The sequence below is a fragment of the Pseudomonas serboccidentalis genome, from assembly GCF_028830055.1.
Classification (GTDB): Bacteria; Pseudomonadota; Gammaproteobacteria; order Pseudomonadales; family Pseudomonadaceae; genus Aquipseudomonas; species Aquipseudomonas serboccidentalis.
In genome coordinates, this window is sequence record NZ_CP101655.1 from 3514204 (window position 1) to 3629546 (window position 115343).

A 115343-nucleotide genomic window follows, 5' to 3' on the forward strand; every position below is an offset into this window, starting at 1 on the left:
CTATCGAGACAGCGAAAAAGCCTGCTTATATATAGACGCAACGACAGCGAATGCGCAGTATATTGCCCAATATCAAAAACAATACCCTGCTCTTACCTTTGGATGATGCCTCGCAATGACTGACCAACCTCGTTCTCTGGCCTCAATGCTGTTCCCGGTTGGCCTGTTATTAATAGCCATGGCATCCATCCAGTCCGGCGCGTCTCTGGCCAAGAGCATGTTCCCGGTGGTTGGCGCTCAAGGGACGACCACCCTGCGCCTGATCTTCGCCAGCGTGATCATGCTGCTGTTATTACGCCCATGGCGAGCCAGACTGACAGCCCAGTCTCTGCGGACGGTGATCGTTTACGGAATGGCGCTGGGCGGGATGAACTTCCTCTTCTATATGTCATTGCGCACCGTACCGCTCGGTATCGCCGTCGCACTCGAATTTACCGGTCCGCTGGCCGTCGCCATTTATGCCTCCCGTCGCGCCATCGACTTTCTCTGGATTGCCCTGGCTGCGGTCGGACTACTGCTGTTGATCCCCACGGGGGCGACGACTGCCGGAATTGATCTGGTCGGGGCTGGTTATGCCTTGGGGGCTGGCGTCTGCTGGGCACTGTATATTCTGTTCGGCCAGAAGGCCGGTGCTGACAACGGCGTCACCACCGCAGCGTTGGGTGTGATGATTGCCGCACTGTTTGTTGCGCCAATCGGCATCGTGCATGCCGGCGCTGCGCTGCTGACGCCCTCACTGATCCCGGTCGCCATTGGCGTCGCCGTGCTGTCGACCGCGCTGCCCTACACGCTGGAGATGGTCGCCCTGACCCGCATGCCCGCGCGCACTTTTGGCACTTTGATGAGCATTGAACCTGCCTTCGGCGCGTTGTCAGGGCTGCTGTTTCTGCAGGAATACCTCTCGTTGTCACAATGGATGGCAATCCTGTGCATTATTCTGGCCTCCGTCGGGGCAACCATGACCATGGGCAGTACCGCCAAACCCGCCGTTGCGGCAGATTGAAACAGGATTTGACGAAGGTCTGGCAATTGGCGCTTATTTAGGCCATGTTTAGGCCCCTTAACTCAGTGCCAGATATGGATTTTTCGGACAGGGACATCGAAACGCTTAAAGCGCAAGCGAATACAGGCAGACCCGAGCGCCAGACTCGTGGCTACCATAAGGACGGTAATGAAACGAATTTTAATACTGATCGCTGTGTTGGCAGTAACGGGGTGCGCAGCGACTTCCGAGACCCAAGTGAAGCACGGTAGAAAAGGGCTGCACATCAACTGTTCCGGTCTATCGTCCTCTTGGGACAAGTGCTACACCAGCGCCGCCAATGCTTGTGCCCCGAAAGGCTACAAGGTCATCGCCAAATCGGGGGACGCCGTGGAAGAGCCAGGCGACTACCCGTTCGGTCTCAATCCGGCTGGTTATACCAGTCGAAGCATGATCGTCATCTGCAAATGAATCATTCTGGCTGCTCGTCCCGTCGAGCAGCCAGTTGACGTCCGATCTCTTCATGACTGGACTTCAATACCGTCTGCTGGATCTCCGGCGTCACCAGCATCCGCGCAACCACCAATGCTCCGACACATTGCGACAGAATCGCCCACGCCAGGCTGTCGCTCTCCAGAACCTGCGCCCAACTGGCTTGCAGCCGACAAATCCACAGCTCTGCCTGCTCGCGAACCTGATCATCTGAACGGGCAATCTCCGCCCCCAGTGTCGGCAAGGCACAACCCGATTCAGGCTGCTCTACGTGGGCCATGCTCAGGTATTGCTTGAGACAGCGCTCCAGGCGCTCGCGGTCCTGCTCTCCCCTCCCTCCCAATCGTTCCAGGCTCTGGCACAGTTCACGCTCGACGATTGCCGTGAACAGCGCGTCTTTCGACGAGAAGTGGCTATAAAACGCCGCTCCGCTCAGACCGATGGCCTTCATCAAACCATCGACTCCAACGGTCGAAAATCCAGCGCGCTTCGCCGACAGCGCACTGCTGTTCAGCAGTTTTTCCCGGGTTTCCAGCTTGTGACCGGCGGAATACCGCATGCGCTTACCCTCTTGATCGACCGCCTTGACGTTGCCCGGATCCTAGCATAACGTTCGTTCACTTAACGATCGTTTACTAAAGGGATCCACCCATGAATAACAAGAAGGTCGTGTTAGTGGTTGGTGCTGGCGATGCCACCGGTGGCGCGATTGCCAAGCGCTTTGCCAGAGAAGGTTTTGTCGCGTGTGTTACACGACGCAGTGCCGACAAATTGCAGCCGCTGGTCGAGGCGATTCTGGCCGAGGGTGGAGAAGCACACGGTTTTGCCTGCGATGCGCGCAAGGAAGAAGATGTCATTGCGTTGATTGAAGAGATCGAAACCCGCCTTGGTCCGATTGAGGCGTTTGTCTTCAACATTGGCGCCAACGTGCCTTGCAGTATTCTCGAAGAAACCGCACGCAAGTATTTCAAGATCTGGGAGATGGCCTGTTTCTCCGGCTTCCTCAATGCCCGCGAAGTGGCCAAGCGTATGGTTACCCGCAAACGCGGCACTATTCTGTTCACCGGCGCGACTGCCGGGTTGCGCGGCGCTGCCGGGTTTGCCGCGTTTGCCGGCGCCAAACACGGTATCCGCGCACTGGCACAAAGCATGGCGCGCGAGCTGGGGCCGATGAACATCCACGTCGCCCACGTGGTGGTCGATGGCGCCATCGATACCGATTTCATCCGTAACAGTTTTCCGGAGAAGTACGCGACCAAGGATCAGGACGGTATTCTCGATCCCGAACACATTGCCGAAAACTACTGGTATCTACACAGTCAGCCACGGGATGCCTGGACATTCGAGCTGGACCTGCGTCCATGGAACGAACGCTGGTAAGCCACGCCTTCTCCATAACAATAAATAGAGAGCAGCGAACATGACGAAAACCGTGGAGTTCTATTTTGACCTCGGCAGCCCTGCCACTTATCTGGCCTACACCCAATTACCGAAAATCTGTGCCAAAACCCATAGCGAGCTGATCTACATTCCAATGCTACTGGGCGGCGTGTTCAAGGCGACCGGCAATGCCTCTCCGGCGATGATTCCGGCCAAGGGCCGCTACATGTTCCAGGATCTGGATCGCTACGCCGGACGCTATGGCGTGCCACTGAAGTTCAATCCGCACTTCCCGATCAACACGCTGATGCTGATGCGCGCCGTCACCGGCATACAACTGCGGCAGCCGGAACGCTTTCAGGCGTTTATCGATTGTCTGTTCAAGGCACTGTGGGTGGAGGGACGCGCTCTCGATGAGCCGGCGACTGTCGCAGCGGTATTGAGCGACAACGGCTTCGATCCCAATGAAGTCCTGGCCCTGACCAATGACGAAACGGTCAAGGCAGCCCTCAAGGACAACACCGAGACAGCCGTTAAACGCGGCGTGTTTGGTGCGCCGAGCATGTTTATCGGCACTCAGCTGTTCTTCGGCCAGGACCGCCTCGACTTCGTCGAAGAAACCCTGCGTCAGGCTTGAACCCAGAATAGAACCCGGGCGCTGCCAACAGCGCCCGGGTTTCAGCCATCAGATGGCCGCTGTCCGCGTGTTCAACCACGCCAGCGCAGCCCCCTCAAGCAATGGACTCAGACGCTCGCGCACTTCGGCGTGATAGGCGTTGAACCACTGTTTCTCTTCCTGCGTCAGCAGGGACGGTTCCAGGCAGCGCGTGTCGATCGGGCACAGGGTCAAGGTTTCAAACTTGAGGAACTCGCCAAACTCGCTGCTTCCTGCGTCGCGATTCATCGCCAGGTTCTCGATCCGCACACCCCAACGCCCCGGACGGTAAGTGCCCGGCTCGATCGACGTGATCATCCCCGGCAGCATCGCCGTTTGCGGTGCCGCTGCGGCCTGATAGGCGATCACCTGCGGGCCTTCGTGAACGTTGAGGAAATAACCGACCCCGTGACCGGTGCCGTGGCCGTAATCCACGCTTTCAGCCCAGATCGGCGCACGCGCGATGGCATCCAGCAGCGGCGACAGAATGCCTTTCGGGAAGTGTGCCCGCGACAGTGCGATCACGCCTTTGAGCACGCGCGTGCAGTCACGTTTCTGCTCGTCTGTCGGCGTGCCGACCGGGACCATTCGCGTGATGTCGGTCGTACCGCCCAGGTACTGGCCGCCCGAGTCGATCAGCAGCAAGCCGTCGCCCTCGATCACCGCGTGTTCTTCTTCGGTGGCGTGATAGTGCGGCATCGCACCGTTGGCGTTGAACGCGGCAATCGTGTTGAAGCTCAGCGACACATAATCCGGACGGCGCTCGCGGGCCGCGGTGAGTTTCTCGTCGATGGTCAGTTCGGTGATGCGCTCGCGACCCCAGGCCGATTCCAGCCAGGCGAAGAATTCGCACAACGCCGCGCCATCCTGTTCCATGGCTTTGCGGATGTGCTTGGCGTCGGCCTCGCTCTTCTGCGATTTGGCGAGGGTGGTCGGGTTCAGGCCTTCGACCAGTTTTACCCCACTGTCCAGGTTATCCAGCAAACCGCTGGTCACCCGCGCCGGATCCACCAGCAGCCTCGCGCCGTTTGGCACCGCGCGCAAGGCATCGGCCACTTCGCGGTAATCGCGCAGGGTCACGCCGTCCTGCTCCAGCACGGCACGCAGCTCGGCATCGACCTTGCTCAACGCCACAAACAGTGTCGCTTGCTGTTGATTGATCAACGCGAAAGACACAAACACCGGGTTGAACGAGACATCGCCGCCACGCAGGTTGAACAGCCAGGCGATGTCGTCGAGAGTAGCGATGAAGTGCCAATCGGCGCCGCGCGCCTGCAAGGTCTCACGCAGTTTGGCGAGTTTTTCGCCGCGACTGACCGTCGCCTGCGGCGGCAGATGCTGATAGATCGGCGCGTTCGGCAGGCTCGGGCGATCGGCCCAGACTTCATTCAACAGATCGATGTCGGTGCGCAGACGCGCGCCACGGGCTTCAAGCTTGCTGCTCAACGTACGCGCCGAGGCCACGGCCATCACCGCGCCATCGACCGCCACCACGCCACCTTCCGGAGTCTGCTCGGCCAGCCAGTCCAGCGGGCTCGGTTGCCCCGGTTGCAGCTTGACCAGTTCAATGCCGCTGCCCTTGAGTTCCTTGGTCGCCTGTTCCCAGTAACGACTGTCGGCCCAGACCCCGGCGAAATCAGCAGTGACAATCAGAGTGCCAACCGAGCCGTGGAATCCCGACAGCCATTGCCGCCCTTGCCAGTAGCCGGGCAGGTATTCCGACAGATGCGGGTCGGCCGATGGCACCAGCAACGCATGAATGCCTTCGCGGCGCATCAGTTCACGGGTGCGCGCCAGGCGCTGGGGAACCGTTCCTTCGGTCAAAGTCTGGGTACTCATCATGTCTCCTGCCAATCACTTCATCATTATTGTGCGTAGCCGTGGAAATCGGCTGGTTAAAGCCCTGTCGCCCAGAAGGCCGGGGCACTGGCGCAGGCGCCTTTGATCAGTTCTGCCGCCTGATCGATATCATCGGCGGTGGTGAAGCGGCCGAGGCTCAGGCGAATGGTGCGACCGGCCAGCCGTGCGTCATGCCCCAGTGCCAATAGCACATGGGACGGTGCGTTGTTCGCCGAATTGCAGGCCGAGGTCGCGGAAAACGCGATCGAATGGTTCAAGGCTGCACCGTTGAACTCACCTTCACTGAACGTCAGGCTCAAGGTGTGCGGGATGCGCTGGCTGGCGCTGCCGTTGAGGCGCACGCCGGGCAGAGTCAGCAACTGTTCAAGCAAGCGTTCGCGCAGTGCCACGATGGTCTTTTTCTCCTCATCGAACGCCGCAGCGGCCAGGGCGAATGCCGCGCCCATGCCTGCGATCTGATGGGTCGCCAGGGTCCCGGAGCGCAAACCGCCTTCGTGTCCTCCGCCGTGAATCTGCGCCTGCAAACGCTGTTGCGCCCGCGGTCCGACATACAGCGCACCGATGCCTTTGGGGCCGTAGAGTTTGTGCGCCGAAAACGACATCAGATCCACCGGCCACGGCTGCAGATCAATCGCCACTTTGCCGGCGCCCTGCGCCGCATCGACATGGAACAACGCCCCACGGCCACGCACGACTTCACCGATGGCCGGGATGTCGTTAAGCGTGCCGAGTTCGTTGTTGACCAGCATCAGCGACACCAGAAAAGTGTCGTCGCGCATCGCTTCGCTGACGGCCTGCGGGGTGATCAGGCCCTCGGCGTCCGGCACCAGATAGGTCACCGCAACGCCGGCGTCCTGCAATTGCCGGGCGGTATCAAGGATGGCTTTGTGTTCGATCTGGCTGGTAATGATGTGGCCGCCAGCAACGCCGCGCGCCTGGGCCACGCCTTTGAGGGCGAGGTTGTTGGATTCGGTGGCCCCGGAGGTCCAGACGATCTGTCCGGGCTCGGCCCCGACCAGTTCGGCGACTTGACGACGGGCCTGCTCGACCGTTTGCCGGGCTTGCTGGCCGAAGGCGTGGGAGCTGGAAGCCGGATTGCCGAAGTTGGCGTGAAACCCCAGACAGTCGATCATCACCTGGATGACCCGCTCGTCCACCGGGGTGGTGGCGGCGTAATCAAAATACAACGGACGTTTATTCATAAAGGACTCGCAGAGCGTGTTCCGGGATCAGGAGGCTCGTGTCTGCAAACGGCACAGCGCAGCCTTGTGAGCTGCGCGTCGGTTCGAGAGCGTCATCAATACCTGATCGGATGCCGTTAAAGAAGGACAACTTCATTTAAAAGTGCGTAGGAACGCTCCTGAAGCCGAGCTTAACAGGCATCGGGCCGGCGGTTGAAGCAATGCGTCAGTGAAAGCTTTCGAGAAGTAACGGGTACAGCGAAATCACCAACAGCGCGGCCATGCCCCAATTGAATACGCGCAACCAGCGCGGGTCCTTCAGCACGTTGCGCAACAACGTGCCGCATGCCGCCCAGACACCGACGCTGGGCAGGTTAATGACGGCGAACACCGCCGCGATCACCACAACGTTGGTGAAATAACCCTGCATCGGCGTATAGGTACTGATCGCGCCGATGGCCATGATCCAGGCCTTGGGATTGACCCACTGAAACGCGGCGGCACCCAGATAACTGATCGGTTTGGCCTCGCCTTCCGCGCCGTCGCCCACCGGTCCCGAATGGGCGATCTTCCACGCCAGGTACAACAGATACGCGGCGCCGACATAACGCAGCACCGTGTAGAGAAGCGGATAAGTCTGGAACACCGCGCCCAGGCCAAAACCCACCGCGACCACCAATACGAAGAAACCGCAGGTGATGCCGAGCATATGGGGAATGGTGCGGTTGAAGCCGAAGTTCACGCCCGACGCCAGCAACATGGTGTTATTCGGCCCCGGTGTAATCGAGGTGACAAGGGCAAACAGGGCAAAGCCCAACAGCAGATCAAGCGAGAGGGTCATGGAGGACAATCCGTCGGGGGTCATTCAGGTGTTGACCCTATCGCACGGCAGCCCGCAAACCCACGGACAGTTGGGTAAAACTTCCAGCAGTACAGTTTGCTATCAGCTTGGACGACCGTGCAGCTGTATCGCACGCCCGGCGCTCATTTCAGCTTTCTTGTCGAATGACGATTCGCCGAGCAGCGCGGCTTTTTTCGCGTGGTATTCGTCGAAGGACAAGCCACTGCGATTCAGCGCTTCCATCGCCAGTTCGCGGGTTTCTTCGGCGGTGTACGGCCGTTGTTCGGGGGAAACGTGGGTAGCGCAACCAGCGAGTACGGAGACAGCGAGCAGCAGCGAAACAGTCAGTAAACGATTCATGGGGAGCGTCCTGGCGAGCGGTGTTAGTTGATGAACAAAGGCTACGCCCGCGCCGGCCCGGGCAAAAATCAACGCTCTCAATAGTGGCTATCAGAATTTCAGCTTTATCGCCCCTCATATCTCTTAAAGATCTATAAATATCGATTAACGTTCTTTTACGGAATAACAGACAGCCGCTATAAATCCTTCCACCCGGCGAACAACTGTTGCTCCTGCAACTGTTGTCCAGACAACAGCAGATCAACAAACCCGCCTGATATCTGCACAACGCACTCGCGCCGGAACGCTCAATCCCGCGTAAACCGGGGCTTTCAGGAATTGGTACAGCGCTTGCTCAAGCCTTGGGACTTACTCACTGCTCGCTGAGCAACTGTTGATAAAAAGGAACTCATCATGTCGCGTCCCCTGAAAGTCGTTGCCCTGTCCGGCGGCACCTGGCGTCCGTCCCGCACCCTGGTGCTGACCCAAGCCTTGCTGGCCGAACTGGCCGGGCACCTGTCGATCGACAGTCACCTGATCGAACTCGGTGACATCGCCCGCCCACTGGGCGCCGCGCTGTCGCGTCAGGAACTGAACGCTGAGGTCGAAGCCGAACTGCAAGCCATTGAACAAGCCGATCTGCTGATCGTCGCCGCGCCGGTGTATCGCGGTTCCTACCCGGGGCTGCTCAAGCACCTGTTCGACCTGATCGACCTCAATGCGCTGATCGACACCCCGGTGTTGCTGGCCGCCACCGGCGGCAGCGAGCGTCATGCGCTGGTGCTCGATCACCAGTTACGTCCGCTGTTCAGTTTCTTCCAGGCCGTGACCCTGCCGATCGGGGTGTACGCCACCGAAGCCGATTTCGCCGACTACCAGATCACCAGCGAGCCGCTGAAAGCGCGCATCCGCCTGGCCGCCGAACGCGCCGCGCCGCTGTTCGGCACGCAAATCAAACCGCTGCTGAAAATCGCCTGAGGAGCTGTTCATGGATGTTTTCTGGTTCCTGCCGACCCACGGCGACGGCCATTACCTGGGCACCACGCAAGGCGCGCGCCCGGTCACCCTGAATTATCTGAAACAAGTGGCGCAGGCCGCCGACAGCCTCGGCTATCACGGCGTATTGATTCCCACCGGGCGCTCCTGCGAAGACTCGTGGGTGATTGCTTCGGCGCTGGTTCCATTGACCGAGCGCCTGCGTTATCTGGTGGCGATCCGCCCAGGGATCATCTCGCCAACGGTGTCGGCGCGCATGGCCGCGACCCTCGATCGACTGTCCAACGGCCGCTTGCTGATCAACGTGGTGACCGGCGGCGACCCCGACGAAAACCGGGGTGACGGCAGCTTCCTCAGCCACAGCGAACGTTACGAAGTCACCGACGAATTCCTCAGGATCTGGCGCCGGGTGTTGCAAGGCGAGTCTGTGGATTTCGACGGCAAACACCTGAAAGTGCAGAACGCCAAAGCCTTGTATCCGCCGGTGCAAAAACCGTATCCGCCGCTGTACTTCGGCGGTTCGTCCGACGCCGCCCATGACCTCGCCGCCGAGCAAGTGGACGTGTACCTGACCTGGGGCGAACCACCCGCCGCCGTCGCCGAGAAACTCGCCGATGTGCGCGAACGCGCCGCACGGCATGGGCGCAAGGTGAAGTTCGGTATTCGCCTGCACGTGATCGTCCGCGAGACCGCCGAAGAAGCCTGGAAAGCCGCGGACAAACTGATCGAGCACATCAGCGACGAGACTATCGAGGCGGCGCAGAAATCCTTCTCGCGCTTCGACTCCGAAGGCCAGCGGCGCATGGCGGCGTTGCACGATGGCCGTCGCGACAACCTGGAAATCGCTCCCAACCTGTGGGCCGGCGTCGGCCTGGTCCGTGGCGGCGCCGGGACTGCGCTGGTGGGCGATCCGCAGCAAGTGGCGGCGCGCATCAAGGAGTACGCCGACCTCGGCATCGAGAGCTTCATTTTTTCCGGTTATCCGCATCTTGAAGAAGCTTACCGCTTTGCCGAACTGGTGTTTCCGCTGCTGCCGGAACCGTACGCCAGCCTGGCCGGACGCGGTGTGACCAACCTCACCGGGCCGTTTGGCGAAATGATTGCCAACGATGTGTTGCCCGGCCAAGCCAAGGCCTGAAAACGCCCACTGTAGGAGTGAGCCTGCTCGCGAAAGCGGTGTGTCTGCGACGGTGATGTCGACTGTACTGACCTCATCGCGAGCAGGCTCACTCCTACAGAGAATCGCGTCGAATTGATGAGGAACACCGCGTGACCGCCAAACCACAAAGCACCCTGCTCTCCCCCCTGCAGACCGCCCGCCAACTGGCCGCCGGATTCGCCCTGACCGCCGTCGAACGCGACGAGCGCGGCGGCACGCCGAAGGCCGAGCGCGATGCCCTGCGCGACAGCGGCCTGCTGGCCCTGAGCATTCCCACGCGCTACGGCGGCCTCGGCGCACGCTGGAGCGAAACCCTGCAGATCGTGCGCGAGTTCGCCAAGGTCGACAGTTCCATCGCCCACGTATTCGGCTTTCATCACCTGATGCTCGCCACCGTGCGCCTGTTCGCGCGCCCGGAACAATGGCAGCCGTGGTTCGAACAAACCGCGCGGCAGAACTGGTTCTGGGGCAACGCGCTCAACCCGCTCGACACCCGCACGGTGGTCAAGGACTGCGGTGGCTGGCGCGAATTCTCCGGCAAGAAAAGCTTCTGCTCCGGCGCCAGCGATTCGCAGATGCTGATCGCCTCGGCAGCGGACGAAAGCGCTGGCGGCAAATTGCTGATCGCGGCGATCCCCAGCGCGCGCAGCGGCATCACCCTGCACGATGACTGGAACAACATCGGCCAGCGCCAGACCGACAGCGGTAGTGCCACGTTCGAACGGGTGCGTGTCGAAGAATCCGAGCTGCTGCTCGATCCCGGCCCGTTGAGCACGCCGTTCGCCTGCCTGCGTCCGCTGATCGCGCAATTGACCTTCACCCACCTGTTTCTCGGCATCGCTGAAGGCGCTTTTGCAGAGGCCCGGCAATACACGTTGAGTGAAACCCGGCTCTGGCACAAATCCGCGGCCCGCGATGTGCGTGAGGACCCGTACGTGCTCGCCCATTACGGCGAGTTCTGGGTTGCGCTGGAGGGCATTCGGCGGCTGGTCGAACGTGCCGCCGCGCTGCTCGACGACGCCTGGGCCAAAGGCCCGAACCTGAGTGCCGAGGAACGCGGACATCTGGCCACGGCGATTGCCACGGCCAAGGTCGCCGCCAGTCGTCAGGGGCTGGAGATTTGCAGTCGCTTATTCGAAGTCACCGGCGCGCGCTCGACCCACGCCTCGCTGCGCCTCGATCGGCACTGGCGCAACCTGCGCACGCAAACCCTGCACGACCCGCTCGATTACAAACTCCATGAGCTGGGCGACTGGGCGCTGAATCAGGCGCTGCCGATGCCGACGTTCTATTCCTGATCTTGCCTTTAATGGAGCGAGTCCATGCAACTGCTGACCCTTCCACCCTCACCCGCCCTGGCGACCTCGATCCGCGCCACCGCGCAGGTCTTCGAAGACCCAAAGTCCCAGGCCCTGCTCGCGCATCTGCAGCAGGTCGCGCCGAGCGAAGCCAGCGTGCTGATCATCGGCGAGACCGGCACCGGCAAGGAGCTGGTGGCGCGGCACATCCACAACCTGAGCCACCGCCGCCACCGGCCGTTTGTCGCGGTCAACTGCGGCGCCTTTTCCGAATCGCTGGTGGAGGCCGAGCTGTTCGGCCATGAAAAAGGGGCTTTCACCGGTGCCCTCAGCGCCAAGGCCGGCTGGTTCGAAGAGGCGGACGGCGGCACCTTGTTCCTCGACGAAATCGGTGATTTGCCGATGGCGATTCAGGTCAAGTTGCTGCGGGTGTTGCAGGAGCGCGAGGTGGTGCGCCTGGGCTCGCGCAAGAGCATCCCCATCGATGTGCGAGTGCTGGCCGCGACCAATGTGCAACTGGAGAAAGCCATCAATGCCGGGAATTTCCGCGAAGACCTGTTCTATCGCCTCAACGTGGTCAATCTGGAACTCAGCCCGTTGCGCGAGCGGCCCGGCGACATCCTGCCGCTGACCCGGCATTTCATCGAGGCCTACAGTCAGCGCCTGGGCTACGGGCGGGTCAGCATCAGTCCCGGTGCCGAGCACAAGCTGCGCAGCTACAGTTGGCCAGGGAACATCCGCGAACTGGAAAACGTCATCCATCACACCCTGCTGATCTGCCGCAACGGCGTGATCGAGCGCGATGATTTACGTCTGTCGAACCTGCGCATCGAGCGTCCGGACGATCAGCAGTCGAGCGCCGACGATTCACCGGAAGCACTGCTTGAGCGGGCCTTTCAAAAACTGTTCGAACAACAGGCCGGCGCACTCCACGAAAAGGTCGAAGACGCCCTGCTGCGCGCCGCGTATCGCTTCTGCCATTACAACCAGGTGCACACCGCCGCGCTGCTTGGTCTGAGCCGCAATGTCACCCGCACGCGGCTGATCAAGATCGGCGAACTGGCAGTGAACAAGCGGCGACTCACGGAGAACCTGCGAGGCGAACGCCTGATCCAGTTGTCGATCTAGCCCACCAGACGGCAGTGCAGCGCATCGTCATGACTGCGGGCGATGCTGCTCAACACCTGGAATGAATTGAAAGTCACGGTTTTCGCCTGATGGGCGCGGATCAGTTGCCAGAAGTCCTGCTCGCCGCTTTCAAACCGGCTGAACGCCGCCTCCCCTGCCTCACGGGTCTGCCATTGCAGCAGGCTCAGCACCCGCCGACCGTCGTCGCTGACCTGGACGCTGGCGCTGACGAAGCCTGCGTAGCGTTGCGCCAGATGCTCGGTCTGCTGCGACAGTGCGGTCACCAGCGCCGGTTGCTGACGCGGTTCGATCTCGAATTCGATCAATTGGGTAAAGCTGCGATTTTTCGCTGACGTTTGCATGACAAGTCCCCATTCACCGTAAGACGAGTCTTGCGACTCGTAGGCCTGCAGGGTAAAACCTCTAGTTAAGTCAAGGTCAAGAGTCATTTTGCCAATGATCACCAAAGAAACCCTGCACAAGCAGCTCACCGTCGGCGAAGTCGCCGCGCGCAGCGGTGTGGCGGTCACCGCCCTGCACTTTTACGAATCCAAGGGCCTGATCAAGAGCCAGCGCAATGCTGGCAATCAGCGCCGCTATCCCCGCGAAGTGTTGCGCCGGGTGGCGCTGATCAAGGTCGCGCAACGGCTGGGCATTCCGCTGGCGGAAATCGGCGAGGCGTTGAAGAGGCTTCCGGACGACCGCGCACCGACCGCAGCGGACTGGAAAGTCCTGTCCGAGCAATGGCGCCGCGAGCTGGATGAGCGGATCAGCCAATTGACCCAGCTGCGTGATCGGCTCACCGGTTGCATCGGTTGCGGTTGCCTGTCGATGGAGGCCTGCCCGCTGCGCAATCAGGGCGATGTGCTCGGTGAACAGGGGCCGGGGGCGCATTTTCCGGGCTGACTGCTCGTCGGGCAAAAATCCTGGCCGCGCAGACAGTTCTATAGTGAATCTTCCACAAATCCGGTGGAGCCATACAACCTCACAAAACAAAGAACAGGGAGAACGTCATGAGCGTCAAACCCATTCCCGAGGGGTATCACAGCATTACCCCGTACCTCGGCATCCTCAAGGCCGCCGAAGCCATCGATTTCTATAAAAAAGCCTTCGGCGCCACGGTGGTCATGCGCCTGGACATGCCGGACGGCCGCATCGGCCACGCCGAACTGCGCATTGGCGACAGCGCGATCATGCTGGGTACGCCTTGCGAACAAGGGCCGTTGAGCGGCCCGGAAAAAGCCGTGTCGGTCGGCTTGCATCTGTATGTCACCGATGTCGACAAGTCCTTCCAACGGGCGCTGGATGCCGGGGCGGAGACAGTGTCAGAGGTCAAGGATCAGTTTTATGGTGATCGCAGCGGGACGCTGAAGGATCCGTATGGGCACCTGTGGTTTCTCGCCACGCGCAAGGAAGATCTGACCGAAGAGCAGATCAAGCAGCGGGCGCACGAGATGTTTCAGCAGGGTTGAGTTGTTCATCGTTTTTACCAGCCCCTTCGCGAGCAGGCTCCCACACTTGAAATGCGTTCCAACTGTGGGAGCAAGCTCGCTCCCACAGGTTGAATAGCGGTGTTCGGGGAACTGCGAAACATTTACTTTCATATAAGCCATCGGGATTTACCCGGCTCATCCGTCCTATAGAGATGCAGGCCGTTCGCGTAGGCAAAAGCCACGACCGCGCCTTTCGGGGACACCCGCGCTGCGAAGCCCGTAGCCGCGTGCCCTTTCATCGAAATCAAGACGCGTAAACATGTCGAAGAAATCCCGCTCCAAACTGTGGTTCCTGGTGCACAGCTGGCTCGCGCTGCCAATCTGGTTTTTTGTCCTGATCGTCTGTGTCACCGGCACGCTGGCGGTGGTCAGCCAGGAAATCGTCTGGCTGGCCAACCCGCAGATGCGCGCCAGCCAACCGACGGACGACGCGCCGCTGCTCAGTTACGATCAAGTGCTGGCCGCGATCAAGAAAGCCGAACCGCAACTCTTGGTCGAAAGCATCAGCCGCCCCGACGAGGCGCATTTCGCCCTCGACGTCGAAGTCAGCTACCCCGACGGCCGTGCGCAGACGGTGTACGTCAACCCGTACACCGGCGTGATCCAGGGCCCGGCGCCAGACTTCAACTTCAAGGCATTCACCCGCGCCCTGCACGGCTGGTGGCTGGTGCCGTTCACCAACGGTTACAGCTGGGGCTGGTATCTGGTGTCGTTTCTCGGCCTGCCGATGCTCGCCTCGCTGGTCACCGGGCTGGTGGTCTACAAGCGCTTCTGGAAAGGTTTCTTCAAGCCTACGCTGCGTTTTCGCCACGGCGCACGGATCTTCTGGGGCGACTTCCATCGACTGAGCGGCATCTGGTCGATCTGGTTCATCGCGGTGATCTCGATCACCGGCACCTGGTTTCTGATTCAAGCGTTTCTGTTCGATAACCAGGTGTCCATCACCACCGAACCGATTATCCCGGCGATGGCCCGCGAAGACGTGCCGATGTCGGCCGATGCCGGGCCACCGCCACGGATCAGCCTGGATCGCGCGGTGCAGATCGCCGAACAGAACATCCCCGGGCTGGACGTCAGTTTCATCAGCCTGCCGGGCAACGCCTACAGCCACCTGAGCGTCGGCGGTCGTGGCTGGTATCCGCTGATGTTCCAGACCGCCACGCTCAATCCGTACAACGGCGAGATGGCCGCCTCGCGGCTGATCTCCGACCGCTCCTCGCTGGAGTTCGTCACCGAGTCGATGCGCCCGTTGCACACCGGTGATTTCGGCGGTCTGTGGATCAAACTGATCTGGTTCTTCTTCGGCCTGCTGCTGAGCATGATGGTGCTCAGCGGTCTGTTGATCTGGACCAAACGCACCGCACTGGCCACCGCCAACGCACTCAAGCGCGAGCACAAGAAGGCCCGCAGCACCAACACCCGCCGTGAACCAGCGGAGGTCAGCCTGTGAGCCCGTCCAACCGCACTGCCCAACCGTCTGCACTGCGCCGTTTCTGGCACACATGGCGCTTTCATTTGAACGCCTTGCTGCTGCTGATTCCGTTGGGTTTCATGCCCAAGTATTTCGCCGACGCCGCGCTGTTTCGCGGCGACGTCGGCCTCGGCGAGCATGAGATCGGCGACATCCAGGTCGGCCCCTGGAGCCTGCGCCTGGCCGAACTGCGCAACGAAGCGCCGCACCTCGACGGCCCTGCCGGTTATATGAAGGACTTCAACGCCGCTTTGTGCGACGCCTGCGTCGAACAGGTCAAGGCCACCTACCTGCGCATCGGCAAACCCCGCAGCCTGCGTGCCGCCGGGGTGATTTTCTTCGGCACGCCATACCGCATGGGCGCGCAGCTGCCAGTGGCCGAAAAGACCCAGGCCGACGCCGAACTGTGGATCACCATGGAAGGCTGGGACGGCAGCCTGCACCAGGCCTCGATTCCGCTGAGCCAGGCCTCACCCGCCACCATTGCCTGGCTGAACAAACAAGGAGCCAAACCATGAACTGCGTTCAACGACCTTCCCGCCTGCGGTTGCGCGCCGCGTTGCTGATGCTGTGCACAGGTTTCAGCGCCGGGGCCCTGGCCCACAACCCGATGTGTGAATGCAAGGCCGTCGATGCCGAGCAGATCAAATGTACGGGTGGCTTTTCCGATGGCAGCGGTGCTCCGGGGGTGACCCTGGACGTGATCGGCTACGACGAAACCATTCTGGTGCCGGGCAAGCTCGACGCCGATTCGACCCTGACCTTCAAGAAGCCGGCGGCCGAGTTTTATGTGCTGTTCGACGCCGGCCCCGGTCACGTCGTGGAAATCGACCAAGCGGACATCGAGGCCCCATGAGCACGCCCACCACGCACATCGTGCGTCCGGCCGGTGCCGGCCACGAAACCCTCAATGTCTTGCTGCTGTGTCTGCTGATCCTTGCCGTCGCCGGTTCGGTGGTGGCCTGGCGCGGGGTGGCCCACGAACCAGAGCCGGTCGCCAGTCATCAGCTCGATGCGCGGCGCGACCTCCGCGCCGCCGAGCAAGGCATCTATGCCGACCTGCGAGTGACCCTCGACGAAATCCGCCTGTTGCGTGAAGAGCAGCAAACCCTGCCGACTCCGCAAGGCCTGGCCGACGAAGGTTTCGCCCCGTTCGCCCAGGATGCCAGCTCGGTCAGCCGTGGTGCTCATCTCTGGCAGTTGCTGGCCGGCACCGCCTATTTCGGTCACAGCCAATCGCCCGCCGTCGCCGGTTCGTTCGTGATGCGGCTGAGCGCCGATGCCAATGCCGCGCCGGACATCTGGCTCAACCGCGCCGCCGATCTGCAGACGCCCGTCGAACTGACCGACGCCGCGCTTTCGGCCGCTGGCTGGAAACAGATCGTCGCGCAATTCGATGCCGGCGTGACCCGCGAGCATCGCCACTGAACCTTCGCCTTCACCCCAGAGAAGACCGCTTGCCCATGTCTATTTCATCGCCTCGCCGTCCCTTCCTGCGCTTGCTGCTGTTGAGTCTGTGCGCCTGCCTGCTGAGCCCGCTGGCCAGCGCCGATCCGGGCAAACGCCTGCGCATCGGCATCACCCTGCACCCGTATTACAGCTATGTGGCGAACATCGTCGGCGACAAGGCCGAGGTGGTGCCGCTGATTCCCGCCGGTTTCAACCCGCACGCCTACGAGCCACGGGCCGAGGACATCAAACGCATCAGCGGGCTGGACGTGATCGTGCTCAACGGGGTTGGCCATGACGACTTCGCCGACCGCATGATCGCCGCCAGCGAAACGCCGAACATCAAGACCATCGAAGCCAACGAGAACGTGCCGCTGCTGGCCGCTACCGGTACCGCCGCGCGCGGCGCCGGCAAAGTGGTCAACCCGCACACCTTCCTGTCGATCAGCGCCTCGATTGCCCAGGTCAACAACATCGCCCGCGAGCTGGGCAAGCTCGACCCGGACAACGCCAAGACCTACACCCAGAACGCCCGCGCCTACGGCAAACGCCTGCGGCAGATGCGCGCCGACGCCTTGGCGAAACTGACCCAGGCCCCCAACGCCGAGCTGCGAGTGGCCACGGTGCACGCGGCTTACGACTATCTGCTGCGCGAATTCGGCCTGGAAGTCACCGCGGTGGTCGAGCCGGCCCACGGCATCGAACCCAGCCCCAGCCAGCTGAAAAAGACCATCGACCAACTGCGCGAACTCGACGTGAAGGTGATCTTCTCCGAGATGGACTTCCCGTCCACCTACGTCGAAACCATTCAGCGCGAGTCGGGCGTGAAGCTGTACCCGCTGTCGCACATTTCCTACGGCGAATACACCGCCGACAAGTACGAAAAGGAAATGACCGGCAACCTCGACACCGTGGTGCGAGCGATTCAGGAGTCCGGGGCATGACGGTAAAAGAATCTCTCTCTGATACCCCCCGATCCCCTGTGGGAGCGAGCTTGCTCGCGAAGGCGTCGGGTCAGTCGATACCACTGCTGAATGATTCACCGCATTCGCGAGCAAGCTCGCTCCCACATGGGGTAAGCGGGCCGACGCTGGAATTTGCCCAGATCAGCCTGACCCTGGGACGCACCACAATTCTCGACAACGTCACCTTCCAGGTCCACCCCGGCCACGTGCACGCGCTGGTCGGCCCCAACGGCGGCGGCAAGAGTTCGCTGATCAAGACCTTGCTCGGGCAGATGCCCCATCAGGGCCAGTTGAGCCTGCACTGGCCCGGAGCGCCCGGCACCATCGGTTATGTGCCGCAGGCGCTGGAGTTCGATCGCGGCCTGCCGATGACCGTCGACGATTTCATGGCCGCCATGTGCCAGCGCCGTCCGGCGTTTCTTGGCCTGAGCAAGCGCCACGCCAAGGCCATCGGCGAAGCGCTGGAGCGGGTCGGCATGCAGGACAAACGCAAGCGGCGCATGGGCGCGCTGTCCGGCGGTGAGCGGCAGCGCGTGCTGCTCGCTCAAGGCCTGATTCCGCCTCCGCAACTGCTGGTGCTGGATGAGCCAATGTCGGCACTCGATGAAGCCGGGATCCAGGTGTTCGAACGCCTGCTTGAAGACTGGCGCGCCGCCGGCATCACCGTGCTGTGGATCGAACACGATCTGGAAGCGGTCAAGCGCATGGCCGATCGCGTCACCGGCCTCAACCGCCGCGTGCTGTTCGATGCCACGCCGCAACAGGCGCTGACCCCGGAACGTCTGCTGACACTGTTTTCGACCCATCCACGGAGCGCTGCCTGATGAGTTACGAAGCCTTTCGTTTGATGGTCCAGGGCTGGGCCGCTTCCGGTTATCTACCCGAAGCGCTGGCCTACGGTTTTGTGGTCAATGCGCTGCTCGCCGGCCTGTTGATCGGCCCGGTGCTCGGTGGGCTCGGCACGCTGGTGGTGGTCAAGCGCTTCGCGTTTTTCTCCGAAGCGGTCGGTCACGCGGCGCTGACCGGCGTGGCCATCGGCATTCTGCTCGGCGAGCCCTACACCGGGCCGTACGGCAGCCTGTTCGGCTACTGCCTGCTGTTCGGCATTCTGCTCAACTACTTGCGTAACCGCACCGGTCTGGCGCCGGACACGCTGATCGGCGTGTTCCTCTCGGTGTCGCTGGCGCTGGGGGCGAGCCTGCTGTTGATTCTGGCCGGCAAGATCAACGTGCACATTCTGGAGAACGTGCTGTTCGGTTCAGTACTGACCGTCAACGGCAACGACCTGCTGGTGCTGGCGATCGTCGGTTCGCTGGTCATGGCCCTGGCGTTGCCGCTGTACAACCGCATCATGCTCGCCAGCTTCAACCCGCAACTGGCGGCGGTGCGCGGCGTGGCGGTGAAGACCCTGGATTACCTGTTCGTGATTCTGGTGACGCTGATCACTGTCGCGGCGGTGAAGGTCATCGGCGCGATCCTGGTCGGTGCGCTGCTGGTGATTCCGGCCGCGGCGGCGCGCTTGCTCAGCCAGTCGCTCAAGGGCTTCTTCTGGTGCTCGGTGCTGATTGCCACCGTCAGCACCTTGTGCGGGATTCTCGCGCCGATTGTCTTCGATCTGCCGATTCCGTCCGGCGCCGCGATCATTCTGGTCGCCGGCATTGCCTTCGCCCTCGCCGCCATGGCGCGCGGGGTTGTTCCGAGTCTGAAAGGGAACCTTGGATAAATGCCCATCTCATTGCGCAAACTGCCGCTGACCATCGCCCTGTGCGGCGTGGTCTGCACCCCGCTGATCGCTGCCGAAAACGCCAAACCGTTGCGCGTACTGGCCTCGTTGCCGATCACCTACGGGCTGGGCGAGGTGCTGCTCAAAGGCACCGACGTCAGCCTGGAACGCGCGGCGCCGGCGAATCTGCCGGGCAGCCGTCAGACCGCGTATTTCACCGGTCGCGGTGCGCCGGCATTGGGCAAACTGGCGAGCGATGCCGACGCGGTGATCGGCGTACGCTCGCTGTGGGCCGATGATCCGCTGTACCCGATTGCACGGCGCAGCAACATCCGCATTGTCGAGGTCGACGCCGCGCGTCCGGTCGATGGCGCCCTGCCAGGGATTGCCGTGCAACCGGGGCTCAAGGTCGATGGCTTGAACAGTCAGCCGTGGCTGGCGAGCAATAACATGGGGCGCATGGCCGATGTGATCGCGGCGGATCTGGTACGCCTGGCCCCCACCGCCAAACCGAAGATCGAGGCCAATCTGGCAGCGCTGAAACAGCGTTTGCTCAAGCTCAGTGCCGACAGCGAAGCGCGTCTGGCCGAGGCCGACAACCTCAGTGTGATGAGTCTGAGCGATCACTTCGGTTACCTGATCGGCAGCCTGAATCTGGAGCTGATCGGCCAGGACCCGCGCCCGGATGCCGAATGGACGCCGCAAGACCTGAAGCAACTGACGGCGACGCTCAAGGACAACGACGTGGCGCTGGTGCTGCATCATCGTCAGCCGTCGGAGGCGGTGAAAGCGGCGATTGCCGAGTCGGGGAGTCATTTGCTGGTGTTGAGCACCGATACCGAAGATCCGGTGGCGGAGCTGGAGGGGAATGTGGATGTGCTGCTCAAGGGTCTGAGCGGCGGGCCTTCGGCCTAAGATCAAAAGATCGCAGCTCCGACATGGAATGCAAAACCTGTAGGAGCTGCCGAAGGCTGCGATCTTTTGAAAGCCATGAAAAACCCGCTGACGGTCACCAGTCCAGCGGGTTTCTTTTTGACCGACGAGTTACTGAGCCGCCGCCTGCCCTTCCATCTTCTGACGCAGACTCAGCGGACGCATATCGGTCCAGACTTCTTCGATGTAGGCCAGGCATTCCTTTTTCAGGCCGCTCTTGCCCACGGTGCGCCAGCCTTGCGGCACGGCTTTGTAATCGGGCCAGATCGAGTATTGCTCTTCGTGGTTGACCACGACCTGAAAGAGGATGTCCTCGCGGTCGAATACTGACGTCATGGTGGTTCTCCATCACTGTAGGGGTGGGCTGCACACGAAGTGCAGCCGGGTCTGTAGAAAGAACGTGGGGCGCTGCGAAAAATTTACCCAACAGCCGTGGCGGCGGCCAAGGCTCGACCGAAGATCTCGGCGACGCGGTCGATTTCGGCAGCGGTGATCACCAGCGGTGGCAGGAAACGCACCACCGCGCCATGGCGGCCGCCCAGCTCCAGAATCAGCCCGCGCTTGAGGCATTCGCGCTGCACCAGCGGCGCCAGACGGGCGAAGGCCGGCGGATGACCGAGGGCATCTGGCGTACCGTCCGGGTCAACCAATTCGACCCCGAGCATCAAGCCGCGACCACGAATGTCGCCCAGTTGCGGGAAGTCGCGTTGCAGGATGCGCAAGTGTTCGCTCAGGCGCTCGCCCATGGCCGCAGCGTGTTCGCTGACCTTGTGCTCAAGCAGATAACGCATCACTGCGGAACCGGCGGCCATCGCCATCTGATTGCCACGGAAGGTGCCGGCATGGGCACCCGGTTGCCAGGTGTCGAGCCAGTCGCGATAGACCACCACCGCCAATGGCAGGCTGCCGCCGATGGCTTTGGACAACACCACCACGTCCGGGACGATGTCGGCGTGTTCGAAGGCAAACATCTTGCCGGTGCGGGCGAAACCGCTCTGGATCTCGTCGACGATCAGCGCCACGCCCGCCTTTTCGGTGATTCGGCGCAAGCCGCGCAGCCACTCGATATCCGCCGGAATCACCCCGCCCTCGCCCTGCACCGCTTCGACAATCACCGCTGCCGGCAACTGGACCCCGGCCTCGGGATCGTTGAGCAGGTTTTCCAGATAACTCAGGTTGGCTTTGACCCCGGCGGCGCCACCGAGGCCGAACGGGCAGCGGTAGTCATACGGGAACGGCATGAACTGCACGCCGTTGCTGAGCAGGGCGCCCAACGGCTTTTTCGGCCCCAGGCTACCCATCAGGCTCAACGCGCCCTGGCTCATGCCGTGATAGCCGCCGGAAAACGACAGGACGGTGCTGCGCCCGGTGGCGGTACGCACCAGTTTCAGCGCGGCTTCCACCGCATCGGTGCCGGTCGGGCCGCAGAACTGGATCTTCGCCTCGGCGGCCAGCGCTGGCGGGAGCAGGCCGAACAGGTCCTGAACGAATTGATCCTTGACCGGCGTGGTCAGGTCTAGGGTATGCAGCGGCAATTCATCGGCGAGCACTTGCTGGATCGCCTCGATCACCACCGGGTGGTTGTGCCCCAAGGCCAGCGTGCCGGCACCGGCCAGGCAATCGATGAAGGTACGGCCTTCAACATCTTCGACATACAGCCCCTTGGCGCGCTTGAGTGCCAGCGGAATGCGGCGCGGGTAACTGCGGGCGTTGGATTCCTGCTGGCTCTGGCGGGCCAGCAGTGGCGATTCGTGGAACTGATACAGGATTTCCGTCGGAGCGGAGGCGATCCGGGCCGACGACTCTTCGATAAGGCTGGTGGCGACTGACATCTCTCGACCCCTCAATACACTATGGATAGTGACCAAAACAGCACACCGCACAGGTGCGCGTTCCGGTCGCGAGGCGCACATGCAGGTTTTCCTGTTCTGGAAACGCTTAAGCGGGGCGAGGATTTACACCCTTGATCGCGTTGTCAGTCGGGCAATGGCAACGGCTTGTGCAGCGCCACGCCGTGCAAGCCCTGATCGCAGGCGAGTGGCGCCGACTCGCAGTAGCCCAAATGCCGATAAAAAGCCGCGCCGGTGCGCGTGCTGGCGATACTCGCCTGAGGTACGCCACGTATTCGCAACCAGCCTTCCAGATCCATCAGCAACGCCCGCCCGGCGCCACGGCGAAACCATTCCGGCTGCACATGACAAAACCCGATATCACCGCTGGCCGTGGCCATGCCGACACCCACCGGTTTGTCCTGTAACAAGGCGAGGTTCAGGTAGCAATGCGGATCGACAAGCTGCGCCGTGATGACCTCCACGGATTGCCGGCTGATCCAGCGGCTGACGAGTTGCGGGTCGTTGCGGTGTTCGAGCGCACAACCGACGCGGATCGAACGCTCGATGATGCGGCTGATAATGCCGGCGTCGGCAGGTTTCGCCGGGCAGATGCAGATTGCTGCTTCCATGCTGCGGTCCCTCAATCCATTGAGTCAGAGCAGCCCCGACCATACCGCCGGGACTGACGAATCACCAATGCGCAGACGTTACATTTGATGTGCCCGAACATCGCTCCCACGGGAGATCTGCGGTGGTGTCAGATGGATTGCAGCGGCATCGTCAGTTCCACCCTCAAGCCATCCGGGCGGCTGTCGAAATGCAGGGTGCAGGCACAGCGCTGGACGATGGCTTGCACGATCGCCAGGCCGAGGCCGCAGCCGGTGCTCTGGCCGTTGCGCCAGAAGCGCTGGGTCAGATGCTGCAGATCTTCGGCGGCAATTCCCGGGCCGTGGTCGCGCACCACAAAGCGTGCGCGCTGACCGACGGTTTCCAGGCTCAATTCCACGTTAGCGTCCGCCGGGGTATGACGCAGGGCGTTGTCGAGCAGATTGCGCAGTGCAGCAATCGACAGCACCGCCGGCATTTGCACCGGGGCGCTGGACAGCGACGTCGGCAATTGCAGTTTGATGCGCTGGCGCTCGCCGCCAGCCGCATCCTGCATCGCCAGTTTCGCCACCTGCTCGGCGCTGCACTGCACACCGTCGTCAAATGACAGGCTGCCCTCGACCCGTGCCAGCAACAACAGTTGCTCCAGCGTGCGGTGCATCCGGTCGGCGCCTTCTTCGGCCCGCGCCAGCGACTGATCGCGGGCACTGCCCTCGGTCATGCGCGCCACTTGCAGGTGGGTCTTGATCGCCGTCAGCGGGCTGCGCAGTTCATGGGCGGCGTCACCGGTCAGCCGCCGCTCACGCTCGATGGTCTTGCCAATGCGCTGGAACAGCTGATTCTGGGTGTCGAGCAATGGTTTCAGTTCGCTGGGAAACGACTGCAGTTGCAAGGGTTCCAGCGAGTCGGCATTGCGCCGCATCAAGGCTTCGCGCAGGCGATTGAGTGGCGCCAGGCCCTGACCGATGCCCAGCCACAACAGGCACAGACAACCGAGCAATGCCACGCCGACCGGCACCGAGGCCGCCAGCAGGATCGACATGTTCAGCGCTTCGCGCTCGATCTGCCGATCGGCGGTGGTGATCCGCACGTCACCTCGTGCGAGGGTGAAACTGCGCCACGGCGCGCCGTCGATCATCTGGTCATGGAAGCCCATTTTCGCAGCTTCCAGGGTTTGCTCGGGGCTGCTGTGGCTGCGGGCCAGAATCTCCCCACGCAAGGAACTGACCTGGCAGGCCATGCCGCCGGGAATGTTCAACTGTTCGGCACTGAAATGGGTGCCCTCGCCCTTGCTCGGCAACGCCGGCAATTGCTCCAGCAGCCCGGCGACCATGCGCGCCGAAGCCACCAGCCGCTGGTCGAGGGAAAACATCATCTGATTGCGCAGGTCGCTGAGCATCCAGGCCGCGGCCAGGGCCCAGATCAGGGCGAACGCGGCGCCGAGGGTCAGACTCAGGCGCAGACGCAGACTCATCACTTCTGCTGCTCTCCACCATCGGCCGGCCCGAGGCGATAGCCCAGACCGCGCACGGTTTCGACGATGCCCTTGCCGAGCTTGCTGCGCAGGTGATGGATATGCACGTTGAGGGCGTTGCTCTCCAGCTCGTCATTGAAGCCGTAGACGCTGTCCTTCAATTGCTCGGTGGACAGCACCCGGCCACGGTTGTGCAGCAGCGCCTGCAACAGCGATTGCTCGCGCCGCGACAAGTCCACCGATTGCCCGGCCAGAGTGGTTTCACGGCTGCTCGGGTCGTAGGTGAGTGCGCCGTGTTCAATCAGGTTGACGCTGCGTCCGGCGACCCGGCGCAACAAGGTTTGCAGGCGGGCGAACAGTTCACGCAGATCGAACGGTTTGAGCAGGTAATCGTCAGCCCCCGCCTGCAGACCATCGACCCGATCGGTGACCGAATCGCGCGCGGTCAGAATCAGCACCGGAATTTCCAGGCCCTGTTGCCGCAATTGTTGCAGCAACTTGAGGCCATCTTCATCGGGCAGGCCGAGATCGAGCACCATCACGTCGAATTCGGCAACCTTGAGCATCGCCCGCGCCTTCGACGCGGTGTTGACGTGCTCGACCGTCAAGCCCTGGGCAGTGAGACCGGCAACGATACCGCTGGCGATCAGTTCATCGTCTTCGCAAACCAGTACGTGCATGGTGGTTCCCTGAGAAAAAGGCAAGTCGAACAGAACAGGATTAAGCCGCAATTATGGCCGGGCCACAACCGACCAGACAGAGGCTTCATAGCTCGCCTGCGTTGACCGGTAATACCCCATCGGGGGCACGTACAAAATACCATCCGGCAAATACAAGTCAAACTAACCGAAATAAAATACAACACCCTCGAACTATACAAACAAAGCAGCGAAAACTAATCTCGCCCAGCAACTTTACAACAACTAAACACCCAACCAGAAAGACCAATCACAAATTACTTGAGAAACCGTAAAAATGACCACTAGCAAAAACTTCGCTGCCGTTGACTGGTGCACCGGCCCTGACCGTCTTTATTTCTTTTTCCGAGAAAAGAACACTTACGCCCGTTTCGACATCGGAGATAACAAAGTTCTCTCCGGTTACCCCAAATCGGTTGACGAACACTGGGAAGGCTTCGACAAGACTGCCGCAGACTTGCGCTTTGGCTTTACCACTACCAGCCCCAGCTGGGACGGCGGTATCGACACCCTCTGGCTGTTCTACGACGATGGCGATACTCCATCAGTCTGTGAATTCAACCAGCGATATGACAAGGCCGTATCGAACACCCCCGTCGCGCAATCCAAATGGGCAAAGTTACTGCCTTATTACTATAAAATAGTCGGTGCAATGTGCAACGAAAACAACTCGAAAGGATACACCTACTGGATATTACTGAACGACGGTAACTATCTGACTTACGAGATTTACTCGACAAACCTGCAAGTACTGCCCCTCAAAAACTCTCCATGGGATGAGCTGACACAATATCAAGGACGCATGATGACTGCCGCCCTGAATGACTACCCGACTTTCGACACATATTTTTATATCTTCCTGAATGACAACCAGTATCTGCGATATGAACAGGGCGCGAAAAAACTATTCGGCCCGTATACAATCTCCGAATCAACCTGGCCCGGTCTGCTGACGGACTGAGGCCATTTGCAGGCACCAGTGCATCGACGTCGGGGTTCCATCCGGCATCGTGCGGGGCGGTTAATCATCGGTTAATCGCTACCCGCCACTGTGCATTCCACTTGCACAGGGACAAGGCTCCTCCATGCGTCATTTTTTTCTTTTGTTTGCACTGCTGATCTCCGGCCTGGCTCAGGCGGGAAATAATCCATTCGAGACCAAACCGGAATTTCTGCCGGTCGACCAAGCGTTCGTGCTTACCTCCGAACGCCTGGAGTCCGGGGAAACCCAACTGTTCTGGCAGATCAGCGACGGCTACTACCTGTATCAGAAGCGCCTGAAACTCGACGGTCTGAAGGCCGAACAACAGCCGGTTCTGCCCGAGGGTGAATCCCACAGCGACGAATTTTTCGGCGAACAACCGGTGTATCGCCAGGGGCTGGAGGTAAAAGTCCCGGCCTCGGCCAGCGGTCAGATCAAGGTCAGTTATCAGGGCTGCGCCGATGCCGGCCTGTGTTATCCACCGCAAACCCGGGTCATCGATCTGGGTGGCAAAGCCACGCCGACGACCAGCGCGCAAGCGCCGGATCAAGCCTTGGCCAGCGGCCTGCAACAGCGAGCGCTGGGCTGGAGCCTGCTGGTGTTCTTCGGCCTTGGCCTGCTGCTGGCATTTACCCCGTGTTCCCTGCCAATGCTGCCGATTCTGGCGGGAATGGTCGTCGGCAGTGGTGCCACGCCACGGCGTGGTTTCGCCCTGGCCAGCAGCTATGTGATCTGCATGGCACTGGTGTATGCCGCGATGGGCGTGATCGCTTCTCTGCTCGGCGCCAACCTGCAGGCATGGCTGCAGAATCCCTGGCTGCTCGGTGCGTTTGCGGCGGTATTCGTGGTGCTGGCGTTGCCGATGTTCGGCTTCTTCGAATTGCAATTGCCGGTGGCCTTGCGTGATCGCCTCGAACACGCCTCGCGTAGCCGCAACGGCGGCAGCCTGATCGGTGCCGGGGTGCTCGGGGCCTTGTCCGGTCTGCTGGTCGGCCCGTGCATGACCGCACCGCTGGCCGGCGCCTTGCTGTACATCGCCCAGAGCGGCAATGCGCTGCACGGTGGCCTGATTCTGTTCGCGCTGGGCATCGGCATTGGTGTGCCGCTGTTGCTGCTGGTGACCGTCGGCAACCGCTTCCTGCCAAAACCCGGGGCATGGATGAACCTGCTCAAGGGCATCTTCGGTTTCCTGTTCCTGGCGACTGCGCTGCTGATGTTGCGCCCGGTGCTGGACTCCTCGTTGTGGCTGGGCCTGTGCGGCGCGCTGCTGCTGATCGCTGCGTTCTGTGCCTGGAAGCAATCGGAAGGCTTCGGGCGTGTCGCCCAGATGTTCGGCGCCAGCTCGCTGTTGCTCGGTCTGTGGGGCAGCCTGTTGATGATCGGTGCCGCCGGTGGCGGTGATGACCCGTATCAGCCGCTGCAGGTGTACAGCGCGGGTCGTGTCGCCAGCGCAACGCCGAGCGGCCATGACGCTTTCACCACCATCAAGGACCCGGCAGCGCTGCAGCGTGAACTGGATACCGCCAAGGCTCAGGGGCAGTGGGTGTTGCTCGATTACTACGCCGACTGGTGCGTGTCGTGCAAAGTCATGGAGAAACAAGTGTTCGGCAAGGACAAAGTCATGCAGGCACTCAGCGATGTGCGTCTGCTGCGCCTGGATGTCACCGCCGACAATGCCGCCAGCCGCGAGCTGCTCGGCCGTTACAAAGTCCCGGGGCCACCGAGTTTTGTCTGGATCGGCGCCGACGGCGAAGAACGACGTAGCCAGCGCATCACCGGTGAGGTGGATGCCGATACGTTCCTGCAACGCTGGACCACCACCCGAGATGCCAACTGATGCTGACGTTCACCCTCGGCACCTTTGCCATCGCGCTTAACCACCTGCTGCTGATCAGTGCCCTGGCGCTGGCGACCCTTGTCGGCTGGCGGGTGGCCAAACGTGGCGGCGATAACCCCGAGTCGGCGCTGTTCAGCCTGTTTCTGCTTGGCATGCTCGCGGCACGCGTGGCGTTTGTCGCCCTGTATTGGGGCCACTATCGCAACGATCCGTGGCAGATCATCGACCTGCGCGATGGCGGGTTCCTCGCCTGGCCGGGGGTGATCGTGCTGTTGCTGGCGGCGTTGTATCGCGGCTGGCGCCGACCGGGCTTGCGTCGGCCACTGGGTTTTGGCGTGGCCAGCGGTGTCGTGTTCTGGCTGCTGGCGACCCTGTCGTTGAACATCTACGAACAAGGCACGCGCCTGCCGGAGATCACCCTGCGCAACGCCGCCGGGGAGACCATTGAGCTCAGCGATTATCAGGGTGGCCCGCTGGTAATCAACCTGTGGGCGACCTGGTGTCCACCCTGCCGGCGCGAGATGCCGGTGCTGGAGAGCGCTCAACAACAACGCCCGGACCTGACCTTTTTGTTCGTCAATCAAGCCGAAAGCATGCAAAGCGTTGCAACCTTTCTCGAAACCCAGGGCCTGAGCCTGAACAACGTGCTGTTCGACCGCAGCGGCCGACTCGGTCAGGCCGTGGGTTCCATGGCGCTGCCGACTACGCTGTTCTATAGCCCTGATGGACGTCTGCTGAGCAGCCATCTGGGCGAGCTGTCGAACGCCAGCCTGGCCCGCGCCCTGGAAAACTTCGACAGTCCGAACCCAACCGCCGCACCGGCCACCTCTGCAAGGAAACTGCCATGCCCCGCCTCCGCCACCTGCTGACGCTGACTCTGGGCACCGCCCTGCTGCACCTGCCGTCGGTACAGGCCGCCGAAGAATTGCCCGCCGCGATCAAACAGATCGAAGCCAAGGGCGCGAAAATCGTCGGCCAGTTCGACGCCCCGGACGGCTTGCGCGGTTATGCGGCGCAGTACCAGAACCGCGGCATGGCCCTGTACCTGACGCCGGACGGTCAACACGTGCTGCTGGGCAATCTGTACGACGCCGACGGCAAGGACCTGAGCAGCGAACCGCTGCAGAAACTGGTCTACGCGCCGATGGCCAAGGAAATCTGGGGCAAGTTCGAAGCCAGCAACTGGATTCAGGACGGCAGCAAGGACGCACCGCGCACCGTGTACCTGTTCAGCGATCCGAACTGCCCATACTGCAACATGTTCTGGGAGCAGGCGCGACCATGGGTCAAGGCCGGCAAGGTGCAATTGCGGCACATCATGGTCGGAATCATCCGCGAGGACAGCCCGGCGAAATCCGCCGCGCTGCTGGCGGCGAAAGATCCGGCCAAGGCCCTGGAAGACCACGAGAAAGCCGGCAAGGCCAGCACACTCAAGCCATTGAAAGACATTCCGGCGGCGGTGCAGACCAAACTGGCCGCCAACATGCAGTTGATGGAAGACCTGGAGTTGCAGGCGACACCGGCAATCTTCTACATGGACGACAAGGGTGAACTGCAACAGCAGCAAGGGGCGCCTTCGCCGGACAAACTGGCTAAGATTCTCGGGCCTAAGTAAAGAGAAAAGCCCGCTCTGAAGAACGGGCTTCGATTGTTGCCGGAACGATCAACCACACATTGTGAAGAAGTCGAGGAAGCTGTAGTCCTCGGCTTCAACTCGCATACTCTTGATTCGAGACTGGCCAGGGGCGACGAACTCGATCAATTGATGGAGTTGGCCTCCTTCGCTTATGCCGTGATACTCATTCGTGCCCAAGACCTCACCATTGATATCGAAATACGTGACGACACCTTTATGGTGAAGGTGGGCCCACGTGAACGAAATTCGAGCGTAATCCACCCGAAAATCAAACTGGAAGCGCTGGGGCGGAGTTGTCATGCCAGAGTTGATACACATACCAAAAGAGAGCGCTTCAACGAATCCGACCGTGGTGGAGCCGAAGCGCATGATGCCTGCCGTCCCTGCTCCCTCAAGCAACCTGATCGACATGGTGGGTAAGGTGAAGGTGTAATTATCAGCTGCGTTGACCCGCTTTACGTCCTGTTCATCAAAATTTTCTACATCAACATAGCGTCGTTTCTGCACCGTTACTCGAGTGATGGGTGAAGGCCGCTCGATGCCATCCCGCTCAACCGTGTAGCTCACATCGACCGTTTCACCTTCATTGGCGGCTACTGCAGATACACTAACGGCAACCTCAATACTTCCTGCTGAATTACCATTAACCGTTTCCAGCTCAGGCGACCCCTCCCCCGGAGTGCCACGCCACCACGGCTTGACCCTGTCGGTGGGTAGCATGCCGTCGTACGTGATGACGATCATCGCATTTTCCGAGACCAGCTCTGGATCCAGCACACCGTTCAGCGTCTGCGTGACGGTGGGTGCCGGTAAATCGGTATCGGATTTCAGCAATAGATTGGTCCAGCGCGGCAATTCATGCGCACTGTCGATATTCGGACTTTTGTCGAACGTGACAAACGTCTCCAACGTCAAAGCCGATCTATGGTCGAGCCTACTTAACCAGCTTCGATCAATAGTCAACTCCAGTCCGTTGCTGACCTGCTCTGATGTCACTTCCAGTGCCGTGACCAAATGAAGCGTTTCATGGTTGGGATAATTGCGCTGCCCGACAACGTTGATCCAGATTCGCTGCCTCAGATCGATGAACTTCCAGGGTGCAAGCTGAACCCGAGGGTTGCCTGAGAACCTGCGCATATCCAGGAATACAGTACCTTCGATTTTGACGACTTCAGGTAAACGCGGCACTGGCAAATCGGCGGGAGGAATGTGCTCTACCTTCAGATCAAGTTTATGGGAAAACATCACGTCCTCCCCCAAACTTGCCTCGTACCAGAGCTGTATGGTTTTGCCGACACATAGACCAACGAGCCACGCAGGAATGAAAACTTCAGCAGGCTCTGAAGCCCTTTTTGACTGAGTGGTAAACTCCTCAGTATGTCCGGGTCCAACCAAGAAGAGCCGGAGACGATGTTCGGGTTTCAGTCCCGGGAAATCGATGCGTACGGTTGTACCGTCCAGAGCCTTACAAGGTGGCAATGTCGAGTTGTACGATGCATCTACTACCACTGGAACCGGAAGTTCAGGATCGTTTGCTGCTTGATTGGACATGACGATTCTCCCGTCGAGGATCACTCGATTCAGCCCACACCGGGCGAAACCATTTGATGCCTGTTCAAGAGGAGCGCGCTACTGTCAGAGTTGACAGTAGCGCGGGACGCAAAAGGGTGATTCAGTCGATAGAATGGTTTCGCTCAGCCAAAAAGGCCAACAACACCTCGTTCACAAACTGCGGATTCTCCAGACTGGAGATATGCCCCGCTTCCGGCACCAGCACCCACGGGCAAGCGATCAACTCCGCCATCTCCTTTGCCTCCGACGGCGGGCGCGGTTTGTCCTGATCGCCGCACAGCACCAGCGTGGTCGCGGCATTCAACTCGCCCAGACGCGGCAACCGATCATCACGACTGAAGGTAATACGCCCCATCGGCACGATGCTGTCGCGCAGGCGATCAGTGCTGTACGCCGCCAGTTTGGCGCGGAAGTCCTGATACAGCGCCGATTGAGGATCGATGCCCGGGCGGAAGAAAATCGGTACTACGATGTCCAGCAGTTGCTCGGAAATTTCGCCGCTTTCTTCAATCTGTTTGAACAGCGAGAAGTAGTACTGACGAGTCGGCTCAGGCTCCACGCCGACGTAAGTGTCCATCAGCACCAGCCCGTTGAGCCGCTGCGGTGCCGACAGCGCCAGGCGCACGCCCCACATGCCGCCGACCGACAGTCCGACCAAAGTGACCTGATCGATCCCCAGATGATCGAGCAACGCCTCGGCCTGTCGCGCGATGTCATCCAGCGACGTGGTGCCTGGCGGCAATCGCCCGGATTCGCCATGGCCCCAGAGATCCAAGGCAATCACCCGATAGTGCGGCGCCAGCGCAGCGATCTGCGGCGCCCACATGGCGGTGTCCCACAGATAACTGCCGGCCAGTAACACGGCCGGGCCGGTACCTTGATCAATGTAGTGCAGCGCTTGTCCGTCAACCGTGAAGAAAGGCATCGACCACTCCCGCGATGAAAAAGAGAACCGGCAGACTGGGCTGCCGGTTCTGGATCGTCAACCCCGGAAATGTCTGAAAATATGCCGCCCCCCAATCGCGAGCAAGCTCCCCACATTGGTTCTGCGTACACAGTGCTAAGTGTGGGCGAGCTTGCTCGCGAAAGGGCCAGTGCAGGCACCAGAGAATCAAAGTCCCTCCAGCTCCGCCATCAGATCATTCAATCGATCCACCTTGTCCTCGGTCATGTCACTGGCCGCCAGGCCCTCAATGTACTCAGCCAGTTCCTGCACTGTGCTGCACTCGAACATCGCCCGCAGTGGCACGTCGCGTTGCAGGGTTTTCTGCACCCGCGAGGCGATCTGCGTGGCCAGCAGCGAGTGACCGCCCAGCTCGAAGAAGTTGTCGCGCACACCGACCTTGTCGACCTTGAGCACCTCGGCCCAGATATCGGCCAGGATCAGTTCCAGTTCGTTGCGCGGGGCCAGGTAATCCTGGCTCTGCAACTGGCCGATCTCCAGCGCTGGCAGGGCGTTGCGGTCGAGTTTGCCGTTGGCGTTATGCGGCAACTGATCCAGCCACAACCAGTGCAGCGGCACCATGTACTCCGGCAGTTCGGCGCGCAGGCGTTGTTTGATCCGCTCCAGTCGTTCGTTCGGATTCAGGGCCAGATCTGCCGCTACGAGATACCCGACCAGATGCTTGCCATTGACGCCCTCCTGCACACCCACCGCCGCATCGCGGACTTCCGGTTGTTCGTGCAGACGCGCTTCGATCTCGCCCAGTTCGATGCGGTAACCGCGAATCTTCACTTGATGATCGACCCGGCCTACGTACTCCAGCACACCATCACTGCGACGCCGCGCCAGGTCACCGGTGCGATACAGACGCTCGCCCGGTGCGCCGAACGGATTCGGCACGAACACCGGCGCGGTGCGCAACGGATCACTGACATAACCGCGACCGACGCCAGTGCCGGCCACGCACAACTCACCCACCGCACCCAACGGCACCAGCTCCAGCGCGCCATCCACCAGATAGAGCAAGTTGTTGTCGGTCGGCGTACCGATCGGCAAGTAGCTGCCGCGGGTCGAGGCCAGATCGACGCGGAAGAACGCCACGTCATCGGAACACTCCGCCGGACCATAGGCGTTGACCAGACCGATCTGCGGATAACGCTGTAGCCATTGGTGCGCCAGTTCCGGCGGCATCGCTTCACCGGTCGGCAGCATCCAGCGCAAGCCGTCGAGGCTCAGGCGCTCGGCGGCGAGCATGCCCTGAATCAGCGACGGCACGCTCTCCAGCACGGTAATGCCCTGGGCCTGCACGTGCACCAGCAAACCCTGCGGATCGTGGGCGATGGTGTTCGGCACAATGTCCACCCGTGCGCCGAACAACGGCGCGGCGAGGAACTGCCAGACCGAAATGTCGAAGCTTTGCGAAGCGGTCTGTGCGACCACATCGGCGTCGCTCAGATCGAGGTACGGACGCTTGCTCAACTGGTTGTTGAGCATGCCGCGCTGCTCGACCATCACGCCTTTCGGCAGGCCGGTGGAGCCCGAGGTGTAGATCACATACGCCAGGTTGTCCGGGCCACTGTAAATGCCCGGGTTCTGCAACGACCTCGCCCGCGCCTGCACCTCTTCCCACACCAACAGCCGTGGGCGGTTGGCGCAGCTGAATTCATCGAGCAAGGTCTGCGCCTGTTCGCGACAGGCTTGAGTGCACACCAGCAGCGGCGTGCGGCTCAGTTCGATGATGCGTTGCAGACGCTGGCTCGGCAGGCCCGGATCCAGCGGCAGGTAACCGGCACCGGCCTTGAAACTGCCGATGATCATGCCCAGCAGATCGAGATTACGTTCCGCCAGCAACGCCACCGGTTGATCCATCCGCACCCCGGCTGCAACCAGCGCATGAGCGAGGCGGTTGGCGTTGTGGTTCAGCTCGGCATAGCTCAGTTGCTGATCGAGGCAAGTGGCCGCGATGCGTTGCGGATGCGCTGCAACCTGCGCTTCGAACAGCGCCACGTAGCTCTGCTCCAGTGGATAATCGTGCGCACTCTGGTTGCAACCGTGCAGCAGGAAGTCCTGCTCCTCGGCGCCCAGCAGCGGCAGCTCGGCCATGTCGCCATGGAAGCCATCGACCAGCGCCAGCAACAGCCGTTTGAACTCGCCGAGCATGCGTTCGATGGTCGATTCGTCGAAGTAGCGCTGGTCATACGACAGATGCAGACCGAGGTCATCGCCCGGGTAGCACACCGCTGTCAGCGGGAAGTTGGTGTGAGTGCGGCCGGAGTCCGAAGTCGCGTTGAGGCCCTGCGCACGGTCCAGCACCGAGACTTCCACCGGCGCATTTTCAAACACGAACAGGCTGTCGAACAGCGGCTGGCCTTTCGGCAGTTCGCTCTGTTCCTGGATGTTCACCAGTGGCAGGTATTCGTACTCGCGCAGTTGCATGTTGCTGTCGAGCAGAGCGCTCAGCCACTGGCGCACACTGGCGCGCTGATCGTCCGCCGGGATCTGCACCCGCAGCGCAATGCTGTTGATGAACAGGCCGACCGTGCGCTGCATCTCCGGCATCTCCACCGGGCGCCCGGCCACGGTGACGCCGAACAGCACGTCACGATCACCGCTCAAGCGTCGCAGCACCAGCGCCCACGCCGCTTGAGCGAAGGTGTTCACCGTCAATTGATGGGCCTGGGCCAGTTCACGCAGACGCGCACCCTCCTCGACATTGAGGCGGGTGTAGCGGTCGCCAACGATCATGCCCCCGCTTTCGCCGGCATGTTCACGCAGGAACGGCCGGTCGCTCGGGATCGGCGTGGTGCGTTCGAAGCCTTGCAGGTTCTGCTGCCACCACTGACGCGCCTCTGCCAGACTCTGGCGTTGCAGCCAGCCGATGTAATCGCGGTAACGCGGCGGCACGCTCAACTGCGCTTCGCGGCCTTCACCAAGGGCGGTGTAGATCTCGAAGAAATCGTTCATCAGCAACGAGCGGCACCAGGCATCAATGAGGATGTGATGGTTGCTCATCATGAACCAGTAGCGCGCCGCGCCGACCTTGATCAGACGCAGGTGGAACGGTGCCCGATTGAGCAGATCGAAGCCGGCCTCACGCTCGCTTTTGAGCAGCGCTTGCAGCTTCGGTTCTTGCTCGGTTTCGGCAACGGCGCTCCAGTCCAGGTACTCGATCGGCGTGCGCCCCGGGGTGTGGATCACTTGCAGCATGTCTTCGCCGACGTTCCAGCAGAACGATGCGCGCAACGCTTCATGACGGGCGATCACCGCTTGCCAGGCCTGGGCAAAACGCTCGGGGTCGAGTTCGCTGTTGATGCGGTAGCGATCCTGCATGTAGTACAGGCCAGTGCCCGGTTCGAGCAAGGTGTGCAGCAACATGCCTTCCTGCATCGGCGTCAGCGGATAGACGTCTTCGATGTGCGCCGCCGGCACCGGCAACGCGTCGAGTTGCGCCTGGGTCAGTTTCGCCAGCGGGAAGTCCGACGGCGTCAGACCGCCTGCCTCATCTTGCAGGCAATGGGCGATCAGGCTTTGCAGTTCGCCGAGGTAGGCGTCGGCCAGATCATTGATGGTTTGCGCGTCATAACGCTCGGCGCTGAAGGTCCAGCGCAACAGCAGTTCACCGCCATACACCTGACTGTCGATGCTCAACTCGTTGGGCAGCGGTGCGTGCGGATCGTGGGCAGCACCGACCGCTTCGTCCAGCGGACGGAACAGCGCATCGCTGCCGAAACTCTGGTCGAACTGGCCGAGGTAGTTGAAGGTCACCGGTGCATCCGGCAACGCCGCCATGCTGCGCTGGCTGAGGTCGTCGGCCAGATAACGCAGCACGCCATAGCCCAGGCCTTTGTGCGGCACGCCGCGCAGTTGCTCCTTGATCGCCTTGATCGAAGCGCCCTGCCCGGCCGCCTCTTCGATGTTGTGCGGGGTCAGGCGTAACGGATAAGCGCTGGTGAACCAGCCGACGGTGCGGGTCAGGTCGATCTCGTCGAACAGGGTTTCGCGGCCGTGGCCTTCCAGTTGAATCAGCGCCGACGGCTGCCCGCTCCAGCGGCACAAGACGCGGGCCAGTGCGGTCAGCAACAGGTCGTTGACCTGCGTGCGATAGGCGCGCGGTGCCTGTTGCAACAGCTGCTGAGTGCGCTCGGCATCAAGGCGCACGCTGACGGTTTGCGCGTGCCGGTTCTGCCGTCCGCCTTGCGGGTTTTCGCACGGCAACTCGGCGTTCGGCCCGGCCAGTTGCGTCTGCCACCAGTTCAGTTCTTCACGCAGGGACTCGCTGCCGGCGTAGGCCTGCAAGCGTGCTGCCCAGTCCTTGAAGGCACTGGTTTTCGCCGGTAGCTTCACCGCCTGTTCGGCGTCGAGTTGGCGATACACGGTTTGCAGATCATCGAGCAGCACGCGCCACGACACACCATCGACCACCAAGTGATGGATCGCGATGAACAGCCGTTGCTGCCCTTGCGGCCCATCCACCAGCAACGCGCGCAATAGCGGACCGTGTTGCAGATCGAGGCTGCGCTGGGCATCGGCGAACAGCGCTTGGCACTTGTCCATCGCTGCCACCCGTACTTGCCACAGTACCTCGGCATCGGACACCGGTTGATGCGTTGCCCGCCACTGATCATTGGTCTGCATGAAGCGCAAACGCAGTGCGTCGTGCTGCTCGATCACCGCCAGCAGCGCCTGCTCCAGACGATGGGGTTCCAGCGCCACGCTCGGCTCCAGCAACAGGGCCTGGTTCCAGTGCTGACGCTCCGGGATTTCAGTGTCGAAGAACCAGTGCTGGATCGGCGTCAGCGCCGACTCACCGCTGAGCAGCCCCTGTTCGGCAGTCACTTGCTCGCTGCGGCTGGCGACCCCGGCGAGGGTCTGCACGGTCTGATGCAGGAACAGGTCCCGCGGGCTGAAATGGATGCCTTGCTGCCGCGCCCGGCTGACCACTTGAATCGACAGAATCGAGTCGCCACCGAGTTCGAAGAAGTTGTCGTTGAGGCCGACCTGCTTGACGTTGAGCACTTCGCACCAGATCTGCGCCAGGGTCTGCTCCAGTTCGTTGCTCGGGGCGACGTAGTCCTGACGATTGAGCTCAGGGTCCGGCGCCGGCAAGGCGCGGCGGTCGAGTTTGCCGTTGGCGGTCAGCGGCATGCTCGCCAGCAGGATCAGGTGCGTCGGCACCATGTAGTCCGGCAGTTGTGCCTTGAGGTGCGACTTCAGCGCTTCGCGCAGTTCAGCCTGTTTGGCTTCGCCTTGCTCGGCGACTTCAGTGACCAGATAACCAACCAGTTGCTTGCCGCTCGGCGCATCCAGCGCCAGCACCACCGCTTCACGAATCGAAGCGTGATCCAGCAGACGGCTTTCGATCTCGCCCAACTCGATACGGAAACCGCGAATCTTCACCTGATGGTCGATCCGCCCAAGGTATTCCACCAAACCATCGGCACGCTGGCGCACCAGGTCGCCGGTGCGGTACATGCGTGCGCCATCGGCGGCAAACGGGTCAGCCACAAAACGCTCGGCGCTGATGCCCGGACGGTCGTGGTACCCCTGCGCCAGACCCGCGCCGCCGATGAACAATTCCCCGGTCGCACCTTGTGGCACCAGCGCCAGATCGGCGTCGAGAATATAGGCCACGCGATCACCGATCACACTGCCGATCGGCACGCTGCCGGCGCCCTCTTCCAGCACTTGCGGGGCCAGACTGGCGAGTGGCATGACCACGGTTTCGGTCGGGCCGTAGGCGTTGAAAAACAGGCTCGGCTGGAACGCGGCGCGAATCCGCTGCAGGTGTTCGCCGGTCAGCGCTTCGCCGCCGGTGATGATCATCCGCACCGGCAGCATCTCGTGTTGCGTGGCGAGGAACTGCGCCAACTGGCTGCCGTAGCTCGGGGTGAAACCGAGCACGTTGATCCGGTGGGTGCGGATCAAACCGCAGATTTCTTCCGCGTCCCACTGCCCTTGCGCCCGCAGCACCACCTGCGCGCCACTGAGCAGCGGCACCAGCAGCCGCTCGGTGGCGGCGTCGAAGTTGATCGAATAGAAGTGCAGTTCGCAGTCGTCGGCACGCATGCCGAACCGCGCGATCACCGCTTGGCAATGCATGGCGATTTCACCGTGGGACACCACCACGCCTTTCGGCTTGCCGGTGGAACCCGAGGTGTAAATCAGATAAGCCTGATGCTGCGGCAGGCTGATGAACGGCAGCTCGCTGGCCGGGTAATCGACCAGCGCCGCGCGGTCTTCTTCCAGGCACCAGCGCGCTACGCTCGGCGGCAGATCGCCAAGGGCCTTGAACATCGCCCGATCGCTGAGCAGCAGGCCGATGCGGCTGTCTTCGATCATGTAGTGCAAACGGTCGAGCGGGTATTCCGGGTCCAGCGGCACATAGGCGCCGCCGGCCTTGAGAATCGCCAGCAGGCCGATGACCATTTCCAGCGAGCGCTCCAGCGCCAGACCGACCCGCACTTGCGGGCCGACGCCACGCTCGCGCAGAACCCAGGCCAGGCGATTGGCGCGGGCGTCGAGTTCGGCGTAGCTCAGGGTCTGTCCGGCGAATGTCAGGGCCGGCGCATCTTTGCGGACCAGCGCCTGCTCGGCGAACAGGTGATGGATGCACTGGTCGAGACGATGCTCGCCCGGCTCGACACCAAGGCTGTCGAGCAGTCGCTGTTGCTCCGGCACAGCGAGCAGCGGCAGTTGGCTCAGACGCTGCTGCGGATCGGCGATCAACGCTTCCAGCAGGTTGCGCCAATGCTGGGCCATGCGCGCGATGGTCGGCTCGTCGAACAGGTCGGTGCTGTACGTCAGGCAGCAGCCGAGGCGATGGTCGAGGTCGGTGACTTCCAGATTGAGGTCGAACTTGGTCGCCCGCGCATCGTTGGCCAAGTACTCGACGGTCATGCCGGCGAGGGTGCGGCTCTGCTGGAATTCCCAGCGCTGCACGTTGCACATCACCTGGAACAGCGGGTTGTAAGCGGCACTGCGTGGTGGCTGCAGGGCTTCAACCAGATGATCGAACGGCAGGTCCTGGTGCGACTGGCCTTCGATCACGGTGTGGCGCACCTGCTCGAACAACTCACCGACCGACATCTGGCCGTCGAGCTGGCAACGCAGCACCTGGGTGTTGAGGAAGGCGCCGATCAGCCCTTCGCTTTCCGGGCGGATACGGTTGGCCACCGGTGCGCCGATGCGCAGGTCGGTCTGGCCGCTGTAGCGGTAGAGCAAGGTGGCGAGCGCGGCGGTCATGGTCATGAACAGGGTCAGACCGTTTTGCGCGTTGAACGCACGGACGCGGGCAGCGAGGTCATCACTGAGATCGAAACGAAACAGTTCGCCCTGGTGGCTTTGCACCGGCGGACGCGGCCGGTCACCGGGCAGTTCCAGCAACGGATGTTCGCGCCCCAGTTGCGCGGTCCAGTAGTCGAGTTGGCGCTGACGTTCACCGGATTCCAGCCAGTTGCGCTGCCAGACGCTGTAGTCGAGGTACTGCACCGGCAGCGGCTCCAGCGGTGAGTCGCGGTCATCGACGAACGCTTCGTACAGCGCGCTGAGTTCGCGGGCGAAGATGTCCATCGCCCAGCCTTCGGTGACGATGTGGTGCAGGGTCAGGACAAAGTAATGTTCGTCCTCGGCAGTCTTCACCAGACAGGCGCGCAGCAACGGCCCGGTTTCCAGATCGAACGGCAGGTGCGCTTCGGCGTCGGCCAGTTGCTGAACCTTTTGCTCGCGTATATCCGCAGCGAATGTCGAGAAATCCTTCCAGTCCATGCGCACACCCGTCTCGGCATGCACCTGCTGCCGGGCCACGCCGTCGATGCTCGGGAAGGTGGTGCGCAGGGTTTCGTGGCGCAGGATCAGCGCCTGCAAGGCCGCCTCGAAACGCTCGACATGCAACACGCCACGCAGGCGCGCCATGCCGCCGACGTTGTACGCCGGGCTGTCCGGTTCCATCTGCCAGAGGAACCACATGCGTTGCTGCGAATAGGACAGCGGCACGGGTTGGCTGCGGTCGACTTTTGCAATCGGTGGCTGCTGGTTGGTCTTGCCGCTGGCCTGGATCAGTCGGATCTGCTCGGCGAAATCACCCAGTTCGCTGTGTTCGAACAAGGCGCGCAGCGGCAGCTCGACGTCGCAGGCCTGACGGCTGCGCGAGATGATTTGCGTGGCCAGCAGCGAGTGCCCGCCGAGGGCGAAGAAATCGTCGCGCAGACCGACCTGCGCCAGGCCCAGCACTTCACACCAGATCGCGGCGATCTGTTGTTCCAGCTCGGTGACCGGCTCGACGTGTTTGCGTACTTGCCACTGTGGTTCAGGCAACGCACGGCGATCAAGTTTGCCGCTCGGGCTCAGGGGCATTTGTTCCAGACGCATCAATTGCGCCGGGACCATGTATTCCGGCAGCGCGGCGGCCAGGGCGATTTTCAGTCGGGCGATTTGCACGTCCTGATCTTCGCTGGCATCCAACGCGGTGAAGTAACCGATCAACTGCGCACCGGCCGCGGTTTCACGCACCAGCACCACGGCTTGGGCGACGCCTTCCTGGGCCAGCAGACGCGCTTCGATTTCTTCCGGTTCAACGCGAAAGCCACGCAGCTTGACCTGCTGATCGAGACGACCGAGGTATTCGAGCACACCGTCCGAGGTCCAACGCGCACGGTCACCAGTGCGGTACAACCGTGCGCCCTGCTCGCCCAGTGGATCGACCACGAAACGCGCGGCGGTCAACGCCGGACGGCCAAGGTAGCCGCGAGCGAGGCCGAGGCCGCTGATGCACAATTCACCCGGCACACCGGCCGGCACGGGATTGAGATCGGCGTCGAGGACGCGGCAGATCACGTTGCCCAGCGGCCGGCCAATCGGCGAACGTTCGCCGTCGGCGCTGGTGCAGTGCCAGTGGGTGACGTTGATCGCGGTTTCGGTCGGGCCGTAACGGTTGTGCAACTGCACCGCCGGCAGTTGCGCCAGCACGCGGTTGCGCAGCTCCGCCGGCAGCGCTTCGCCACCGGAGAACAGCCGACGCAGGCTGGTGCATTCGGCGCTCAGCGGTTCGTCGATAAACAGCGAAAGCAGCGGTGGCACAAAATGCAGCGTGGTCACCCCGTATGCCTGCACCAACTGGGCGATGCGATGCGGATCGCGGTGCTCGCCCGGCGCGGCAATCAGCAGGCGTGCACCCGTGATCAACGGCCAGAAGCATTCCCACACCGACACGTCGAAACTGATCGGCGCCTTTTGCATCAGCACGTCGGTTTCATCGAGGCCGTAGGTGTTCTGCATCCACTGCAGCCGTTCGGCCAGCGCCGCATGGGTGTTGCCGACACCTTTCGGCTGGCCGGTGGAACCCGAGGTGTAAATAACGTAGGCGAGGTTGTCGCCATGCAGGTGCAGGCCGGGCGCCTGGCTCGGCCAGTTCTCCAGGTGCAGCGCATCCATGGCGATCACACTGACGCCGTCGCTGGCCGGCAGTCGATCAAGCAACGCGGTCTGGGTCAGCAGCAGTTCGACACCGCTGTCGCTGAGCATGTAGGCCAGACGGTCGGCCGGATAATCCGGGTCCAGCGGCACATAGGCACCGCCGGCCTTGATGATCGCCAGCAGGCCGATCAGCAGTTGCGGCGAACGCTCGGCAGCAATCGCCACACACACATCCGGGCCGACGCCCTTGTCGCGCAGGTAGTGCGCGAGGCGGTTGGCCTGGGCGTGCAGTTCGGCGAAGTCGAGGCTGCCGCCGTCCCACACCAGCGCGGTGCGTTCAGGAGTCTGGCGCGCCTGTTCGTTGAGCAGTTCCGGCAGCCATTGCTGCGCTGGCGTGCACGGCGCGACGCTCCATGCCTGGTGCTGCTCGTGCTCGCACGGGGTCAGCAATGGCAGGTCGCCGATCGCCTGTTGCGGTTGTTCGCAGACGGCGCGCAGCAGGTTGCTGAAGTGTTCGGCCAGTCGCTCGATAGTTGCCGCTTCGAACAATTCATCGGCGTAGTCGAAGGACAGGGTCAGGCGCCCGTTGCGATCTTCTTCGCTGTGCAGTTGCAGGTCGAACTTGGCCTCGCGGCTGTGCCAAGGCAGTTCTTCGGCGAGCAACCCGGGCAGGCGCTTGAGCGCACTCAAGTCGCGTTGCTGGTGGTTGAACATGACCTGGAACAGCCCCTGCTCGCGGGCCTGCGGGAAGGCTTCGAGCAGTTGTTCAAAAGGCAGATCCTGATGGGCTTGAGCGCCGAGCGTGGCCTCGCGGGTCTGCACCAGCAGCTCGACAAACGACAGCCGCGAATCGACCTCGGCACGCAGCACCTGGGTGTTGATGAAGAAGCCGATCAGACCCTGGGTTTCCAGGCGCGGACGGTTGGCATTGGGCACGCCGATGCGAATGTCGCGCTGACCGCTGTAGCGATGCAGCAGGCTCTGGAAGGCCGAGAGTAACAATATGAACGGCGTCGATTGATGAGCCTGGGCGGTCTGCTTGATCGCATCGCTGAGGCTGACACCGAGGCGCACGCTGTGGCGGGCGGCGCTGTGCACTTGTCTGGTCGAGCGCGGGTGGTCGGTGGCCAGTTCCAGCACCGGATGTTCGTCGCCCAACTGCGCTTTCCAGTACGCCAGTTGCCGCTCGCCCTCGCCTTGCGCCAGCCATTGGCGCTGCCAGCTGCCGTAGTCGGCGTATTGGGTCGGCAGCGGCGCAAGGTCGGCGCGCTGGCCCTGGGATGCAGCGGCGTACAGGCGCGAGAACTCGTCGATCAGCACGTTTAGCGACCAGCCGTCGGCGATGATGTGGTGCAGCGTTACCAGCAACTGGTGATCTTCGTCGTCGAGACGCACCAGCGTCACCCACAGCAGCGGGCCGTTCTGCAGATCGAACTGGCTGCGCGCTTGGTCTTCGCGGATCTGTTGCGCGCGGGCTTCACGCTCGTACGCTGGCAGGTCGCTGATGTCGATCAGTTGCAGATTGAATTCAGTCGCCGTATCGACGTGTTGCAGCGCCACGCCGTCGCGTTCGAAGAAGCGCGTACGCAGCGATTCGTGGCGCTCGATCAGTTGCTGGAAGCTGGCGCGCAGCGCATCTTCGTCCAGCTCGCCACGCAGACGCAGGGCGCCGGGAATGTTGTAGGCGCTGCTTTGCGGGTCGAGTTGCCAGGTGATCCACAGACGGTTTTGCGCCAGCGATTGCGGCAGCGCTTCGGTGCGCGACAACACGCTGATTTCGCCTTGGGCGCTACCACCGTCCTGCTGCTGTTGCGCAACGGCAGCGGCGAACGCAGCCAGGGTCGGAGCCTCGAACAACAGACGCAGGTTCAGCTCCAGTGCCAGCGCTTCACGCACCCGGGCAATCACTTGCGTGGCGGCAATCGAGTTGCCGCCGAGCAGGAAGAAGTGGTCGTCAGCGTTGACGTGCTTGACGTTGAGTTGCTCGGCCCAGATCGTGCCGATCAGCGCTTCCAGTTCAGACGCCGAGGCGCCCGTGTTTTCAGTGGCTGCGCTGGCGGACGGGAACACCGCGTAGCTGTCGAGGCTGCCATCGGCCAGACGATTGCGGCAGGCGGAACGTTGCAGCTTGCCGCTGGAGGTCTTCGGCAAGGCCCCCGGATTGAGCAGCACCACCACGCTCGGCGCCTCTTGATACGCCTCGGCCACCGCCTGGCGAATGGCTTTGATCAGCGCTTCGGGCGGCAGGATTTTCTGTACGCTGCGGCTGATTTCCGCCGCAATGCCGATGCCTTCTTCGCCGTCCTGAGAGACCGCGAATGCCGCGACCCGGCCCTTGCGCACCACTTCCACTTCGCGCTCGACGGTTTGCTCGATGTCCTGCGGATACAGGTTGTGGCCGCGCACGATGAGCATGTCTTTCAAGCGCCCGGTGATGAACAGTTCGCCGTCGCGGATGAACCCCAGATCGCCCGTGCGCAGCCAGGTCTGGCCGGCGTGCTGGACGAAGGTCCTGGCGCTGGCTTCAGGATTGCGCCAGTAGCCATGGGCGATGCTCGGCCCGGCGGCCCAGACTTCGCCGATGAGATTGTCAGCCAGTTCTTTGAGCGTGACCGGATCGGCGATCAGTACCGCGTGCTCCGGCTGACTGATGCCGCAACTCATGATCGGGCTGCCGTCGCCCGGTTCGGCGCGGTTTTGCGCCAGCGCCTGATCGTCCACGCGCAGCGCTGGAATGCCGGTGCCACGCGGTGTGCCGGCAACGAACAGCGTCGCTTCGGCCAGACCATAGGACGCCATGAAGCTGTCTTCACTGAAGCCGCACGCGGTAAATTTTTCGGCGAAGCGCTCAAGGGTGTCGAGACGGATCGGTTCCGAGCCGGAATAGGCCACCCGCCAGCGGCTCAGGTCGAGACGCTCCAGCGCCGAATCGCTAACGCGTTCGCTGCACAGACGGTAGGCGAAATCCGGGCCGCCGCTGATGGTGCCGCCGTATTGGCTGATCGCTTCGAGCCAGCGCAACGGGCGACCGAGGAAGTACGCCGGCGACATCAGGATGCACGGCACGCCGCTGAAGATCGGTTGCAACAGACCACCGATCAGGCCCATGTCGTGGTACAGCGGCAGCCAACTGACGATCACGTCGTCAGGATTCACATCGATGCCGAAGCCGTGGCGAATCAACAACTCGTTGGCCACCAGATTGCCGTGGCTGACCTGCACGCCTTTGGGCAGCGCCGTGGAACCGGAGGTGTATTGCAGGAAGGCGATGTGCTCTGGCGGCAGGTTCGGCTCAACCCAGTTCTCGGCCAGTGCGCTGTCGAGCGTATCGACGCACAGCAACGGCGGCGCCCCCTCGATTTGCTGCAAGGCATCGCGCTGGTCGGCGCTGGTCAACAGCAGACGCGGTTCGGCGTCGGCAATGATCGACAGCAGGCGTTCCTGATGATGACGACGGGTGGACTCCGGCGGATAGGCCGGCACCGCGATCACCCCGGCGTACAGACAACCGAAGAACGCCGCGACGTAATCCGGGCCGCTGGGGAACAGCAACACCGCACGATCGCCGAATTCGGCTTCAGCCTGCAATGCGGCCGCGATGCTGCGGGCGCGCTGATCGAGTTCGCGATAGCTCAGTACCACAGCCTGCTCTGGGTTTTCGGCGAGAAAACGCAAGGCCAGTTGATCCGGGGTCAGGGCCGCGCGGCGCTGGAGGGCTTGGACCAGGGTGCTGGGGAGTTCGAACGCGTCGGTCATGAGGTTTCCTGCCTGAATTCGGCTTGCTAATGGAATCGGTTTGCTGCGTCACGCCCATCAGGGGGCATGCAGGGCGCGGTCTGTGCCGACCGCGCGAGGCTTCGGAATGCTGTCTGGCCGGGGCTGTGTACCCGGAACCATTCACCAATGAGAACGGATGACGTCTGGAAATAATTAGTCGGCAGGCTGGATCGCCAACGGGGGCAGGCGTGTGGCGGTGTGTCGCAGTTCTCGCTTCGCACCTTTACGGAGCATTACTTCTCTTTCTCAATTGACAATCATTATCATTCAACATAATTTGTCGCTCGATGTGTAGGACGACCCCTCCCCCAGGCGTCCCACTAACCTATTGGCAGCAAGGTGATTTCCATGACGGAACAAGTATCCACAAGCAGGTGCGATTCACCGCTACTTCAGGCCTTCGTCGACAATCGACTGATTCTGGTGAAGATTGCCGCGCGCATTACCGGCTGCCGTTCGCGCGCCGAAGACGTGGTGCAGGATGCGTTCTTCCGGTTGCAGTCGGCCCCACCGATCACCTCGTCGATCAAGGCGCAATTGAGTTACCTGTTCCAGATCGTGCGCAACCTCGCCATCGATCACTACCGCAAACAGGCGCTGGAACAGAAATACTCGGGCCCCGAGGAGGAAGGGTTGAACGTGGTCATTCAGGGCGCTTCGCCGGAAACCTCGCACATCAACTTCTCGACGCTGGAACACATCGCCGACGCGCTGACCGAACTGCCGAGCCGCACCCGCTACGCCTTCGAGATGTATCGCCTGCATGGCGTGCCGCAGAAAGACATCGCCAAGGAGCTGGGCGTCTCGCCGACCCTGGTCAACTTCATGATTCGCGATGCGCTGGTGCACTGCCGCAAGGTGTCGGGCAGCCGTGGGGATGCGGCATCGATGGGTCGTCGTTAAGCCCGGTTCATCGCAAAAAAAGATCGCAGCCTTCGGCAACTCCTACATGAAATATTTGCTTCTGTAGGAGCTGCCGAAGGCTGCGATCTTTTGCTTTTACGCCAACTTGCACCGATCAAAAAACCGCTCACGCCCCAGAATCATCAACGCCGCGCGCTTGTGCGGGAAGTCGAATTCTTTCTCGCAGTGAAAGCACTGGTTGTGCATGTGGCCGATCATCTTCGCGTTGTCGGCACGCGGTTCAGCGACCACCCGCTGCGTGCGCGGATCATCCAGAAACAGGTAGTGCACCAGCGCTGACAGCCAGCTCGCCACCTTGTGCGGACCACGGTGATCCTCCTCCCCCACCAGCATGTGAATGCCACGGTCGTAATTGTCGGCGTCGTAGAACGGCGCGATACGGTCTTCCTTGGCCCAGTAGGCTTCGAAGTAGGCAAACGGCTGATCGTCGAAACAGCCGATCAGGGTCAGGGTGTGCGGATCAGCATTAAGCTTGCTCAGGTATTCGCGATGCTGCTCGAGAGTGCCCTCTTCCTGCCAGAAACTGGCGACACGCGGATTGTTCTGCCAGCGATTGAAACGCGCCAGGTCCTGCTCGATTTCAACTGTACGCAGGGAAATCCACGCGCCAAGACGCGCATCGAAACGTCGATAGACCTCACCGCGCGGTTTCACCGGGCGCAGCGGGTGGCGTTTGCCATTGCTGATCACCATCTGTTGCGGGTAGCTGCCGCTCAGGGATGTACCGAGCCATGGCTGCGGCAGTTGCCAGAACAGCGTACGTTCGCAGCGATACTCGCCGGCGACCTCGGTGCTGACCAGCAGCCCGCTGAGCAAGGCTTCAGTGGGGGGCTGATCCAGTTGCCAGATCAATTGCTGGCGTACCGGCTCACGGGCAAACAACCAATAACAGGCCGCCCACAGCGCCAGGCCTGGCGGCAGGGCGAAACGCTCATCGAGCTGGATCGGGCCGTTGCCTTCACGATCCAGACGCAGGCGAATCAGCGGTTGTCCGTCCAGGCTCAGGCTCAGACGGCTTTCAGTTGCATCGGCTATCAGTTGGCTGCCCGAAGGCAGGGCCAGGGCAGTCAGGTCATTCAGATTGGACATGGGTCGGGCTCACGATAATCGTCGACAGTTCAACGATGGGACGTGAGCCGAGAGCGGAAATTTACCCGTCCGGGTGAGAATCGCTCAGTGATGCGGCACCGGCACCACGGCAATCTTGTACGGATCGAAGATCTTCAGCATCTGCCCATTGTCGCGCAAACCCTGCAGCAACTTGCCGAATGCCTCACCGGTGATCGGCGCGGTCGGGCGCAGAATGGCGTAATGGTGGTAGATCTGGTCGATGCGCTGCGATACCAGCAATTCGTCGCGCACTTTCTCGTTGCGCAGCAGGTAATCGAACAGGTACGAGCGCGTGACCAGAGCGATATCGGCACGGCCGCGCAGAACCATCAGCAGGTTGCTGTCATGGGAATAGGTCAGCGTGGCGTTGAAGGTATCGGCGAGGTATTTGGGGTCGGCATTGAAGTTGGCGAATTCGTAGTGATAACCGCTGTACAGCGCCAGGCGTTTGCCCTTGAGGTCGGCGAAATAGTTCTGCTGGCGACCGTTTTCACGCTGCGCGACGAAAATCTCGGCATCTTCCAGCCCCATGTCGACGTCGGTGTGCGCAATCTCCTTCCAGCCCCAGTCGGGATTCTCGAAGATCGCCATGTCGATCCGGCCCTGCTTGAAATCACCGAAGCGCCGGGGAATCGAGGTTGGCACAAGGACAAACTGATAGTCGGTCTGCAATGCATTGAGCGCTTCGACCAATTGCGGCAGCAGGCCGGTGTCGGCACCACTTTCCGGACGTATGGTGTAAGGCGGAAAATGCGCCGCACCCACCCGAACCAGTTGCGCTGCCTGTGCGGGCAACACCCAAAATACCGCCAGCGCTACGAGCAAAAGCCCCGCGGTCGTCCGAATTGGCGAAGACTTCAAAACACCCCACTCCCCGAAAAAATACCGATCAATGCATTCAAGCTAGGCGGTTTCGCCCAGTTAGCCAGTTTCCCGGCCGGTTAGAAAGTGGGTCAGCGCTCTTCGAGCACCAGAATCAGCGCTTCATCAGCCAGCTGATCGAGGCTCAGACTGCCACCGGCACGGAACCAGGTGGTGGTCCAGGACAGCGCACCCGTGAGAAAACGTCGGGTTACAAATACATCGCCCCGGATGAACCCCGCCTCCTTGGCTTCGCCCAGTACCTGCAGCCAGATGTCTTCGTAGACATCGCGCAGCGCCAGCACTTTGGCCTGACCTTCTTCGGACAAGGAGCGCCATTCGTAGACCAGCACCGCCATCGCTTCGCCGCTGCCGCCCATGATCGACTGCAGCTCGCAGCGGATCAGCGCCAGCACCCGCTCGCGCACACTGCTCGCATCGGCCAGCGCGGCGCGCATCAACGCAGTGTTGTAACGAATGGTCTCTTCCATCACCGCACGGAGAATTTCATCCTTGCTTTTGAAGTGATGAAAAATGCTCCCGGACTGAATCCCCACCGCCCCGGCCAGATCGCGCACGGTGGTGCGTTCATAGCCCTTGTTGCGGAACAGGTGAGCGGCCACTTGCAGCAGTTTGCCGCGAGCGCTGTCAGGATCGGTCAGTTGGCCTTGGTCGACCAGTTCGCGCATGACCCTCAGGGCTTTTTGCTCGTCCACCCGTTCTCTCCTACAGTCGATCAGTCTGTTGCCCCCTGAACACGCAGGGTTGCGCGCAATTTAAGCCGCGGGCCGCGACCAAGCAAGCGCTTGGGCAGAAGATATTTCAGCTGTTTACAAACCAAGCGCTTGCTTGGTAGCCTCCAGACACTTCTGTCGCAGGTTCCTGAGTCGGAGATCATAATGCCAACCACCGTTCGCATCGGATGCGCCAGCGCATTCTGGGGTGACACCAGCACCGCCGCCGCCCAGCTTGTGGCTGGCGGACGCCTGGATTATCTGGTGTTCGATTACCTCGCCGAAATCACCATGTCGATCATGGCCGGTGCCCGCCTGAAAGACCCACAGGCCGGATTCGCCGGGGACTTCATCGAAGTGCTCGCTCCGCTGCTGCCGCAACTGGCCGAACACAACATCCGCGTCATCAGCAACGCCGGCGGGGTCAATCCACAGGCCTGTGCCGCCGCCCTGCAAGCGGCCTGCGACAAGGCCGGTGTCGCGCTGAAAATCGCCGTGCTGCTGGGCGATGACCTGCAACCGCAATTCCAGCAACTCGCCTCTCAGGGCATCCACGAGATGTTCAATGGCACGCCGCTGCCGCCAATGTGCGTGTCGACCAACGCCTACCTGGGCGCGCCGGGCATCGTCGAGGCGTTGCGCCTGGGTGCCGACATCGTCATCACCGGGCGGGTGGTCGACAGCGCGGTGGTCAGTGCGGCGCTGGTGCATGAGTTCGGCTGGGCATGGCACGACTACGACAAACTCGCCCAGGCCGCGCTGGCCGGGCACATCATCGAATGCGGCGCGCAGTGCACCGGCGGCAATTTCACCGACTGGCGCGACGTACCGGATTACGAACACATCGGTTTTCCCATCGTTGAAGTCAGTGCCGACGGCCAGTTCATCGTCAGCAAACCCGAAGGCTCCGGCGGCTTGGTGACGCCGCTGACCGTCGGCGAACAGATGCTTTATGAAATCGGTGATCCGCAAGCGTATTTGTTGCCGGACGTGGTCTGCGATTTCACTCAGGTCAAACTGCAGCAACAGGGCAAAAACAGCGTGCATGTACACGGCGCCAAAGGCTTGCGCCCCAGCGACAAATACAAGGTCAGCGCCACTTGGCCGGACGGTTTTCGTTGCACCGCCAGTTGCCTGATCGCTGGCATCGATGCGGTGGACAAGGCACGACGCGTCAGCCAGGCGATCATCGACAAGACCTCGGAGATGTTCAGCCAACGTGGCTGGCCGCCCTACAGCGAAGTCGACATCGAACTGCTCGGCAGCGAAGCCACCTACGGCCCTCACGGCCAGCGCCGGGACAGCCGCGAGGTGGTGATCAAACTCGCCGTGCGCCATCCACAGAAACAGGCGCTGGTGCTGTTCTCCCGCGAGATCGCCCAGGCCGCCACCGGCATGGCGCCGGGGCTGACCGGCATCGTCGGCGGACGCCCGACGGTGTACCCGCTGATTCGCCTGTTCTCGTTCCTGATCGATAAAACCGCCTGCACCCTGCAAGTCGCCATGGCCGGTGAACAACATCCCTGCGCCCTCCCCGCGCAGATGCCGCTCGACAGCCACGACCTGCCAACCCCCGACCAGCCGCCCAAACCCCAGGGCCGTGCCGACGCCAGTGTGCCGTTGGTGAAACTGGCCGTGGCGCGATCCGGAGACAAGGGCAATCACAGCAACATCGGCGTCCTCCCGCGCCGGCCGGAATACCTGCCGTGGATCGCCGAAGCGCTGACCCCGGCAGTGATCGTCGACTGGATGCGCCATGTGCTCGACCCGATTCACGGCCGGGTCGAACGCTGGTATCTGCCCGGCACCCACAGCCTGAACTTCCTGCTGGAAAACGCCCTCGGTGGCGGCGGTGTCGCGAGTCTGCGCATCGACCCACAGGGCAAGGCCTTCGCCCAGCAACTGCTGGAAATCCAGATCCCGGTGCCGCAGAGCATCGCCGAACAACTCGACTAGAGGTTGGGCTTCATGGCTTACGCATCGATTTTCAAAGCCGATCTGTTCAGCGGTCAGACCATCATCGTCACCGGGGGCGGCAGCGGCATCGGGCGCTGCACCGCCCATGAACTGGCGGCGCTCGGGGCCACGGTGCTGCTGGTCGGGCGCAAGCCGGAAAAACTGCAAAAGGTCGCCGCCGAAATCGCCGAAGACGGCGGCCGCGCTCACTGGCAAGCCTGTGACATCCGTGACGAAGAAGCAGTGAAACAACTGGTCGGCGAGTTGATTGCCGAACACGGGCCGATCCACGGTCTGGTCAACAATGCCGGCGGCCAATACCCGTCGCCGTTGGCCTCGATCAATCAGAAAGGCTTTGAAACCGTGCTGCGCACCAATCTGGTCGGCGGTTTCCTGATGGCTCGGGAGGTGTTCAACCAGTCGATGAGCAAGCACGGTGGCAACATCGTCAACATGCTCGCCGACATGTGGGACGGCATGCCCGGCATGGGCCACTCGGGCGCGGCACGTTCGGGCATGGACAACTTCACCAAGACCGCCGCCTTCGAATGGGGTTACGCCGGTGTGCGAGTCAATGCGGTGGCGCCGGGCTGGATCGCTTCCAGTGGCATGGACACCTACGAAGGCGCGTTCAAAGCGGTGATCCCGACCTTGCGCGAACATGTGCCGCTCAAGCGCATCGGCACCGAATCGGAAGTCAGCGCGGCGATCGTTTTCCTGCTCAGTCCGGCAGCGGCCTTCATCAGTGGCAGCACCTTGAAAATCGATGGTGCGGCGAGTCTCGGCAACCGCGCGTGGCCGCTGCACAAGGCGAGCCACAGCGAGTCGTTCAACGGATTCCATCGGGCCTACTTGCCCGACGTCCTCAAGGACAAGGAGTAAGCCATGCCGCAGATCCAGTCCCAACTCGATCCGCACAGTGAAGCCTTCGCCCGCAACCGCGCGGCGATGCTCACGGCCATCGAGCAAGTGCAGCAACTGGAACAGCACCTGCTGAACAAGGCTGCCGAAGCCAAGGCCAAATTCGACAAGCGCGGCCAACTGCTGCCCCGCGAACGCCTGAACCTGTTGCTTGACCCCGGCGCACCGTTCCTCGAACTGGCGAGCCTGGCCGGCTACAAACTGCACGACGACAAGTACGGCAGCGCCGCCGGTGGTGGGCTGATCGCCGGCATCGGTTACGTGTCCGGCGTACGGGCGCTGGTGGTGGCCAACAACAGCGCGATCAAGGGCGGCACGATATCCCCCACCGGCCTGAAGAAATCCCTGCGTCTGCAGCAGATCGCTCAGGAAAACAAACTGCCGGTGATCACCCTCGCCGAAAGCGGCGGCGCCAACCTCAACTACGCCGCCGACATCTTCGTCGAAGGCGCACGCAGTTTCGCCAATCAGGCGCGGATGTCGGCCATGGGCCTGCCGCAGATCACCGTGGTGCACGGCTCGGCTACGGCCGGTGGCGCGTATCAGCCGGGGTTGTCGGATTACGTGGTGGTAGTGCGCGGCAAGGCCAAGCTGTTTCTCGCCGGGCCGCCGCTGCTCAAAGCCGCGACCGGCGAAGTCGCCACCGATGAAGAACTGGGCGGCGCCGAGATGCACGCGCAGGTTGCCGGCACTGCCGAATACCTGGCCGAAAACGATGCCGACGGTGTCCGACTGGTGCGCGAGATTCTGCGCATGCTGCCGTGGAACGAGCAACTGCCGTGGCTGCCGGAGCCGCAATACAAGGAGCCGCTCTACCCGATCGACGAGTTGCTCGGGCTGATTCCCGACGACCCGAAGAAGCCCTACGACGTGCGCGAAATCATTGCGCGAATTGCCGATGACTCGGAGTTTCTCGAATTCAAGGGCGAGTTCGATCAACAGACCGTGTGCGGTCAACTGAAAATCCAGGGCCGCGCCTGCGGCCTGATCGGCAACAACGGCCCGATCACGCCGGCCGGTGCGAGCAAGGCAGCACAGTTCATTCAACTGTGCGACCAGAGCCAGACGCCGCTGCTGTTCTTCCACAACACCACCGGGTTCATGGTCGGCACCGAGTCGGAGCAGCAAGGCGTGATCAAACACGGCTCGAAGCTGATTCAAGCGGTGGCCAATGCGCGCGTGCCTAAACTGACCATCGTCGTTGGCGGTTCCTACGGTGCCGGCAACTATGCGATGTGCGGGCGCGGTCTCGATCCACGTTTCATCTTCGCCTGGCCCAACAGCCGCACGGCCGTCATGGGTGGGGCGCAGGCCGGCAAGGTGCTGCGCATCGTCACCGAGGCCAAGCAACTCAAGGAAGGACTGGTGCCGGACCCGAAAATGCTCGACATGCTCGAACAGGTCACCGCGCAGAAACTCGACAGCCAGTCGACCGCGCTCTACGGCAGCGCCAACCTGTGGGACGACGGCCTGATCGACCCGCGCGACACCCGCACCCTGCTTGGTTATCTGCTGGACATCTGCCACGAGGCCGACATCCGCACGCTGCAACCCAACAGTTTCGGCGTCAGCCGCTTCTGATCGCCACGGATCCCAAGGAGAACAATAAAAATGATCTTCACCCCGGAACACGAAGCACTGCGCCGCACCGTCCGCCAATTCGTCGAACACGAGATCAATCCGCACGTCGAGGAATGGGAAAAGGCCGGGCGTTTTCCGATCCACGAGATTTTCCGCAAGGCCGGCGAGCTCGGCCTGCTGGGAATTTCCAAACCGGAAAAATTCGGTGGCATGGGTCTCGACTACAGCTACTCGATTGTCGCCGCCGAAGAGTTCGGCACCATCCATTGCGGCGGCATTCCGATGTCGATCGGCGTACAGACCGACATGTGCACCCCGGCGCTGGCCCGCTTCGGCTCCGATCAATTGCGCGAAGAATTCCTCCGTCCTGCCATCACCGGGGAGCAAGTCGGGTGCATCGGGGTCTCGGAAGTCGGTGCCGGCTCTGACGTCGCCGGGCTCAAGACCACCGCGCGCAAGGACGGCGACGACTACGTGATCAACGGCAGCAAGATGTGGATCACCAACTCGCCGAGCGCCGACTTTATCTGTCTGCTGGCCAACACCTCAGACGACAAGCCGCACATCAACAAGTCGCTGATCATGGTGCCGATGAACACGCCGGGGATCAGCCTCAGCTCGCACCTGGACAAGCTCGGCATGCGCAGTTCGGAAACCGCCCAGGTGTTTTTCGATAACGTGCGCGTGCCGCAGCGCAACCGCATCGGCCACGAAGGTGCCGGTTTCATGATGCAGATGCTGCAGTTCCAGGAAGAACGTCTGTTCGGCGCAGCGAACATGATCAAAGGCCTGGAATACTGCGTCGACAGCACCATCGAGTACTGCAAGGAGCGCAAGACCTTCGGCAACGCGTTGATCGACAATCAGGTGATCCACTTCCGTCTCGCCGAACTGCAGACTGAAATCGAATGCCTGCGGGCGCTGGTCTATCAGGCCACCGAGCAGTATGTGAAAGGCCAGGACGTCACGCGTCTGGCATCAATGGCCAAGCTCAAGGCCGGGCGCCTCGGCCGGGAAGTCAGCGACAGCTGCCTGCAATATTGGGGCGGCATGGGCTTCATGTGGGACAACCCGGTGGCCCGCGCCTATCGCGATGTGCGATTGGTGTCGATTGGCGGCGGCGCCGACGAAATCATGCTCGGGATCATCTGCAAACTGATGGGCATCCTGCCGGGGAAAAAGAAATGAGCACCCTGCCCGACTGCCAGACCCTGCTGCTCGAACAGCATGGCGGCGTGTTGCACATCACCCTCAACCGCCCCGACAGCCGCAATGCGATGAACCTGCAAATGGTCGCCGAACTGCGTGCGGTGTTGGCGGCAGTGCGGGATGACCGTCGTGTTCGCGCCTTGGTGCTCAGTGGCGCCGGCGGCCATTTCTGTGCCGGTGGCGACATCAAGGACATGGCCAATGCCCGCGCCCAGGGGGCCGCAGCCTATCGCGAGTTGAACCGCGCTTTCGGCGCCCTGCTGGAGGAAGCTCAGCACGCGCCGCAAGTGCTGATCACCGTGCTACAGGGCGCAGTGCTGGGCGGCGGGTTCGGACTGGCCTGCGTCAGTGACATCGCCATGGCTGACCATCAGGCGCAGTTCGGCCTGCCGGAAACCAGCCTCGGGCTGCTGCCGGCGCAGATTGCCCCGTTCGTGGTGCAGCGCATCGGTCTGACCGAAACCCGCCGACTGGCACTGACTGCCGCGCGCTTCGACGGCCATCAGGCACGACGTCTGGGGCTGGTACATTTTGTCGAGCAGGACCCGCAAGCGCTGGCCGAGCGCCTCGATGAGGTTCTGCAGCATGTGTTGTGTTGCGCACCGGAGGCGAATGCCATGACCAAGAAGTTACTGCTGGCCAGCGCCGGGCAACCGTCGAGTGAATTGCTGGACGAGGCGGCGCAGTGGTTCAGCGAGGCGGTGACCGGGGCCGAGGGGGTCGAGGGCACCCTGGCTTTTGTGCAAAAGCGTAAACCGAAGTGGGCCCTTTAAAAGCATCGCGAGCAGGCTCACTCCTACAAGGGGATTTGCGTCGTTCACAAAACCTGCAGGAGTGAGCCTGCTCGCGATGAGGCCAACACATTCACCGCCACAATTTCAGGAACAAGACCATGCCCGCCATCCACAAAATCCTGATCGCCAACCGCGGTGAAATCGCCTGCCGCATCCAGCGCACCGCTCAGGCCCTGGGTTATCGCACCGTCGCCGTGTTCAGCGACGCCGACGCCGAGGCCTTGCACGTGCAGATGGCCGATCAAGCGGTCAACATCGGCCCGGCCCCGGTGCAACAGTCCTACCTGAACATTGCGGCGATCCTCGACGCCGCGCGCCGCAGCGGCGCCGACGCGATCCATCCCGGCTACGGTTTCCTCTCGGAAAATGCCGGGTTCGCCCGCGCCTGCGAAGAGGCCGGGCTGACCTTCATCGGCCCGAGTGCCGAGGCCATCGAGCTGATGGGCAGCAAGCGCCTGTCGAAAATCGCCATGCTCGACGCCGGTGTGCCGTGCATCGCCGGCTATCAAGGCGCCGCGCAGGACGACGCAACCTTGCTGCGCGAAGCCGAGCGTATCGGCTATCCACTGATGATCAAGGCCAGCGCCGGGGGCGGCGGGCGCGGCATGCGTCTGGTGCACAGCCGCGACGAGTTGCCGGCACAACTGCGCACAGCCCGCTCCGAGGCATTGAATGGATTCGGCAGTGACGAACTGATCCTCGAACAGGCGCTGATCGAACCGCGGCACGTCGAGGTGCAACTGTTCGGCGACAGCCACGGCAACCTGGTTTATCTGGGCGAGCGCGATTGCTCGGTGCAGCGGCGCCACCAGAAAGTCATCGAGGAGGCGCCCTGCCCGGTCATGACCCGCGAGTTGCGCCAAGCCATGGGCGAAGCCGCGCTCAAGGCTGGCCGCGCGGTGAATTACGTGGGTGCCGGTACGGTCGAGTTTCTGCTCGACGCCCGTGGGCAATTCTACTTTCTGGAAATGAATACGCGTCTGCAGGTGGAACATCCGGTCACCGAGTTGATCACCGGGCTGGACCTGGTCGCCTGGCAACTGGCCGTCGCCGAAGGGCAGCCGCTGCCATTGACCCAGGATCAGGTCACCCTCAACGGCCACGCGATGGAAGTGCGCCTGTATGCCGAAGATCCGACGCAGAATTTCCTGCCGCAGACCGGGTGCATCCAGGCCTGGGAACCGGCCTTGAGCGCGGGCGCGCGGATCGATCACGGCTTGCTCGAAGGTCAGGCGATCAGCCCGTTCTACGACCCGATGCTCGGCAAACTGATCGCCCACGGCGCCACCCGCGAAGAGGCGCGGCGCAAGTTGCTGCGCGCGGTGCAAGACAGCGTGCTGCTCGGCGTACAGAGCAATCAGCGCTTGCTGGACAGCCTGCTGCAACATCCGCAGTTCATCAGTGGCGAATTCAGCACCGCGTTCATCGTCCAACATTTCACTGACCACCCAAGTCTGCAGGCCCACATCCCCGGCGCCGAGGAGCTGGCCATCGCCGCCGTGCTGTTTTACCAGGCGGGCGCACAGGCGCATCGTGCATCGCTCAAGGGCTGGCGCAACAACGCCGGAGTACCACTCAATTACCGCCTCGGCCTTGAGGAAAAGGACTGGACGCTGCAACTGCTTACGGGCACCGATGGCCGCTTCACCGTGAACGTGATGGAACGTTCGTTGGCGCTGAAGGTTATCGATTGCAACGAGCGCTCGGTGACCCTGGAAATCGACGGCCTGCGCCAGCGTCACGCCTATCGACTGGCGGGCGAAGCGCTCTGGCTGTTCACCCATCCTGGCAACCTGCGGCTGGAGGATCGAACTCATGCACTGATCAGCAGTCAGAGCAGCGTCAGCTCCGGCACGCTGAAGGCGCCGATGGACGGTGCCATCGTCGACGTGCTGGTCAGCGAAGGCAGCCCGGTCAGCAAGGGTCAGTTGCTGGTGGTGCTGGAGGCAATGAAAATGGAGCACCCGCTCAAGGCCGGCATCGACGGCGTGCTCAAGCGGGTGCAGGTCAAGGTCGGCGATCAGGTAAAAAATCGTCAGGTTCTGTTGCAGGTCGAGTGAGTCGCCAGGCGCAAACGCAAGGTTTGACTACGCTCTGATCTATCAGGACGCGTAAATCAGGAAACCTGCGATGCCCCATTGGCTGGTCATTGATCTGGAAGCCACCACAGATGAAGGTGGCTGGCCGGTTACGGAAATGGAAATCATCGAAATCGGCGCCACGCTGGTCGATCGTGCCGGTCGCGAGCAGGATCACTTTCAGCGTTTCGTCAAACCGACCCGACGGCCGTTGCTGACGCCGTTCTGTCGTGAGCTCACGCACATCACCCAGGCCAACATCGACGCCGCGCAGCCGTTGAGCGTGGTCTGGCCGGCTTTCGAACGCTGGCTCGGCCAACACCAGACGCGGCTCGAAGGCTGGGCCAGTTGGGGGGATTACGACCGCAAGCAATTGCTCCAGGAATGGCAGCGTCTGCAACTCGACAGCGTATTGAGCCGGGTGCCGCACATGAACCTCAAGCAACGCTTCGCCAAGGCCCGGCGCCTGGAACGGCCATTGGGCTTGAACGGCGCGCTGCAACTGGCCGGCATGCAGTTCAGCGGTCAACAGCACCGGGCGCTGGAAGACGCTCGCAACACCGCACGGTTGTTGCCGTTGGTGTTGCCACTCTAGAGTCAGGGCGGGAACTCGCCGGACACGCCCCGGGCAGGTGACGGCGCCAGGAGCCTTGTGCATACTGGCCAGCCTTTTGTAACCCTTTTTTGCCCTTTTCGAGAGGAATCGCCCATGTTCAAAGTCAACGAGTACTTCGACGGCACCGTCAAGTCGATCGCTTTTGGCACCGCTGAAGGTCCGGCGACCCTCGGCGTCATGGCCCCGGGCGAATATGAATTCGGCACCGCTCAGCGTGAAATCATGCACGTGGTCTCCGGCGCACTGACCGTTAAACTGCCGGACAGCAGCGACTGGGAAACCTTCGCCGCCGGCAGCCAGTTCAACGTACCGGCCAACAGCAAGTTCCAGCTGAAAGTCGCCGTCGACACCGCTTATCTGTGCGAATACCGCGGCTGACACCTCGGCTTTCCCCGGCGCAAAAAAATGCCCGTGTCCAAGGACACGGGCATTTTCATTTCAGGGCCGGTTACTCGAGGATTTCCACCGACATCCCGACTTCCAGTTGACCATTGCTGTCGTTGACCAGATTCTGGCCGAACATCGCGCCATCGGCCTGGGCACGGTATTTCTGCAAGGTTGCCAGCGGTTCGCGATCGGCACTGCGTTCGCCGGTCTGCGGATCGATCGTGGTCAGAATGCAGCGCGAGCACGGTTTCACGACACGGAATTCGACGTCGCCGATGCGAATTCGCTTCCAGCCATCCTCGGCAAACGCTTCGCTGCCCTCGATTACCAGATTCGGCCGGAAACGCAGCATCTCCAGCGGTCGTCCAACCTTTTGCACCAAATCCTGCAGCGACGCTTCGCCGATCAGCAACAGCGGGAAACCATCGGCGAACGCAACCTGATCGTCCTCGCGGCCAAATCCGGCCTGAGTCATGCGGGCGCGGTTCAACGGCACCTGCACCAGCCGGGTGGGTTTGCCAATGAAATCGCTGACCCAACGGGCCGCTTCGTCACCGGCATCCGGTACGCGCAAGGTATCGCGCCAGATGGTCACGCCGCGCAGGTCGGTATCTGCCTCCGGCAACGGCACATCCAGCGCCGCGTGCCCGGGCGCGCTGAGGGTCAGCCCGCCCTGCGCATTCCATAGCGCCGCCAGCTGACTCATTTTCGCCTCGGCCCGCTGGGTCAGGAAGCGCCCGCTGGACTCGTCCACCAGCATCCAGCGTCGGTCACCTTCAAGGCCCAGTTTGTCCAGGCCAATCGATTGCAGAATCTCGGGCTTGCCGGATTTCAACGGGTAACGATAAAGCGCGCTCAGACGCAGCATGGCCAACTCCCTGGTGGCTAAAAAAAGCCACCCTATACGAGCTTGATCCGCGAATCAAAGCCTGAGTCCGGACACTGCACGACAATGCAGGAGCTGTGTGATGTTGTGATCAGGCAGGCACTTCATCCAGCATCAGACGCTGGCGCACCACATCGACCAGTTTGTCCGGCTGGAACTTGGAGAGGAAGTTGTCGCAGCCGACCTTCTTCACCATCGAGTCGTTGAAGCTGCCGGACAGCGACGTGTGCAGCACCACGTACAGGCCGCGCAGCCGTGGGTCGTTGCGAATTTCGGTGGTCAGGCGATAACCGTCCATCTCCGGCATTTCCGCATCGGTAAACACCATCAGCAGCTTATCGGTCATGTGCACGCCGGTATCGGCCCAGGCCTTGAGCATGTTCAACGCCTTCAGACCATCACTGGCAATGTGCATTTTCACGCCGAGCTGGCCGAGGGTGTCGCGCAGTTGCGAGAGCGCGACGTTGGAGTCGTCCACCAGCAGCACTTCGCGGCCACGGGCACGTTCCAGCACCGGATCATCGAGCTTGTCGCGCGAGACCTTGGCGTTGTACGGGACGATTTCGGCGAGGACTTTCTCGACGTCGATGATTTCCACCAGTTGCTCGTCGACCTTGCTGATCGCGGTCAGGTAATGCTGGCGTCCGGCGCTGGTCGGCGGCGGCAGAATGGCTTCCCAGTTCATGTTGACGATGCGATCCACGCCACCGACGAGGAAGGCCTGCACCGAACGGTTGTATTCGGTCACGATAATGGTGCTGTTCGGGCCCGGCACCAGCGGACGCATGCCAATCGCCTGGGACAGATCGATCACTGGCAGCGTCTGACCGCGCAGGTTGACCACGCCACAGACAAACGGGTGGCGCTGGGGCATCAGGGTCAGCTTCGGCAACTGCAGAACTTCCTGAACCTTGAACACGTTGATCGCGAACAATTGGCGTCCGGCCAGTCGAAACATGAGAATTTCCAGGCGATTCTCACCCACCAGTTGCGTGCGTTGGTCTACCGTGTCGAGAATGCCGGCCATCAATGACTCCTGGGCTTGTTCTGATGAATTCACTAAGAGGGATTATCGGCTGTTTATGGCGAATCTTGATCCCCGCAAAAATCGCTATCAAAATGCCATGCGCAGGCATTGATGTCACATTAACATCATGCTTTACTGACTCGGTGACTTCATCTGCTACATTCTCTTCTGGCGCGACCACGGTTTGCGCCACAGGTTCCCGCGCGTAAGGGATTCCCCTAGGCACAATCAGGCCCAACCTGATGTTCGCAATATCCAATAGCCATTAATGTGACGCCATTCTCATTGCATGAACGGAGTCAGGCTATTGTGTGCGATCGCAGGTCAGTGGAAACCCACCCTCTGGAAAACCTCAGTCAGTGCACTTGCACAGTGGGGCGCGATCTCCCGACGATTCACGAACGTCGACACACACGGCATTCCCTCATCAGACATGACGCTGTGGAGATAAGCATGCCAATCGACCGTAAAGACTGGGCACAACGCTTTCCCGAATTTCTCGTCGAGGCGCAAACGCTCCTGGCCAAGTCCGAAGAGTGCCTGAGCCATCTGCAATTGATCAGCAACGACAAGGACGCCATCGACTGCATGCTCGGTACCCTGCTCAAACTCGCGAGCCGGGCCGAAGCCTTGGCGCTGGAAGCGGTTTCCGAGTTCTCCCTGCACATTCACAGCCTGCTCAATCACGCACCGGAACATATCGATCTGCACGCACAGGCGCTCGACGCGCTCAAAGACTGCTTCACCCTGATGGCCTGGCAAATCGAACTGGTCGACCAGAACACTGGCCAGTTGAGCCTGGATGCCAGCGAACAGACGTCCCTGATTGAAGCCTTCGCATTTCAGGTCGGTCAAAGCCAGTTTCAACCGCCGCTCTCGACCCAGCCGCCATTGCTCGCGCCCTACCTGGAGCGTCAGGCCTGATTTGCCGCGACCCATGCGCAAATCGAAGCCGTAGATCCGAATCGCTGAATGTCGCAATTGAATAGTTCATACCTGCCAACGACCAGCCGAATTAAATAATCACACCTGATACCAGCGGATATTTTCTCGCGGCCTCAGGGTTTGCCTGTGTCCAGGCAACGAGCAACTTCGGGCAATATCGATATCTATCGAGTGCATTAAAGCGAGCTTTTTTCCATTATGGAACTCACGTCCAACATGGCGTCTTTCCTGACTCAATGGACATATATGGCAACGCGACCAACGGTATCTTAAGTGGTATTATACCGGCCACTAGTTGCTTTCAATTAATGGCACAGTGATTGAATGACGGACATCCAGCGAAGTTGGCGGTCAGACATCGCTCACTGAGCCTCGTCAAAATCAATCACATAATTGACAGTATTTTCAGACAGAGACCCGCCAGCCACCGGCCGGTCTACCCGCAGCGAACATCCATTGGCTCCATCCGTTATGTACGCCAGCCTCAAGTCGATCATTACATGGCCACCCTCCCGGGAAAATGCACGCCGGTTCACACTCATATTGTGTGTCATCGCAACCGTCGGCTGCCTGCTGACCTATGGTTTTTCAGCACCACTGTCACTGGGTTTGCTGCTGTTGAACGTCGCAGCCACTGCTTGTGTCTGGGTGCAATATCGACTGTCACGCAAATCGATCAAGTTCCAGCCCCAGGAACTCGCGGACCGCTTGCTCGAAGTCCAGGAAAACGAGCGGCACCGACTCAGCCGCGAACTGCATGACGACATCGGCCAGTTGCTGACCGCCGCCAAGCTGCAAAGCGAATGGCTGAAGAAACGCCTGCCGCCAGACTTGCAAGAGCAATGCTCGACGCTTTGCGACACTCTGGACGAAACCCTTAACAAAGTGCGCGATGTTTCGGCCATTCTCAACCCGCGCCAACTGACCAGTCTCGGGCTGGAAGCCAGCCTGCGCGCGCACTTGCTCAAGACCCTGACCAACACGCCGGTGCACTGGAGCCTCGACTGCCAGCAGCGGCTCAATGGCATCCCGGAAGAAATGGCGGTTGCCGCCTTTCGCATTACCCAGGAAGCGGTCACCAACATTCTGCGTCACGCGCAGGCCAAAAACCTGCTGATCCGCGTACAACGCCTGCCACAAGGCCTGACGTTGTTCATCAGTGACGATGGTCTGGGATTTGCGCCTGCAGCCGATCCGGGGCGCGAAGGACAACGTGGCATGGCCGGGATGGCCGAAAGAATCGAACAGTTGGGCGGCACGCTGAACGTCATCAGCGAGCCGGGCAAAGGCACTCAAATCGAAGCACTATTCCCCTGGGCGCCCCGTGCACTCGAGCGGGCCAGTACGAATAAGGTTATGCGTTGACTTGTAACTTACTTCTGGTGGATGACCACTCGCTGATCAGGGCCGGCGTGCGCGCTCTGGTACTCGACATTCCCGGTTACGCGGTCATTGGCGAAGCCAGCGATGGCTCACAGCTGCTCGAAATGGTCGAGCAACTGGCGCCCGACATCGTGCTGCTGGATATCTCGATGAAGGAAACCGGTGGACTGGAAGCCCTGCAGCGGCTCAAGCGGGTGCGCCCGCAAAGCAAGGTGCTGATCCTGTCGATGCACACCGATCCGGCGCTGATCATGCAGGCGCTGGAGTCCGGCGCGCACGGTTATCTGCTCAAGGACACCACGGCCACCGAGCTTGAACATGCGCTTGAAGCGCTGCGCAACAACGAACGCTACCTGAGCCCGGCGATCGCCCATACCGTGATCAACCAGGCGCTGACCCGCACGCAGAAAAACCAGCCGGAAGTGGCCGACTCGCACAACCTGACGGCACGTCAGCTGGAAATCCTGCGGTTGATCGTGCGCGGCAAATCCACCCGGGAAATCGCCAACGGCCTGGGCCTGAGCATCAAGACCGTCGAAACTCACCGCTCGCAGATCATGAAACGCCTGCAGATCTATGACGTGGCGGGTCTGGTGCTGTTCGCGGTGCGCGAACAGATCATCAGCCTGGACGACTGATCGACCGTACACCGCCCAACAGCGGCGAATGCTCGGGCAAGTGCACCTGCAAGGCTGCGGGGCGCGCCTCGAAGCGCAGGCTCTCGCCCTCCAGCGGCTCGCCATCCAGATTGATGCTCAATCCCTCGGCAACCTTGATCTCGACCCAGGGCAAGCGGGCCCGGACAAACATATTGTCGAGACCAAAGCCATCAGTGAGCAGATTCTTCAGCGTACCAACCAACTCCTGTGGCGCCGGCAGGATGCTGATATCCAACAGGCCATCATCGGCCAATGCCTGCGGACACAACACGTGCCCGCCGCCCGCCTGGCGACCATTGCCGATGCCCAATGCCAGCAGCTCGCCACTCCAGTGGAAATCCGGCCCCTGTAATTCACCGTAGGCCGCATGCAATTCGCTGAACCGCGACAAACCGGTGAACAGATAGGCGGCCCCGCCGAGCACTTTTTTCAGATCCTCAGACGTATTGGCCGTGACCTGGCTGCCGAAGCCGCCCGTCGCCATGTTCAGGAAAATCTGCCCACCGACTTCGCCCAGATCTATGTCACGCGCTGGCACATCCAGCAGTTCCAGCGCCTCGGCCGGCTCCAGCGGGATCCCCGCAGCACGGGAAAAATCATTGGCCGTCCCCAGCGGCAACAGCACCAGACTGGCCTGATGCGGATGTGCGGCAAGCGCTTCGGCGATATCCCGCAGCGTACCATCCCCGCCACCGGCGATGATCTGCCGGTACCCGCCAGCCAGTGCCTCTTGCACCAGACGTTGAGCATCACCGGCCTCCCAGGTCAGACGTACCGCCACCTCCCAGCCCTGCTTGCGTTTTCCTTCGACGGCGGCGCGAACCGCCTCATTGAGTGCCTGCTTGCCATGCAGAATCAACAGCGCCCTGCGTTCACTCATAATGGTCACTCCCCACGATTGAATCGGTCTGAGACATCTTGACCACTGGCGCACGCAAAAAAGCCGCAAGAATCACTTTTAATTCAAGCGGCTGATCTGTTGCGTCCTACAGGGCGGTATTTTTTCTTACAACATGTGAGGAATCGGCTCAATTGACCCGTCGCGATCATTGATTCACCGTGTGCAGGTGGTATCAATCTTCGATTTAACAACACAAGGATGTGCAGGTAATGAGTGGATACACCCTCGGAACGGGTAACAGTTTGAATGATGGAAAGGTTAGCGAGCTTACATTTGAAACTGCCGACGGACATTTCCATGCATAGCCATGAAGCCAGAGTCTCAACGAGTCCGGTGGCCCCTCTCACCGAAAGTCGCGCCAGCCACAAATCCGATTTCAAAAAGAGCGCCAGAACCACCGGAGAAGTCGATATGGAACCGCGCGTGACCGAACTGGAAACCCATCTCAAATACATTCGCCGGGATATGGATGAAGTCCGCAGCGATGTCAAAACGATCAAACACCGTCTCGCCTATTCGGCGGGGGCAACAGCGGTGGTGTTGGGACTGCTGGGATGGGTCGCCAACAGCCGGTTCGATCAGTTGGTCACATTGATGAGCCATTGATTGGGGAACGCAGGCATCGACGCGGTATCGGTCGAGCCTGCACTTGCAAGACGGGGCTCAGCCGAGCAGATCGCTCAGAGGGATGAAGACAACTTGATCGTCTTCTACCAGCGTGCGCCCCTCCAGCACTTCTACCAATCCATCCGCCCAGGCAGCGCTGCGCAGCACGCCTGAACTTTGATTGCGGTAGATGATTGCCCGTCCCTGTTCGAGTCGGCCGCGCAAGTATTCACGCCGATTACCCGCCACAGGCCAGACAAACCCTGCTGGCACCGAGAACTTCAGCGGTTCGACATCCTGCACACCCTGACGCCGCAACAGGTAAGGCCGCGTGAGCAGGGCAAAGGTCACCAGCGTCGAAGCGGGGTTACCGGGCAGACCAATGACCGGCACATTGCGAAAATGGCCGAACGTCAGCGGTTTCCCAGGTTTGATTGCCAGTTTCCACAGTGCCAGCTCGCCCTCTTCTCTCAGTGCGATGCCAAGAAAATCCGCTTCGCCAACTGAGACACCACCCGTGGAAAGGATCAGATCAACATCCTGCAACTCGCCCAAGCGCGCACGGGTGGTGGCCAGATCATCCGGAAGAATGCCGGCATCGACCACCTCACAACCCAGGCGCTGCAGCCAGCTGCACAATACCACCCGATTGCTGTTGTAGATCTGGCCCGGGCCCAACGCCTGGCCTGGCTCGACCAGCTCATCTCCGGTAGACAGCACCGCCACCCGCACCTTGCGCACCACATTGAGCCCGGCGCAACCCAGCGATGCCGACAAACCTTGCTCGATCGGCCCCAACCGCGTGCCTGCCGGCAGGACCAGCTCACCGACGGTGGTTTCCTGGCCTTGCGGGCGTATGTTCTGGCCAACGCTCATGGCTTGGGTGAAACGCACCCGGCCATCGTCCTGAACCTCGGCGTTTTCCTGCATCTGCACGCAATCCGCTCCGGCAGGTACAGGCGCACCGGTAAAGATTCGCGCACAAGTGCCGGGTTCCAAAGGCTCGGGCGCCTGCCCGGCGAACACCTTTTGGCTGACCGGTAGCGGCTCGCCCGTCCAATCGGCGAGATTCAGGGCGTAACCATCCATGGCGCTGTTTGGCCAGGGCGGCAGGTCCAGTGTGGAGATCAAGTCTTCGGCCAGCACCCGCCCCTCAACGTCAGCCAACGGCAGGAACTCACGCTCAACAATCGGCGTGGCATCGGCCATTGCCAGCAGGCGGGCCAGCGCTACTTCGACAGGCATCAGGCTGCCGGTCTTGCCCGGCTTACCCACGGGATTCACAAGGCGCCGCCTGTTTCAGGTGAGGCACGAAGTTGCACGGACGGTGCCGCGAATCCAGCTGCTCGGCCAGAATGCCATCCCAACCGGTGCGCACCGCGTTGGTCGATCCGGGCAGGCAGCACACCAGCGTGCCATTGGCCAGACCGGCCAGTGCCCGCGATTGCACGGTCGAGGTGCCGATGTCAGCGACCGAAATCTGACGGAACAACTCACCAAAGCCATCGACTTGTTTGTCGAGCAGGCACGCCACGGCTTCCGGTGTGCTGTCACGCCCGGTGAAACCGGTGCCGCCGGTAATCAGTACGACCTGCACCACGTCCTCGGCAATCCAGTGGGCAACTTGCGCGCGGATTTTGTACAGGTCATCTTTGAGCAAAACCCGTTCGGCCAAGCGGTGGCCGGCAGCGGTCAGGCGGTCGACGAAGACCTGGCCTGAGGTGTCGGTTTCCAGGGTTCGGGTATCGCTGACAGTCAGCACTGCAATGTTCAGCGGTGCAAAAGGTACATCGGCCTTGGCTTTCATTAGGCTCGTCCAGTTGTAGGAGAAACAGCCCGGTGTTATATCACAGCGCCTGAATTTTTCGCCGCCCTGCTGGAGAGCTGCCATGACCTCGAACACGCCATTGCCCCCCTGCTCCATTCTGCTCCTGGCGGGCGGACGCGGTCAGCGCATGGGCGGCCAGGACAAAGGCCTGGTCGAATGGCAGGGTGAACCGCTGATTGCGCATTTGCAGCGCAAGGTGCGGCCGCTGACCGACGATCTGATCATCTCCTGCAACCGCAATCGCGAGCGTTATGCCGCCTACGCCGACCAACTGGTGAGCGATGAAGAAGGCGACTTTCCGGGCCCGTTGGCCGGCATCCTCGCCGGACTGAAGGCCGCGCGCCGGTCACACATGCTAGTTCTGCCCTGCGACGTACCGCGCATCGACGCCGCGCTGCTGCACGACATGCGTGCAACCGCCGGCCAGTTTCCTGAAAAACCTTTAATGTTGCGTCATGACGACCACTGGGAACCCCTGCTGTGCGTGATTCCGGTGGCCCTTTTACCCGCGTTCGAAACCGCCTGGAACGCCGGTGAACGCAGCCCCGGCCGGGTCATGCGCAACCTCGGCGCCACGGCCCTGCAATGCCCGGACAATGACCCGCGCCTGGCCAACCTGAACACCCCCGAACTGTTAAATGCGCATAACACTGTGTCAGACTGACAGCATTCAAGGAACTCTCAGGCCTTGTATACGTCTCAAGCTCAGTAACCAAAAGTATTCCCATTCGGAGACACACCCATGACTCAACGGACCCTCGCCACTTTCATGCTCGCACTGGGCCTGGCAACGCTCGCTGGTTGCTCGTCGCCAACAGTGATCACCTTGAATGACGGTCGCGAAATCCAGGCCGTCGACACCCCTAAATACGACGAAGATTCGGGCTTCTACGAGTTCAAGCAACTGGACGGCAAAGAGACCCGCATCAACAAGGATCAGGTTCGTACCGTTAAAGAGCTGTAAGCTTTACGTCGACACCGGATACAGAAAAGCCCGCATTGCTGCGGGCTTTTTCATGGGCGCTGGAAAAGTGAACAGCGTCACCACTGCAGGGTGATCTGGCTCTCGAATGACCGCTCTTCGCCCGTCACCGGGTCGACAAAGCGCAACCCCTGCGCCAGCAACTTCAACGGATTGGCGTAGTCATCCTCAACGTCTTTCAACACATCCGGGTAAAACGGATCGTTACAGATACTCGCCCCCAGCGCGGTCATGTGTACCCGCAACTGATGCTTCTTGCCGGTCACCGGGTACAGCCCGTAGCGCCACAGCTCGCCGTTCTTTTCCCGCACCTCCACCGCTGTTTCCGTATTGGCGATGCCTGGGCCTTCCTGCATGCGGAAGAACGGTTCGCCATCGATCAGACGACTTTTGTGTACGAGGGGAAATTCCAGCGCTGGCAGCGCACGGGCGATCGCTTCATAACGTTTTTCGATCTGCCGGGTCGGGAACAACGACTGATAGGCCGAACGGGTCTGCGGATTGGCCGAGAAAATCACCAGCCCCGCCGTGTGCCGGTCGATGCGGTGCAGCGGCACCAGATGCGGGTTGTCCAGGCGCCGGATCAGTCGGCGCAACAACGTCTGCTCGACGTACTCGCCGGCCGGTGTCACCGGCAGAAAATGCGGTTTGTCCGCCACCACCAGATGTTCGTCCGCATAGAGGATCGATTCCAGCACCGGAATTGGCTTTTCATCCGGCACTTCACGGAAGTAGTGAATGCGCAGGCCTTCCTTGTATGGCAGGTCCAGCGCAATCGGCTGGCCCTGACCATCCAGCACCCGCCCCCGGGCGATCCGGTCCAGCCATTGCTCGCGACTGATCGCACTGAAATGCTCACACAGGCAATCCAGCACGGTCAGCCAGGCGCCCGGCGGCAAGTAAAGGGTGCTGGCCTGATTCTTAGCAGCGGAAAATGTTGGTGTGGACATACGGAAATTCGAACCCTCAATGCAGGTCGGCATTATCCAACACCGAGCGATACGAACCTAGTGCAGATTCCGCCGCCCGCCTCAGGCCGGGATCGCCTTCAGCGCTGCGGCTTCGGTGAATTCCTTGAGCCAGCGCAGCACATCGACCGCTTCCCAGCGCCCCGGGTCATACAAGGCGTACAGCAGCCCCTGATAGCCGACAACATCCAGTTGTTTGTGATAACCGGCACGCTGGAACAGCGCCTCGATTTCGGCGAAGCAAGTATTGAAATGCAATTTGTTGAACGGCGTCTTGCCCTCCGTGACCAGCCCGTCCAGACGCAGCTCGAGGACCGCCTCGCGCACCACGTCAACCGACATCCGGTTCACGCTGTTCTTCAACTGTTCGACATTGACCACGGTTCGTCCCTCTGACTGCCGGATTCACCTGCTCAAGTCATGAAAAGCAGCAGGCCAACCCAATTACTGTATAGACATACAGTAACCGAATAATCCGCAAAGTGCCAAGGGATGGATGCACGGTCGCGACCGGCGGAAGACAGTGGCACGCCACCGGGAAACGGCTCAGCGTAGGAATGCCACCACCTGATCAGCGTTGAATGGCCAGCCCAGTTCTGCGCCATTATCCACCCGGCGCAGCAGCGGAATCCGCAGGCTGTAAGCCTCGTACCAGGATTCATCGTCGGCAATATCCACCAGCTCCACCAGCAGACCGTGCTCGACAAAAGGCATCAATTCGGCCTCTGCCAACTCGCACAGATGACATCCCAGGGTGCCGAACAACTGACATTCAGGAGGCATGATCGCTCAACCGGAAAAATGAGCGTTCATTCTAGGCCCGCCTCGAAAACCCGTCGAGCCGCGGCTGCCCAAAGGACCGGACACGGCGTCAGATACGCAAAACCCTGACGCAAATCAGTCCGCAAAAAAGCCAATCAGGCGATGCTCCCGCGCTTTTTGCCTCTACGCTTGAGAAGCCAGAGCCTGCCATCGGAGTGTCTTGTGTTTGCCAACCTGCTGATCATCCTCGCGTCGTCCCTGGTGATGATTGCCCTGTTCCGCCGTCTGCGCTTGCCGCCGGTGCTGGGCTATCTCTGCGTGGGTCTGATGGTCGGGCCGACCGCATTCGACTGGGTCAACGAGAGTGAACACCTGCCTGACGTGGCCGAGCTGGGCGTGGTGTTCCTGCTGTTTTCGCTGGGCCTAGAGTTTTCCCTGTCGAAAATGATCGCGCTGCGTCAGGTGGTGTTTCGCCTGGGCAGTCAGCAAGTGTTGCTCAGCACAGCGTTGCTGGGCCTGGTGTTGATCCTGCTGGGCATACCGGTGCCCCCGGCGCTGTTGCTTGGGGCCGGGCTGTCGTTGTCGTCGACGGCGATTGTCACCAAGGAGCTGAGCAGCCTGGGCGAAGTGTTCAGCAGTCACGGGCAGAACGCCGTCGGGGTCTTGTTGTTTCAGGACGTGGTCGCGGTGTTGCTGCTGACGCTGGTACCGGTGTTCGCCGGGAGCAGCGCACAAGCCTGGTATTGGGCCTTGCCACTGACCCTGGCAAAGACCGTGGTGCTGTTTTTCGGTTTGCTGCTGGCCAGCCGCTGGTTGCTGCCACGGCTGTTTCATGAAGTGGCCGCCTCGCGCTCGGCGGAATTGTTCGTGCTGCTGGCGCTGGTCATTGTGCTGCTGACCGCATGGCTGACGCACCTGCTGGGCCTGTCCCCGGCTCTCGGTGCATTTCTGGCCGGCATGCTGCTGGGCGAAAGTCACTACCGCCACCAGATCGAGGCCGACATCCGGCCCTTTCGCGACATTCTGCTCGGGGTGTTTTTCGTCAGCATCGGCATGCTGATCGACTTGCAACTGTTTGTCAGCCACAGCGTGCTGATCATCGGTCTTACCCTCGGCCTGATGCTGCTCAAGGGCTCGGTCGTGGCGCTGCTGGTGAAGTGGCGCGGCAGCGATCACGAAACCGCCTGGCGCAGCGGCCTGGCCCTGGCGCAAGGGGGTGAATTCTGCTTCGCGTTGATGGCGCAGATGCAGCAAAACAAGATACTGCCTGCCGAGTTGGGCGCCCTGCTGTTGGCGGCAACATTCTGCTCGATGCTGCTGACCCCGCTGTTACTGCGCGCGGCGCCGAAAATTGCCTTGCGCCTGCATCGCAAGCCGAACCAGGAAGCGCAAATCGAAGAGATCAGCGCGCTCAACGCCGACCTCGACCAGCATGTGGTGATTTGTGGATACGGGCGGGTCGGCCAGTCCATCGGCCGTTTCATGCGCAATGCCAATCAGCCTTACATTGCTCTGGACAACGACCCGGTGCGGATCCAGGAAGCTGCCGTCGGCGAAAGCAATGTGTATTACGGCGACTCTTCTCGCACCGATCTGCTGATCGCCGTCGGACTGTTGCGCGCACGACTGGTGGTAATCGCCGTGGATCAATGCGACGTTGCCCTGCATATTCTCAAGGAAGCACGCCGCCACAATGATCAAGTGCCGATACTGGTGCGCACCCGCGACGATAGCCAATTGGCCGAGCTCAAGGCGGCCGGCGCCACCGAAGTGGTGCCGGAACTGTTGGAGTCGAGCCTGATGCTCGGCTCTCACGCACTGATCCTGCTCGGTCTGCCAGCGCGGCAGGTACAGGAGCGAGTCGATCAGGTGCGCAGTGACCGTTATCGCCTGCTGCACGGGTTTTACCCCGGTGCCGACGATGAGGAAACCTAATCCTGACTGACCGCGCCGATCTTGTGCAGCGACAGGTCGGCGCCGTAATACTCCTGTTCCTGACTCAGGCGCAGACCGTGCAACGCCTTGATCAAACCGTAGACGGCAAAACCACCGATCAGCGCGACCACCACGCCGAGCGCGGTGCCGATCAACTGGCTGATCAGGCTGACACCACCGAGGCCACCGAGCGCGCTCTGGCCGAAGATGCCGCAGGCAACCCCGCCCCACACCCCGCACAAACCGTGCAACGGCCAGACCCCCAGCACATCGTCGATGCGCCATTTGACTTGCGCGGCGGTAAAGCACCACACAAACAATGCGCCGGCAATCGCGCCGGTGACCAAGGCACCGACCGGGTGCATCAGGTCAGAACCGGCGCAGACCGCCACCAGCCCGGCCAATGGGCCGTTGTGCAAAAAGCCCGGGTCGTTGCGCCCGGCGATCAACGCCGCCACCGTGCCGCCGACCATCGCCATCAACGAGTTGACCGCGACCAGACCGCTGACACCCTGCAAGGTTTGCGCGCTCATCACGTTGAAGCCGAACCAGCCGACAATGAGAATCCACGAACCCAGCGCCAGAAACGGAATGCTCGACGGCGCGAATGCCACCAGGCGCCCGTCGCGATAACGCCCGTTGCGCGGACCGAGCAACAGCACCGCCGCCAGCGCCAGCCAGCCGCCCATGGCATGAACCACCACGGAGCCGGCGAAATCATGGAACGCCGCACCGAATCGGGCCGTCAGCCAGGCTTGCAGACCATAGTTACCGTTCCAGATCATGCCTTCGAAAAACGGGTAGATGAACGCTACGATCAGCGCCGTCGCGCACAGCTGCGGTACGAACCGTGCACGCTCGGCGATGCCGCCGGAAATGATCGCCGGGATCGCTGCAGCGAAGGTCAGCAGGAAGAAAAACTTCACCAGACCGTAACCGTGATCGGCACTGAGTACCGCCGCCGGTTGCATGAAGGTCACCCCGTAGGAGATCCAATAGCCTATAAAGAAATAGGCCAGGGTCGAGACCGCGAAGTCGCTGAGAATCTTCGACAGCGCGTTGACCTGGTTCTTCTGGCGAACCGTACCCACTTCAAGGAAGGCGAAACCGGCGTGCATCGCCAGCACCATCACCGCACCGATCAGAATGAACAGCGTGTTGGAACTGTGAACCAGCGTGTCCACAGCGCTTTGCAGATTTTCCATAAAGAGGCAGACCTGAAGGCTGAAAAAGGCACCAAAGCGGTTCGCGCGGACAATTCATGCACCAAGTTGCGCCTTGCGCGGCACCGCACTGAAGCTGCGATGAACCACTTTGGCGCACCAGGTCGATGTCCTGACACGAACCAGGATTATTTGAGTTAAGGTTTTCCTGCATGTACGCCCGCCAACAGCGCACGACGACTGCAGGACGCACCACGACATAGCAAAAGCTGTACCAGTCATTTGTACTGAACCTTCGCGCAAGGCTCATACTCGAACGCTTCAGACGTCACTTACGGAGATCCACCCATGGCCAGCATCAAGGCAAAGACTGCTCAAGAAATCCTGATGAACGACTTCCAGACTCTGGTCGCCGACACCGAACGGTTGCTCGAGCACACCGCGACGCTGGCGGGCGATCAGGCCGATGAGCTGCGCGAACAGATCCACGACAGCCTGCTGCGCGCCCGCGAAACCCTGAAGCTGACCGAAGACACCCTGCGCGATCGCGGCCAGGCCGCCGTCACCGCCACCGAAGACTATGTGTCGGCCAACCCTTGGCAATCAGTGGGCATCGCCGCCGGGGTGGGCTTTCTGATTGGCCTGCTGGCCACTCGGCGCTGATCATGTCGATCGGCGAATCCGGCCTGGGGTCGGGCACCTCCTCCACGCGGCGTCTGGGCGCCGCTGTACTTGGTTTGCTGCACAGCCATGTCGAACTGTTCGGCATCGAGCTGCAGGAGCAGAAGGCACGTACCGTCAGCCTGTTGCTGTTTGCAGGTCTGGCACTGGTGTTTGCGCTGCTGTTGCTGGTCGGTCTGTCGACGCTGGTGCTGATTGTGTTCTGGGACACTTACCGCCTGCCCGCCATCATCGGCCTGTGCGTGTTCTACACCCTGGCGGCCGCTTTCTGTGGCTTGCGCCTGAAGGCTGCAGTCTTCGATGAGTCCTCACCCTTCCACGGCACCCTGGAAGAATTGGCCAACGATCGGGAGCGCCTGTTGCCATGAGCCTGCCTGAACTTCCCCACAACAGCTCGCGTCGGGAAATGCGCAAGGCGCTGATCCGCCTGCGCATGGAAATGCATCGCCAGGAAATCCGCCATGAAGCCGGGCAAGTGCTGCAACCCTTGCAGCGCATGCGCGGCATGACGCAAAACCTGCAGGACGGTTTCGGCATCAAACACGCGCCGCTCTGGGGCGTGGCGGCGGTCACGCTGCTGGGATTCATCACCGGCAAAGGCGCGAAAAGCGGTGGCGTCGGCGGTCTGACCCGGCTGATTCGTCTGGGCACCAGCCTCGGGCCACTGATCAAACTGGTGATGCAGAGCTCAAGCAAACGCTGAGCCCGCGCATCTGGCTGCATTCTTGCAATACCCGCGGGATGAACCTCTTTTATCCGGAGGTTCAATCCCGCGCGCCTACCTGGTCTGCGGGGTTCATCCAGAACAAGAACGACTAAGGAGGCTCCGTGATCGACGGGCAACCGCTCGCCTGCTTTCAGCCTTTCATCGATACCGCCACCGGACGCATTGCAGGCGTCGAGGCACTGGGTCGCCTGCGCCAGGCTGACGGCCAACTGGCCTCGGTCGGACCACTGTTCGCCGACCCGCGCACACCCGCCGTTGCCCTGCGTCGCCTCGACCGCCAGATTCGCGACAATGCCCTGAGCCGACTGCATGAAGCCCCCGCCGAGTGGTTTCTCAGCCTGAACATGTCGCCGCGCTGGATTAGTCGCCTGCGCGCGGATCAGCCGTTGCCCAGCCTCAAGCAGATGCTGCGCCACGGCGTCGATCCGCAGCGCATCGTCTTCGAGATCACCGAACTGGGTGGCAACAGTCAGCGCCTGGCTGAAGTGGTCGCCCGCTATCGCGAGGCCGGTGCGCGCATCGCCATTGACGATTTCGGCGCCGGCTATTCGCAGCTCGACCGGGTGCTGGCCTTGCAGCCGGACATTCTCAAACTCGACATGCGCCTGTTTCAGGCCGCAGCGTTGGGCGGGCCGAGCAGTGACGTGGTCAAGGCGCTGGCGCAAATGGCCGAGAAGACCGGCTGCTGGATCATTGCCGAAGGCGTGGAAACCGAGGCACAACTTAATTTCGCTCTGGAATGCGGCTCGCGATACGTCCAGGGATTTCTCTTCGCCAAGGCGCAGGAAGCCTTCTATCCGTCTGACGCCTTCGTGCAACGCTTCGCCGAACTGCGCCAGCGCTACGTGCGGCAGAAACTGGCCGAACGCGGACGTCTGATGCAGATGCGTCAACAGCTCGGCGAACTGATGTCGATCCTCCAGGCCTGGGCTCAGACCCATGCACCGCTCAGTGCGCTGCCACAGCTGGACGCCTTTCCGTGGTTGCTGCGGTTCTACCAGTGCGATCGCCACGGCACGCAACTGACGCCGAACCTTGAGTGGCGCCCCGGTGGCTGGATGGCCGACAACCGCTATCTGGGGCACAACTGGTCATGGCGCCCGTACTTCTATCACTTGTTGGCCGAAGGCTGGGAGGAACGCCGTCTGACCCTGTCCAACACCTACCGCGACGCCACCAGCAATCAGTATTGCCTGACCGCCGGCCAGTTCTTCGATAACGGCGAACGCCTGTTGCTGATCGATATTGATGCCGCGGGCCTGTAGTTCCGCTTGCAGCTGGAGGCGCGAACCGGGAAGCTAGGGCCATAGTCATCCCAATCACCGACGGAGAGAACCAGCCTTGGATTGGCAGACCCTGCTCAACCGCGAACGCCTTGGAAAACCGCTGCACAGCCCGCAAGAGCTGGGCCGCAGCCCGTTCCACAAAGACCATGACCGCATCATCTTCTCCGGCGCCTTCCGGCGTCTGGGACGCAAGACCCAGGTGCATCCGGTATCGAGTAACGACCACATCCACACCCGTCTGACCCACTCGCTGGAAGTCAGCTGCGTGGGCCGTTCGCTGGGCATGCGCGTCGGTGAAACCTTGCGCAGTGCCCTGCCCGACTGGTGCGAACCCAGCGACCTGGGCATGGTGGTGCAGTCGGCCTGTCTGGCCCATGACATCGGCAACCCGCCCTTCGGCCACTCCGGTGAAGACGCGATCCGTCACTGGTTCCAGCAAGCGGCCGGGCGCGGCTGGCTCGACGGCATGAGCGAAGCCGAGCGCGGTGATTTCCTCAATTTCGAAGGTAACGCGCAAGGTTTCCGGGTGCTGACTCAGCTTGAGTACCATCAGTTCGACGGCGGCACCCGCCTCACCTACGCCACCCTCGGCACCTATCTGAAGTATCCGTGGACCGCGCGTCACGCCGACTCGCTGGGCTACAAGAAACACAAGTTCGGCTGCTATCAGAGTGAACTGCCGCTGCTCGAGCAGATCGCCCACAAGCTCGGCCTGCCGCAGCTGGAAGACCAGCGCTGGGCGCGTCACCCATTGGTGTACCTGATGGAGGCTGCCGACGACATCTGCTATGCGCTGATCGACCTCGAAGACGGCCTGGAAATGGAGCTGCTGGAGTACGCAGAAGTCGAATCGCTGCTGCTCGGCCTGGTGGGTGACGATCTGCCGGAGACTTATCGCCAGCTCGGCCCGCAGGATTCGCGTCGGCGCAAACTGGCGATCCTGCGTGGCAAGGCCATCGAGCACCTGACGAATGCCGCCGCCCGGGCATTCGTCGAGCAACAGGACGCGCTGCTGGCCGGCACCCTGCACGGCGACCTCGTCGAACACATGCACGGCCCGGCCAAACGTTGCGTGCTGAACGCCAAGGACATCGCCCGCAAGAAGATCTTCCAGGACAAGCGCAAGACGCTGCATGAAATCGGCGCCTACACCACCCTGGAAATCCTCCTCAATGCGTTCTGCGGCGCAGCGCTGGAGCAACATGGCGGCCGTAGCCCGTCGTTCAAGAGCCGGCGTATTCTCGACCTCTTGGGCAACAACGCCCCTGACCCCCATGGACCGCTGCACACTTCGTTTCTGCGCATGATCGACTTCATCGCCGGGATGACCGACAGCTACGCCAGTGACATGGCGCTGGAAATGACCGGGCGCTCCAGCCACTGACCGGGCGCGCTTCTTGACCGGTCAGCGCAGCTGTCCGGTCGAGCGGTTTTCCAATAAATCGGCTCTGACCTGTTCGATAAATACCCTGAGCGAAACGTAATACGTTTCACGCAAAAAACCTCAACCCAACACCTTATTTAAACACTCGACCCGCAACTTAAAACATTCAACTAAACAAACAAGCTCAACACTTCCTTACGCGACACAGAGTTCTGTCGTAGTAGATTTCCTTTTAGTGTGTAGGACTTATCCTATATTGCCGCTAAAGCCATGTGAGTTCATGCGACCGCTCATTTAACTGAGCTAAGGTGCGCGCTTTATTCGCGCACGTATGGGATTTGATTATGAACTCCGTTTTTATTGTCGATGATCACCCCGTCATCCGGCTTGCCGTTCGAATGCTGCTCGAGCATGAAGGTTACAAGGTCGTCGGCGAAACCGATAACGGGGTCGACGCCATGCAAATGGTCCGCGAATGCATGCCCGACCTGATCATCCTCGATATCAGCATCCCCAAACTCGACGGCCTGGAAGTCCTCGCCCGCTTCAACGCCATGGGCATGCCGCTCAAGACGCTGGTACTGACCGCGCAATGCCCGACGCTGTTCGGTATCCGCTGCATGCAGTCCGGCGCATCCGGTTACGTGTGCAAGGAAGAGGACTTGAGCGAACTGGTCAGCGCCATCAAGGCCGTACTTTCCGGTTACAACTATTTCCCCAGCCAGGCGTTGAATCCGGTACGCAGCGACGATGTGCGTTATGCCGAACTGGAACTGTTCAAGTCCGTCAATGACCGGGAACTTATGGTCTTGCAGTTATTTGCCCAAGGTCGCACCAACAAGGAAATTGCCAAGGGCATGTTTCTCAGCAACAAGACCGTCAGTACCTACAAGAAGCGCCTGATGCAAAAACTCAAGGCCAGATCCCTGGTTGAACTTATCGAGATGGCCAAACGCAACGCGCTAGTGTGAGAGCCCGAATGCCCAGTCGTTTAAAGATCTATCTCGCTGGATTGTGCGCGAGCCTGTGCCTGACGACTCAGGTAAATGCCGAGGGCGTTACCGCACAAGATTACGTGCTGCGCAGCCGTTCGGGTCACGAAACGCTGGTCGTGGCCCTTGAACCGTCGCAACGTCAATGGTTGCAGACTCGCAGCGAACTGGTACTGGGCACTTCCGCACCGGATTATCCGCCGTTCGACATGACCGCCAGCGGTCGCGATTACGAAGGCTTCACCGCCGACTACGCCGGCCTGCTCAGCCGGGCCACCGAGCTGCCGATCCGGGTCAAACGCTTTGCCTCACGGGACGCCGCCTTGCGAGCGCTGGTAGCCGGTCAGGTCGACATGCTCGGGACGGCCAACGGTTTCGAGGCGAGTCGTGCCGACGTCCTGCTTTCTACCCCCTACGCCATCGATCAGCCGGTACTGGTCACCCGTGAAGATGAGACCCGCACGCTCACCGAAGGCCTGGCCGGACTGCGCCTGAGCATGGTGTATCACTATCTGCCGCAGGATGAAGTCAAGGCGCTGTATCCCAAGGCCATCCTGACGTCCTATCCCTCCTATCAGAACGCAATCAACGCGGTGGCTTTCGATCAGGCCGATGTGTTTCTGGGCGACACCATCTCCACCCACTACATGATCAACAAGGGTTATCTGAACAACATTCGCATGGCCAATTTCGGCAAGCAGGAAGCCCATGGTTTCAGCTTTGCCGTGCGTGCAGACAACCCGCAACTCCTCGCCATCATCAACACCGCGCTCCAGGCCGTCTCAGCCAGTGAACGGGACAGCATCGCCAAGCGCTGGAGCGCCGGCAGCGACATCCTGCTGACCGACCAGAAGCTGCAATTGACCCACCATGAAGAGCAGTGGCTCAAGCAGCATCCAGTGCTGCGTGTCGTGGTCAATGAGGCGTTCGCACCGCTGACATTCTTCGACAGCGACGGCAATCTGCGGGGCATCACCGCAGACCTGCTCGAACTGCTGCGCCTGCGCACCGGCATGCGCTTCGAACTGGTACGCAGCCGCAGCGACGGCGACATGATCGAGCAGATCGACCAGCACCGGGCCGACCTGATAGCGGCGTTGCTCCCCACTCCTCAGCGGGAAAAGTCCCTGCTGTTCAGTCGCCCCTATCTGGAAAACTCGTTTGTCCTGCTGACACGCAAATCCGCTGACAGCCCGACTCATCCAACCCAGCTCTCGGGCAAGTCCCTGGCGATCTCCCAAGGCAATCCCATGGCCGATTACCTGCGCCGCGAGTTCCCCGACATCCACCTGATTGAAACCTCCGATACCTTCGGCGCCGCGACGTTGCTCGCCGAAGGCAAAGCCGATGGCGCGGTCGCCTCGCTGGTGATCGCCAACTATCTGATTGCGTCGCGAATCTTCGAACACCCGTTGCAGATCACCACGACCCTGGGCACCCGCCAGGCGGCCTTTTCACTGGCCACCGCCCGCGACAACAGCGAACTGGGGTCGATCCTCGACAAGGCGCTGCTGAGCATCACGCCCGAGGAACTGGGCGTCATCAACAGCCGCTGGCGTGGTTTTTCCAACGCCGCGCAAGGCAACTGGCATCACTACCAGCGCCTGTTCTACCAACTGATCGGCGCGGCGTGTTTGCTGCTGGTGTTGTCACTGCTGTGGAATGCCTACATGCGTCACCAGATCAAGCAGCGTCAGGCGGCCGAGCGCGCCCTGAACGATCAGTTCGAATTCATGCGCTCACTGGTCAACGGCACTCCGCATCCGATCTACGTGCGCGACCGTCGAGGCCTGCTGCAAAGCTGCAACGACAGCTACCTCGAAGCCTTCAACGCCAAACGTGAAGACGTGATCGGCAAAAGCGTCATGCAAGGCACCCTGAGCAATGCCTTCGAAGCGCAGGCGTATCAGGCGGATTACCAGCGGGTCGTGGACGAAGGCACGCCATTGGTGCTGGATCGTCCGCTGCACATTGGCGGTCGACGCCTGACGATCTACCACTGGATCCTGCCGTACCGCGACTCCAGCGGCGACGTGCAAGGGATCATCGGCGGCTGGATCGACATCAGCGAACGTCGACAACTGTTCGATGAATTGCGCAGCGCCAAGGAACAGGCGGACAACGCCAACCGCGCCAAAAGTACCTTTCTGGCGACCATGAGCCACGAAATCCGTACGCCGATGAATGCCATCATCGGCATGCTCGAATTGACCCTCAAACGCATGGCCGAACAGCATCCGGATCGTTCATCCATCGAAACCGCCTACTGCTCGGCCAAGGATCTGCTGGGCCTGATCGGCGACATCCTCGATATCGCGCGGATCGAGTCCGGGCGCCTGAGCCTGAGTCCGGAGCGGGTCAATCTGGTCGAAACGGTGGCGTCAGTGGTCAGGATTTTCGACGGCCTGGCCCGTCAGAAAAACCTTGCTCTGCCGCTGAGCGTCAATCCCCCCGGGCTTCAAGTCGATGTCGAACTCGATCCGTTACGCTTCAAGCAAATCCTGTCCAACCTGATCAGTAACGCCATCAAATTCACCGAGTACGGACAGGTGCGGATCACGCTGGACGTGCTGTCCAATGGCCCGGGAACGTGTTCGCTCATCCAGTTGACGATCCAGGACACCGGGGTCGGGATCAGTATCGAAGATCAACAGCGCCTGTTCGAACCTTTCGCTCAGGCCGACGGTGGCAGACAGCAGGCCCGCAGTGGCGCGGGCCTGGGGCTGGTGATCAGCCGCAATCTCTGCGAAATGATGGGCGGCCAGTTGCAATTGAGCAGCCAGCCCGGGATCGGCACCCAGGTCTGTCTGTCGCTGCCGCTGCAAACGCTGCCGTGCACAGTGGCCACGACGAAAACCGAACCACCGATCCGCGTGACCTTTACGCCGCTGAACATCCTGGTGGTCGACGATCACCCCGCCAATCGCCTGTTGATGTGTCAGCAACTGGAGTTTCTCGGGCACCGCTTCAGCCTGGCGGAAGAAGGGCGAAGCGGGTTTGAACAGTGGCAGGCAGGTGAATTCGATCTGGTGATTGCCGACTGCAACATGCCGCTGATGAACGGCTATGAACTGACCGCTGCCATCCGCCAGCAGGAACAACGCACAGGTCGCGCACCGTGTACGGTGCTGGGCTTCACCGCCAACGCGCAGCCTGAGGAAGTGCAGCGCTGCAAACAGGCCGGCATGAATGACTGTCTGTTCAAGCCCTTGAGCCTCAGCGCGCTGAGCCACTGGGTCAACGGCTTGCAGCCCGTCGCGCCCGAGCCTGCATTCAATCTCCAGGGACTGAATCAGTTGACGGGCGGCAATCCGCTGCAGGCCCGGCGCCTGCTCACAGAGTTGCTCAAGAGCAGCCGCCTCGATCGCCAGGAGTTGTTGGCCCTGGCCCCGCACAATGATCGTGAGGCATTGGCGGTGGTGGCGCACAAGATCAAAGGAGCCGCCCGAATCGCTCAGGCTTCGCGCCTGATCGCCCGTTGCGATGCGCTCGAACAAGCCTGCGCGCCGACAACGCCCGGGCTCACTCTCGTGCATCGCATACAGGCCACCGATGCGGCCATGGTCGAACTGGAGCAGGCGTTGCAGCAACAACTCGAACCGCTTGAAAAAAGCAGAATGACCGAGCCTTAACTATGCTTGGGCGCTGAGCAGTGTGTTTACTTCAATGGAGAGCCAGCGATGCCCAGCCCACTGCGCCCGGATCAACGCCGGTTCCCGTTGCATGTGCATATCAGCGTCATGTTCACCTTTCTGCTGTTGCTCACGGGCATCGTGCTGGGACTGTTCAATTATCGCCAGACCACCCGGATCATCCTGTCGAGCAGCGAAAACCTGTTCAATCGTATCGAACAGGACGTGCGCCTGGACCTGCAGGCCACTTACCAGCCGATCCGGCATTTGCTCAGTCTGCTGGCGGTCAACCAGGCGACCGAGGCCTCGAACCTGCAACAGCGTCTGGCACTGCTCAAGCCGTTCAGTCAGTCGCTCAAGGACAACACCGACCTCGCTTCGCTGTATCTGGGCTATGGCAACGGCGACTTCTTCATGGTGCGCCCCTTGCGCACCGACGCCCTGAAAACCCTGCTCAAGGCGCCGCCGACAGCGGCCTATCAGGTCTGGAGTATCGAACACACGGCCAGCGGCACCGCGTCTTCACAATCGTTGTTCTTCGACGAAACGCTGAACCCGGTCGCTCATCAGGACAATCCCGACGATCGCTACGACCCGCGCACCCGCAACTGGTACAGCAACGCCCTGCGACAAGGCGATCAGATCACCACCGAACCCTACGTGTTTTTCTCCACGCACAACGTCGGCACCACCCTCGCCCGGCGCAGCAGCGCAACAACGGTGATCGGTGCCGATCTGACCTTGGCCGCGCTCTCGGCCACCTTGATCAAGCACGTGGTTACACCCTCCACCGAAATCGTGCTGTTCGATGCCGATGGCAATGCCGTGGCCTATCCGGACAGCAGCCGGCTGATTGTCGATGACAGCAATGCACGCCTGGCCAAGGCCGCCGACCTGAGTCCGAATCTGCACGCGCTGCTGTCCACGGCGCATCAGGGCAAGCGGCTCGACGTCGCGGGCCGACACTGGATCGTCGCCCGCAGCAACCTGCAGGAAGGCGGCCCGAAAGGTCTGCAGATGGCCCTGCTGGTGCCGGAGGACGAGTTGCTCGCCGACGCCTACCGCATGCGCTGGCAAGGCGCGCTGATCACCTTGGCGACATTGCTGCTGTGCCTGCCGCTGGGTTGGCTGATATCGCGAATTCTGGTCAAGCCGCTGCACGCGCTGGTCAAGGAAGCCGACGCGATTCGCAGTTTCGATTTCAACTTTCCGGTCACCCGCCGCTCGCCAGTGCTGGAGGTGGATCAGTTGAGCCTGTCGATGGCCCGCATGAAGGACACACTTGCCAGTTTCTTCCGCATCACCGACAGCCTGTGCGCCGAAACCCGCTTCGCCCCGCTGCTGCAACGGGTGCTGTTCGAAACGGTGCAGATCGCCCAGGCGCAGGCAGGCTTGATCTATCTGCGCGAAAACGATGGCAACCGGATGGAACCCTACGGGCTGGTGATCGATGGCGTCTCGCAGGATCTGGACGAGTTCGATGTGCTGGGTCAGGAGCTTCTGGCGGGTCAGGGGCCTGCGTGGTTCCAGCAACTGACGAACGCTGACAACGTGGTGACCAGTCTTGGCTTCGAACAGGCCGGGGACTTGCAGAAAGTACTGCTGGCGATGACGTCGCCGCGTATCCACTTGATCGGCATTCGCCTGCGCAACCGGCACAACGAAACCATCGGCCTGTTGATTCTGCTGATCAACGACAGCGGCACCGCGCAGGATCTGGAAAAACTGCGTCCGGACCGCATCGCCTTCCTGCAGGCGGTTTCCGGCGCTGCGGCGGTGAGTATCGAAAGCCAGCGCCTGCAGGCAAAGCAGAAGCAGTTGCTCGATGCGTTCATCCAGCTGCTGGCCGGTGCCATCGACGCCAAGAGCCCCTACACCGGTGGCCACTGCCAGCGCGTGCCGGAGCTGACGCTGATGCTCGCGCAGGCCGCTGCCGCCAGCCAGGCGCCGGCGTTTCAGGGCTATCAGCCAAACGAAGACGAATGGGAGGCCCTGCACATCGCCGCCTGGCTGCACGACTGCGGCAAGGTCACGACACCGGAATACGTGGTCGACAAGGCCACCAAACTGGAAACCCTCAATGATCGCATCCACGAAATCCGCACCCGCTTCGAGGTGCTCAAACGCGACGCCTGGATCAGCTACTGGCAGGCACTGGCCATGGGCGGCAACGAGGCGCAACTGAGCGAACTCCGTGACGCCACGCTGACAGAACTGGACGACGACTTTGCATTTGTCGCCCACTGCAACCTGGGCGGTGAGGCCATGGCGCCAGCCGATCTGCAGCGCCTTGAGCGCATTGCCGAGCGTCGCTGGACGCGCACCCTCGATGATCGTCTGGGCGTGTCCTGGGAGGAAAACCGGCGGCAGGCACGAACGCCTGCACCGAAGCTTCCGGCCAGCGAACCTCTGCTGGCGGACAAACCCGAACACCTGATCGAACGCGCCGACAGCGAACTGATTCCGGAAGACAACCCGTGGGGATTCAAACTGGATGTGCCGCGCTACAAATACAACCGCGGCGAACGCTACAACCTGAGCATCGCCCGCGGCACGCTGACCCGCGAAGAGCGCTACATCATCAATCACCACATGGTGCAGACGATCCTGATGCTCAGCCACCTGCCCTTCCCGGGGCACCTGGACAGCGTCGCGGAAATCGCCGGTGGGCATCATGAAAAAATGGACGGCAGCGGTTACCCCAAACGCCTGAAGCGCGAAGACATGAGCCTGCCGGCGCGGATGATGGCGATTGCCGATATCTTCGAGGCTCTGACTGCGGCTGACCGGCCGTACAAGAAGGCCAAATCCCTGAGCGAAGCACTGGGGATCATGGCCACCATGTGCCGCGAGGCCCACATCGATGCCGAATTGTTCGGGCTGTTCATCAACGAAGGGGTGTACATGCAGTACGCCGCGCGGTTTCTCGACCCGCGGCAAATCGATGCGGTAGAACCGGCCAGCCTGTTGCGCAAGGCTGGCCTGAGCGCCTGATCAGCAGTCGGTCAGACGCAGGAAGATCGCCGCCAGACGCTCGATACCGGCCTGATCGTCGGCACCGAAACGTGCCAGTTTCGGGCTGTCGAGATCGAGCACGCCGATCAACCGACCATCCTTGACCAGCGGTACCACCAGCTCGCTGTTCGAGGCGCTGTCACAGGCAATGTGCCCGGGAAAGGCATGCACGTCTTCGACCCGCTGGGTCTGCAGACTGGCCGCCGCCGCGCCACACACGCCGCGACCGAATGGAATGCGCACGCAGGCGATCTGCCCCTGAAACGGGCCAAGCACCAGTTCTTCGTTGCGATTGAGGTAGAAACCGGCCCAGTTCAAGTCATCGAGCTGGTTGAACAGGAACGCCGAAAACTGCGCGGCGTTGGCGATGAAATCGCGCTCGTCCGCCAGCAGCGACTCCAGTTGCGCGGCCAACATGCCATAGCCTTCAAGGCCCTGGCCGCTTTGTTGCAAATCAATCATGCCTTGTGCTCCAGCAATTTCAGTCCCACCCAGTAACGGGCGAATTGGTACGCGCAACGTCCATTGCGATTGCCGCGCCCGGTTGCCCAGCGCACGGCGAGGATGTCCAGCGCTTCGTCACGCTGCCAGCTCAAGCCGGCCTTGGCCGCCAACTGGCCGATCCAGTGTTCGACGACGTTGAGAAAGTGCTCTTGGGTAAACGGATAGAACGACAGCCACAGACCGAAACGGTCCGACAGGGCGATCTTGTCTTCCACCGCTTCGCTGGGATGCAGTTCGCCGTCGACGCGTTTCCAGTTCTCGTTGTCGCTTTCCTTCTCCGGCACCAGATGGCGGCGGTTGGACGTGGCGTACAGCAAGACGTTGTCCGGCGCCTGCTCCAGCGAGCCGTCGAGCACACTTTTCAGGACGCGGTAATCACCTTCACCGGATTCGAACGACAGGTCATCGCAGAACAGCACGAAGCGCTGTGGCAGTTTGGCGATCTGCTCCACCACCCGCGGCAGGTCTGCCAGGTGATCGCGCTCGATCTCGATCAGGCGCAGGCCGGCCTGGGCGTGCTCGGCCAGCAACGCCCGCACCAGCGAGGATTTACCGGTACCGCGCGAGCCCCAGAGCAGCGCGTGGTTGGCCGGCATGCCGTCGAGAAACTGTTGGGTGTTACGCCCCAGTTGCTCCAGCTGCCGGTCGACACCGATCAGGTCACTCAGACGCATGTCGAGGCTGACTTCCAGCGGCAGCAGAAACCCGCTGCGCCCGTCGCGCTGCCAGCGCGCCGCCAGGCAGGTGTTCCAGTCAATAACAGGACGCGGAGCCGGCAACAGCGGCTCGATCCGCGCCAGAACCGACTCGGCGCGTTCAAGAAAAGCATTCAATCGGGAATCCACGTCTTCTCCTCGGGCACGTTCAAAGTGATGATGGTGCTTCAGCGACGACAATCAGATCAACAATGGCGCGCCGCGCCCTTGTTACAAGGCGATTCGGGAACCTCGGTATCCATACATGATCGACTATGCTTGAGCAGCGAAGGGAAACGGAAGTGGTTCATCACCCTATGGATATCAAATTCACCCACCGGCTGTCTTACAAGCAAGCCAGATTCACTGTGCTGGTCGGGTTCATTCTGGGCACGCTGCTCAGCCTGCTGCAAATCGGCATCGATTATGCCAGCGAAGACGCCTCCATCAACCGTGAAATCCTGTCTTTGCTGGAAATCAGCCACAATCCGGCATCTCGAATCGCCTACAACATCGATTCCGAACTGGCCCAGGAACTGACCCTGGGTCTGCTGCGTTCGCCGGCGATCATCTCTGCGCAACTGACCGACAACAATGGCAACGTCCTGGCCAGCGTCAAACGCCCGGAGCTGCAAAGCGGCTATCGGATCATCAGCGACTTCCTGTTCGGTGCCAAGCGCGAATTCGAAGACCGCCTGTACCTCGACCACTTGCCCAACGAGTCGCTGGGCATTCTGAGCCTGGAAGTCGACACCTACGCGTTCGGCAGCCGGTTCCTGCGCCGCGCCGAAATCACGCTGTTCAACGGCTTTGCCCGCAGTCTGATCCTCACCGGGATTCTGCTGGCCTTGTTCTACGTGATGCTGACCAAGCCACTGGTGCGGCTGATCCGCGAACTCAGCGCACGCGATGCGCGCAGTGCGGAACCCACAATGCTGGAGTGTCCGGCCGGACACGCCAACGACGAAATCGGTGTGCTGGTCAGGGTTGCCAACCAGCAGTTCGACAACATCGCCACAGAAATCCAGCAACGGCGCAACGCCGAAAACCGCCTGACCGATTACCTCGGGCAACTGGAGCACATCGTTTCGGCGCGCACCGCCGAGCTGAAGGCCATCAACGCCCGGCTCAGCCAGTCCAACCAGGAACTGGAAGTGGCCCGCAGCACCGCACTGGACATGGCCGAAGCGCGTTCGGCGTTCCTCGCCAACATGAGCCACGAGATCCGCACTCCGCTCAACGGCTTGCTGGGCATGATCGCCCTCTCCCTCGACGGGCCGCTGAACGCCGAGCAGCAGCAACAACTGTCGATTGCTCATGACTCGGGCAAGGTCCTGGTGGAGTTGCTCAACGATATTCTCGACCTGTCCAAGTTCGATGCCGGGCAGCTGGAACTGGAACACATCCCGTTCGACCTCGGTTCACTGATCGAGGACACCGCCAACCTGTTGTCACAGAATGCGGCGCCCAGTGTCGAGCTGACGTGCCTGATCGACCCGCACTTCCCGGCATTGGTGTTGGGGGATCCGACCCGGGTGCGGCAGATTGTCAGCAATCTGCTCTCCAACGCACTGAAGTTCACCCGTTTCGGCCGCGTCGATGTGCGTCTGTCCACCCACCAGGACGGGGTACGTATCGAAGTCTGCGACACTGGCATCGGCATCGCCCAGGACGCCCAAGTGAAAATCTTCCAGCCGTTCACCCAGGCCGGTGCCGGCATCACCCGTCAGTACGGCGGCACCGGCCTCGGTCTGGCGCTGACCTACAACCTGTGCGAAGCCATGCAGGGTCGGCTGACGATCAGCTCCGAGGCCGGTTTCGGCAGTCAATTCTGTGCCGACCTGCCGCTGCCATGCCACACCCGGGCGGTCATGCCGCCGCCGCTGCACGGCAAGGTGCTGGCGATCACCGCTGCCAGCAGCGGGCTGGCAGAGTTGCTCAAGACGCTGCTGCCGGTGTGGGGCGTAACCTATGAGCAGCGCACCATGGACGACCCGTTGCTGGGCCTCTCCCCAGACTTGCTGATCACCGATTGCCCGGAATGTCTGTTCAGTCTGCGCCCGACGCTCAGCGCGCCGATCCTGGTGGTGACGGCCTATGGCAGTTTCATGCCCGGTGAAGAAGCCGCCGCGCTGGCACCGTTACAGCAGCAAGCGCGGCCGCTGGCGCGCAACGCGCTGTATCAGATCCTGCGGCGCATCCTGCTGGCCGACATCACCACGATCAACGACGCGCGCCTTGACAGCCAACCGGTTCAGCGGCGCGGAAAGGTGCTGCTGGTGGAGGACAATCCGGTCAACCAACTGGTGGCCAAAGGCATGCTCGGCAAGCTCGGCTGCGACGTGGTGGTTGCGGCCCACGGCGCCGAAGCGCTGGATCAACTGGAACACGATGAATTCGATCTGGTACTGATGGACTGCAACATGCCGGTGATGGACGGCTACGAAGCGAGCCGGCAGATTCGCCAGAGCGGGCGCTGGCCGCACCTGCCGATCGTCGCGCTGACCGCCAACGCCATGTCCGAGGAGCGCGAACGTTGCCGTGCCGCTGGCATGAGCGATTACCTGGCCAAGCCGTTCCGCCGCGAAGAGCTGGCGGCCCTGCTCGACCAATGGATCCCGACTACGTCAGCGCTTTGATCTGCCCCAGCAGGTGATCGAGGCCATTGCGCAAATCGTTGAGCCGATCAAGATTCACCCCGCTGTCGCACAACAAGCGAGCCTTGAGCGGCCCGACCTGTTCGCGCAGCGCCTGCCCTTGCGGCGTCAGGCTCAGATGAACTTCACGCTCATCACGCGCCGCACGCTGACGCTGCACCAACTGCAGTAGCTCAAGACGCTTGAGCAGCGGCGTCAGGGTGCCGGAATCCAGCGCCAGACGCTCGCCCAGAGACTTGACCGTCGGTTGCTCCGGCGCACTGTCCTGCCATTCCCACAGCACCAGCATAGCCAGGTATTGCGGATAGGTCAGGCCGAGCTGATCGAGCATCGGCTTGTAGGCGCGAATCACCGCCCGGGACGCGGCATACAACTTGAAGCACAACTGATTGTCGAGCTTCAGCGAATCAACGGGCAGGCTGTTCATTTGAGCAGGGCTTCGATCTCGCCGGTCAGGTCCTGCGGCTTGGTGGCCGGGGCAAAACGCTTGACCAACTGGCCATCCTTGCCGATCAGGAACTTGGTGAAGTTCCACTTGATGCCTTGGGAGCCGAGCACACCCGGAGCGCGCTTTTTCAACTGCACAAACAGCGGATGGGCGTCGGCGCCGTTGACGTCGATCTTCTTGAACAGCGGGAAGCTGACGCCGTAGTTCAGTTCACAGAACTCGCTGATCGCACCCTCGTTGCCCGGTTCCTGCTTGCCGAACTGATTGCACGGGAAACCCAGTACCACCAGGCCCTGATCCTTGTAGGTCTGCCAGAGTTGTTCCAGCCCCTTGTATTGCGGGGTGAAACCGCATTTGCTGGCCGTATTGACCACCAGCACCGCTTTGCCGGCGTAATCGGCGAGGGTCTTTTGCTCGCCCTTGATGTTCGTGACCGGGATATTCAGCAGGTTGTCGCTCATGGGTCGGCTCCGCGGGTTATCGGGAAAGGCCAAACATAGCGAGCAATTAAATTGTGTGCAATTTAATTATCCGAAAGGCGACCCACAGGTCGCCCGTTCGATTACTCGCGTGGCACCAGATCCAGGCACACCGAGTTGATGCAGTAACGCAGGCCGGTCGGTGGCGGACCGTCAGGGAATACATGCCCCAGGTGCGCATCGCAGCGGGCGCATTTGACCTCGGTGCGAATCATGCCGTGGCTGGTGTCGCGGATTTCGGTCATGGCGCTTTCGCCGATCGGCGCATAGAAGCTCGGCCAGCCGCAGCCGGAATCGAATTTGGTCGTGGAATCGAACAGCGGCTCATTGCAGCAGACGCAGTGATAGACGCCGTCAGTCTTGGTGGCGTTGTATTTGCCGGAGAACGGCCGTTCGGTCGCACTGAGACGGCACACGTTGTACTGTTCGGGGTCGAGCATCGCACGCCATTCTTCCAGGGTTTTTTCCAACTTTTCCATCATCACACCTCAGCGGCTGAAAAAGCCCGATCTGTATCTTTTCCACGGATCGGGTGGCACGTATGATTGCGCCTCGTCACACGCCAGTCTGGCAGCCAGACCGGGCGCATTCAAACGGATTCTCGGCGCCACGGCGCAAGACTCCGCCTGTGCGAAGACGCAGGAATCCCAGCACGGTTGTCCATCCGCCGTCTGGATCGTTCATTTTCGGGATCACATCGCCATGCAGTTCAGCAAATCGAACAAGCTCGCCAACGTCTGCTACGACATTCGCGGTCCGGTGCTCAAGCACGCCAAACGTCTGGAAGAGGAAGGCCAGCGCATCCTCAAGCTGAACATTGGCAACCCGGCGCCATTTGGTTTCGAAGCACCGGACGAAATTCTCCAGGATGTGATCCGCAACCTGCCGACGGCGCAGGGCTACAGCGACTCCAAAGGTCTGTTCAGCGCACGTAAAGCGGTGATGCAGTACTACCAGCAGAAAAATGTTGAAGGTGTCGGCATCGAAGACATCTACCTGGGCAACGGCGTGTCCGAACTGATCGTGATGTCGTTGCAGGCGCTGCTCAACAACGGCGACGAAGTACTGGTGCCGGCGCCGGACTACCCGCTGTGGACCGCCGCCGTGAGCCTGGCCGGTGGTAACGCCGTGCACTATCTGTGCGACGAGGGTGCCAACTGGTTCCCGGACCTTGCCGACATCAAGGCCAAGATCACCCCGAACACCAAGGCCATGGTGATCATCAACCCGAACAACCCGACCGGCGCGGTGTATTCGAAGGAAGTGCTGCTGGGCATGCTGGAAATCGCCCGTGCGCACAATCTGGTGGTGTTCTCCGACGAGATCTACGACAAGATCCTCTACGACGATGCCGTGCACGTCTGCACCGCTTCGCTGGCCCCGGACCTGCTGTGCCTGACCTTCAACGGCCTGTCGAAATCCTACCGCGTGGCCGGTTTCCGCTCCGGCTGGATAGCCATCTCCGGGCCGAAACACAATGCCCAGAGTTACATCGAAGGCATCGACATTCTGGCCAACATGCGCCTGTGTGCCAACGTGCCGAGCCAGCATGCGATCCAGACCGCGCTGGGCGGTTATCAGAGCATCAACGACCTGGTGCTGCCGCAAGGTCGCCTGCTGGAGCAGCGCAACCGCACCTGGGAGTTGCTCAACGACATTCCGGGCGTCAGCTGCGTCAAGCCGATGGGCGCGCTGTATGCGTTCCCGAAGATCGACCCGAAGGTCTGCCCGATCCACAACGACGAGAAATTCGTCCTCGACCTGCTGCTCTCCGAGAAGCTGCTGGTGGTGCAAGGCACGGCGTTCAACTGGCCGTGGCCGGATCACTTCCGGGTGGTCACCCTGCCGCGTGTCGACGATCTCGAGATGGCCATCGGACGCATCGGTAACTTCCTCAAGTCCTACCGCCAGTAACCGGTCAACAGTGCGCAACGGCCCCCACGTTGCGCACTGTCTGATTCAGCAACACTTCTGCCCTCCCCGCCTCGCTGCACCTTCTACACTTGCGATTCATATGGCTTGCACGCATCTGACGTAATGGCGGCGGGCGGCGGCTGTCTGTCATCCCTTTCGGTTTCGGTCGTGGGGAATGACCTGCAGACCATGGAATTCGCTGTAGGACACAGTTTGAAATAGTCACTCGGTTGAATCACCCCGTGCCGCACCTTATATACCCCGCAGTACGCTACATCTTTAGCTTGAGGAGATTTCTACAACCATGATGCGCATCCTGCTGTTTTTGGCCACTAACCTGGCGGTCGTGCTGATAGCCAGCATCACCCTGAGCCTGTTCGGCTTCAACGGGTTCATGGCGGCCAACGGGGTTGATCTCAACCTCAGTCAGCTGCTGGTTTTCTGTGCGGTCTTTGGTTTCGCCGGTTCCCTGTTCTCGCTGTTCATCTCCAAGTGGATGGCGAAGATGAGCACCAGCACCCAGATCATCAGCCAGCCACGCACCCGGCATGAGCAATGGCTGCTGCAAACCGTCGAGCAACTGTCCCGCGAAGCCGGGATCAAGATGCCTGAAGTCGGTATTTTCCCGGCCTACGAAGCAAACGCCTTCGCCACCGGCTGGAACAAGAACGACGCGCTGGTCGCGGTCAGCCAGGGCTTGCTCGAGCGCTTTTCGCCGGACGAAGTGAAGGCCGTACTGGCGCACGAAATCGGTCACGTGGCCAACGGTGACATGGTCACCCTGGCATTGATCCAGGGCGTGGTGAACACCTTCGTGATGTTCTTCGCGCGGATCATCGGCAACTTCGTCGACAAGGTGATCTTCAAGAACGAAGAAGGCCAGGGCATCGCCTACTACGTGGCGACCATCTTCGCCGAACTGGTTCTGGGCATCCTCGCCAGTGCCATCGTCATGTGGTTCTCGCGCAAACGCGAATTCCGTGCCGACGAAGCCGGCGCACGTCTGGCCGGCACCAACGCGATGATCGGCGCCCTGCAGCGCCTGCGCGCCGAACAGGGCCTGCCGGTGCACATGCCGGACACCCTGAATGCCTTTGGCATCAACGGTGGCATCAAGCAGGGCTTTGCCCGCATGTTCATGAGCCACCCGCCGCTGGAAGAGCGTATCGACGCGTTGCGTCGTCGCGGTTGATCCATCGGGTGCAGTAACGAAAAGGCCCGCAGCGATGCGGGCCTTTTTTGATTGATTGAAATAATTGTTTGCTCATTCTGCCCCTATCGCGAGCAGGCTCACTCCTACAGGGTTCTGTGGTGCACGCAATTCGCGAGTCACCACAAATCATTGTAGGAGTGAGCCTGCTCGCGACAGGGCCGACACTGACTGCAAAAATCTACTGCCCAGAAACCCGGTAAACCCGCTCCTCCAACCGCGTCACCCCCGCCTGCAGGAACTTCCAGCTCTCCCCCAGCACATCCTGCTCTTCCAGCATCCGCACCTGCCAGGCACCACCCAGCAACCGCTGCACCTCGTCGTCGTCAACCGCAAACGGCGGCCCGGACATCTGCGCCTGATCGTAATCCAGCGTGATCAACAGCCCTTGCACAGTCGGCGGCAGGATCTGCTGCAGATGCGCCGCGTAACGCTCACGCATCGCTGGCGGCAAGGCAATCAGTGCCGCCCGGTCATAGAACGCTGCGCAATCCGCCACATCGCCTGCGGTCAGTGCAAAGAAATCCCCGCACCACAACTCGATGGCGTCGGCACGGTAGACCTTGAACGGCCCTTTGTCGCTGACCTGCGGCGTTACCTGATGCTCACTGAAAAAGTCCTCGATGGCCTTCTTCGACAACTCCACCCCCAGCACCTGATGACCACGCCCGGCCAGCCACAGCAGATCCAGACTCTTACCACACAACGGCACCAGCACCCGCGCTTGCGCCGGGAGGGTCAGTTGCGGCCAGTGACCTTGCAGATACGGGTTCACCTCAGGCTGATGAAAACCGATCTGATTGGATTCCCACTTCTTGTGCCAAAACTCAGGCTGCATGCATCCCCCCAATAAATTCGATCAAAAGGCGTTAAAACTTATATTAGATTTAGATCAATGATCTGACTGAAGATGGGCCATCTTACCGCTCAGGAACCTTTCCATGTTTCCCAGCCTGTTTATCTCCCACGGCTCGCCGATGCTGGCCCTGGAACCCGGCGCCAGTGGCCCGGCCCTCGCACGTCTGGCGGCCGAGCTGCCGAAACCCAAAGCCATCGTCATCGTTTCTGCCCACTGGGAGAGCCAGGAACTGCTGGTCAGCAGCAATCCGCAGCCGGAAACCTGGCACGACTTCGGTGGCTTCCCGCGCGCCCTGTTCGAAGTGCAGTACCCGGCCCCCGGTGATCCGCAACTGGCAGCCGAGGTCGCCCAATTGCTACAAGCCGCGCATCTGCCGGCACGCCTCGATCCGCAACGACCTTTCGATCACGGCGTGTGGGTGCCACTGTCGCTGATGTACCCACAGGCCGATATCCCGGTGGTGCAGGTGTCGCTGCCGAGTCGCGGCGGCCCGGCGTTGCAAACCCGTGTCGGGCAAGCGCTGGCGAGTCTGCGCGATCAGGGCATTTTGCTGATCGGTTCCGGCAGCATCACCCACAACCTGCGCGAACTGGACTGGCACGCCGGGCCGGAAAGCGTCGAGCCGTGGGCCCGGGACTTCCGCGACTGGATGATCGACAAGCTGGCGGCCAATGACGAAGCGGCCTTGCACGACTACCGCCAGCAAGCACCAAATGCGGTGCGCAGCCATCCGAGCGATGAGCATTTGTTGCCGCTGTATTTTGCCCGCGGTGCCGGGGGTGAGTTCAGCGTGGCGCACCGGGGGTTCACCATGGGTGCGCTGGGCATGGATATTTATCGTTTCGGTTAAAAGCAAAAGATCGCAGCCTGCGGCAGCTCCTACAGGAGGAACGCGTTCCAACATGTAGAAGCTGCCGCAGCCTGCGATCTTTTGATCTTGAAAGACAGGCAAAAAAAATCCCCGAACCAGTCGGGGATTTTTTATGTTCGATCAATCAGCCCAAGGGCAGATCAATCTTCGCGGTAGCGACGCAGTTTCAGCTGCTTGCCAGCGACGCGAGTGTCCTTCAGCTTGGTCAGGAGTTTGTCCAGACCATCTTCCGGCAGCTCGACGAGGCTGAAGCTGTCACGCACCTGGATGCGACCGATTGCTTCGCGGGCCAGACCACCTTCGTTGAGGATGGCGCCCAGCAGGTTCTTGGCGGCGATACCGTCACGCGCACCCAGCGCGGTACGGCAACGGGCACGACCTTCGCCCAAAGGCATTGGCGCGCGACGCTCGCGGTCACCACGATCCGGACGATCACCGGAACGCTCAGGACGGTCACCACGCGGTGCGTTGTTCGGCACCAGTGGACGTTCCTTCTCGATCGCTGCCAGGTTCAACGCTTGACCGTTGGTAGCTTTGCGCAGCAGGGCTGCAGCCAGTGCACGCGGGGTGCAACCGATGTCAGCGGTCAGACGATCCAGCAGTTCGCCGTGAGTCGACTCGGCATCAGCGACCAGCGGCGACAGGCTGTTGGTCAGTTTCTTGATGCGTGCATCGAGAACCGCCTGAGCGTCCGGCAGACGCACTTCGGCAACCTTCTGACCGGTGACACGCTCGATCACTTGCAGCATGCGGCGCTCACGCGGAGTCACCAGCAGCAGCGCACGACCTTCGCGACCGGCACGGCCGGTACGGCCGATACGGTGCACGTAGGATTCCGGATCGTACGGCATGTCCACGTTGAATACGTGGGTGATGCGCGGAACGTCCAGACCACGGGCAGCAACGTCGGTCGCGACAACGATGTCCAGACGGCCATCCTTGAGCGAGTCGATGACGCGCTCACGCTGGTTCTGGGCGATGTCACCGTTCAGCGCAGCGGCTTTGTAGCCTTTGGCGTCCAGGGCACTGGCCAGATCCAGGGTCGCTTGCTTGGTGCGCACGAACATGATCAGAGCGTCGAAATCTTCCACTTCCAGCAAGCTGAGAACGGCAGAGGTCTTCTGGTCAGCGTGAACCAACAGGTGAGCCTGTTCGATCGCGGTAACGGTCTGGGTCTTGCTCTGGATCTTCACGTGCTTCGGATCGCGCAGGTGGCGCTCGGCGATGGCACGGATCGACTGCGGCAAGGTGGCCGAGAACAATACGGTCTGACGGGTTTCCGGCATGGCCTTGAAGATGACTTCCAGGTCGTCCATGAAGCCCAGTTTGAGCATTTCGTCCGCCTCGTCCAGAACCAGGTGGTTCACGGTGGCGAGGACTTTTTCGTCACGACGCAGGTGGTCGCACAGACGGCCCGGAGTGGCGACAACGATCTGTGCGCCATTACGGATTGCTTTCAATTGTGGGCCCATCGGCGCGCCGCCGTAGACAGCCACAACAGTTACGCCCGGCATTTGCTTGGCGTAGGTTTCGAAAGCGGTTGCAACTTGCAGCGCCAACTCACGAGTTGGGGCCAGGATCAGAGCTTGCGGCTCGCGCTTGGACGGATCAATGCGGTGCAGGATAGGCAGGGCAAAGGCAGCGGTTTTACCGGTACCGGTTTGCGCCTGACCAATCATATCGTGACCGGCGAGGATGATCGGGATCGACTGCTGCTGAATGGCCGAAGGCTCTTCATAGCCGGTAGCGACTACTGCAGCGACAATATTGGGATGAAGTTCAAGAGCGGCGAAGCCGCCGATTTCCTGGGTCATGGGTCTGCCTCTAAGTGCATCCGCAAAGACCCATGCTCCAAAGCTGCACATGCCGTGTTGAGACTCAAGAGTCGCCCTGGCAGCTTTGTCGGCGGGGATTTGCGAAAACGTATGAATGAAAAAGAATCGTCAAGGAAGAGCCCGCAGTGCGGACATGCAGCCGAAGCTGACTTCGGGGAATTGCGCTACCTAAACGCGGCCCGGTTAAAGGCCGGCGCGCACTATACCGGAATTTGCCCAAAAAGGGAGCTTTTTTTATCGCTTGAATCCGTGTGTCACCGCTGTGTAACGGGGTTTTGCGGATAATCAGGCGAAGGTCTATTTTTCAAAAGGCCCGGCCCTGCGGGTGATGACGCTTAAACGATTCACCGATGTGCGGCATACCGTCGCTGCACCCGCCCTTCCCGCCCGAGGATTTACCCATGAATCAGCCCTGCCCCGGCCGCGTCAGCCGTGAACGTCGTGGTCATGTCCACTTGATAGGCCTGGATCGAGCCGCCAAACGCAACGCATTCGACCTCGACCTGCTCAACGCGCTGAGTCTGGCCTACGGTGAATTCGAGGCCGACAGCGAGGCGCGGGTAGCCGTGGTGTTCGGGCATGGCGAGCACTTTACCGCGGGTCTGGATCTGCTCAACGTCAGCGCCGCCCTCGCCGAAGGCTGGCAGGTTCCGACCGGCGGTTGCGACCCCTGGGGGGTGTTCGTCGGGCCACGGGTCAGCAAACCGGTGATTGTCGCCGCCCAGGGTTACTGCCTGACCATTGGCATCGAGTTGATGCTCGCGGCGGATATCAACCTGTGCGCGAGCAACACCCGCTTCGCGCAAATGGAAGTGCAGCGGGGGATTTTTCCTTTTGGTGGCGCGACGTTACGTTTTCATCAGGTGGCTGGCTGGGGCAACGCGATGCGCTGGCTGCTGACCGGTGATGAGTTCGACGCGCATGATGCCTTGCGCTTGGGTTTGGTGCAGGAAGTCATGGCCAGCGAGGACCTGTTGCCGCGAGCGCTCGAACTGGCCGAACGGATTGCCCGGCAGGCACCGCTGGGGGTTCAGGCGACGCTGATGTCGGCGCGGCAGGCGCGCTATGAAGGCGAGACGGCGGCAGCGCAGGGGTTACCGGCGCTGGTGAAGAAGTTGCTGGGCAGTGAGGATGCCAAGGAGGGAGTGCGGTCGCTGGTAGAGAGGCGGCCTGGAATCTTCAAAGGGATCTGATGAACTGCGCCCCCTGTAGGAGCTGCCGAAGGCTGCGATCTTTTGACTTTGGTTTTAAAAACAAGATCAAAAGATCGCAGCCTTCGGCAGCTCCTACAGTTGACCGAGTCCCCACTCAGGTGGCTGGGCGGATACTGTTGATCAACGACTGCAACGAATACCCCAACTTCGGCGCCAGCGCTTCGGCCCGGGCCGTCAGGGCCTGCATGTCGAGTGCCTGATCGAGGTCTGCCGGCACAATCAGAATCACGTTGCCCTCCTTCACCGGCAGCTCCCAGTAATGCCGGTGATAGAGCCCGCGCAACAGCGCGGCGCCCAGTGGCTTGCCGTCATCGGTGGCCCACTGGTTGATCACCAGCCAGCCGCCCGGATTCAGGTGTTTCTGGCAGTCACCGAGGAAACTCCAGGCCAGATGCCCGACACCCGGGCCGACGTCGGTGTAGAGGTCGACAAAGATCAGATCCGCAGGCTCGGCGGTCGGCAGCAGCTCCAGCGCATCGCCGACACGAATGTAGAGCCTCGGGTCGTCATCCAGTCCAAGGTATTCGATGGCCAGGCGCGGCACATCCGGGCGCAGTTCGATGGCTTCGACGTCTTCCAGCGGCAGGAACTTGAGGCAGGCCTGAGTCAGCGTGCCGGCGCCGAGGCCGAGAAACAGCGCGCTCTCCGGTTGCTCATGGCACAACGCGCCAATCAGCATCGCCCGGGTGTAGTCGTACTCCAGCCAGCTCGGATCGGCGGTGAACACGCAGCTTTGCTCAATCGCGTCGCCGAACTCCAGAAAGCGGTAATCGGCCACTTCCAGCACGCGAATCACGCCGAACTCATCCTGTACCTCGGCGAGCAGATGCTCGACGCGCTCCTCAGTCATTTCGTCTCCTGATGGTCACCGGGCGCGGTGACGCGATGGCACCGCTCAGGCGCCGTGGCAAAGCGGCGATTGTCGATGATGGGGCGGGAGCAGGTCACGCACTAATTGCTGCTACCATGGGCTTCCCGTGCGTAGAACCCTTTAGAGACCGTGATGAGCCAATCCTGGAGCCCTGACAGCTGGCGCGCCCTGCCGATCCAGCAACAACCCCAATATCCCGACGCTGCGCATCTGCGCCAGGTCGAGCAGACCCTGGCCAGCTACCCGCCGCTGGTGTTTGCCGGCGAAGCGCGCGAGCTGCGCCGACAGTTTGCCGAAGTGACTCAGGGCCGGGCATTCCTGCTGCAGGGCGGCGACTGCGCGGAAAGCTTCGCCGAGTTCTCCGCGGCGAAGATTCGCGACACGTTCAAAGTGTTGCTGCAGATGGCGATCGTCATGACCTTCGCCGCCGGCTGCCCGGTGGTCAAGGTCGGGCGCATGGCCGGCCAGTTCGCCAAGCCGCGTTCGGCCAACGATGAAACCATCGACGGCGTGACCCTGCCGGCCTACCGTGGCGACATCGTCAACGGCATCGGTTTCGACGAAAAAAACCGCGTGCCGGATCCCGAGCGTCTGCTGCAGTCGTATCACCAGTCCACCGCCACCCTGAACCTGCTGCGCGCCTTCGCCCAGGGCGGGTTTGCCGACCTGCATCAGGTGCACAAGTGGAACCTCGATTTCATCGCCAACTCGGCGCTGGCCGAAAAATACAGCCACCTCGCCGACCGCATCGATGAAACCCTGGCGTTCATGCGCGCCTGCGGCATGGACAGCTCGCCGCAACTGCGCGAAACCAGTTTCTTCACCGCCCACGAGGCGCTGCTGCTGAACTACGAAGAAGCCTTCGTGCGTCGCGACAGCCTGACCAACGATTACTACGATTGCTCGGCGCACATGCTGTGGATCGGCGACCGCACCCGTCAGCTCGACGGCGCCCACGTCGAATTCCTGCGCGGGGTGAACAACCCGATCGGGGTGAAAGTCGGCCCAAGCATGAACCCGGACGATCTGATCCGCCTGATCGACGTGCTCAACCCGGACAACGATCCGGGCCGCTTGAACCTGATCGCGCGGATGGGCGCGAACAAGGTCGGCGATCACCTGCCGGCGCTGCTCCGTGCGGTGCAGCGCGAGGGCAAGCAGGTACTGTGGAGCTCCGACCCGATGCACGGCAACACCATCAAGGCCAGCAGCGGCTACAAGACCCGCGACTTCGCGCAGATCCTTGGTGAGGTGAAACAGTTCTTCCAGGTGCACGAAGCCGAAGGCACTTATGCCGGCGGGATTCACATCGAGATGACCGGGCAGAATGTCACCGAGTGCATTGGGGGTGCACGGCCGATCACTGAAGACGGGCTGTCGGACCGTTATCACACCCACTGTGATCCGCGGATGAATGCCGATCAGTCGCTGGAACTGGCGTTTTTGATTGCTGAAACGCTGAAACAAGTCCGCCGCTAGACCGCGTCGCCCCTATCGCGAGCAGGCTCACTCCCACAGAGATTTTTGGGTGACCTGGATCCCTGTAGGAGCTGCCGAAGGCTGCGATCTTTTGATTTTGTTTTTAAGACCAGGATCAAAAGATCGCAGCCTTCGGCAGCTCCTACATTGACCGCGTCAATATACAAACCCCTTGTAGGAGTGAGCCTGCTCGCGATGGCGTTAGATCAATCACAACCGATCTGCGCCAATGCCACCCGCAACCGCCCTGCACTCTCGCGCTGACAATTGAGCTGCACCCGCCCCAGCCCCAACCAATCCGCCATCCGCCGCAAATTCAAAGCCAGCGCCAGCATCCCTTCATCCTCCAGCCCAGGCGTCTCCTCGTGCACCGCATGCACCGCCAGGCGTCCTGTCGCCCTCTCGGCACGCAGATCCACCCGGGCGGCAATCCGCTCGTTGTGCAGAAACGGCAGCACGTAATAGCCGTAGACCCGCTTGTCCTGCGGCGTATAGATCTCCAGCCGATAGCGGAAATCAAATAACCGCTCGGTGCGACTGCGCTCCCAAATCAACGAATCGAACGGCGACAACAACGCACTGGCGACAACTTTGCGCGGCACTTTCGGCTCCGGCAGGCAATAGGCGATCTGTCGCCAACCGGCGACTTCACAGGTCTGCAACTGCCCGTCCTCGACCAGTTCCGCCAGACGCGGGCGGGCGTCCCCCGGGCTCAAACGGAAATAATCCCGCAGGTCCTTCTCCGTCCCCACGCCCAGAGCCTGCGCCGCGTGCAGCAGCAAGCCACGCTGTGCGCAGGCTTCATCCGGCAGCGGCTGCTGCAGAATCGGCGCGGGGATGACCCGCTCCGGCAAATCATACAAACGCTCAAACCCGCGACGGCCGGCCACCGTCACTTCACCGGCGGCGAACAACCATTCCAGCGCATGCTTTTCCGCGCTCCAGTCCCACCATGGCCCGGCCTTGTCTTCGCGGGTCGACAGACTGCCGGCACCCAATGCGCCCTGCTCCTCGACCGAAGCCAGAACCCGGCGAATCGTCGCCTGCTGCTCACGCCCGAATCTGGCCAATTGCTGATAAATGTCCTCGCCACGTCTGGCGCGCTGCATCCGCCAACCCAGCAACGGATACATCGTCAGCGGCAGCAACGACGCTTCGTGGCCCCAGTATTCGAACAGCGTACGGCGTCGCCCCGAACTCCAGGCGGCCTGGTCGAGCAAGTCAGAGGAATAGGAACCGAGACGGGAAAACAGCGGCAGGTAGTGCGAGCGCACCACGGCGTTGACGGAGTCGATCTGTAGCAGCCCCAGCCGTTCGATCAACCGGTTGAGCTGTGGCGCCCGGACGGTTGGCGGCTGGCGCCCGTTGAACCCTTGGGCAGCCAGCGCCAGACGTCGCGCCTGTTTGAGGGAAAAGGCCAGAGTCGCGGGCATGAAGATCTCCTTGTCTGCTCGCAACCTACCTCACCTGAAAGTGGTTTGTGTAGTAAGGCCCTGATCATTTATGCATCGGATCGTCCCAGAACGGCCGAATGGCCTCGTGCTCGACGTCGGCCCGACTGACCCCGATGTCCTTCAGCGCTTCGTCGCTCAGACTGGCGAGCAACTCGCGTTCACGGTGCAATTCATACCAGCGACTAAACTTGTGCAGCAGGTCAGAAACGATATGGCCGTGGCCGGAAAATTTTGTGTCGTCTACATACTCTCTTTGACCTTTCATCGTGTTGCCCTCCTTGTGGATGGCTCAAGTCTCGCGCTGGCGCTAAGATCAATCCAACGAATGTTTCTGATGGCATTCATCACGGAGATTCATCAATTGTCGGCCTACCCCAGTATCGATACCGATGTCCTGCGCACCTTCGTCGCGATTGCCGATCAGGGTGGGTTTACCCGCGCCGGCGAAATGGTCAACCGCACGCAATCGGCGGTGAGCATGCAGATGAAGCGTCTGGAAGAAGACGTGTTGCAGCGCCAGCTGTTCGAGCGTGACGGACGTCAGGTGCGCCTGACCGCCGAGGGCCAGGTGCTGCTCGGGTATGCGCGGCGCATCCTGAAATTGCACAGCGAGGTGTTCAACACCCTGCGCGAGCCGCACATGGTCGGCACCGTGCGCATCGGTACGCCGGACGATTACGTGATGCGTTTCCTGCCGGGGATCCTCTCGCGGTTCGCCCAGTTCTATCCGCTGATCCAGATCGAAGTGCATTGCGAGTCCAGCAAGCAGCTGTTGCAGCGTACCGACCTGGATTTGTCGATCGTCACCCGCGAGCCGGGCAACGAGATCGGCCAGTTGCTGCGCAAGGAGCGTTTCGTCTGGGCCGAGGCGCAAAATTTCAGCGCCCACGAGCAGACGCCGTTGCCGCTGGCGATGTTCAACAGTGATTGTTTCTGCCGCTTGTGGGCGTGCAATGCGCTGGACGCGATGGGCCGCGACTACCGCATCGCCTACAACAGCACCAGCCTGTCGGCGCTGATGGCGGTGGTAAGCGCGGGTCTGGCGATCACCGCGCAACTGGAAAGCCTGATCACCCCGGACATGCGCATTCTCGGCGCCAACGAAGACCTGCCGTTGCTGCCCGAGGCCAGCATCATGCTGATCCGCAACCTGAACAATCCGTCGCCGATCACCGAGTGCCTGGCCGAGCACATCGTCGAAGGCTTCAAACTTTAAACGCGAGCATCACCGCACACAGCACCAGAAAACCGCAGAACAGCCCGCGCAGCAGCCTTTCCGGCATGGCGTGGGCGACTTTCACGCCCCAACTGATGCTCGCCAGGCCGCCGATGGCCAGCGGCAGGCCGATCATCCAGTCCACCTCGTGATGCACCGCGTACGTCACCAACGTCACGCCGGTGCTCGGCAACGCCAGCGCCAGCGACAGGCCCTGGGCGACCACTTGGCTGGTGCCGAACAGGCTGGTCAGCACCGGCGTCGCCACCACGGCCCCGCCGACACCGAACAGCCCGCCCATGGTCCCGGACGCCGCGCCAAGCACACCCAGCCATGGCCATGAGTAACGCATCTCGGAGGTCGCCGCGGGCCGCGCGCCGAACATCCGCACCAGGTTGTAGACCGACAACACGATGAGGAACGCGACAAAGCCGATGCGCATGGTCTGCGCATCGATGCCCACCGCCCAGATCGAACCGATCCAGGCAAAGCAGAAGCCCATGACCGCCAGCGGCAGCGCATGGCGCAGTTCGATGCGATTGCGCTGGTGATAGCGCCACAGCGCCAGCATCACGTTGGGCACGACCATTACCAGCGCCGTGCCTTGGGCGATCTGCTGATCGAGGCCGAACCAAACGCCCAGCAGCGGAATCGCGATCAGGCCACCGCCGATGCCGAATATGCCGCCTAATGTGCCAAGGGCGGCGCCAAACAGCAGGTACAACAAGAACTCGATCACAGCGATTTCCTCATCCGTCAGGCGGTTCATCCTACGCAGTCGAGGCTGGCGGGGAAACGCACAGCAACGCACAATGGTTATGCCAACTTCGCACAAGCACTGAACACTCATGAATCCCAATCAATTGACCGAACAGCTCGGGTTGTTTCTCGATGTGTTGGAAAGCGGCAGTTTTTCTGCGGCTTCCCGTCGTCATCCGCTGACGCCCTCCGCCGTGGCGCGGCGCATCGACAGCCTGGAAAGCGCGGTGGGTAGCCAGTTGTTCATCCGCAGCACCCACGCCGTGCGGGCCACACCCGCCGGTCTGGCCTTTGCCGAACGCGCGCGGCGCATTGTTGCCGAGTTGCAACTGGCCCGGGCCGAAGCGGTGTCCCTGAGCAGTGCGCCGGAAGGCTTGATTCGCATCGACGCCCCGGCCGCGTTCGGGCGCCGCCATCTGGCACCGGTGATTGCCGATTTTCTGGTGTTGTACCCGGGCCTGGACGTGCAGTTGCACCTGATCGACAGCTTCATCGACATGCACGGCTCCAACCTGGGCAAGGTCGACCTGGTGTTGCGGGCCGGGCAAATGGCCGATACCCGGCTGGTCGCCACCCCGCTGGCGAGCATGATGCGCATCGCCTGCGCCAGCCCCGATTACCTCAAGCGTCGCGGTGCACCGAGTCATCCCGGGCAGTTGAGCGAACATGACGGACTGGATTGGGAAGGCCTGGCCCCGCCCTTCGCCTGGCGCTTCGAACAGGACGGGCAAATGCAACTGCACCGCCCTTCGCGAATCCGCATGAGCGCCAACAATGCCGAGGCGCTGGTGTGCGGCGCATTGGCCGGGCTGGGCATCGCGCACTTGCCGACCTGGCTGGCCAGTGAATACCTGCTGCGCGGAGAGCTGTTACCGCTGTTCTGCGAGAACGGTCTGCCACAACCGGAGAGCACCGGTATCTATGCGCTGCGCATGGAACAGCAAACCAACTCGCGCAGCCGCTTGCTTCTGGAATACCTCAAGACCCGCTTCAGCCCGGTGCCGCCGTGGGATCTGGCGCTGCAGCGCGAGCTGGGCCGACACTAAGTTCTGGATAATTATCTGGCGCATTAAACATTCGGGCGCTAGATTCAAGCCCATCATCGAACAAGGCTTTGCCATGACCACCGAACGCGACACCACCGACAACTGCGATCACCTGCTGTTGGACAACCAGGCCTGCTTCGCCCTGCACTCCACCTCGCTGATGATGACCAAGGTCTACAAGCCGTTGCTGCAAGCGCTGGGCCTGACCTATCCGCAGTATCTGGCGATGATGGTGCTGTGGGAAAAGGACGGTTTGACCGTGGGCGAAATCAGCACGCGGTTGCTGACCGATCCGGGATCGCTGACACCGTTGCTCAAGCGCCTGGAGGCTGAAGGTTTGCTCAGCCGTACGCGCAGTCGCGAGGATGAGCGGGTGGTGATCGTTGAACTCACCGCACAAGGCCGGGCCCTGCGTGACCAGGCCAAGAGCGTTCCGCAATGCATCCTGGGCGCCAGCGGCTTTACCATCGAACGCCTGCAGCATCTGCAATCGGAGCTGCAAGCCCTGCGCAGCCACCTGCAAGACAGCTTGACTTGATAACAACACTGCCTCTCCCACAGTAGGAGTGAGCCTGCTCGCGATAGCGATGGTTCAGTCGACTTCCGTTGATTTTTGTCCCACCGCTATCGCGAGCAGGCTCACTCCTACCAGGGATCGCTTCACCTGAAAAATATTCTTCAGCCCCCGCACCCCCACCATCCGCTCTAAATCAACACTTTCAAGCTGATCGTCAGTTCGTTGCAGGACTGAAACGCAGCTTTCTCGAAAATTTATATTGCGCGCTAAATATTTGAGAGCTACATTTATCTCGCACTTACTTAGCGCGCAAACAATTAGCGCAAATAAAGACTCTGAACGAGGCTCACACCATGCAAACTCTCTACACTGCAATCGCAACCTCCACTGGCGGCCGTGACGGTCGTGCGATCTCCAGCGACAACGTCCTCGACGTTAAACTCGCCACCCCGAAAGAACTCGGTGGTGCCGGTGGTGCAGCGACCAACCCTGAGCAACTGTTCGCTGCCGGTTACTCGGCCTGCTTCATCGGCGCACTGAAATTCGTTGCCAGCCAGACCAAACGCAAGATCCCCGACGACGCCTCGATCACCGCGCATGTCGGCATTGGCCAGATCCCTGGCGGTTTCGGTCTGGACATCGACCTGCACATCAGCCTGCCGGGTCTGGAACAAGCGGATGCACAGAGCCTGGTCGAAGCCGCGCATCAGGTCTGCCCGTACTCCAACGCCACCCGTGACAACGTTGACGTGCGTCTGCACACCACCGTGTAACCGAAGCAAAAGATCGCAGCCTGCGGCAGCTCCTCCACCGATCCCTGCAGGAGCTGCCGCAGGCTGCGATCTTTTGATCTTCCTTGCAGGCACAAAAAAGCCCGACTCAATGGTCGGGCTTTTTCTTTCCGCGAAAAGCTGTGCTTATTTGGCACGGCCTTTGTAGGAACCGCCTTCACGGGTGTCGATCTCGATCTTGTCACCGATTTCGATGAAGTCAGCAACTTGCAGCTCAGTACCGTTGCTCAGCTTGGCTGGCTTCATGACTTTGCCGGAAGTGTCGCCACGAGCCGAACCTTCGGTGTAGTCAACTACGCGCACGATGGTGGTCGGCAGTTCTACGGAAACCAGACGCTCTTCGAAGAACACGGCTTCGCAAACGTCGGTCATGCCTTCTTCAACGAAAGGCAGAACGCTTTCGATGTCTTCGGCGTTCAGCTCGTACATGGTGTAGTCAGTGGTGTCCATGAACGTGTAGGTGTCGCCGCTGATGAAGGACAGGGTCGCTTCTTTGCGGTCGAGGATCACGTCGTCCAGCTTGTCGTCCGCACCGTAAACGGTTTCGGTCTTGTAACCGGTCAGCAGGTTCTTCAGCTTGGTCTTCATGATCGCGCTGTTACGGCCCGACTTGGTGAATTCAGCTTTCTGAACCAGCCAAGGATCGTTGTCGATACGGATCACGGTACCGGGTTTGAGTTCTTTACCAGTTTTCATTGCGAATATCCGAATTTGGATGGGATTTACAAAAATCTAGGCCGCGTATCATATCCAATTTAGGTAAAACTGTACCAGCGCCGTGGCAAGATCGGCCTGCAAGCCTTGTTCCAGACACCATTGTTCGGCGTTTTCCTGCAGTTCTGGCCAGTGTTTACGGGCCTCTAGCCAGTGCTCGCCGATCGGTTGCCCGGCACTCCAGGCATGCCACAGACCGTTCATCGCCTCGGCAGCCGCCGGCGAAAGTCCTTTCGTATACAACGCAAGGAAGGCGTCGAGCTTGTCCAGATGGATGTCTTCGTCCTGCTGATAGATGTGCCAGAGCATCGGCCGCCCGGCCCACTGCGCACGAACGAACGAATCCTCCCCACGCACCGCATTGAAATCACAGCACCACAGCAACTGATCGTATTGATCCTGACGGACGAACGGCAGCACCTGCACCGTCAGCGCCTGACGCACGTTCAGGTCGCCGACCTCCAGTGAGTCAACCCCGAGCCAGCGCGCGACGTCACCGAGAATCCGCCCTTCCGGCACCAGCAGGTGGGTGGGTTCGTTATCAGCGGCCAGCACATCCAGCCAACTGGCGAGACCGGCGTTCTCGTAGGCAAACAGTGAAATCAGTTGTGCGCCCGGTGCGCGATCGATCCCCAGACGTTCCAGGAACTGGCGCTGCGCCTCGTCATCCGCCTGAAACGCACGACGTCGCTCAAGCAAACCCCGTTCACGCAGCAAGCCTCCGGTGCCCGGCTGAAACCCGGGAAAGAAGAAAAACTTCTGCACCGATTTGTATTTCACCGAGGGCAAACCGTGACAACCGATGACCCAGCCTTCGGCGCTGAGGTAATCGAGGTTCATCCACAGCGGCAGCTGTTGGCGCTCGGCCATGGCGTCCATGTACGCGGGAGGCAACTGACAGGCAAACGCGGCGATCACCACGTCCGCCGCCTCCGTCTGCGGCCAGTCGCTCGGCCAGTGCCGCACGTCGACGCCCTGCTGCGTTTGCTGGCCCAGGTGGATGTCGATCTCGGGGCAGATGCGCTCGAAGGCGCGCAGGTCATCGACCCACAGGCGCACCGCCAGCGCATGTTCGGCCACCAGTTGCCGGGCCAGACGCCAGGTCACGCCGATGTCGCCATAGTTATCGACCACGGTGCAAAAAATATCCCAGCGGGTTTTCGGTACCGGCATGCAAGACTCCCCGTTGGCAAAGGCGCTGATTGTCCGCATAAATGACGTCGCGCAGAAGAGCCGACGGCGATTAATCTTCGTGCGACAATCGCCACTTGCCCGCAATCATCCGCCAGGAGGCAGCCATGCCCTATCGTCCCAACCCGCGTCGTCCATTGCCTGTTCAGCTTAGCGCGCTGCAACTGACCGGCAGTATTGCTTTGGGCATGTGGCTGGGCTTTCTGGCCATCGCGCTGACCTGCTGGCTGCTCTCGCGTCTGGTGTTCACCGAACAGCTGGCGCCTGTCGCTCAGGCAGTGCAACAGCTGGCCAAACCGCCCGCGACCGTCCAGGTACAACCGGACATTGCGCCACAGAGCCCGCTGTTCGAGCAGTACGAAGAGAACCTGCGCAAGAACGAACAGCAGGCACGGTTGGAGCAGGCGCGCAGCAGCACGCGCAATCAGTCGAACCCCAAGTGCCAGTTCTGGCTGCAACAGGACCAGACCGCGCCAAGCGAGAAGAGCCGCGCCAACGTTTTGCAATTCTGCGATTGATCATGAACAAACACACCGTCCACCAGTTGATCCTCGACAAACTGCGCGTCGACCTCGACATCGCCGAACGCGCCGCGCAGACCGCTTATGAAACCGCGACCCACGAAGAGAACATCGCCGAGAACAAGTACGACACACTGGGGCTTGAGGCGTCTTATCTGGCGGCGGGTCAGGCGAAACGGGTCGAAGAAATCCGTCAGTCGCTGGCGCTGTGCCAGAACTTGACGCTGCGCGCCTACGATGAAAATCGTGGCATCGAGATCGGCGCCCTGCTCGGTCTGGAAGACGAAAAGGGTCGCGAGCAATGGCTGTTTCTGGCCCCGGATGCAGCGGGCCTGAAAGTCGATGTGGTGGGTCAGCCGATTACCGTCATCACCCCGCGCTCGCCGCTGGGCAAAAGCCTGCTGGGCAAGTTCGAGGGCGACGAGGTGGAGATTCTGGTGGCGGGCACCCGGCAACAGTTCGCTGTCACCGAGGTGCTCTGAGGCAGGGTCTTAGTGGACCGGCAGTTCGACGCCGTCGAACAGCTCTTCCAGCTCCTGCTTGTTGTGGCACTGGATGGCTTTGGCCATCACTTCGCGGGTCAGGTGCGGGGCGAACTTCTCGATGAAGTCGCACATGAAGCCACGCAGGAAAGTGCCACGACGGAAACCGATCTTGGTGATGCTCGACTCGAACAGCTCGCTGGCATCCAGCACCACCAGGTCGTTATCGAGTTTGGTATCGACCGCCATCTTCGCCACGATGCCCACGCCCAGACCCAGGCGCACGTAGGTTTTGATCACGTCGGCGTCGGCTGCGGTGAACACCACTTTCGGCGTCAGACCACGATGGCTGAAGGCTTCGTCGAGTTTCGAACGGCCGGTGAAACCGAACACGTAAGTCACGATCGGGTATTCGGCCAGCGCTTCGAGGGTCAGTTTCGGCAGCTTGGTCAGCGGGTGGCCCTGCGGCACGACCACGCAACGGTTCCAGCGATAGCACGGCATCATCACCAGATCACCGAACAGCTCCAGCGCTTCGGTGGCAATGGCGAAATCGACGGTGCCGTCAGCCGCCATTTCGGCGATCTGCATCGGCGAACCCTGGTGCATGTGCAGCGCCACGTCCGGGTATTGCTTGATGAAATTGCTGATCACCGGCGGCAGCGCATAACGCGCCTGGGTGTGGGTGGTGGCGATCGACAGAGTGCCTTTCTTCTCGTTGGAGAATTCCTGGGCAATCTGCTTGATGCTTTCGACCTTGCGCAGGATTTCGCCCGCGGTGGTGATGATGCGCTCGCCAGCCGGGGTGACGCGGGTCAGGTGCTTGCCGCTGCGGGCGAACACTTCAACGCCCAGTTCGTCTTCCAGCAGGCGGATCTGCTTACTGATGCCCGGTTGCGAGGTGTAAAGGCTTTGGGCTGTAGCGGAAACGTTGAGGTCGTGGTGCGCCACTTCCCAGATGTAGCGCAATTGTTGAAGCTTCATATGTATCCCTCAAAGCAGGTAGACGCCACGGGCATCAGCGACGGTATATAACTATATTAATGGTTTAATTAATAAATCTAGAACTTTTTCATCAAAGCGCCATTATTCCCGCCTCAGCGATCCCCCCGGCGCCGACGCTCCACCAACGGCACCAGATAAACCGGTACCTTGGCCAATTGCAGAACCCGGGTCGCCGTGCGCCCCAAAGGAGTTTCCGCCCCCACACCGTGGCTATGCGTGCCTACGATCAGCAAATCCACCGAGAGTTTCTGCACCTGGTCGAGAATCACCTGCGCCGGATCGCCCTGCACCACCCGAACCGCGCAAATACGCTGCAGATCCTGATCGCCCTCGTCGCCCAGTTCTTCGCGAAAACTGTCCAGCACCCGCTGCTCAATACTCGCGATGACAGTTTTCAGACCCTGACTGTGGAATTCGTTCAATGCCTGTTCGTCGAGATAGCTTTGCAGCACCGACTCGGCAAACAGCCCCATGGGTTCCACTGCGTGCACCACATACAAGTCGGCATCGAATGTTCGCGCCAACGCCAGGGCATGCTGCATCACTAACGGTGCGTACAGACCGAGGTCAGTGGCATACAGCATCGAACGAATCATATGACCTCCTCGCGTGCCAACATGGCGGAGATTTGATTCAGCTTAGCAGTGCCTTGGCGAGTACGACGTGCGACGCAACGTCTTGAAGCACAGGGGCTTTAGATCGATGGTTCGTTGCTGATGCCGTGCGGCACGTGGCCGGTGGCGACCACTTCACGCGCGAGCTCGCAGTGACCGGCCTGATCGTCGAAAAACACATCGGCGGCAAAGGCTTCGAGGAACGCCGATTTGGTCAGCCCGCCGAGGAACAGCGACTCGTCGAGACGGATGTCCCACTCGCGCAAGGTGCGGATCACCCGCTCATGGGCCGGCGCCGAACGCGCGGTCACCAGCGCTGTGCGGATCGGGCAATCGTCCTCGGGGAACTCGCGCTGCAGCGCATTGAGCGCGGCCAGAAAGCCTTTGAACGGCCCGCCGCGCAATGGCTCGCGCGCCGCTTCACGCTCCTTGGCCTGAAACGCCTCCAGCCCGCCGGATTGATAAATGCGCTCGGACTCATCGGAAAACAGCACCGCGTCGCCGTCGAAGGCGATGCGCAACTCATCACTGGCGGCACGACTGGCGCCACCAGACAGAATCGTCGCTGCAGCAAATCCAGCGTCCAGTGCAGCGCGCACATCCTCGGCGTGCGTGGACAGAAACAGGTCACAGCCAAAGGCCTTGAGGTACGGATACGGACTGCGCCCGCCGACGAATGCCGCCCGGGAAATGTCCAGCCCATAGTGATGAATCGAGTTGAAGGCGCGCAGGCCGGTGTCGGCACTGTTACGCGAAACCAGAATCACCTCGACCCGGGCGCGGTCGAGGCGACTGTTGAGGCTCAGGAGTTTTTCCACCAGGGGAAAGGCATCGCCCGGTGCGAGAATCTCGTCTTCGTGTTCGATCTGATATTGCCGGTAGGCTTCGACGCCGCTCGACAGGTAGACCTTGTGACTTTCGCTCAGGTCGAACAGGGCGCGAGACGAAATCGCCAGCACCAGTTTGTCATCGATGTTCTTGGCCATGCCTTCCCCCACTCCCTCGAAAACCGACTCAAGTGTTGCGTCGGTCGATAAAACTCAACGTGCGATACAGCGCTTCGATACGCGGCAGTTCACACCCTGCCGCCTTGGCCGCCGCCAATGGCCGGGCATAAATCGCTTCCAGTTCCAGCGGTCGTTTGTGCAGGAAATCGTGGTACATGCTCGGCCAATAGTCGGGCATTTTCTCGGTCATCATGAACAGGTACTCGGCGTAACCGGGTGGCATGTCGTGACCACAGGCCTTGGCGCCCTGCACCACTTCGGCCATCAACGCCTGGATCAGCGCGCGACTGTCAGCGTCAGCCATCAGCGGCGTGGTGCCGGCACCGAGCAGAACCGAGAGACCGTTGTAGGGAATATTCCAAACCAGTTTCTGCCAGCGTGCCTGATGCAGATTGGGCATCGCCTGGGAGTCGATGCCGGCGGCGCGAAACAGACTGGCGCCCTCCTCGACGATCGCCATGCGCGCCGTGTCATCTGCTGCCGGACCGCTGTGATAGCCGACGTTCACCGCTCCCAACGCCTGATGGGTGATGTGCCCCGGAGCTTCGCGATGCACACAGATCAGACACAGGCCACCGAGCAGATGCAGGGAATCGGGTAACAGCTCACGCAGGCTGTCTTCGACGTCCAGACCGTTTTGCAGTACCAACACTTTCGCACCGGGTTTGGCCGCAGCAATGATCGCCGGCGCCAGCCCGACGCTGCTGGTGGTCTTGGCACCGACCAGCAGCCAGTCGCAGGCCGGCATGTCGTCAGCCTTGGCATAGGCTTGCACCGGGTTGAGCGTCAGCGTGCCGTGGACCGCACTGTCCACCTGCAAACCACGTTCGGCCACCGCCGAGAATTCACTGCGCAACAAAAAGTGCACATCGAAACCGGCCCGCGCCAGCATCACACCGTAGAACCCGCCGATTGCCCCGGCGCCGATAATCCCGATCACCGGTTTATTGTCTGCTCCCGCCATCTATGGCAACTCCTCTGCAATTCGACCCAGCGCCTGCGCCACTGCCGCGTTCAGCGCATCGGCGGTCAGGCGCGTGTGCAATGCCCCAAAGAACTCGCCGTCGCGCACCACAAACAGCGCCGGCAAATGAAAGACCTGATAACGCTCCACCAACCCGCCGTTGTTGCCGGCATCGATCCAGCACAGGCGATCCACCGCCAGCTCGAACCCGGGCAACACCTCTCTGGCATAACGGCAGCTGGAACAGCCGACGCTGGTGAAAATCACCAGCGAAACGCCGCTCATCGCCAGCAGCCGCTGGTCGGCGTCGAAATCGGTCAGTTGCGATTCGACCACTATACTGGGGGAAACAATGTCAAATGGCCGACACAGGGAGTCTGTGCTCATGGGACGTTTCATTCCTCATCCGGACGAAGTGCCTGTCGAATTAACGTTACTCAAGCCCGAGTGTATTTCCAGGCAACAGCTGCACACTATCAGCCTCGGCGGGATCGCTTGCAATTATCACCGCGCCTGGCGCCACGGCACCGCCCTTGAGGTGCGCATGCCGACACTCAACGCCGACATCTGTTACCCGGGCTATGTGGCGTGGTGCCTGCGACGCAAAAAGGGCTATCTGGTGGGGATCGCATTCACCGATGAGCAGACGCTGTTCAGCGCCCGGATGGGCGAGCAGGTGTGCCAGATCGAACGTTATTGCCGCATGAACGAGGCCCACGACGACCTGCAGGATATTCAGGCGCTGGCCCTGCAATGGGTCGAACAACACGCCGACGAGTTCTCTCACGACAGCGTTCGCAAGGCTTTTGCCCAGCCAGTGCTGGATTAAAGCGGCGTTTGCCCATTGTCGAGCCGCGTCTGACGCGCTAAGGTTCGGCTCCCCGACGCGCTTAAATCCGCTGTGCTCCGCCGCGCGGGGATCGCTGGCGGCCGGCACCCGTGACCTGACGAGTAAACGATGGCTGATTTACCGATCAACGACCTAAACGTCGCCTCTAACGAGACCCTGATCACTCCTGATCAGCTCAAGCGTGATATTCCTCTGAGCGACGCTGCCCTGCGCACCGTCACCAAGGGCCGCGAAGTCATTCGCAACATTCTTGATGGCACCGACCACCGTCTGTTCGTAGTGATCGGCCCGTGCTCGATCCACGACATCAAGGCTGCCCACGAATACGCTGACCGCCTCAAGGCATTGGCGGCGGAAGTCTCCGATACCCTGTATCTGGTCATGCGCGTGTATTTCGAGAAGCCACGGACCACCGTCGGCTGGAAAGGCCTGATCAACGACCCGTACCTCGACGACTCGTTCAAGATTCAGGACGGTCTGCACATCGGTCGCCAACTGCTGCTGGACCTGGCCGAGAAAGGCCTGCCGACCGCCACCGAAGCCCTCGACCCGATCTCCCCGCAGTACCTGCAGGATCTGATCAGCTGGTCGGCCATCGGCGCACGCACCACCGAATCCCAGACTCACCGTGAAATGGCCTCCGGCCTGTCCTCGGCCGTCGGCTTCAAGAACGGCACCGACGGTGGCCTGACCGTGGCGATCAATGCCCTGCAGTCGGTCTCCAGCCCGCACCGTTTCCTGGGCATCAACCAGGAAGGTGGCGTGTCGATCGTCACCACCAAGGGCAACGCCTACGGTCACGTGGTGCTGCGTGGCGGCAACGGCAAGCCGAACTACGATTCGGTCAGCGTCGCCCTGTGCGAGCAGGCGCTGAACAAGGCGAAGATCAAGCCGAACATCATGGTCGATTGCAGCCACGCCAACTCCAACAAGGATCCGGCCCTGCAACCGCTGGTGATGGAAAACGTCGCCAACCAGATCCTTGAAGGCAACCAGTCGATCATCGGCCTGATGGTCGAGAGTCATCTGAACTGGGGCTGCCAGGCCATCCCGAAAGACCTCGCCGACCTGCAATACGGCGTGTCGATCACCGACGCCTGCATTGACTGGGCCACCACCGAGAACACCTTGCGCAGCATGCACGCCAAGCTCAAGGATGTTCTGCCGAAGCGTCAGCGCAGCTGATCAGCGTTTCGCGGGCATAAAAAAACGCCGGGCTCAGCCCGGCGTTTTTGTGTGTGCGGTGTTATCAGATTTTCGCGGCGCGCTTCTGATGGCGCTCCATGTAGCGCTCGACATAGGAGCACGACGGGATCACCGTGTAGCCCATTTCTTCGGCGTATTGCAGCGCGCTTTCAGTCAGAGCTGCCGCGATGCCTCGACCACGCAACGCGTTGGGCACGAAGGTGCGATAGATATCCAGGGTCTGTTTTCCCAGATCCATATAGGTCAGGTAGGCACGATGACCGTCCACATTGGTCTCGAACTGATGACCAGCCTGGTCATGGTGGATGGACAACGCCTCGCTCATCACTACTCCTCGCGGGTCTTGAATTCTGACCCCTACCTTACCGATGTTTTTCCGGCGAAGGAACATCTACGCCACCCCGTGCCTGATGGACACCGAGAAGAGCCACACCGATCTCGCGCAACCGAGCACCTGATAAATAGTAGGCACCATTGGCAAAAATGCTCAAGGTGCGCTCGTCATCATGCTCGTTGACCGGGTAACTCCGATGGGCGCAGCGGCAGGCGCGGGGAAGATCTTCCCGAGGCGCTCGCCTGAACGTTGCCGGATGTTGAGACTTAAGACGCAGCGCTTTCTTTAAAGTCACCTCAAGAGCGACAAAGATAGGTGAGGTGTCATGCAAAATCGGAACAAAAGTGTAGACGAATTCATCTAGGCAGACTTGGTGCAAGACCGCAAAAACTGTACAGGACAATGGGAACTTTTTCTCATTGACCGGCTCAAGCCGGGGCTTGCAGCTGTATATTTTTTAAACAGGCCAGTCAAAAGTTGCTCGAAAAAGAATCAACGCCTACAATTTTTTTTGCTTCTTGCGCTACGTCAGTTTACTTACTACAAGTAATGGGTAGTATGTACGCCGGCTATTTCCTCAATCGGAGGAGAAAGCCACTTAATTGAAAGTCCTTGAAGGGGAACACGATGAACAACGTTCTGAAATTCTCTGCTCTGGCTCTGGCCGCAGTTCTGGCTACCGGTTGCAGCAGCGCATCGAAAGAAACCGAAGCACGTCTGACCGCTACTGAAGACGCAGCTGCTCGCGCTCAAGCTCGTGCAGACGAAGCATACCGTAAAGCTGATGAAGCTCTGGCTGCTGCTCAAAAAGCACAACAGACTGCTGACGAAGCTAACGAGCGTGCTCTGCGTATGCTGGACAAAGCAAGCCGTAAGTAATAATCCCTCGGGATTGTTATCAAGCCGACCCAGTTTCTGGGTCGGCTTTTTTGTGCCTGGAGCTTTTGTCCGGGCAATAAAAAACCCGCCGACGCAAACGCATCGACGGGTCCGGATCGATCTTATTGCTGCAGGTCGATCGGCGCACTCGAGACAATCGGTGCCGAGGTATTCGGCGTGCCGATTTCGGTTGGCAAGCCATCTTCGGCCGCCACCACATCGCGCACCACATCCCAGTTCACGCGCAGGTTGTTGGTGACATCTTCACGCTTGAGCATCGCGTTGATCACCGCCGTGTGCTTGTCGACCACTGACGGATTGCCTTTATCGTCAATCGGCGTGTGCGCTTCCAGATAGACCTTGCCGCCACTGCTGCCGAACTTGTACGCGTCGTTGAGGATGCGCACCGAAGTGCCGACCGGCACCATGCTGGCCATCTCCAGCACGTTGTTGTTGAACATGCGGAAGCAGCCGTGGCTGGTGCGCATGCCGATGCCGAACTTCTTGTTCGAACCGTGGATCAGGTAGCCCGGCGTGCCCAGGGTGAACTTGAACGGCCCCAGCGGGTTGTCTGGACCGGCCGGCACCACGTTCGGCAGCGGATCACCATCGGCGGCGTGCTCGGCCTTGATCGACGCTGGAGGGGTCCAGGTCGGGTTCGGTGTCTTGGCGGTGATCGAGGTGTGCGCGATTGGCGAACCCCAACCTTCA

The 115343-nt window shown here is 61.2% G+C and carries 107 protein-coding genes (1 of these 107 running past the window's edge); 61 read left to right on the top strand and 46 right to left on the bottom strand.

Annotated elements, in window-relative coordinates; translation table 11 throughout:
• Positions 1-115 precede the first annotated feature (115 nt).
• Positions 116-1003 (top strand): threonine/homoserine exporter RhtA, encoded by an 888-nt coding sequence (gene rhtA, locus NN484_RS15895; RefSeq protein ID WP_127648696.1) that lies wholly within the window; start codon positions 116-118, stop codon positions 1001-1003.
• Positions 1004-1171: 168 nt separating this feature from the next.
• Positions 1172-1453 (top strand): hypothetical protein, encoded by a 282-nt coding sequence (locus NN484_RS15900; RefSeq protein WP_102353948.1) that lies wholly within the window; start codon positions 1172-1174, stop codon positions 1451-1453.
• Between the two features lies 1 nt (position 1454).
• Here NN484_RS15900 and NN484_RS15905 read toward each other — a convergent pair whose 3' ends face one another.
• On the bottom strand, positions 1455-2033 hold the full coding sequence (locus NN484_RS15905; protein ID WP_215501935.1) for a TetR/AcrR family transcriptional regulator: 579 nt from the start codon (positions 2031-2033) through the stop codon (positions 1455-1457).
• 92 nt (positions 2034-2125) lie between these two features.
• Here NN484_RS15905 and NN484_RS15910 point away from each other — a divergent pair, with 92 nt between their 5' ends.
• Entirely contained in the window at positions 2126-2854 is a 729-nt protein-coding gene (locus NN484_RS15910; RefSeq protein WP_215501936.1) for an SDR family oxidoreductase, read from the top strand.
• Positions 2855-2894: 40 nt separating this feature from the next.
• On the top strand, positions 2895-3491 hold the full coding sequence (locus NN484_RS15915) for a 2-hydroxychromene-2-carboxylate isomerase (protein ID WP_274657461.1): 597 nt from the start codon (positions 2895-2897) through the stop codon (positions 3489-3491).
• Positions 3492-3539: 48 nt separating this feature from the next.
• On the opposite strand, the gene NN484_RS15920 is transcribed toward NN484_RS15915, so the two are convergent.
• From NN484_RS15920 to NN484_RS15935, 4 genes are all read right to left on the bottom strand, one after another.
• Positions 3540-5348 carry an aminopeptidase P family protein gene (locus NN484_RS15920; protein ID WP_215501938.1) on the bottom strand — a complete coding sequence of 603 codons (1809 nt, stop codon included), beginning with the start codon at positions 5346-5348 and terminating at the stop codon, positions 3540-3542.
• Between the two features lie 56 nt (positions 5349-5404).
• Positions 5405-6571: an aminotransferase class V-fold PLP-dependent enzyme gene (locus NN484_RS15925; protein ID WP_215501939.1), complete on the bottom strand. Its 1167-nt coding sequence runs from the start codon at positions 6569-6571 to the stop codon at positions 5405-5407.
• Between the two features lie 205 nt (positions 6572-6776).
• Positions 6777-7391 carry a LysE family translocator gene (locus tag NN484_RS15930; RefSeq protein WP_274657462.1) on the bottom strand — a complete coding sequence of 205 codons (615 nt, stop codon included), beginning with the start codon at positions 7389-7391 and terminating at the stop codon, positions 6777-6779.
• A gap of 102 nt (positions 7392-7493) precedes the next feature.
• Complete coding sequence (locus NN484_RS15935; RefSeq protein ID WP_215501941.1) at positions 7494-7751, bottom strand: hypothetical protein; 258 nt, start codon at positions 7749-7751, stop codon at positions 7494-7496.
• A 393-nt stretch (positions 7752-8144) separates the two neighbouring features.
• On the opposite strand from NN484_RS15935, the gene msuE reads away from it, so the two are divergent.
• The 4 genes from msuE to NN484_RS15955 all read left to right on the top strand — a co-directional run bounded on the left by msuE (position 8145) and on the right by NN484_RS15955 (position 12311).
• Positions 8145-8708 (top strand): FMN reductase, encoded by a 564-nt coding sequence (gene msuE / locus NN484_RS15940; RefSeq protein ID WP_127648704.1) that lies wholly within the window; start codon positions 8145-8147, stop codon positions 8706-8708.
• Between the two features lie 10 nt (positions 8709-8718).
• Entirely contained in the window at positions 8719-9864 is a 1146-nt protein-coding gene (gene ssuD / locus NN484_RS15945; RefSeq protein WP_127648705.1) for an FMNH2-dependent alkanesulfonate monooxygenase, read from the top strand.
• Positions 9865-9995: 131 nt separating this feature from the next.
• Positions 9996-11183: an acyl-CoA dehydrogenase family protein gene (locus tag NN484_RS15950; RefSeq protein WP_215501942.1), complete on the top strand. Its 1188-nt coding sequence runs from the start codon at positions 9996-9998 to the stop codon at positions 11181-11183.
• Between the two features lie 24 nt (positions 11184-11207).
• The gene (locus NN484_RS15955) at positions 11208-12311 is read left to right on the top strand and encodes a sigma-54 interaction domain-containing protein (RefSeq protein ID WP_215501943.1); all 1104 of its coding nucleotides are present in this window, start codon (positions 11208-11210) and stop codon (positions 12309-12311) included.
• Here the strand turns inward: NN484_RS15955 and NN484_RS15960 are convergent.
• Complete coding sequence (locus NN484_RS15960; RefSeq protein WP_127648708.1) at positions 12308-12673, bottom strand: antibiotic biosynthesis monooxygenase; 366 nt, start codon at positions 12671-12673, stop codon at positions 12308-12310. The two genes, NN484_RS15955 and NN484_RS15960, sit on opposite strands and share 4 nt — an antisense overlap.
• Before the next feature lie 94 nt (positions 12674-12767).
• On the opposite strand from NN484_RS15960, the gene soxR reads away from it, so the two are divergent.
• The 10 genes from soxR to NN484_RS16010 all read left to right on the top strand — a co-directional run bounded on the left by soxR (position 12768) and on the right by NN484_RS16010 (position 20327).
• A complete protein-coding gene (soxR, locus tag NN484_RS15965) occupies positions 12768-13217 on the top strand; it encodes a redox-sensitive transcriptional activator SoxR (RefSeq protein WP_215501944.1) in 450 nt (149 codons plus the stop codon).
• A 107-nt stretch (positions 13218-13324) separates the two neighbouring features.
• Complete coding sequence (locus tag NN484_RS15970) at positions 13325-13783, top strand: VOC family protein (RefSeq protein ID WP_127648710.1); 459 nt, start codon at positions 13325-13327, stop codon at positions 13781-13783.
• Positions 13784-14063: 280 nt separating this feature from the next.
• Positions 14064-15254: a PepSY-associated TM helix domain-containing protein gene (locus tag NN484_RS15975; protein WP_127648711.1), complete on the top strand. Its 1191-nt coding sequence runs from the start codon at positions 14064-14066 to the stop codon at positions 15252-15254.
• The gene (locus NN484_RS15980; RefSeq protein WP_127648712.1) at positions 15251-15793 is read left to right on the top strand and encodes a thiamine pyrophosphate-binding protein; all 543 of its coding nucleotides are present in this window, start codon (positions 15251-15253) and stop codon (positions 15791-15793) included. The genes NN484_RS15975 and NN484_RS15980 overlap by 4 nt, the downstream gene beginning before the upstream one ends.
• Positions 15790-16131: a hypothetical protein gene (locus tag NN484_RS15985; RefSeq protein WP_215501945.1), complete on the top strand. Its 342-nt coding sequence runs from the start codon at positions 15790-15792 to the stop codon at positions 16129-16131. The genes NN484_RS15980 and NN484_RS15985 overlap by 4 nt, the downstream gene beginning before the upstream one ends.
• Complete coding sequence (locus NN484_RS15990) at positions 16128-16703, top strand: DUF6162 family protein (RefSeq protein WP_215501946.1); 576 nt, start codon at positions 16128-16130, stop codon at positions 16701-16703. The genes NN484_RS15985 and NN484_RS15990 overlap by 4 nt, the downstream gene beginning before the upstream one ends.
• A gap of 35 nt (positions 16704-16738) precedes the next feature.
• Positions 16739-17668: a metal ABC transporter substrate-binding protein gene (locus tag NN484_RS15995; protein WP_127648715.1), complete on the top strand. Its 930-nt coding sequence runs from the start codon at positions 16739-16741 to the stop codon at positions 17666-17668.
• The gene (locus NN484_RS16000) at positions 17665-18513 is read left to right on the top strand and encodes a metal ABC transporter ATP-binding protein (RefSeq protein WP_252191668.1); all 849 of its coding nucleotides are present in this window, start codon (positions 17665-17667) and stop codon (positions 18511-18513) included. Before NN484_RS15995 ends, NN484_RS16000 begins: the two co-directional genes overlap by 4 nt.
• Positions 18513-19412 (top strand): metal ABC transporter permease, encoded by a 900-nt coding sequence (locus tag NN484_RS16005; RefSeq protein ID WP_127648717.1) that lies wholly within the window; start codon positions 18513-18515, stop codon positions 19410-19412. The genes NN484_RS16000 and NN484_RS16005 overlap by 1 nt, the downstream gene beginning before the upstream one ends.
• Complete coding sequence (locus NN484_RS16010) at positions 19413-20327, top strand: metal ABC transporter substrate-binding protein (protein WP_215501947.1); 915 nt, start codon at positions 19413-19415, stop codon at positions 20325-20327. It begins immediately after the preceding gene.
• A 129-nt stretch (positions 20328-20456) separates the two neighbouring features.
• On the opposite strand, the gene NN484_RS16015 is transcribed toward NN484_RS16010, so the two are convergent.
• The 5 genes from NN484_RS16015 to NN484_RS16035 all read right to left on the bottom strand — a co-directional run bounded on the left by NN484_RS16015 (position 20457) and on the right by NN484_RS16035 (position 24937).
• Entirely contained in the window at positions 20457-20681 is a 225-nt protein-coding gene (locus NN484_RS16015) for an MbtH family protein (RefSeq protein ID WP_016985437.1), read from the bottom strand.
• An 83-nt stretch (positions 20682-20764) separates the two neighbouring features.
• Positions 20765-22177: an aspartate aminotransferase family protein gene (locus NN484_RS16020; protein ID WP_127648719.1), complete on the bottom strand. Its 1413-nt coding sequence runs from the start codon at positions 22175-22177 to the stop codon at positions 20765-20767.
• A gap of 143 nt (positions 22178-22320) precedes the next feature.
• Positions 22321-22806, bottom strand: a complete 486-nt coding sequence (locus tag NN484_RS16025) for a GNAT family N-acetyltransferase (RefSeq protein ID WP_127648720.1) — start codon at positions 22804-22806, stop codon at positions 22321-22323.
• Between the two features lie 128 nt (positions 22807-22934).
• Positions 22935-24257, bottom strand: coding sequence for an ATP-binding protein (locus NN484_RS16030; protein WP_215501949.1), 1323 nt, complete (start codon positions 24255-24257; stop codon positions 22935-22937).
• Positions 24257-24937 carry a response regulator gene (locus NN484_RS16035; protein ID WP_127648722.1) on the bottom strand — a complete coding sequence of 227 codons (681 nt, stop codon included), beginning with the start codon at positions 24935-24937 and terminating at the stop codon, positions 24257-24259. Before NN484_RS16035 ends, NN484_RS16030 begins: the two co-directional genes overlap by 1 nt.
• A 295-nt stretch (positions 24938-25232) precedes the next feature.
• Here NN484_RS16035 and NN484_RS16040 point away from each other — a divergent pair, with 295 nt between their 5' ends.
• The 4 genes from NN484_RS16040 (at position 25233) to dsbG (ending at position 29389) form a co-directional block, all read left to right on the top strand.
• Complete coding sequence (locus NN484_RS16040) at positions 25233-25916, top strand: hypothetical protein (protein ID WP_215501950.1); 684 nt, start codon at positions 25233-25235, stop codon at positions 25914-25916.
• A 124-nt stretch (positions 25917-26040) separates the two neighbouring features.
• Complete coding sequence (dsbD, locus tag NN484_RS16045) at positions 26041-27774, top strand: protein-disulfide reductase DsbD (protein WP_215501951.1); 1734 nt, start codon at positions 26041-26043, stop codon at positions 27772-27774.
• Complete coding sequence (locus tag NN484_RS16050) at positions 27774-28643, top strand: TlpA disulfide reductase family protein (protein WP_127648725.1); 870 nt, start codon at positions 27774-27776, stop codon at positions 28641-28643. Before dsbD ends, NN484_RS16050 begins: the two co-directional genes overlap by 1 nt.
• Positions 28619-29389, top strand: coding sequence for a thiol:disulfide interchange protein DsbG (gene dsbG, locus NN484_RS16055; RefSeq protein WP_215501953.1), 771 nt, complete (start codon positions 28619-28621; stop codon positions 29387-29389). The genes NN484_RS16050 and dsbG overlap by 25 nt, the downstream gene beginning before the upstream one ends.
• Before the next feature lie 48 nt (positions 29390-29437).
• Here dsbG and NN484_RS16060 read toward each other — a convergent pair whose 3' ends face one another.
• The 3 genes from NN484_RS16060 to NN484_RS16070 all read right to left on the bottom strand — a co-directional run bounded on the left by NN484_RS16060 (position 29438) and on the right by NN484_RS16070 (position 45092).
• Positions 29438-30961, bottom strand: a complete 1524-nt coding sequence (locus tag NN484_RS16060) for a hypothetical protein (protein WP_215501954.1) — start codon at positions 30959-30961, stop codon at positions 29438-29440.
• 121 nt (positions 30962-31082) lie between these two features.
• Positions 31083-31907, bottom strand: a complete 825-nt coding sequence (locus NN484_RS16065; protein ID WP_215501955.1) for an alpha/beta fold hydrolase — start codon at positions 31905-31907, stop codon at positions 31083-31085.
• Positions 31908-32093: 186 nt separating this feature from the next.
• On the bottom strand, positions 32094-45092 hold the full coding sequence (locus NN484_RS16070; protein ID WP_274657463.1) for a non-ribosomal peptide synthetase: 12999 nt from the start codon (positions 45090-45092) through the stop codon (positions 32094-32096).
• A 369-nt stretch (positions 45093-45461) separates the two neighbouring features.
• Here NN484_RS16070 and NN484_RS16075 point away from each other — a divergent pair, with 369 nt between their 5' ends.
• Positions 45462-46016 (top strand): RNA polymerase factor sigma-70, encoded by a 555-nt coding sequence (locus tag NN484_RS16075; protein ID WP_027613402.1) that lies wholly within the window; start codon positions 45462-45464, stop codon positions 46014-46016.
• A 96-nt stretch (positions 46017-46112) separates the two neighbouring features.
• On the opposite strand, the gene NN484_RS16080 is transcribed toward NN484_RS16075, so the two are convergent.
• From NN484_RS16080 to NN484_RS16090, 3 genes are all read right to left on the bottom strand, one after another.
• The gene (locus NN484_RS16080; RefSeq protein ID WP_215501957.1) at positions 46113-47126 is read right to left on the bottom strand and encodes a GNAT family N-acetyltransferase; all 1014 of its coding nucleotides are present in this window, start codon (positions 47124-47126) and stop codon (positions 46113-46115) included.
• A gap of 84 nt (positions 47127-47210) precedes the next feature.
• Positions 47211-48008, bottom strand: coding sequence for a substrate-binding periplasmic protein (locus NN484_RS16085; protein WP_127648730.1), 798 nt, complete (start codon positions 48006-48008; stop codon positions 47211-47213).
• Between the two features lie 92 nt (positions 48009-48100).
• Positions 48101-48724: a TetR/AcrR family transcriptional regulator gene (locus tag NN484_RS16090; protein ID WP_127648731.1), complete on the bottom strand. Its 624-nt coding sequence runs from the start codon at positions 48722-48724 to the stop codon at positions 48101-48103.
• Between the two features lie 183 nt (positions 48725-48907).
• On the opposite strand from NN484_RS16090, the gene NN484_RS16095 reads away from it, so the two are divergent.
• From NN484_RS16095 to ppnP, 8 genes are all read left to right on the top strand, one after another.
• On the top strand, positions 48908-50698 hold the full coding sequence (locus tag NN484_RS16095) for an acyclic terpene utilization AtuA family protein (protein WP_274657464.1): 1791 nt from the start codon (positions 48908-48910) through the stop codon (positions 50696-50698).
• Positions 50699-50710: 12 nt separating this feature from the next.
• Entirely contained in the window at positions 50711-51580 is an 870-nt protein-coding gene (locus tag NN484_RS16100) for an SDR family oxidoreductase (RefSeq protein WP_274657465.1), read from the top strand.
• 3 nt (positions 51581-51583) lie between these two features.
• Positions 51584-53200 (top strand): geranyl-CoA carboxylase subunit beta, encoded by a 1617-nt coding sequence (atuC, locus tag NN484_RS16105; RefSeq protein WP_274657466.1) that lies wholly within the window; start codon positions 51584-51586, stop codon positions 53198-53200.
• A gap of 30 nt (positions 53201-53230) precedes the next feature.
• Positions 53231-54388, top strand: coding sequence for a citronellyl-CoA dehydrogenase (atuD, locus tag NN484_RS16110; RefSeq protein ID WP_274657467.1), 1158 nt, complete (start codon positions 53231-53233; stop codon positions 54386-54388).
• Positions 54385-55182 carry an enoyl-CoA hydratase/isomerase family protein gene (locus tag NN484_RS16115; RefSeq protein ID WP_215501962.1) on the top strand — a complete coding sequence of 266 codons (798 nt, stop codon included), beginning with the start codon at positions 54385-54387 and terminating at the stop codon, positions 55180-55182. Before atuD ends, NN484_RS16115 begins: the two co-directional genes overlap by 4 nt.
• Before the next feature lie 119 nt (positions 55183-55301).
• Positions 55302-57263, top strand: coding sequence for an acetyl/propionyl/methylcrotonyl-CoA carboxylase subunit alpha (locus NN484_RS16120; protein WP_274657468.1), 1962 nt, complete (start codon positions 55302-55304; stop codon positions 57261-57263).
• Between the two features lie 70 nt (positions 57264-57333).
• Positions 57334-57876: a 3'-5' exonuclease gene (locus tag NN484_RS16125; RefSeq protein WP_127648738.1), complete on the top strand. Its 543-nt coding sequence runs from the start codon at positions 57334-57336 to the stop codon at positions 57874-57876.
• Between the two features lie 114 nt (positions 57877-57990).
• A complete protein-coding gene (ppnP, locus tag NN484_RS16130; protein ID WP_127648739.1) occupies positions 57991-58275 on the top strand; it encodes a pyrimidine/purine nucleoside phosphorylase in 285 nt (94 codons plus the stop codon).
• Positions 58276-58345: 70 nt separating this feature from the next.
• Here ppnP and NN484_RS16135 read toward each other — a convergent pair whose 3' ends face one another.
• Entirely contained in the window at positions 58346-59152 is an 807-nt protein-coding gene (locus NN484_RS16135; protein ID WP_127648740.1) for an MOSC domain-containing protein, read from the bottom strand.
• A gap of 109 nt (positions 59153-59261) precedes the next feature.
• On the bottom strand, positions 59262-60197 hold the full coding sequence (locus NN484_RS16140; protein WP_102353997.1) for a chemotaxis protein CheV: 936 nt from the start codon (positions 60195-60197) through the stop codon (positions 59262-59264).
• Between the two features lie 453 nt (positions 60198-60650).
• Here NN484_RS16140 and NN484_RS16145 point away from each other — a divergent pair, with 453 nt between their 5' ends.
• The 3 genes from NN484_RS16145 (at position 60651) to NN484_RS16155 (ending at position 63163) form a co-directional block, all read left to right on the top strand.
• Entirely contained in the window at positions 60651-61121 is a 471-nt protein-coding gene (locus NN484_RS16145) for a hypothetical protein (RefSeq protein ID WP_215501965.1), read from the top strand.
• 492 nt (positions 61122-61613) lie between these two features.
• The gene (locus NN484_RS16150) at positions 61614-62507 is read left to right on the top strand and encodes a sensor histidine kinase (protein WP_274659301.1); all 894 of its coding nucleotides are present in this window, start codon (positions 61614-61616) and stop codon (positions 62505-62507) included.
• Positions 62504-63163 (top strand): response regulator, encoded by a 660-nt coding sequence (locus tag NN484_RS16155; RefSeq protein WP_127648742.1) that lies wholly within the window; start codon positions 62504-62506, stop codon positions 63161-63163. The genes NN484_RS16150 and NN484_RS16155 overlap by 4 nt, the downstream gene beginning before the upstream one ends.
• On the opposite strand, the gene yegS is transcribed toward NN484_RS16155, so the two are convergent.
• Positions 63147-64064 carry a lipid kinase YegS gene (yegS, locus tag NN484_RS16160; protein ID WP_274657469.1) on the bottom strand — a complete coding sequence of 306 codons (918 nt, stop codon included), beginning with the start codon at positions 64062-64064 and terminating at the stop codon, positions 63147-63149. The genes NN484_RS16155 and yegS overlap by 17 nt on opposite strands.
• A gap of 318 nt (positions 64065-64382) precedes the next feature.
• Here yegS and NN484_RS16165 point away from each other — a divergent pair, with 318 nt between their 5' ends.
• Positions 64383-64691 (top strand): hypothetical protein, encoded by a 309-nt coding sequence (locus NN484_RS16165; protein ID WP_174823769.1) that lies wholly within the window; start codon positions 64383-64385, stop codon positions 64689-64691.
• A 57-nt stretch (positions 64692-64748) separates the two neighbouring features.
• Here the strand turns inward: NN484_RS16165 and NN484_RS16170 are convergent, their stop codons facing one another.
• Positions 64749-65936: a molybdopterin molybdotransferase MoeA gene (locus NN484_RS16170; protein ID WP_274659303.1), complete on the bottom strand. Its 1188-nt coding sequence runs from the start codon at positions 65934-65936 to the stop codon at positions 64749-64751.
• Positions 65937-65958: 22 nt separating this feature from the next.
• Positions 65959-66498 carry a molybdenum cofactor biosynthesis protein B gene (gene moaB / locus NN484_RS16175; RefSeq protein ID WP_003226719.1) on the bottom strand — a complete coding sequence of 180 codons (540 nt, stop codon included), beginning with the start codon at positions 66496-66498 and terminating at the stop codon, positions 65959-65961.
• An 82-nt stretch (positions 66499-66580) separates the two neighbouring features.
• On the opposite strand from moaB, the gene mobA reads away from it, so the two are divergent.
• Positions 66581-67183 carry a molybdenum cofactor guanylyltransferase MobA gene (mobA, locus tag NN484_RS16180; protein ID WP_274657470.1) on the top strand — a complete coding sequence of 201 codons (603 nt, stop codon included), beginning with the start codon at positions 66581-66583 and terminating at the stop codon, positions 67181-67183.
• Positions 67184-67261: 78 nt separating this feature from the next.
• Positions 67262-67483, top strand: coding sequence for a YgdI/YgdR family lipoprotein (locus tag NN484_RS16185; protein WP_003226722.1), 222 nt, complete (start codon positions 67262-67264; stop codon positions 67481-67483).
• Between the two features lie 77 nt (positions 67484-67560).
• On the opposite strand, the gene NN484_RS16190 is transcribed toward NN484_RS16185, so the two are convergent.
• The 3 genes from NN484_RS16190 to NN484_RS16200 form a co-directional block, all read right to left on the bottom strand.
• Entirely contained in the window at positions 67561-68451 is an 891-nt protein-coding gene (locus NN484_RS16190; RefSeq protein WP_274657472.1) for a pseudouridine synthase, read from the bottom strand.
• Between the two features lie 81 nt (positions 68452-68532).
• Positions 68533-68850 (bottom strand): hypothetical protein, encoded by a 318-nt coding sequence (locus tag NN484_RS16195; RefSeq protein ID WP_064588512.1) that lies wholly within the window; start codon positions 68848-68850, stop codon positions 68533-68535.
• A gap of 165 nt (positions 68851-69015) precedes the next feature.
• Positions 69016-69252, bottom strand: coding sequence for a glutaredoxin family protein (locus NN484_RS16200; RefSeq protein WP_127648748.1), 237 nt, complete (start codon positions 69250-69252; stop codon positions 69016-69018).
• A gap of 201 nt (positions 69253-69453) precedes the next feature.
• On the opposite strand from NN484_RS16200, the gene NN484_RS16205 reads away from it, so the two are divergent.
• Positions 69454-71166, top strand: a complete 1713-nt coding sequence (locus tag NN484_RS16205) for a cation:proton antiporter (RefSeq protein ID WP_274657473.1) — start codon at positions 69454-69456, stop codon at positions 71164-71166.
• Here the strand turns inward: NN484_RS16205 and NN484_RS16210 are convergent.
• Entirely contained in the window at positions 71163-72371 is a 1209-nt protein-coding gene (locus NN484_RS16210; protein ID WP_274657474.1) for an ammonium transporter, read from the bottom strand. The two genes, NN484_RS16205 and NN484_RS16210, sit on opposite strands and share 4 nt — an antisense overlap.
• A gap of 306 nt (positions 72372-72677) precedes the next feature.
• On the opposite strand from NN484_RS16210, the gene NN484_RS16215 reads away from it, so the two are divergent.
• From NN484_RS16215 to NN484_RS16250, 8 genes are all read left to right on the top strand, one after another.
• Entirely contained in the window at positions 72678-72992 is a 315-nt protein-coding gene (locus NN484_RS16215) for an ElaB/YgaM/YqjD family protein (RefSeq protein ID WP_025113166.1), read from the top strand.
• 2 nt (positions 72993-72994) lie between these two features.
• Entirely contained in the window at positions 72995-73378 is a 384-nt protein-coding gene (locus NN484_RS16220) for a phage holin family protein (RefSeq protein WP_215501970.1), read from the top strand.
• Positions 73375-73713, top strand: coding sequence for a hypothetical protein (locus tag NN484_RS16225; protein WP_102354011.1), 339 nt, complete (start codon positions 73375-73377; stop codon positions 73711-73713). Before NN484_RS16220 ends, NN484_RS16225 begins: the two co-directional genes overlap by 4 nt.
• A gap of 125 nt (positions 73714-73838) precedes the next feature.
• Positions 73839-75002 (top strand): EAL domain-containing protein, encoded by a 1164-nt coding sequence (locus NN484_RS16230; RefSeq protein WP_215501971.1) that lies wholly within the window; start codon positions 73839-73841, stop codon positions 75000-75002.
• A gap of 76 nt (positions 75003-75078) precedes the next feature.
• Entirely contained in the window at positions 75079-76407 is a 1329-nt protein-coding gene (locus tag NN484_RS16235; protein ID WP_127648753.1) for a deoxyguanosinetriphosphate triphosphohydrolase, read from the top strand.
• 344 nt (positions 76408-76751) lie between these two features.
• A complete protein-coding gene (locus NN484_RS16240; protein WP_127648754.1) occupies positions 76752-77378 on the top strand; it encodes a response regulator transcription factor in 627 nt (208 codons plus the stop codon).
• 8 nt (positions 77379-77386) lie between these two features.
• Positions 77387-81031 carry a transporter substrate-binding domain-containing protein gene (locus tag NN484_RS16245; protein ID WP_274657475.1) on the top strand — a complete coding sequence of 1215 codons (3645 nt, stop codon included), beginning with the start codon at positions 77387-77389 and terminating at the stop codon, positions 81029-81031.
• Between the two features lie 48 nt (positions 81032-81079).
• Positions 81080-84025 (top strand): HD domain-containing phosphohydrolase, encoded by a 2946-nt coding sequence (locus NN484_RS16250; RefSeq protein ID WP_274657476.1) that lies wholly within the window; start codon positions 81080-81082, stop codon positions 84023-84025.
• Here the strand turns inward: NN484_RS16250 and NN484_RS16255 are convergent, their stop codons facing one another.
• Both NN484_RS16255 and NN484_RS16260 read right to left on the bottom strand, forming a co-directional pair.
• Entirely contained in the window at positions 84026-84508 is a 483-nt protein-coding gene (locus NN484_RS16255) for a GAF domain-containing protein (RefSeq protein WP_119429621.1), read from the bottom strand.
• A complete protein-coding gene (locus NN484_RS16260) occupies positions 84505-85395 on the bottom strand; it encodes an ATP-binding protein (RefSeq protein ID WP_127648758.1) in 891 nt (296 codons plus the stop codon). The genes NN484_RS16255 and NN484_RS16260 overlap by 4 nt, the downstream gene beginning before the upstream one ends.
• A 167-nt stretch (positions 85396-85562) precedes the next feature.
• Here NN484_RS16260 and NN484_RS16265 point away from each other — a divergent pair, with 167 nt between their 5' ends.
• Positions 85563-87884 (top strand): hybrid sensor histidine kinase/response regulator, encoded by a 2322-nt coding sequence (locus NN484_RS16265; protein ID WP_274657477.1) that lies wholly within the window; start codon positions 85563-85565, stop codon positions 87882-87884.
• On the opposite strand, the gene NN484_RS16270 is transcribed toward NN484_RS16265, so the two are convergent.
• The 3 genes from NN484_RS16270 to msrB form a co-directional block, all read right to left on the bottom strand.
• Positions 87868-88329 (bottom strand): MarR family winged helix-turn-helix transcriptional regulator, encoded by a 462-nt coding sequence (locus NN484_RS16270; RefSeq protein ID WP_127648760.1) that lies wholly within the window; start codon positions 88327-88329, stop codon positions 87868-87870. The two genes, NN484_RS16265 and NN484_RS16270, sit on opposite strands and share 17 nt — an antisense overlap.
• Positions 88326-88811, bottom strand: a complete 486-nt coding sequence (locus NN484_RS16275; protein WP_127648761.1) for a glutathione peroxidase — start codon at positions 88809-88811, stop codon at positions 88326-88328. Before NN484_RS16275 ends, NN484_RS16270 begins: the two co-directional genes overlap by 4 nt.
• 101 nt (positions 88812-88912) lie before the next feature.
• Entirely contained in the window at positions 88913-89308 is a 396-nt protein-coding gene (msrB, locus tag NN484_RS16280) for a peptide-methionine (R)-S-oxide reductase MsrB (protein WP_215501977.1), read from the bottom strand.
• Between the two features lie 223 nt (positions 89309-89531).
• On the opposite strand from msrB, the gene NN484_RS16285 reads away from it, so the two are divergent.
• Together NN484_RS16285 and htpX are read left to right on the top strand one after the other, a co-directional pair.
• Positions 89532-90743: a pyridoxal phosphate-dependent aminotransferase gene (locus tag NN484_RS16285; RefSeq protein WP_127648763.1), complete on the top strand. Its 1212-nt coding sequence runs from the start codon at positions 89532-89534 to the stop codon at positions 90741-90743.
• Positions 90744-91047: 304 nt separating this feature from the next.
• Complete coding sequence (gene htpX / locus NN484_RS16290) at positions 91048-91935, top strand: protease HtpX (protein WP_007964827.1); 888 nt, start codon at positions 91048-91050, stop codon at positions 91933-91935.
• A gap of 199 nt (positions 91936-92134) precedes the next feature.
• Here htpX and NN484_RS16295 read toward each other — a convergent pair whose 3' ends face one another.
• Positions 92135-92791, bottom strand: coding sequence for a thiopurine S-methyltransferase (locus NN484_RS16295; protein WP_274657478.1), 657 nt, complete (start codon positions 92789-92791; stop codon positions 92135-92137).
• A 103-nt stretch (positions 92792-92894) separates the two neighbouring features.
• Between NN484_RS16295 and NN484_RS16300 the strand changes: the two genes are divergently transcribed.
• Entirely contained in the window at positions 92895-93662 is a 768-nt protein-coding gene (locus NN484_RS16300) for a DODA-type extradiol aromatic ring-opening family dioxygenase (RefSeq protein ID WP_215501979.1), read from the top strand.
• A gap of 161 nt (positions 93663-93823) precedes the next feature.
• Here NN484_RS16300 and NN484_RS16305 read toward each other — a convergent pair whose 3' ends face one another.
• The gene (locus NN484_RS16305; protein WP_007964821.1) at positions 93824-95497 is read right to left on the bottom strand and encodes a DEAD/DEAH box helicase; all 1674 of its coding nucleotides are present in this window, start codon (positions 95495-95497) and stop codon (positions 93824-93826) included.
• Between the two features lie 422 nt (positions 95498-95919).
• Between NN484_RS16305 and NN484_RS16310 the strand changes: the two genes are divergently transcribed.
• Positions 95920-96711: a crotonase/enoyl-CoA hydratase family protein gene (locus NN484_RS16310; RefSeq protein ID WP_127648766.1), complete on the top strand. Its 792-nt coding sequence runs from the start codon at positions 95920-95922 to the stop codon at positions 96709-96711.
• 115 nt (positions 96712-96826) lie between these two features.
• Here NN484_RS16310 and NN484_RS16315 read toward each other — a convergent pair whose 3' ends face one another.
• Positions 96827-97582 (bottom strand): spermidine synthase, encoded by a 756-nt coding sequence (locus NN484_RS16315; RefSeq protein WP_274657479.1) that lies wholly within the window; start codon positions 97580-97582, stop codon positions 96827-96829.
• A 153-nt stretch (positions 97583-97735) separates the two neighbouring features.
• Here NN484_RS16315 and NN484_RS16320 point away from each other — a divergent pair, with 153 nt between their 5' ends.
• Complete coding sequence (locus tag NN484_RS16320) at positions 97736-99082, top strand: class II 3-deoxy-7-phosphoheptulonate synthase (RefSeq protein ID WP_274657480.1); 1347 nt, start codon at positions 97736-97738, stop codon at positions 99080-99082.
• A gap of 206 nt (positions 99083-99288) precedes the next feature.
• On the opposite strand, the gene NN484_RS16325 is transcribed toward NN484_RS16320, so the two are convergent.
• Both NN484_RS16325 and NN484_RS16330 read right to left on the bottom strand, forming a co-directional pair.
• Positions 99289-100515 (bottom strand): winged helix-turn-helix domain-containing protein, encoded by a 1227-nt coding sequence (locus NN484_RS16325; RefSeq protein ID WP_274657481.1) that lies wholly within the window; start codon positions 100513-100515, stop codon positions 99289-99291.
• A 64-nt stretch (positions 100516-100579) separates the two neighbouring features.
• Complete coding sequence (locus NN484_RS16330) at positions 100580-100801, bottom strand: DUF1127 domain-containing protein (RefSeq protein WP_007964812.1); 222 nt, start codon at positions 100799-100801, stop codon at positions 100580-100582.
• Between the two features lie 96 nt (positions 100802-100897).
• Between NN484_RS16330 and NN484_RS16335 the strand changes: the two genes are divergently transcribed.
• Positions 100898-101752, top strand: coding sequence for a LysR substrate-binding domain-containing protein (locus tag NN484_RS16335; protein WP_047295460.1), 855 nt, complete (start codon positions 100898-100900; stop codon positions 101750-101752).
• On the opposite strand, the gene NN484_RS16340 is transcribed toward NN484_RS16335, so the two are convergent.
• Complete coding sequence (locus NN484_RS16340) at positions 101742-102491, bottom strand: sulfite exporter TauE/SafE family protein (protein WP_274659304.1); 750 nt, start codon at positions 102489-102491, stop codon at positions 101742-101744. The two genes, NN484_RS16335 and NN484_RS16340, sit on opposite strands and share 11 nt — an antisense overlap.
• 109 nt (positions 102492-102600) lie before the next feature.
• On the opposite strand from NN484_RS16340, the gene NN484_RS16345 reads away from it, so the two are divergent.
• The 3 genes from NN484_RS16345 to NN484_RS16355 all read left to right on the top strand — a co-directional run bounded on the left by NN484_RS16345 (position 102601) and on the right by NN484_RS16355 (position 104847).
• Positions 102601-103557, top strand: coding sequence for a LysR family transcriptional regulator (locus tag NN484_RS16345; RefSeq protein ID WP_127648771.1), 957 nt, complete (start codon positions 102601-102603; stop codon positions 103555-103557).
• A 73-nt stretch (positions 103558-103630) separates the two neighbouring features.
• Positions 103631-104095, top strand: a complete 465-nt coding sequence (locus NN484_RS16350) for a MarR family winged helix-turn-helix transcriptional regulator (protein ID WP_215501982.1) — start codon at positions 103631-103633, stop codon at positions 104093-104095.
• A 332-nt stretch (positions 104096-104427) separates the two neighbouring features.
• The gene (locus NN484_RS16355; RefSeq protein ID WP_274657482.1) at positions 104428-104847 is read left to right on the top strand and encodes an organic hydroperoxide resistance protein; all 420 of its coding nucleotides are present in this window, start codon (positions 104428-104430) and stop codon (positions 104845-104847) included.
• Positions 104848-104991: 144 nt separating this feature from the next.
• Here the strand turns inward: NN484_RS16355 and NN484_RS16360 are convergent, their stop codons facing one another.
• Both NN484_RS16360 and earP read right to left on the bottom strand, forming a co-directional pair.
• Positions 104992-105561, bottom strand: coding sequence for an elongation factor P (locus tag NN484_RS16360; protein ID WP_025113141.1), 570 nt, complete (start codon positions 105559-105561; stop codon positions 104992-104994).
• A 48-nt stretch (positions 105562-105609) separates the two neighbouring features.
• Positions 105610-106752 carry an elongation factor P maturation arginine rhamnosyltransferase EarP gene (gene earP / locus NN484_RS16365; RefSeq protein WP_274657483.1) on the bottom strand — a complete coding sequence of 381 codons (1143 nt, stop codon included), beginning with the start codon at positions 106750-106752 and terminating at the stop codon, positions 105610-105612.
• A gap of 125 nt (positions 106753-106877) precedes the next feature.
• Here earP and NN484_RS16370 point away from each other — a divergent pair, with 125 nt between their 5' ends.
• Positions 106878-107288: a hypothetical protein gene (locus NN484_RS16370; RefSeq protein ID WP_215501985.1), complete on the top strand. Its 411-nt coding sequence runs from the start codon at positions 106878-106880 to the stop codon at positions 107286-107288.
• A 2-nt stretch (positions 107289-107290) separates the two neighbouring features.
• Positions 107291-107773 (top strand): GreA/GreB family elongation factor, encoded by a 483-nt coding sequence (locus NN484_RS16375; RefSeq protein ID WP_003226791.1) that lies wholly within the window; start codon positions 107291-107293, stop codon positions 107771-107773.
• Between the two features lie 9 nt (positions 107774-107782).
• Here NN484_RS16375 and cysB read toward each other — a convergent pair whose 3' ends face one another.
• From cysB to NN484_RS16400, 5 genes are all read right to left on the bottom strand, one after another.
• Positions 107783-108757 (bottom strand): HTH-type transcriptional regulator CysB, encoded by a 975-nt coding sequence (gene cysB / locus NN484_RS16380; RefSeq protein WP_007908591.1) that lies wholly within the window; start codon positions 108755-108757, stop codon positions 107783-107785.
• 113 nt (positions 108758-108870) lie between these two features.
• Positions 108871-109374, bottom strand: a complete 504-nt coding sequence (locus tag NN484_RS16385; protein ID WP_127648775.1) for a universal stress protein — start codon at positions 109372-109374, stop codon at positions 108871-108873.
• A 98-nt stretch (positions 109375-109472) separates the two neighbouring features.
• Complete coding sequence (locus NN484_RS16390; RefSeq protein WP_025113136.1) at positions 109473-110378, bottom strand: 5'-nucleotidase; 906 nt, start codon at positions 110376-110378, stop codon at positions 109473-109475.
• A 28-nt stretch (positions 110379-110406) separates the two neighbouring features.
• Positions 110407-111363: a putative 2-dehydropantoate 2-reductase gene (locus tag NN484_RS16395; protein ID WP_274657484.1), complete on the bottom strand. Its 957-nt coding sequence runs from the start codon at positions 111361-111363 to the stop codon at positions 110407-110409.
• Positions 111364-111750: a thioredoxin family protein gene (locus tag NN484_RS16400; RefSeq protein WP_127648777.1), complete on the bottom strand. Its 387-nt coding sequence runs from the start codon at positions 111748-111750 to the stop codon at positions 111364-111366.
• Here NN484_RS16400 and NN484_RS16405 point away from each other — a divergent pair.
• Both NN484_RS16405 and NN484_RS16410 read left to right on the top strand, forming a co-directional pair.
• Positions 111749-112192 (top strand): PilZ domain-containing protein, encoded by a 444-nt coding sequence (locus NN484_RS16405; RefSeq protein ID WP_064588583.1) that lies wholly within the window; start codon positions 111749-111751, stop codon positions 112190-112192. The genes NN484_RS16400 and NN484_RS16405 overlap by 2 nt on opposite strands.
• A gap of 129 nt (positions 112193-112321) precedes the next feature.
• Complete coding sequence (locus NN484_RS16410) at positions 112322-113398, top strand: 3-deoxy-7-phosphoheptulonate synthase (protein WP_127648778.1); 1077 nt, start codon at positions 112322-112324, stop codon at positions 113396-113398.
• A 64-nt stretch (positions 113399-113462) separates the two neighbouring features.
• Here NN484_RS16410 and NN484_RS16415 read toward each other — a convergent pair whose 3' ends face one another.
• Positions 113463-113744: a GNAT family N-acetyltransferase gene (locus NN484_RS16415; protein WP_025113131.1), complete on the bottom strand. Its 282-nt coding sequence runs from the start codon at positions 113742-113744 to the stop codon at positions 113463-113465.
• 636 nt (positions 113745-114380) lie between these two features.
• On the opposite strand from NN484_RS16415, the gene oprI reads away from it, so the two are divergent.
• Positions 114381-114632, top strand: coding sequence for an outer membrane lipoprotei OprI (oprI, locus tag NN484_RS16420; RefSeq protein WP_025113130.1), 252 nt, complete (start codon positions 114381-114383; stop codon positions 114630-114632).
• Positions 114633-114754: 122 nt separating this feature from the next.
• Here oprI and NN484_RS16425 read toward each other — a convergent pair whose 3' ends face one another.
• A protein-coding gene (locus NN484_RS16425; RefSeq protein ID WP_215501988.1) for a L,D-transpeptidase family protein crosses the window boundary here: on the bottom strand, positions 114755-115343 show its 3' portion. The gene runs 383 nt beyond the window's last position; 589 of the gene's 972 nt are visible here — the last part of the coding sequence; the start codon falls outside the window, past its right edge; the stop codon is at positions 114755-114757.

Excerpts from the sequence above, each read along its gene's own strand:
- NN484_RS16185 (WP_003226722.1), top strand. The coding sequence starts at position 67,262 with ATGACTCAACGGACCCTCGCCACTTTCATGCTCGCACTGGGCCTGGCA.
- NN484_RS16030 (WP_215501949.1), bottom strand. The coding sequence starts at position 24,257 with ATGAGTCTGCGTCTGCGCCTGAGTCTGACCCTCGGCGCCGCGTTCGCC.
- oprI (WP_025113130.1), top strand. The coding sequence starts at position 114,381 with ATGAACAACGTTCTGAAATTCTCTGCTCTGGCTCTGGCCGCAGTTCTG.
- NN484_RS16125 (WP_127648738.1), top strand. The coding sequence starts at position 57,334 with ATGCCCCATTGGCTGGTCATTGATCTGGAAGCCACCACAGATGAAGGT.
- NN484_RS16405 (WP_064588583.1), top strand. The coding sequence starts at position 111,749 with ATGGGACGTTTCATTCCTCATCCGGACGAAGTGCCTGTCGAATTAACG.
- NN484_RS16220 (WP_215501970.1), top strand. The coding sequence starts at position 72,995 with ATGTCGATCGGCGAATCCGGCCTGGGGTCGGGCACCTCCTCCACGCGG.
- NN484_RS16255 (WP_119429621.1), bottom strand. The coding sequence starts at position 84,508 with ATGATTGATTTGCAACAAAGCGGCCAGGGCCTTGAAGGCTATGGCATG.
- NN484_RS15985 (WP_215501945.1), top strand. The coding sequence starts at position 15,790 with ATGAACTGCGTTCAACGACCTTCCCGCCTGCGGTTGCGCGCCGCGTTG.
- NN484_RS16320 (WP_274657480.1), top strand. The coding sequence starts at position 97,736 with ATGAGCCAATCCTGGAGCCCTGACAGCTGGCGCGCCCTGCCGATCCAG.
- atuC (WP_274657466.1), top strand. The coding sequence starts at position 51,584 with ATGCCGCAGATCCAGTCCCAACTCGATCCGCACAGTGAAGCCTTCGCC.
- NN484_RS15995 (WP_127648715.1), top strand. The coding sequence starts at position 16,739 with ATGTCTATTTCATCGCCTCGCCGTCCCTTCCTGCGCTTGCTGCTGTTG.
- NN484_RS16015 (WP_016985437.1), bottom strand. The coding sequence starts at position 20,681 with ATGACGTCAGTATTCGACCGCGAGGACATCCTCTTTCAGGTCGTGGTC.
- NN484_RS16400 (WP_127648777.1), bottom strand. The coding sequence starts at position 111,750 with ATGAGCACAGACTCCCTGTGTCGGCCATTTGACATTGTTTCCCCCAGT.
- atuD (WP_274657467.1), top strand. The coding sequence starts at position 53,231 with ATGATCTTCACCCCGGAACACGAAGCACTGCGCCGCACCGTCCGCCAA.
- NN484_RS15975 (WP_127648711.1), top strand. The coding sequence starts at position 14,064 with ATGTCGAAGAAATCCCGCTCCAAACTGTGGTTCCTGGTGCACAGCTGG.
- NN484_RS15960 (WP_127648708.1), bottom strand. The coding sequence starts at position 12,673 with ATGCAAACGTCAGCGAAAAATCGCAGCTTTACCCAATTGATCGAATTC.
- NN484_RS16275 (WP_127648761.1), bottom strand. The coding sequence starts at position 88,811 with ATGAGCGACAACCTGCTGAATATCCCGGTCACGAACATCAAGGGCGAG.
- NN484_RS16345 (WP_127648771.1), top strand. The coding sequence starts at position 102,601 with ATGAATCCCAATCAATTGACCGAACAGCTCGGGTTGTTTCTCGATGTG.
- NN484_RS16370 (WP_215501985.1), top strand. The coding sequence starts at position 106,878 with ATGCCCTATCGTCCCAACCCGCGTCGTCCATTGCCTGTTCAGCTTAGC.
- NN484_RS16360 (WP_025113141.1), bottom strand. The coding sequence starts at position 105,561 with ATGAAAACTGGTAAAGAACTCAAACCCGGTACCGTGATCCGTATCGAC.
- NN484_RS16095 (WP_274657464.1), top strand. The coding sequence starts at position 48,908 with ATGCCAACCACCGTTCGCATCGGATGCGCCAGCGCATTCTGGGGTGAC.
- NN484_RS16115 (WP_215501962.1), top strand. The coding sequence starts at position 54,385 with ATGAGCACCCTGCCCGACTGCCAGACCCTGCTGCTCGAACAGCATGGC.
- NN484_RS16050 (WP_127648725.1), top strand. The coding sequence starts at position 27,774 with ATGCTGACGTTCACCCTCGGCACCTTTGCCATCGCGCTTAACCACCTG.
- NN484_RS16310 (WP_127648766.1), top strand. The coding sequence starts at position 95,920 with ATGAATCAGCCCTGCCCCGGCCGCGTCAGCCGTGAACGTCGTGGTCAT.
- NN484_RS15905 (WP_215501935.1), bottom strand. The coding sequence starts at position 2,033 with ATGCGGTATTCCGCCGGTCACAAGCTGGAAACCCGGGAAAAACTGCTG.
- NN484_RS16000 (WP_252191668.1), top strand. The coding sequence starts at position 17,665 with ATGACGGTAAAAGAATCTCTCTCTGATACCCCCCGATCCCCTGTGGGA.
- NN484_RS16410 (WP_127648778.1), top strand. The coding sequence starts at position 112,322 with ATGGCTGATTTACCGATCAACGACCTAAACGTCGCCTCTAACGAGACC.
- NN484_RS16150 (WP_274659301.1), top strand. The coding sequence starts at position 61,614 with ATGTACGCCAGCCTCAAGTCGATCATTACATGGCCACCCTCCCGGGAA.
- msuE (WP_127648704.1), top strand. The coding sequence starts at position 8,145 with ATGTCGCGTCCCCTGAAAGTCGTTGCCCTGTCCGGCGGCACCTGGCGT.
- NN484_RS16120 (WP_274657468.1), top strand. The coding sequence starts at position 55,302 with ATGCCCGCCATCCACAAAATCCTGATCGCCAACCGCGGTGAAATCGCC.
- NN484_RS15900 (WP_102353948.1), top strand. The coding sequence starts at position 1,172 with ATGAAACGAATTTTAATACTGATCGCTGTGTTGGCAGTAACGGGGTGC.
- NN484_RS15920 (WP_215501938.1), bottom strand. The coding sequence starts at position 5,348 with ATGAGTACCCAGACTTTGACCGAAGGAACGGTTCCCCAGCGCCTGGCG.
- NN484_RS16225 (WP_102354011.1), top strand. The coding sequence starts at position 73,375 with ATGAGCCTGCCTGAACTTCCCCACAACAGCTCGCGTCGGGAAATGCGC.
- NN484_RS16135 (WP_127648740.1), bottom strand. The coding sequence starts at position 59,152 with ATGCTGCGTCTGAGCGCGCTTTATCGTTACCCGTTGAAATCCGGCAAG.
- NN484_RS16295 (WP_274657478.1), bottom strand. The coding sequence starts at position 92,791 with ATGCAGCCTGAGTTTTGGCACAAGAAGTGGGAATCCAATCAGATCGGT.
- ssuD (WP_127648705.1), top strand. The coding sequence starts at position 8,719 with ATGGATGTTTTCTGGTTCCTGCCGACCCACGGCGACGGCCATTACCTG.
- NN484_RS15970 (WP_127648710.1), top strand. The coding sequence starts at position 13,325 with ATGAGCGTCAAACCCATTCCCGAGGGGTATCACAGCATTACCCCGTAC.
- NN484_RS16355 (WP_274657482.1), top strand. The coding sequence starts at position 104,428 with ATGCAAACTCTCTACACTGCAATCGCAACCTCCACTGGCGGCCGTGAC.
- NN484_RS16300 (WP_215501979.1), top strand. The coding sequence starts at position 92,895 with ATGTTTCCCAGCCTGTTTATCTCCCACGGCTCGCCGATGCTGGCCCTG.
- NN484_RS16025 (WP_127648720.1), bottom strand. The coding sequence starts at position 22,806 with ATGGAAGCAGCAATCTGCATCTGCCCGGCGAAACCTGCCGACGCCGGC.
- NN484_RS16385 (WP_127648775.1), bottom strand. The coding sequence starts at position 109,374 with ATGATTCGTTCGATGCTGTATGCCACTGACCTCGGTCTGTACGCACCG.
- dsbG (WP_215501953.1), top strand. The coding sequence starts at position 28,619 with ATGCCCCGCCTCCGCCACCTGCTGACGCTGACTCTGGGCACCGCCCTG.
- dsbD (WP_215501951.1), top strand. The coding sequence starts at position 26,041 with ATGCGTCATTTTTTTCTTTTGTTTGCACTGCTGATCTCCGGCCTGGCT.
- NN484_RS16010 (WP_215501947.1), top strand. The coding sequence starts at position 19,413 with ATGCCCATCTCATTGCGCAAACTGCCGCTGACCATCGCCCTGTGCGGC.
- NN484_RS16245 (WP_274657475.1), top strand. The coding sequence starts at position 77,387 with ATGCCCAGTCGTTTAAAGATCTATCTCGCTGGATTGTGCGCGAGCCTG.
- NN484_RS16265 (WP_274657477.1), top strand. The coding sequence starts at position 85,563 with ATGGATATCAAATTCACCCACCGGCTGTCTTACAAGCAAGCCAGATTC.
- NN484_RS16100 (WP_274657465.1), top strand. The coding sequence starts at position 50,711 with ATGGCTTACGCATCGATTTTCAAAGCCGATCTGTTCAGCGGTCAGACC.
- NN484_RS15930 (WP_274657462.1), bottom strand. The coding sequence starts at position 7,391 with ATGACCCTCTCGCTTGATCTGCTGTTGGGCTTTGCCCTGTTTGCCCTT.
- NN484_RS16035 (WP_127648722.1), bottom strand. The coding sequence starts at position 24,937 with ATGCACGTACTGGTTTGCGAAGACGATGAACTGATCGCCAGCGGTATC.
- NN484_RS16190 (WP_274657472.1), bottom strand. The coding sequence starts at position 68,451 with ATGTCCACACCAACATTTTCCGCTGCTAAGAATCAGGCCAGCACCCTT.
- earP (WP_274657483.1), bottom strand. The coding sequence starts at position 106,752 with ATGCCGGTACCGAAAACCCGCTGGGATATTTTTTGCACCGTGGTCGAT.
- cysB (WP_007908591.1), bottom strand. The coding sequence starts at position 108,757 with ATGAAGCTTCAACAATTGCGCTACATCTGGGAAGTGGCGCACCACGAC.
- NN484_RS16065 (WP_215501955.1), bottom strand. The coding sequence starts at position 31,907 with ATGCCTTTCTTCACGGTTGACGGACAAGCGCTGCACTACATTGATCAA.
- NN484_RS16415 (WP_025113131.1), bottom strand. The coding sequence starts at position 113,744 with ATGAGCGAGGCGTTGTCCATCCACCATGACCAGGCTGGTCATCAGTTC.
- rhtA (WP_127648696.1), top strand. The coding sequence starts at position 116 with ATGACTGACCAACCTCGTTCTCTGGCCTCAATGCTGTTCCCGGTTGGC.
- NN484_RS16215 (WP_025113166.1), top strand. The coding sequence starts at position 72,678 with ATGGCCAGCATCAAGGCAAAGACTGCTCAAGAAATCCTGATGAACGAC.
- NN484_RS16200 (WP_127648748.1), bottom strand. The coding sequence starts at position 69,252 with ATGCCTCCTGAATGTCAGTTGTTCGGCACCCTGGGATGTCATCTGTGC.
- NN484_RS15935 (WP_215501941.1), bottom strand. The coding sequence starts at position 7,751 with ATGAATCGTTTACTGACTGTTTCGCTGCTGCTCGCTGTCTCCGTACTC.
- NN484_RS16285 (WP_127648763.1), top strand. The coding sequence starts at position 89,532 with ATGCAGTTCAGCAAATCGAACAAGCTCGCCAACGTCTGCTACGACATT.
- mobA (WP_274657470.1), top strand. The coding sequence starts at position 66,581 with ATGACCTCGAACACGCCATTGCCCCCCTGCTCCATTCTGCTCCTGGCG.
- NN484_RS16330 (WP_007964812.1), bottom strand. The coding sequence starts at position 100,801 with ATGAAAGGTCAAAGAGAGTATGTAGACGACACAAAATTTTCCGGCCAC.
- yegS (WP_274657469.1), bottom strand. The coding sequence starts at position 64,064 with ATGAGTGAACGCAGGGCGCTGTTGATTCTGCATGGCAAGCAGGCACTC.
- NN484_RS16270 (WP_127648760.1), bottom strand. The coding sequence starts at position 88,329 with ATGAACAGCCTGCCCGTTGATTCGCTGAAGCTCGACAATCAGTTGTGC.
- NN484_RS16170 (WP_274659303.1), bottom strand. The coding sequence starts at position 65,936 with ATGCCTGTCGAAGTAGCGCTGGCCCGCCTGCTGGCAATGGCCGATGCC.
- NN484_RS15990 (WP_215501946.1), top strand. The coding sequence starts at position 16,128 with ATGAGCACGCCCACCACGCACATCGTGCGTCCGGCCGGTGCCGGCCAC.
- NN484_RS15955 (WP_215501943.1), top strand. The coding sequence starts at position 11,208 with ATGCAACTGCTGACCCTTCCACCCTCACCCGCCCTGGCGACCTCGATC.
- NN484_RS15915 (WP_274657461.1), top strand. The coding sequence starts at position 2,895 with ATGACGAAAACCGTGGAGTTCTATTTTGACCTCGGCAGCCCTGCCACT.
- NN484_RS16075 (WP_027613402.1), top strand. The coding sequence starts at position 45,462 with ATGACGGAACAAGTATCCACAAGCAGGTGCGATTCACCGCTACTTCAG.
- NN484_RS16325 (WP_274657481.1), bottom strand. The coding sequence starts at position 100,515 with ATGCCCGCGACTCTGGCCTTTTCCCTCAAACAGGCGCGACGTCTGGCG.
- NN484_RS16140 (WP_102353997.1), bottom strand. The coding sequence starts at position 60,197 with ATGGCCGGCATTCTCGACACGGTAGACCAACGCACGCAACTGGTGGGT.
- NN484_RS16070 (WP_274657463.1), bottom strand. The coding sequence starts at position 45,092 with ATGACCGACGCGTTCGAACTCCCCAGCACCCTGGTCCAAGCCCTCCAG.
- NN484_RS16305 (WP_007964821.1), bottom strand. The coding sequence starts at position 95,497 with ATGACCCAGGAAATCGGCGGCTTCGCCGCTCTTGAACTTCATCCCAAT.
- moaB (WP_003226719.1), bottom strand. The coding sequence starts at position 66,498 with ATGAAAGCCAAGGCCGATGTACCTTTTGCACCGCTGAACATTGCAGTG.
- NN484_RS16040 (WP_215501950.1), top strand. The coding sequence starts at position 25,233 with ATGACCACTAGCAAAAACTTCGCTGCCGTTGACTGGTGCACCGGCCCT.
- NN484_RS15925 (WP_215501939.1), bottom strand. The coding sequence starts at position 6,571 with ATGAATAAACGTCCGTTGTATTTTGATTACGCCGCCACCACCCCGGTG.
- ppnP (WP_127648739.1), top strand. The coding sequence starts at position 57,991 with ATGTTCAAAGTCAACGAGTACTTCGACGGCACCGTCAAGTCGATCGCT.
- NN484_RS16145 (WP_215501965.1), top strand. The coding sequence starts at position 60,651 with ATGCCAATCGACCGTAAAGACTGGGCACAACGCTTTCCCGAATTTCTC.
- NN484_RS16315 (WP_274657479.1), bottom strand. The coding sequence starts at position 97,582 with ATGACTGAGGAGCGCGTCGAGCATCTGCTCGCCGAGGTACAGGATGAG.
- NN484_RS16350 (WP_215501982.1), top strand. The coding sequence starts at position 103,631 with ATGACCACCGAACGCGACACCACCGACAACTGCGATCACCTGCTGTTG.
- NN484_RS16060 (WP_215501954.1), bottom strand. The coding sequence starts at position 30,961 with ATGTCCAATCAAGCAGCAAACGATCCTGAACTTCCGGTTCCAGTGGTA.
- htpX (WP_007964827.1), top strand. The coding sequence starts at position 91,048 with ATGATGCGCATCCTGCTGTTTTTGGCCACTAACCTGGCGGTCGTGCTG.
- msrB (WP_215501977.1), bottom strand. The coding sequence starts at position 89,308 with ATGGAAAAGTTGGAAAAAACCCTGGAAGAATGGCGTGCGATGCTCGAC.
- NN484_RS16250 (WP_274657476.1), top strand. The coding sequence starts at position 81,080 with ATGCCCAGCCCACTGCGCCCGGATCAACGCCGGTTCCCGTTGCATGTG.
- NN484_RS16375 (WP_003226791.1), top strand. The coding sequence starts at position 107,291 with ATGAACAAACACACCGTCCACCAGTTGATCCTCGACAAACTGCGCGTC.
- soxR (WP_215501944.1), top strand. The coding sequence starts at position 12,768 with ATGATCACCAAAGAAACCCTGCACAAGCAGCTCACCGTCGGCGAAGTC.
- NN484_RS16005 (WP_127648717.1), top strand. The coding sequence starts at position 18,513 with ATGAGTTACGAAGCCTTTCGTTTGATGGTCCAGGGCTGGGCCGCTTCC.
- NN484_RS16240 (WP_127648754.1), top strand. The coding sequence starts at position 76,752 with ATGAACTCCGTTTTTATTGTCGATGATCACCCCGTCATCCGGCTTGCC.
- NN484_RS15910 (WP_215501936.1), top strand. The coding sequence starts at position 2,126 with ATGAATAACAAGAAGGTCGTGTTAGTGGTTGGTGCTGGCGATGCCACC.
- NN484_RS16080 (WP_215501957.1), bottom strand. The coding sequence starts at position 47,126 with ATGTCCAATCTGAATGACCTGACTGCCCTGGCCCTGCCTTCGGGCAGC.
- NN484_RS16395 (WP_274657484.1), bottom strand. The coding sequence starts at position 111,363 with ATGGCGGGAGCAGACAATAAACCGGTGATCGGGATTATCGGCGCCGGG.
- NN484_RS16020 (WP_127648719.1), bottom strand. The coding sequence starts at position 22,177 with ATGTCAGTCGCCACCAGCCTTATCGAAGAGTCGTCGGCCCGGATCGCC.
- NN484_RS16390 (WP_025113136.1), bottom strand. The coding sequence starts at position 110,378 with ATGGCCAAGAACATCGATGACAAACTGGTGCTGGCGATTTCGTCTCGC.
- NN484_RS16165 (WP_174823769.1), top strand. The coding sequence starts at position 64,383 with ATGCATAGCCATGAAGCCAGAGTCTCAACGAGTCCGGTGGCCCCTCTC.
- NN484_RS16210 (WP_274657474.1), bottom strand. The coding sequence starts at position 72,371 with ATGGAAAATCTGCAAAGCGCTGTGGACACGCTGGTTCACAGTTCCAAC.